Here is a 114,351-nt window from a genome sequence, read left to right on the forward strand (position 1 = left end):
ATCATCGCGGTGTTCTTCTACGTGCGGGTGATCCTGCTGATGTTCTTCGAGGACGACGACGTCAGTGCCCAGGGTGAGGTCGCGAGCGTCACGAAGCCCTCGGTCCTGACCTCGGCGACGATCTTCGTCGGCGTGGCCGCGACCCTGGTGCTCGGTGTCGTTCCCGGACCGGTGCTCGATCTCGCCGCCAATGCAGGACAATTCGTCAGGTGACCCCTGCTTCCTCCGGATTGGCGCTCCCCGTCACCGACGAGGCTCTCGCCTCCCGGTTGCGTGACCGCATGGCCGCGGTCGAGGTCGCCCTGGCCGGCCACGTGGTCAGCCGCGCGGGCTTCGTCAGCGAGACCGCCAGCCACCTGATGGCGGCCGGCGGGAAGCGGTTCCGGCCGCTGCTGGTGCTGCTGGCCGCCGAGACCGGGGAGCACCCCGACGCCGACGAGGTGATCACTGCGGCGTGCGTCGTGGAGCTGACCCACCTGGCGTCGCTGTACCACGACGACGTGATGGACGAGGCCGAGCTGCGCCGCGGCGCGGTCTCGGCCAACGCCCGTTGGGACAACCACGTCGCGATCCTCACCGGGGACTTCCTGTTCTCGAAGTCCTCCGAGCTGACGGCCGAGCTCGGCCCGGACGCCGTCCGCGTCCAGGCCCGGACGTTCACCCGGCTGGTCGAGGGCCAGATCCTGGAGACCGTGCAGCCCGGGCCGGGCGAGGACCCGCTCGCCCACTACCTCGACGTGGTCGCCGGCAAGACCGGCTCGCTGATCGCGACCTCGGCGCACTACGGCGCCCGGTTCGGCGGCGCCAGCCGCGAGGTCGAGGAGGCGCTGACGGCGTACGGCGAGATCGTCGGCTCGGCGTTCCAGCTCTCCGACGACATCCTCGACATCGCCTCCGACTCCGGCGAGTCCGGGAAGACGCCCGGCACCGACCTCCGCGAGGGCGTGCCCACGCTGCCGGTGCTGATGGCGCGGGCCTCGACCGACCCCGCGGACGCGCGCCTGCTCGAGCTGCTCGGCGGCGACCTCACCGATGACGACCGGCACGCCGAGGCGCTGCGCCTGCTGCGGGCCCACCCGGCCCTCGGCCAGGCCCGCGACTACGTGATCGCCCGCGCGCACGAGGCCAAGGCCCACCTCGCCGTCGTACCCCCTGGCCCGGTGCGCGACGCGCTCGAGGCGTTCGCCGACCTGGTGGCTGTCCGTTCCTCCTAGCTACTGGGTCTCGACCCGCCGGTCGCGGCTTCGTTCCTCAGCCGCGCGGCTTGCTCGACCTTCGCCAGCCCACGCGCCGCCCTCGTTCCTCGGGCGACGCTGCTAGCTCGCGGTGGTGGCCTCGACGGTGAGGCGCAGCTGGCGGCGGCGGTGGTTGACCGCCTCGACGGTGAACACCACCAGGGCGATCCAGACCAGGACGAACCCGACCCAGCGGCCGGCAGGCATGTCCTCGTGGAACCACAGCACTCCGAGGGCGAACTGGATGATCGGCGCGAGGTACTGCAGCAGGCCCAGGGTCACCATGGACACCCGGGTCGCGGCCGCGCCGAAGCAGATCAGCGGTACGGCGGTGACGACGCCGGTCGTGGCGAACAGCAGCGCGTGACCCGCGCCGTGGCTGGCGAAGTTCGACCCGCCGGTCCAACCCAGCCAGGCCAGGTAGCCGGCGGCGAACGGAGCGATCACGGCGGTCTCGAACGCGAGGCTCTCGGTCGCCCCGACGTTCGCGGTCTTCTTGCACAGGCCGTAGCTGCCGAACGAGAACGCCAGGATCAGGGCCACCCATGGCAGTCGCCCGTAGTCGACAGCGAGGACGACGACCGCTCCGGACGCGAGCCCCATCGCCATCCATTGCAGCGGGCGCAGCCGCTCGTGGAGGACCACGACACCCATCAGCACGGTCACGAGCGGGTTGATGAAGTATCCCAGGGAGGTCTCGACGACCCGGTCGTTGTTGACGCCCCAGATGTAGGTCACCCAGTTCACACTGATCACCGCGGCGGCGATGGTCAGCAGGAGCCGGACGCGCCGGTCGCGCAGCACCGCGCGCAGCTGCGGCGTCCGGGCCAGCACCAGCAGGAGGAGGCCCATCGTGAGGGCGGACCAGAGCACGCGGTGTGCGAGGATCTCGGTCGCCCCGGCGGGCTCCAGCAACGGCCAGTAGAGCGGGAAGGCTCCCCACATGGCGTACGCCGCGAACCCGAACGCAAGCCCACGACGCGGTTCCGGCACCCGCACAGCATAAGAGGGCGTCGCAGGCGTTTGGCCCTGAGGGCCCAGGGGCAGGTTTCGGGCACGGGGCCGATCAGGAGCGCCCGCGACTCTCGGAGGGAGACCCCACGGATGCGTCAGACCCTGACGACCCTGACCGCCGCGCTCGCCCTGGGCGTGGGCGGCCTGACCGCGGCCGCGGGACCCGCCCAGGCGGCGAGCGCTGCGGCCGACGCCGCCGCCCGGACGATTGCGAGTGCGCCGGTCGGTCGGGGGACCGAGCAGCCGACCCGCGACCTGCACGACTCGATCGTGAAGCGGAACGGCAAGCTCTACTTCAAGGGCCGGGTCGATCCCGGGCACGGCCCGGTCGTCGTGCAGAAGAAGCAGTGCTCGTCGGCCACGTGCAAGTGGAAGGTGTTCAAGCGGGTGTCCACGCACGGGCCGAAGGAGCGCTGGCAGGTCCGCGTGCTCGCGCCCGAGCACGGCAACTGGTACTGGCGGGGTTACGTCAGGGCCTACGGCGGGTACGCCCAGTCCTGGACGCACGTCTACAAGACCTACACGACGCGCTCCTGAGACCTCGGGCACGCACAAGGGTCCCGCTCTCGGGCGGGACCCTTGGTGCTACCAGCGTGCTGCCCGGCGCCGTGGCCGGGGAGGCGCGCCGTCAGACGACGGTCCAGGTGTCGCCGCCGCCGATCAGGGCGGCGAGGCGCTCGGAGCGGTCGCCGGGGTGCGCGGCCTTCGCCTCGCTGACCTGGGCGCGGGCCTGGTCGTCGTACGTGGGTCGCTCGACCTGGCGGAAGATGCCGATCGGGGACTGGTGGAGGTAGCCGGAGTCGGTGAGCCGGGAGATCGCGAACGCCGTGGACGGGTCGGGGTTGTAGGCGTCGTGGACCAGCACCTTGTCCTCGGCCGCATCGCCGAGGTCGGCCAGGTCGACGATCTTGACGCCGCCGGTCCCCCCAGGTCCGACGTCGCGGATCAGGCCCTTGGTGCCCAGGCCGTTGCTGTCGGGGGCGCCGAACCGGATCGGCTCGCCGTGGACCAGCGGGATGATCGCATCGGCCTTGGTGTCGGGGGACTTCAAGGCGTCGAAGGCGCCGTCGTTGAAGATCGGGCAGTTCTGGTAGATCTCCACGAACGACGTACCCCGGTGGGCGGCGGCCGCGGAGAGCACCGAGGTCAGGTGCTTGCGGTCGGAGTCGATGGTGCGGGCGACGAAGCTGCCCTCGGCGCCGAGCGCGAGCGAGACCGGGTTGAACGGGTGGTCCAGGGAGCCCATCGGGGTGGACTTGGTGATCTTGCCGGCCTCGGAGGTGGGGGAGTACTGCCCCTTGGTCAGCCCGTAGATGCGGTTGTTGAACAGCAGGATCGTCATGTTCACGTTGCGGCGCAGGGCGTGGATCAGGTGGTTGCCGCCGATGGACAGCGCGTCGCCGTCACCGGTGACCACCCACACGGAGAGGTCCTCCCGGGCGGTGGCGATGCCGGTCGCGATCGAGGGGGCCCGGCCGTGGATGGAGTGCATCCCGTAGGTGTCGAGGTAGTAGGGGAAGCGGCTGGAGCAGCCGATGCCGGAGATGAAGACGATGTTCTCCCGGCGCAGCCCCAGGTCGGGCAGGAACCCCTGCACGGCCTTGAGCACCGCGTAGTCACCGCAGCCGGGGCACCAGCGCACCTCCTGGTCGGAGGTGTAGTCCTTGCCGGTCTGCGACTGGTCGGTGGTCGGGACCAGCTCGACGCCCGAGCGCAGGCCCGGGAAGTTGAGGTCGGTGGTCATGACAGCGCCTCCTCGGTGGACACGGCCGTGCTCGCGGTGCTGCCCGCGGTGGTGTCGGCGGTGGTGGTGTCGGTCAGGTCGACCTGGATGCCCTCGGCCTGGGAGATGAGCTCGCCGATGGCCTGGGCGACCTCGGCGGCCTTGAGCGGCAGGCCGCGGACCTGGTTGTAGCCGACGGCGTCGACGAGGTACTTGGCGCGGATCAGCAGGGAGAGCTGGCCGAGGTTCATCTCGGGGACCAGCACCTTGTCGTAGCGCGCGAGGATCTCGCCGAGGTCCTTGGGGAACGGGTTGAGGTGGCGCAGGTGGACCTGCGCGACGCGGTAGCCGGCCTTGCGGACCCGGCGGACGCCGGCGCCGATCGGCCCGTACGTCGAGCCCCAGCCCAGGACGACGACCTTGGCACCCTGCCCATCCTCGGCGGAGGGGTCGTCGACCTCCAGCGGCGGCAGCGACTCGGCGATCCGGTCGACCTTGGCCTGGCGGGTGCGGACCATGAAGTCGTGGTTGGCCGGGTCGTAGGAGATGTTGCCGGTGATGTCGGCCTTCTCCAGGCCGCCGATCCGGTGCTCGAGCCCCGCGGTCCCCGGCGGTGCCCACGGGCGGGCCAGGGTCTCGGGGTCGCGGGAGTAGGGCTGGAACGTGTCACCCTCCGCCGCGGGCGAGGCGAAGGCCGGGTCGATGGTGGGCAGGTCGGCGAGCTCGGGGATCCGCCAGGGCTCGGACCCGTTGGCCAGGTAGCCGTCGGAGAGCAGCATCACCGGGGTCCGGTAGGTCACCGCGATCCGGCACGCCTCCAGCGCGGCGTCGAAGCAGTCCCCGGGTGAACGGGGCGCCACGATCGGCACCGGGGCTTCGCCGTTGCGGCCGAACATGGCCTGCAGCAGGTCGGCCTGCTCGGTCTTGGTCGGCAGTCCGGTCGAGGGTCCGCCGCGCTGGACGTCGACGACCACGAGCGGCAGCTCGGTCATCACCGCCAGGCCGATCGCCTCGGACTTCAACGCGATCCCCGGCCCGGAGGTGGTGGTGACCGCCAGCGAGCCGGCGAACGACGCGCCGATCGCCGAGCCGACACCGGCGATCTCGTCCTCGGCCTGGAAGGTGGTCACTCCGAACGCCTTGTGCTTGGAGAGCTCGTGGAGGATGTCCGAGGCCGGGGTGATCGGGTAGGAACCCAGGAACACCGGCAGCCCGGACTGGACGCCGCCGGCCACCAGCCCGTAGGCCAGCGCCAGGTTCCCGGTGATGTTGCGGTAGGTGCCGGGCGCCATCGGCGCGGGCTTGATCTCGTACTGGACCACGAAGGTCTCGGTGGTCTCACCGAAGTTCCAGCCCGCCTTGAAGGCCGCGATGTTGGCGTCGCGGATGTCGGCGACCTTCGCGAACCGCTTCTCGAGGAACGTGATCGTCGGCTCGGTGGGCCGCCCGTACATCCAGGACAGCAGCCCCAGCGCGAACATGTTCTTCGCGCGCGCCGCGTCCTTGCGCGAGAGCCCGAACTCCTTGACCGCCTCGATCGTCATCCCGGTCAGGTCCACCGCGTGCACGGCGAACGCCCCGAGCGGGTCGTTCACGTCGCCCAACACGTCCAGCGGGTTGGTCGCATACCCCGCCTTGGCCAGGTTGCGGGAGGTGAAGTCGTGGGTGTCGACGATGATCGCGGCACCCTTCGGCAGGTCGCCCAGGTTGGCCTTCAGCGCCGCCGGGTTCATCGCGACCAGCACGTCGGGTGCGTCGCCCGCGGTCAGGATGTCGTGGTCGGCGAAGTGCACCTGGAAGGACGACACGCCCGGCAGGGTGCCCTGGGGCGCCCGGATCTCGGCCGGGAAGTTCGGCAGCGTCACCAGGTCGTTGCCGAACACCGCCGACTCCTGCGTGAACCGGTCACCGGTCAGCTGCATGCCGTCACCGGAGTCACCCGCGAACCGGATGATCACCCGGTCGAGCTGCTTGACCTGCTTCCCCTGCTGAACAGACACGGCGCGCGCCTACTTCCTGGTTCTTCCCTGGTTGCCTCACGCTTGCGCGGCGGGAGAACCGGCCCTCCGGCACCCCGCCGATCGTACTCGCGCCGCGACCAGAACTAGAACACGTTCCAGTTCTTGTTGAATCTGGTCGGGTCGCGCGGCTTCCCACGATAGTCGCGGACCCGGGTCGGCCGAACCCGTCTCTGCCGGTGGATCCGTGAGCCGTGCCACATCGCCCCGTCTGGTCCAGATGTCGGTCAAGTCTCTTAAGTCGAGTAGGCTGCTCGTCATAATCGAGACACGCCTCTTTTGGAGGCGGGAAAGAGACGAGATGAAGACTTCGATCAAGGTGGCGGCGGCCGCGTTCGCCGGGGTGCTTGCCTTGACCGGCTGCTCCGCCTCTGCGGACGGCGACGCCGACGAGACCGTCAACGTCAACGCGTTCTCGGTGATGGAGGCGGCCAACGAGCCCGTCTTCGCCGACTTCGCGGCCACGGAGGAGGGCAAGGGGGTTCGGTTCGAGACGTCGTACGGCGCCTCCGGTGACCAGAGCCGTGCCGTCGTGGCCGGCGCGGCCGCGGACGTCGTGCACTACTCCCTCGAGACCGACGTGACCCGGCTCGTCGACGAGGGCCTGGTGGCCGAGGACTGGAAGGACGATGCGACCAACGGCATCGCGACGTCGTCGGTCGTCGTGTTCGTGGTCCGCAAGGGCAACCCCGAGAACATCCAGACCTGGGACGACCTGGTCAAGCCCGGCGTCGAGATCATCACGCCCAACCCGGGCTCGTCCGGCTCGGCCCGCTGGAACATCCTGGCCGCCTGGGCGCACGTGACCGGAAACGGCGGCAGCGCTGAGGACGCGAAGTCGTTCCTCACCCGGCTGCTCGACAACACGATCGCCCTCCCGGGCTCTGGCCGGGAGGCCACCACGGCCTTCACCGACGGCTCCGGCGATGTGCTGCTCTCCTACGAGAACGAGGCGATCCTCGCCAAGCAGAGCGGCGCGGACGTCGACTACGTGCTGCCGCCGGACACGCTGCTGATCGAGAACCCGGCCGCCGTCACCGTCGACGCGGACGAGACCGCCCAGGCGTTCCTCGAGTTCATGACCTCGCCGGAGGCGCAGGCCGACTACGCCCAGTCGGGCTTCCGCCCGGTCGTCGACGGCGTCGACATCGGTGCGGTCGAGGGCGCCAACGATCCGTCGGACCCGTTCCCCGCACCCGACCGGCTGTTCACGATCGACGGCGACTTCGGGGGTTGGGGTGAGGCAGCCGACAAGTACTTCGGTGACGGCGAGGAGGGGCACCCCCTCGGCATCATCACCGAGCTGCAGCAGCAGACCGGCAAGGTGGGCGAGGAGTAATGCCCACTGCCCTCCTGGAGGGGCCGCGCGACAGCGCCGAGCCGGCGTCCCATGGGGGACGCCGGCGTCGGCGCGCCCGTCGTACGGCTCGGCGCAACACCTTGACCCCCGGCGCCGGTCTCGGGCTCGGGATCTCCATGATCTGGTTCAGCCTGCTGGTGCTGATCCCGCTCGCCGCCGTGGTCGCGGCGGCGTCCGCGGGTGGCTGGGACGGCTACCTCCGGGTGCTGCAGAACGACCAGACCTGGGCGGCGATCAAGCTGACGGTCACCCAGTCCCTGGCCGTGACCCTGGTCAACGTCGTGATGGGCACGGTCATCGCCTGGGTGCTGGTCCGGGACCGGTTCTGGGGCCGTTCGGTGCTGGACGTCATCATCGACGTGCCGTTCGCGATGCCGACAGTCGTCGCCGGCCTGCTCCTGCTCTCGTTGTACGGCCCGAGCAGCCCGATCGGGGTGCACTGGGCCAACACCGAGCGGGCGGTGAGCCTCGCGCTCGCGTTCGTCACCCTGCCGTTCGTCGTCCGGACCGTGCAGCCGGTGCTCGAGGAGCTCGACGCCGACGTCGAGGAGGCTGCCGCCTCCCTCGGCGCAGGTCGCGCGACGGTCGTCCGCAGGATCGTGCTGCCGAGCCTCGCCCCCGCGATCGCGGCCGGCGCGGCCCTGTCGTTCGCGCGCGCCATCTCGGAGTACGGGTCCCTCGTGCTGCTCAGCGGCAACCGTCCGTTCCAGACCGAGGTCGTGTCGGTGCGGGTGCTCACGTTCATCGAGAACGGCAGCAACACCTCGGCGGCCGCGGTCGCCTCGGTGATGCTGGCCGTCGCGTTGGTCGTGATCGTCTCCCTCGACCTCGTCCAGCGAAGGGTGGCCCGCCGTGGTTGAGGTCTCCACGCCCACCCGTTGGCTGCTGCGGGCGCTCGCCACCGGCTACGTGTTCTTCCTCGTGGCCTGGCCGGTCGGCCTGCTGGGACGCCGTACGTTCGACGGCGGCCCGGGGAACCTGACCGACATGCTCGCCGACGACCGTGCGGTCGCCGCGCTCCAGCTGACCGCCGTGGTCGCGTTCTGGGCGGTGGTCATCAACCTGGTCTTCGGGGTGACCGTCTCGATCCTCCTGGTGCGCTACGAGTTCCCGGGCAAGCGGGTGCTCTCGGCGCTGATCGACCTGCCGCTCTCGGTGTCTCCCGTCGTCGTCGGGCTCGCCCTGGTGCTGGTCTACAACGGCCGCGACGGCTGGTTCGGCACGACCCTGGAGGACAACGGCCTGCAGGTGATCTTCAACAGCCCGGGCATGATCATGGCGACCTGCTTCGTCGCGCTGCCGCTGGTCATCCGCGAGGTGGTCCCCGTGCTCACCGAGATCGGCGACGATCAGGAGCAGGCGGCCCGCAGCCTCGGTGCCGGCGCCCGGCAGACCTTCCTGCGGATCACCCTGCCGAGCATCAGGTGGGCCCTCGTGTACGGCGTGGTCCTCGCGCTGGCCCGGTCGATCGGCGAGTTCGGCGCCGTGAAGATCGTCTCCGGCAACATCACCGGCCGCACCCAGACCGCGACCCTCGCGGTCGAGGCGAAGTACCAGAACTTCCAGCAGCCCGAGGCGTACGCGATCGCGTTCCTGCTCGCCCTGGTGTGCATCGCCTGCCTGGTCGTCGTCGCCGTCCTGCGCCCCCGGCGCGCCCACCGACCCCGCCCCTGAAGGAGAGGAACCCCCGTGAGCATCGAAGTCTCAGGAGTCACCAAGCGGTTCGGTGACTTCGTCGCCCTCGACGACGTCAGCGTGTCGCTGCCCACCGGTCAGCTGACCGCCCTGCTGGGTCCGTCCGGCGGCGGCAAGTCCACGCTGCTGCGGATCATCGCCGGCCTGGACACCGCCGACGAGGGAACCGTCAGCATCGAGGGCGTCGACGCCACCAGGCTGCCGCCCCAGAAGCGCAACGTCGGCTTCGTCTTCCAGCACTACGCGGTCTTCAAGCACCTGACCGTGGCGAAGAACGTCGCGTTCGGCCTCGAGATCCGGACCCACGGGGGGCTCCGGCCCCCGTGGGCCCCCCGGCGGCGTACGGATCGAGACCGCATCCAGGCCAAGGTCGACGAGCTGCTCCGGCTCGTGCACCTCACGCAGTTCGCCCACCGGCTGCCCGCCCAGCTGTCCGGTGGCCAGCGCCAGCGGATGGCGCTGGCCCGGGCGCTGGCGGTCGAGCCGTCGGTGCTCCTGCTGGACGAGCCGTTCGGAGCGCTGGACGCGAAGGTGCGCAAGGAGCTGCGGGGGTGGCTGCGCCGCCTGCACGACGAGGTGCACGTGACGACAGTGTTCGTCACCCACGACCAGGAGGAGGCGATGGAGGTCGCCGACGAGATCGTGGTGATCAACGAGGGCCGGGTGGAGCAGGTCGGTACGCCCGACCAGCTCTACGACGAGCCCGCGAACGACTTCGTGATGGGCTTCCTGGGCGACATCACCACCCTCAACGGGGTGCGGCTGCGCCCCCACGACGTACACATCTCGCGCTCGCCGCAGTTCTCCGGCGCGGCCGAGGGCACGGTGTCGCGGCTGCTGCGGGTCGGGTTCGAGGTCCGGGCGACGGTGCTGACCGACGACGGTGACGAGGTGACCGTGGTGCTCACCCGGGCCCACGCGCGTCAGCTCGGACTCGAGGCCGGTTCGCCGGTGTGGGTCACCCCGGCCTCGGGTGCCGCCGTCATCCCCGCCATGTTGCCCACCCCCGCCTAGGTGGAACGTCGGGTCAGCCCTGGCGAGCCGTGAACGGGGCGCCGAACCGGAGTGGAACGGTGGGCTCGGTGGGAGTGGCCAGGAGTCCAGTCAGGTAGCGATGGAACGCCACGGCGTCGATGTGCTCGATCACCCGGGCGTTGGGAGCCAGGCCGTGCACGCCCCACGACATCGACGAGTACCCGCGGGTCAGCTCCGAGTCGGCCTCGACCGCGACGTGGTACTCCGCGGCATCGAGGACCAGGTCGGGATGCAGCAGCACGGCCACCGAGAGCGAGTCGGGGTGGGTCGTGCCCGGGATGCCCACGCTTTCGTCGAAGGCCAGCGTGGGCCCGCACACCTGCAGGAAGAACTGGGACAGTGTCGTACCGAGCGACTCGATGCCCGCGAGCTGCTCGCGGCTGAACACGGCGTCGTTGAGTGTCAGCGGTGCCCACGGCACGACGGTGATGTCGAAGCCGGCCTCGAAGACCACCTTGGCGGCGTGGGGGTCGACGTAGAGGTTGAACTCGGCCGCCGGGGTGATGTTGCCGCGGCCGTTGTTGGAGCCGCCCATGATCACCAGGTGCCGGACGTTGCGGACGAACGCGGGGTCCTTGACCGCGGCCATCGCGATGTTCGTGAGCGGACCGATCGCCACCACCGAGATCTCGCCGGGCGCCTCGGCGGTCATCCGGATCAACGCGTCGACCGCGTGCTCGTCCTCCGTCGTGGTGCCCGCGAAGTCCATGTCCAGCCCGCCGGAGCCGTCGCTGTGCACGTTCTCGGCCGATACCCACGGCAGGACCATCGGCTGCCGGCAGCCGAGGTGAATGGGCACCTCGCCGAGCCGGCCGAGCGCGTTCAAGGTGAGCTGGGCGTTGCGGACCTGCTGGTCGAAGCTGACGTTGCCGGCGACCATCGTGAGCGCCCGCAGGTCGGCCTCGGGGTCGAGGATCCCGGCGATGATGGCCACGCAGTCGTCTTGCGCGGTGTCGGTGTCGAGGATGAACGGGACGGGCACGAGGGTCTCCTGTGGAGGTCAGTGGCGGGTCAGCAGGGAGGTGACGCGGAGCCGGTCGGAGCGGATCCAGACGTCGGAGTACTCGATCGGCGAGCCGTCGCCGAGGTAGGTCACCTGCTCGAGGTGCTGCAGCGGGCTGCCGGGCGCGAGATCTAGCAACGCTGCCTGCTTCTGGTCGGCGAGCGTGGCGGTGAAGGTGCGACGACCGGTCGCGATGTGCAGGCCGTGCCGGCTGGCGAGCGCCCCGAACAGGGTGGCCTCGGTGAAGTCGGTCTCCTCCAGGCCGGGGGCAAGGTCGGTGCGGACGTAGTTGTCGAGCAGCGCGACCGGTCCCTCGGGGGTGCTCCGCAGCCGCACCAGGTGCAGGATCGGGCGGCCGACGGGCGTGTCCAGCAGGGCCGCGACCGGCGCGGGCGGCGTGAGCAGTCGGCACTCGAGCACCTCGGTGCTCAGCGGGCTGCCCTGGTCGGCGAAGTCCTCGGCCAGGCTGGTCAGCTTCTGGGCGATGGCGGGCTCGACGAGCGTGGAGGTAACGAAGGTGCCCTTGCCACGGACCTGCACGAGGGCGCCCTCGGCGATCAGGGTGGCCAGGGCGCGCCGCAGGGTGCCCCGGCTCACGCCGAGCGCCGCGGCGAGCTCCGGCTCGGGCTTGAGCCGGTAGTGGGGCGGCCACGCGCCGGTGGCGATCCGTTCGCGCAACCAGGCCGAGATCCTGGAGTGAAGGGTGCCTGGGGCAGCACTGTGCAGGCCCGCAGGCAATCCCTCCGCGAAGTCCTCCGCCATCAGTAGCTCTCGGTGTCCTCGTCGGCTGAGTCGGTGACGACCTCGACCCCGGCGCTGGTGCCGACCTTGGCGGCACCGGCCTCGAGCAGGGCCACGATCTGGTCGCGGCTCTTGATCCCTCCGGACGCCTTGACCAGCACGCCGGCGGGTGCCCGGTCGACCAGGTAGCGGATGCTCGCCGGGCTCGCGACCTCGATCGCGCCGCTGCTCGCGTTCTTCAGGTACGCCGCGCCCGCCTCGCAGGCGAGGTCGACCGCGGCATCGCGCTCGGACGGGGTGAGGAGGGGGAGCTCGAGCATCACCTTGACGGGGACGCCCGCGGCGCGGACGACGCCGGCGATGTCCTCGCGGAAGGCGTCGTGGTCGCCGCTGCGGAGCCAGCCGACCTGGACCCCGATGTCCAGCTCGCGCGCGCCGAGCCGGACGAGCTCGGCGGCCTCGGCCGCCTTGCCGGCGCTGGTCATCACCCCGACGGTCGGGAAGTCCAGTGCGGAGGCCACGGTGATGCCGGTGCCGGCGAGCACCTCCGCGGTGAGGCCGACCCACGAGCCCGCGACCATCGCCGCGTCGAAGCCGTGCTCGACGCACTGCTGGGCGTGCGCGATGGTCTGCTCGCGGGTGGTCCCCACCGCGATCAGGGTGTGCTGGATGTAGGGGGCCAGCTCGGCTGGCGTGAGCGAGGCGTATTCGGTCATCGGTGTCCTTCCGGGGAACTTGGGGCGCGGGCGGTCCGGCCTGCGGTCAGGTGAGGTCGGGTTCGGTGTCGAGGTCGGTCCGGCGCGGCAGACCGGGGAAGACCTCGTGATGCGCGACGGCGAAGGCGCCGACCCGGGCTGCGAACGCCACGGCGCCCGGGACCGAGCCGCCGCCGGCCAGCTCGACGGCCAGGGCGGCGGTGAAGGCGTCGCCGGCACCGGTGGTGTCGACCACCTCGGCGGGAGGGACGGCCGCCACCGGGGTGAGGCCGCCGGCGTCACAGATCAGGGCGCCCTCGGCGCCCAGGGTCAGCACGATCGTGGCGCCGCCGCGCTCGTGGAGCTGCCGGGCCAGCTCCTCGGCCGGTCCGGCCGCGTCGGGAGGCAGCCCGAGCAGGATCGCCGCCTCGGTGCGGTTCGGAGTGAGCAGGTCGACGTTCGACCAGGCTTCGTCGGGGATCGGTTGGGCCGGGGCGGGATTGAGCAGCGTGCGGGTGCCAGCCTCGTGCGCGGCCCGGAGGGCGGCGACGGCCGTCGCCATCGGGATCTCGAGCGAGACGACCGCGATGTCAGCGGCCGCGAGCTGCGGTGCGAAGTCCTGCACGTGCCGGGGGGTGAGGTGGTCCAGCGCGCCGGTGGCGATCACGATCCGGTTCTCCCCGCTGGGCTCGACGAGGATCATCCCGACCATGGTCGCTGCGGGTGCGGTGATCGTCGCCGTCGCGTCGACGCCCTCCGCGGCCCACATATCGCGGGCGGCCCGCCCGATGGCGTCGCCGCCGACCGCGGTGAGCAGGGTGACCTCCGCGCCGAGCCGGCTGGCCGCGACCGCCTGGTTGGAGCCCTTGCCGCCGTGGCCGGACCGGTACTCGCCACCGAGCAGCGTCTCGCCGGCCACCGGCAGCCGCGGCATCCGCATGGTCATGCCGACCCCGTAGCTCCCCACCACCGCGATACGCATCCTGAACCTCCCATGTGTCTATGGACAACTATAGACATATGGCGCCAGGCGCGCCCACCTTCGCCTGTGCTGCGCGGAGGGCGCGGCGATTCAGCGGTAGTTGGTGGAACGCTCCCCGCTCAGTGGCTAGCGGTGGCAATCGGTGGCTATGTGCCCTGACCTGCAAACTCTCCGTTGGTCGCGTTGGTTCGTGGTGGTCACTTGCGGCCATCTTGCGGACTCCCTGCGGACCGGGAAGGGGGTGAGCCGACATTGCCTGACACCGGACCGAACCAGACCGACGTTGACGCGCTCCGCGAGCTGCTCGACCTGATGGCGGACTTCCGCGACAACGACCAGCGGGCGCGTTACCTGCTGTCGTCGAACTGGCTGCGTGACCGTGGCGCCATCGCATCGGCACGGCTGGGTGCCTGACCGACCGTCGGCGCTCACGTCGACACTGAAGCTGCCGATCCGTACGGATGCGGATCGGTCGGGCGAACCGCCCACAACAGAACGGCCCCGGCCGGTGCGGGAACACCGGGCCGAGGCCTAGACATCGCCTAACTAGGAGGCAACATCATGAACGAATCATCCCGGAGCCTGAGCACCACCACATGCCCCGACTGGTGCATTGACAACGACCACAGCCAAGAGGTCAACGAGCAGCTCGGCGATGGGCCTCTGCACCAGGGGCCGGCCTTCGGCGGGCGGTTGCGCGCCTGGGGCCTCGACGACGCGGATGGTCGGACGCTCTCGATCGACTTCGAGGACCGTAGCGACTTCGGTACGCCGGAGCAGCTCCGCGCGCTCGCCCAGGCAGCGGAGGAGGCGGCGCGCTGGCTGGAGGAGCAGGGCATGAGCCACCAGCCGCCGGCCGGGTCCGCCGATCGGGCCCCGGCGCCTCGCCTGCTCGATGCCCTCGCCCTTCGTGAGGCCGAGGGCTTTCTGACCATCGACGAGGCCGCGGAGCGGTACGGCATCGATCGGGGAGTCCTCGCCGCGGAGGCCGCGGCCGGTCGCGTCGGGACCGTGTCCCTGAGGTTCGACGACACCATCGAGGCGACGTTCCTGCCGACGCATGACGAGGCAGTGGCGGCGTGGCTGGAGGCGCACCGGTGAGCGCGGACCGCCTCGCGGCTCGGAGGGTTCCGAAAGAGGCTCTCCGCGACCGCACGGGAGTCGTGATCCGGCAGGCGCGGAAGGCGCAGAGGTTGACCTTGCGCGACCTGGCGGCGATCTGTGAGGTGGACTACACCACGATCAAGGCGATCACCGAGGCCATCGGCAAGCACATGGCCGGTGCGGCATGACCCGCCTGACGCCCGCGCAGGCCCCCGAGCGCGCCCCGTTGAGGGCTGACCCGTGAGCGGCGGCGCTATGGAGGTGTTCGCACCGCTGATGATGCTGGGTGCACGGGTGAGGGAGGTCGGCGACCTCGACGAAGGGGCGTTGTGGGTGCCGCAACGGCGGCTGCTGCTCATCGACGCCAACCTGAGTGCGGCTCGGCGGGCCGAGGTGGCCGATCTGTTCCTCGCCGACGTGTTCGCGGACACGAGCACTACGGAGAACGCCTGACAGCGAAGTAGTGGCCCCCGGGGCGCCCCTGGCTTCGGCCGGGGGCGCTCTGGCCCGTCGCCGGTAGGGGTGTCCGTTCGGCGGACCCCCTCAGGGGCTTGGCGACGACCCCTGAGGATCTGCTGTGCTCGCGCCATGACCACCACTCCGAAGAAGCAGCTCACGCCGTTCATCAGCGTCCAGGGCGCCCCGATCCGACTGTTCCTCACGCGCCAGCAGGCCGCCGTGGCGTGCGGGGTCTCGCCGGCCACCATCAGCCGGGTGAAGAACACGGGTGCGCTGAAGGCGAAGAAGACCGCTCCGCGCGGCGGCCGGGAGCTCTACCGCATCGAAGACCTGCAGGCGTGGTTCGACGGGCTCGACGACGCGTAGAGCCGCCGATCACCCCCCTGGGGGTACGCCAGACGTACCCCATCGGTTGACAGCCTGTTTCGAGTTGGTCACTTCGCGACCAACTCGGTCCGGTCCCGGCCCTCGCGCCGTCGACGGGTGGAGTTCGGGTTCGGGACCTCTTCTCCCATTTGCTAGATCTCGTCGACCGTGCGCGGTACGACCTTTGCCGGGTCGAAATCCGCCTGGTCCATCAGGTCCTCGATGGCAAAGGCGTAGAAGTAGGTGCTCTTCAGCAGGATCGCGAAGGCCTCCGCTGGGTCGAGCTCGATGTCGCCCGTCATCTCGTCCTCGAACAAGATGTTCGTGATCGTGTTCCGATACTCGGCCAACACTTCTCGAAGCGGGTGGTTCTGGGGGTACGGCATGTGACTCCTTCGTGGTCAGGCCCAGCGTGTGTGCCGGCGTCCGCCAGCACCGAAGTAGGCGTCGAGGTGCTTGGTCAGGGTCCGACCGATGTCCTGGCTACTGGAGCCGACCGGCGCCTGGACGTTCAGCGTGATGTGCACGTCACCGCCGGAGCTCGGCCGGGCGGCCTGGCGCATGTAGGCGTCGTACGCCGGGGTCCGGCCGGCGTAGGTGTCGGACGCGCTGAACCGGGGCGCGGGCGTGCGCGGCGCCGAGGTCTTCCCGATGCCGAGCTGCGTGCGGATCCTGTCGACCAGCCGGTCGGCCATCCGGTCGGCGGTCTGGTCGAGCCGCCGCTCCTGTCGCTTGAGGCCCTTCGCGAAGCCCTCGGCCGCGCGGATGCCGGCGGCGAACAGGGACGCGGCCGCCGAGTCGCCGAGCTTGCCGCCGGCCTTGCCGATCTGCGCGGTCAGTGCGTTGATCTGGGCCACCGCGGCCGGGCCGCCCGACGCGATCGCCTGCGCGGTCGCCAGCGCGCCCTCGAGGTCGCCCTGGGCGGCCTGGTCGAGCAGCTGCTTGAGCGAGGTCTTGTTCAGCCGGCTCTTCAGCTTCTCGATGATCGCGGTGAACTGGTCGGCCACGCTCGCACGGGCGGCCAGCTGGGAGAGCAACGCCGGCAGGGTCACCGCGGTGCCGCCCCCGGTGGTGCCCAGGCCGACCACGCTGCCGTAGGACTGGAATCCGGCCTTGACGCTGGCGGCGTACTCCCGCGAGGTCCGGATCAGGTCCTTGTACCGGCTCGTGGCCTTCTCCAGCGCCCGGGCCACGGCGTCCTGCAGCTTCCCGTTCGCCCGCAGCGCGGCGCCCTCGTCCTTGAGGCTCTTGAGCAGCGACTTGCGCCGGTCGGCCTGCTTCTTCCCGTCGAGCCTCTTCTGGATCAGTTGCGTGATCCGCTCGAGCGCCCGCTTGATGCCCTCCGAGCCGTCGTCGATACCCCGGATCAGCCCCGCCATGATCAGCCGGCCGGTGCCGCGCAGCAGCTTGCGGTCCCGAGCCGGTGGGCCCTTGTGGAGCGGGATCTTCGACGTGATCCCGGCGAGCGTGTTCCACAGGTCCTGGGCCTTGTCGACGATGCCGGAGATCAGTCCAGAGATGACCGAGCGGCCGGCGGCGTACAGGATGTTGCTCAGGTCGCCCAGGGCGCCCTTGATGCGACCGGGGACGGTCGTCATGAACGCGATCGCATCGTTGAACTTGGAGCGGACAGCAGCAGCGAACCGGGCCGCCTTCTGCCCGGCCGCGAGCATCGCGGCTCCGGTTCGCATGTTCGCGGCGGTCAGCTTGACGAGCGCGTCGGCGAGCCGCAGGGCCACGGGGATGTTGGTGCGCGCCATGATCCCGCCGAGCCGGATCAGGACCGGGATCACCTTGCCGCTGAGCTTGGCCTGGAAGATCAGCACCTGAGCGGTGAGCCGCCCGGCGGTCTCGGCAACGCGGCGGATCGTCGGCTGCCACTCTCGGAACTGCGCCGCGACCTGGGCGAGCGCGGGGGCGATGTCGCTGCGGAAGGTCTGGCCGGCCTGGGCGAGCACAGGCTGGAGCCGCTGGGCGATCTCGCGGGCGGTACGGGTGACGGCCGGCAGCACGGTGCCCTGGAGGTAGCCGCCGAAGCTCCGGAGCGCGTCCGCGGTCGCCGCGACGGCGTTGCGGAACGTCTCGCTGCGCTTGTAGGCCACCGAGACCGCTGCTCCCAGGCCGACCACGGCACTGACTGCGAGGGCGGTCGGGCTGGTCACGAGGGCGATGGCTCCGAGGGCGGCGGCGGCACCGGCCGCGGCCGCGGCGGCACCGGCCAACGCAGGGATGAGGACCTTCTTGTGCTTGGTCGCGAACTCCAGGGCTGTGCGCAGCGCCCGGTCGATGACCGGGGAGTAGATGCGGTAGAGCGCCTGTGCCGTCGACGTGGCGGCGGCCTTGATCTGGTTGATCGTGCCGGCCAGGCCGCGCGAGGACGACTCCGCGAGCGCCTGAGCCGCACCCGCCCTACGGACCCCGGCGGTGTACTCGTCGAGCGCCTGCCGACCGCCCTTGAGCAGCACCTGGGCGCCGGTGATCGCGTTGCGGCCGAAGATCGACTTCAGCGCAGAGTTCCGGCCCTCGTCACTGAGCCGACCGAGGCCCTTGCGCAGGTCCTCGAGCAGGTCACCGAAGTCGCGCATCCGACCTCGCGCGTCGTACACCCGCACGCCGAGGTCCTCCAGCGCGGTCGCGCCGGCCGTGGACGGAGCCTGGAGGGCCAGCAGGATGCCACGCAGGCTGGTGCCGGCCTGGGACGCCTTGATCCCGGAGTTCGACAGCTCGGCGAGGATCGCGTTGACCTGGTCGAGGGGCAGGCCTGCCTTGGCCGCCAGGGGCGCCGCGTACTTGAACGACTCTGCCAGGTCGGTGACGTTGGCCGAGCTGATGTTCGCCGCGTTGGCCAGGCCGTTGGCGATCTTGCTGGCCTTCGAAGCCTTCAGGGAGAAGGTGTTCAAGGTGTTGGCGACGAGCTCGGAAGCGTCGGCCACCTCGAGCTCACCGGCCTTGGCGAGAATCATGGTTCCCCGGATGGCGCCGAGGGCCTTCCGGGCCGACAGCCCGGACTTGGTCAGCTCGACCATGCCGGCCGCGGCGTCGCCGGTGGTCTGGCCGAACTTCGCGTACACCGAGGCCTGCGACTCCAGGCGCCTTGCAATGCGGCTCAGAGACGCGTCCGTGGAGCCGGTCAACGCCTGGATCTTGTTCAGCGAGTCGACGTAGCCAGCGCCGACCTTGCCGACGGCCACCGCGGCGCGCGCGATGCTGCCCACGGCGAAGGCCGCGCCGAGCAATCGGCCGGTGCGGCTGGCTGTGCGACCGAGCCGTGACACCGTGCCGCTGGTGCGGGTGATGTCCGCACGAGCCATACGCCCGTTGCTGAGTATCGAAATCCTGATGGGCCCTGCGATGACTACTGCCCCCCTCGGGTCAGGTCGGTGGCGGTGCGGGACATCACAGATACATCCCGGGCCTGTAGTCGTCGTCCGCCGCCGCCGCCGGCGCCGGGCTGAGCGGTGTCACCGAGACCACGTGCAGGGTGCTCCCGGTGATCACGATCGCCAGGTCCCCCTGAGCCACCGCGGCGACGACAGCCACGGCGTCGGGCGCCTTGAACAGCGCGTCGAACGTCTCGGCCATCGCCTCATCGAAGATCTGGCGTACGCGGGTCATGTCCTCGGTCACGGCCATGTCACATCACCACGGGTGGCTGAAGTCGTCGGCGCGCTCGAACGCGGTCGCTGCGGCCTGTCGTCGAGCCCAGGCCTGCGCCTCCAGGTGCTCGGCGGCGTCGAGCACTGCCTGGTCGCGGGCGCCCAACGGCGCGACCTCGCCGGTGGTCAGCCCGAACTCGTCGAGCAGGGGGTTGCGGTCGGCGATCCGGTGGTACGCGTCGCGGTACTCCCGGGCGGCCGCTTCCCACTCGCGCGTTGCCTGCTCGAAGCGCTCGCGCGCAGCGGCCCAGTTGCTCAGGTAGCCGGCGTTCGCCGCCTCCCGCACCCGGTCGCGGGCCCGGTCCTCCTCGAAGCTCATGACACCTTCCCCTGCTCGGCGAGTGCGTCCACAGCGGATGCCGGGATCCGGGCCACACGGGCACCCAACCGGATCACCGGCAGCTCGCCCGAGGTCACGCGGCGTCGGACCGTGCGCTCGCTGATGCCGAGCCGCTGGGCGGTCTGTCCGTACGTCAACCCGATCACCTCCGGTCCCGCGCCGGCCCCGTCGGCCGGTTCGGAATCACTGTGCGACGGCCGAGCACCCGGCGCGAGCTTTGGCCGCTCCTGGCCGCTCCTGGCCTGAACTGACCGCATCAACAGGAGCAGGTCGGGCGCCGGATAGCCGCCGTTGCGCCGCAGCTGGCGCACGTAGCCGGTCAGCGCGGCGGTCAGTTGCGCGACGGTCGTCGGGTCATCATCGAGGACCACGATCATGATCGGTGGGCGCCGATGATCAGGGTCGCGGCCAGGCCGGACAGCGTCTCATGCTCCACCAGCGCGCCGGCCAGTGCCTCGACGGCCTCCCACTCCCGCTCGAGCAGGGTGCGAGTGGCGGCGCGCAGGTAGGCGAGGTGAGCGCCCAGGGTCCGCGGATCGTGGTCGGGGTTGAGGGCCAGAATTCCCGCCCAGGCCGCCGCTTCGTCACTGCCCGGGTCGAGGCCGGCCTCCTGGTGGTCGTCGGCTTCGCTGGCGGCCCGCTCGCGCGCGTGGACACGATCCTCGTCGCGACCCGCGAGCGCCTCGACGTGGCGCTCGAGGACGGGTGCGCGCTGCACGGTGCCGGCGTGTGACTTGCGCAGCTCGCCGCGTCGAGTGGTCGCGAGCCAGCGGGCCTCCAGGCGCCCCAGCGCTTCAGCCACGTCACCCGCGAGAGTGATCATCACGTCCTGCTCGAGTCGGCCTCGGGCGCGGAGGAAGAGATCGCGGTCGGCATCCCGCCCGCCGCTCTTGAGCAGGGCTCGGGCCTCGTCAGTGGTTTCGGACCACCACAGCGTCAGGCCGGCATGGGTACGCCCGCCCGCGATCGTCACCGCCTCGACCGCGTTGCCCAGGCAGACCGCGGCGACTGCATGGCCGCTCTCGTGGAACGCGAGCGCAAGCGCGCGCTCATCGACCACCTGATCGGTAGGCGAAGCTGCGGGGCACGGCTGATGCGGCGGGGGGTTCGTGCTCATGGTCGGTGGCCTTCCTCGGGTGGGCTTTCAGCCCCAGATCGCGAACGGTTCGACGGTCGGGTTGGGCTTCGTTGCGCCGCGCAGCGCGAGCGCGACAGACTCGAGAGCGCTGATCTCGCCGCGGCGGGAGTCGAGGCTGCGACGGTTGTCGAGGACCTGCCACTGTGCGACCTCCACCGCAGCGTTGAGCTCGGGGTAGTCGCCGTGCTCGAGGGCGTTGGTCTCGATCGCGGTGGCCAGGTCGGCATGGCTCTGTGCTCGCTCATCGGCGTCGACCAGGCGCAGTGTGACGCCGGCCTCGATCAGGTCGTCGATCATGAAGTTCTTACCCCGGATCAGGACCGCGCAACTGCGCTCGCGCTGGATCCGCGCGACGTTCTCCGCGAACCCCTTGCGCTCGGTGGCCGCGCGGCGATCCACGACAGCCAGATGCGTGTGCGCGTGGCCCTTGCACGCGGCTCCGAGCGAGAGCACCGTCTGGTCGTTGTCGCACGCCACGCCCAGGGCGAGCACCTCGAGCGGAGCCGGCGGCGCCTGCTTCAACCCCGGCCAGGTCGGGAAGATCGACGCTTCGAGGCCAACCTCCTCGACCCCGATGCTCAGCCGCTCCTTGAAGTACTCGTCCAAGGACTCCTCAGGCGCCTCGGGGCTGCACAGCTTGCGCCGCTCGTCGGCGATGAACTCCCAGCTGATCGCCGGTTTGCTCGACCGCCCGGCGCTGGGGTTGGCCAGCTTGATGACCTCGCGGTCGTCGGCGATGCAGCCCTCCACGCCGAGCCGGTGCGTGCACTTCGGCTGCGCACACGGCGGCGGCCCGAACCGCGGTGAGCCGTCGGGCTTCTCCCCGATCACCCGGATCGGCGACCACTCGGCGTAGAGCAGCCGGGGCTCGATGCGCAGACCGAGGGCGGCCATCCTGCCGCGGGCCATCAACGCGCGCTGCATGTGGCTGCCGAGGTGCGGCGCGGACGACGCGGCGCCCACCTGGGCATTGGGCCGAGTGGACATCGTCGGCAGCAGCGAGCCCTCGTGCTTGGCCTCGACGGCGAAGTACTCGTCCAGGTCGACGTCGTCGGCGGACATCGACTGGCCGGCCTTACCGGTCCGTGGCCGGAACACGATCGTGCACCGGTTGGTGAACTCGATCGACTTGCCGCCCTTGCCCTCAGTGATCCGCTTCACGCGCTTGGAGAGCTCGGCCGACTCCTCGATCATCTGCTTGAGGTCGAGCAACGCCTGGTCGGTCGCGGACTCCTTGTGCGCGGTCCAGATCTGCATCGGCCGGTGCAGCAGCAGCGCCTTGCCGAGCGCCCGGAACTCGAAGAACCCGGTCTTCAGGTTCTGCCGCGCGGCCTCGACGAAGACCTCGAAAGCGGCGAGCCGACCGCGGCGGTCCATGCCGAACGAGCCGTCGAGCAGAAGCCGCTGCTCCGGGTTCGCGGTGCGGCCGAACAGCTGGACCAGGTCGGCGACCTCGGGGCCGATCGTCACGACGTAGTCCGGGCAGTGGTAGAACGACGGCTGGACCAGGGCGTCCGGGTCGTCAAGCAGCCTCATCGAACGAGCTCCTGAATCTTCGCGGCCACCCGGGCCATCACGTCGTCAGCACCATCTCGCTGCTTGGGGGCGGCCTCGGCGCGGGCTTCGCCCATCAGGCGCGAGAGCTCCCTTGTCATCGTCGCGACCGCCGAGCCCGAGTCCTGTCCACTGCCGATCTGGCGCGCCAGCAGCAGCGCGGCCGTGCCGGCGACGGTCTGCATCGCGCCGGCGCTCTCCAGGCTCGAACGGATCTGAGCCTCGAGGCCACCGTCGGCGGCACCCACCCGAGGTGCCGGGCGCTCCCCGGACTGCGCCGCCGCCGTGACTGCGCGCCCCGTCTTCGTCGGCCGGCGGTTCGCGCGCACCCGGCACGCCGCGCCGCAGAACCGGCCGCGCTTGGTCTTGGCGACGAAGGGCGTCCCGCACTCCTCACACGTCCGGTCGACAGACACCGCGTTCACCTCCCCGGCCTGTTACGTAACAACGCTGCGGCCCGGTGGGGGAAAGGCGACGGCGGCGGTCATTCGGCCTCACCCCGGACCCGTCGTGCCGGGCCCCCGCCCCTACGAAGCTCAGTGCGCCGCTCACTCGAACCGCCCCCCGCAGCCGGCGCAGGGCCGATGGAGCGCGGCCGAGCAGTCCGGGCAGGGGTTGTACTCCGGCGCGACCGTGAGCTTGAAGGCGACCATCCGGCGACCACACAGGGCGACGTACGCCGCCCCGCGGTGCGCACGAGCTGGCTGGCAGACCTGGCACACCGCGTGCTCGAACTCATCGTCGAGCAGATCGAGGTCGCCGAGATTCAGGCCGAGGCCGTGATCGACGGTGCTCATCACCGGGATCCCTTCGACCCCCGCCGGGCGAGCTTCAGCTGCTCGCGCCGGACCCGGTCGGCAGCACAGAGTGGGACGCCGGGCCGGTCCATGCGATGCACCGGCAGCGGAGCGCCGCAGTCCATGCACTCGGCGAGGGCCTTCGCCTGCGCGTCCTCGGCCGCGTGGGCGACCTCGTGCGCATAGCGGCGCAGCACTCGGCGCGCCGCGTCCGCGAAGGTGCCGCCGCGAAAGGTCACGCTGCGACCGCAACCACGGCACACCAGTCCGGGATGCCCATCGGCGTGCTCGATCACGAACACGGCAGGACCGGCGCACCCGTCACGGTGGCGGAACCATGCCGCGAGATCCGGCGGTGCGGGGACGGTCACGACTGGCCCCCTCGGTGATGGCGAGCGTGGTCGCAGTGGTCGCAGCATGGGCCCCGGCGAATCGAGCGGAGGCTCTCGCATGCCTGGAACGGCGCGCCACAGGTCCGGCAGACGCCGTGAGCGAGCCAAGGGCGGCAGACCGGGCACGGGATCGGGCGCGCCTCGTCGTCCTCGCCGAGCCAGCCGCCACGGCAGCGGTCGTCGTGCTCGCCGCCAGGGGCATGCGGAGTCCGCATCCCCTTCTCGTCCTCGTCAGCCGCCCGGGCCTCCTCGAGCTCGCGCAGCTCCCGTGCGTCGGTGCTGTCGATCGGAATGGACATCTCAGCGGCTCCTCTCGAACTCAGAGCAGGCACGAACGAGGACGAGCGCACGCCTGGCAAGGAACGAGTACTCGTCGACGGCGACGACCGTCCGGCCCTCGCCGAGCTCGACCAAGTCCTCGATGACGCGCTCGGCGTCGGCGAGTGCGGCGAGTGCGCCGACGTACTCGGCGCGCTCAAGGTGCGGCTCCGCGCTCACGTGTTCACCGCCTCGTGGAGTTCGATCGACGGCGTGGCGTGGCGCGGATCGGCCGCGGCCCGATCGCAGATGCTGCATCGACTCGGGCGATGGCTGACCGGCTCGAACCGGTGCAGTGCAGCGTCGACGATCGTCACGTCGACGACCTCGCGTGAGCGCCCTCCTGTACTTACGGACGGCGGATGCGATGCGCCTTCCTCAGTGGTTCCTAGTACTCCTCTGTCGGACGCGGGGCGTCCTGTGTTCGGTCGTGGCGCGTCCTGTGAATAACCACCACGCGTCCTGTGTTCACCGTTATTCACAGGACGCCGGGCGTCCGGCGTAGACCCTTGATTCACAAGTCGCGCCGCGTCCGGTGTTGAGGGCTTGATCCGGAGCTCATGGCGTGGCGCCTTCCCGGGTGCCGAGTGCTGAACCCTCACGATCGCGCCGGCCTTCCGGAGCTGGCCCATCGCGCGACCGACCGCACGCAGGTCCGCGTCGGTCAGCGGTGCCCTTCGACCGAGCGCTGCCGCGAGCAGCTCGAGCCCACCCCAGAACACGGGCGGGTCGTCGTCGTCCTTCGTCGTAAGCGCGATCGCGACGAGCACCCGGAACGCTGGGTCGCGGACGTGCGCGGACCAGTCAGTCAGCACCGCCTTGACGTTGCCGGCGCCCACTCAGTCCTCACGCCCTTCGATCTCACCGAGAGCCCAGACGAGCGCCAAGTACGCGAGCCGGGCGAACTCGGTGCCGTCAGTCCGAGGGCGCATGGTCGCCACTTCCGAGATCTCGGCCCCGACGGCGGCGACGAACGGATCGCCTTCGTCCTGCATCAGGCGGCCGAGGCGGTCGATCTGAGCACGTACGTCGTCCGCCGGCCCGGAGCCTTGACGCCGCGGCTCAGACACCGCGATCGCCACCCGTCGACGTGCGCCACGGCCATCGTGCGACACGTCGTCGGAGACCCCGGATCAACGGATCCTGGTGATGACCAATCTTCAGGTGGCATGCGGCCCGTTCCGCGTCGCACTGGACCTCGTTGGCTCGCTGGGTCCAGCGGGAGGCGTCATCGGCGGTCCAGGGCGCGACGTAGGCGCGTACATTGCGTACCCCGCGAGCGGCCAGGGTCCGCAGTGCGAGGGCGCTGACCGACTCCGACATGCCGAGGGCGTGCATGTGGAACGCGGCGGCGGACACGTCGGCCGCAGGCCAGGAGTCAGCGACACGCTCGAGGCCTGGGGACCGGTGTGCGGACGGAACCGCAGTGGCGGCGGGCCGGATGTCGCCCGCAGAATGAGCCATCAGCCGGTCGTCCCGCGCGCCTCGGCGATGAACCGCTCAACGTCCTCGCGGGCGTAGAGGACGCGGCGGCCGACCTTGAACGACTTCGGCCCCTTGTGCGCGTGCCGCCAGAATCTCACGGTCTCGACCGGTGTGCGCAGGATGTCGGCGACCTCAGCGGTAGTGAGGTAGTCGGGCATTCCCATCTCCTCTCGTCGGGAGTTCCCTGGATCCCATCCTCATTCACCGTTGACATGACAGCAATTAACTGCTTATCTACATCCTATGACGCCGTCGACTCAGGAAGAGATCTGGTTCCGGGCCGGCCGGATCATTAGGCCCAAGGACCCAGTCGTGCGTGACGGAAACGTGATCTGGGCGGAGGAGTACGACGGCAAGGCGCCGCGAGCTCCGGGCCCTGATGACCTGCTCGACAGGTACTGCCGTCTCGCTATCGCCACGCACGAGGAGATCGCTGAGTTCGTCGCGCTCAACGGCCTTCCCGAGGTCGGAGGCTTCGTGATGCTCGGAGAAGAGAAGGCGCCGGATTGGCGGCAACGGTTCCCAGACGAGCCCGGCCGCGTGCCGGCCGATCGAATCAGGGAGCACGCGAGGGGTGTCGCCGCTGCGCGCAGGGTGGGCGCAGCCCTGGCCGGGCGACGGCCGGGCGACCAGGCCGACTGGCTCGACATGCACCGATTCCTGAACCCTGGCAAGCGGCGCCTGGCGTCCCGCCCGGGCTGGCTTGGCCAAGAGCTCGGCGACTGGTCCCTAGAGCGGGACAGGTTCGCCGGGCTGGTCTCCGACTTCCTAGCGAGCACCGGGGTCTACACCGGAGTCAACTGGTCCGACTACAAGCGCCTCGCGATCGTTCCGGTCTCGAGCACCTTCCTCGGCGCCATCGCGCTGTTGCTCAGCCGCGAGATAGGTGCCGAGGGCAGATACGCCTGCTCCTCCTGCGGGTCGCCGGTCGATCGCCGCCGTCCGCCACGCGCGGGTGAGTCCGTGTACTGCGATCGGCCCGAATGCAAGCGAGAGCAGCAGCGACGCAACCAAGCGGCATGGCGGGCGAAGAAGGCGGCGGAGAGGGGCGGGTCCTGATGGCCAGCATCAAGAAGCGCGACAACGGCAAGTGGCGGGCTCGCTATCGCGACGAGGGCGGCAAGGAGCACGCGCGGCACTTCGCGCGCAAGACCGACGCCCAGGACTGGCTCGACGAGGAGACGGCCGGGCTCGTGCGCGGCGACTGGATCGACCCGCGCCACGGCAAGATCACGTTCGCTCAGTGGTTCGCGGACTGGTCGGCCCGACAGGTGTGGGCGGACGGCACGCTCGAGGCGGCGGAGCAGGCGGCGGCGTCCGTGACGTTCGGCAACATCGCCATGCGGAAGATCCTCCGGTCCCACGTCGAGGCCTGGGTCAAGTCGATGAGCACGACCCTCGCCGCGAGCACGACCCGCATGCGCTACAACTACGTCCACATGGCCTTCCGCGCCGCGGTGCGCGACAAGGTGATCCGGGAGGCGCCCTCCGATGGGGTCGCACTCCCGAAGATCCCCAGGGCTGAGGTCACGATGCTGATCCCGACGCCGGAGCAGGTCGCGGCCGCGCGGGTGTCCTGTCCCGATTCGGCGTTCGTCGGGTTCATCGCGGTGTGCGCCTACGCCGGCCTCCGGCTGGGCGAGGCGGCCGGGCTGCAGGTCGGCGACGTCGACTTCCTCCGACGTGAGATCCGCGTGCGCCGGCAGGTGCAGGGGCAGACCGTAGCCACGGCCAAGGTCGTCCCGCCGAAGGCTGGGTCGGCCCGGACGGTGTACGTCGACGACAGCCTCGTGAAGCTGCTGTCGACGCACGTCCGCGACTACGGCACCTGGGGCGACGAGGGTTGGCTGTTCGGCATGGGCACGCTGCTGAACCGGAACTCGGCCGGTCACCTGTGGCGACAGACCCGGCAGGGTGTCGGCCTGGACGCCTTCACGCTCCACGACCTGCGCCATTTCTACGCCTCCGGCCTGATCGCGGCGGGATGCGACGTCGTGACGGTGCAGCACGCGCTCGGGCACTCGTCGCCGACGATCACCCTCAACACCTACTCGCACCTGTGGCCCAAGGCCGAGGACCGAACGCGAGATGCCGCGGCGTCACTCTGGCGTCCTGCGACCCGTCAAGGGAAGGCTGCGCAATGATGACTGTTCCCCTCGTCTTCACGCTCGAGGAGATGCTGCCTCACTTCGTCGACCCCGACCGTCGGTGCGACCCGACCGCCGAGGAGGTCGAGATTGCTGGCGTTCGGCTCGGGAGGAACGCCTACCCGGGGCTCGTGATCTCGCTGTACAACGAGGGGTTGCTGAACTCCGATGTCGCGGCGACAGTCGTGCCTTCAGCGTGGTCAGCTGCTGAATTCCCGAGCCTCCAGCTCGAGCAGGAGGAATGGCGAGACCTCTTCGACCTTGCCGGATACACCGTCGATGGCAAGCGGGCTGCGCGGCCGGGCGCATCTCTGAGCCTTTGGCGCGGCGCCATACCTGAGCACCGACTCGGGTGGGCGTGGACCGATGACAGGGAAGTCGCCGAGTGGTTTGCGGCCCGGCCCCACAACTCGGGTCGAGGCCGGGTGTTCACCGCCGAGGTAGAGCCCAGCCGGCTGCTCGCCAGGATCAGCGAGCAGCGGCCGGGCGAATCCGAGTACGTCGTCGACGCTCGCGGACTCGAGACCGTTGCGGACTGTCTGCGGACTGAGCGCACCACCGACGGCGGTGACCTGCATGTTCAGCGGTAGTTGGTGAACTGCACCGCGAAGTCGTAGTCCTGCTGCTTGACCAGGGCGATCACGGCCTGGAGGTCGTCGCGCTTCTTGGAGGAGACCCGCAGCTCGTCGCCCTGGATCTGCGCCTTCACGCCCTTGGGACCCTCGTCGCGGATCAGCTTGGAGATCTTCTTGGCGTCCTCCGAGGAGATGCCCTCCTTGAGCGCGATCGCGATCTTGCTCTGCTGGCCGGACTGGCGAGGCTCGGAGGCGTCGAGGACCTTGAGGCTCACGTCGCGCTTGACCAGCTTGGTCTTGAAGACGTCGAGCACCGCGCTGGCCCGGTCGTCGGCCGATGCGGAGATCTCGATCGCGTGCTCGCCCTGCCACTCGATGCTGGCGCCGGTGCCCTTGAAGTCGAAGCGCGTCGCGATCTCGCGGGCCGTCTGGCCCAGGGCGTTGTCGACCTCCTGGCGGTCGATCTTGCTCACGATGTCGAACGACGAGTCGGCCATGGTGCACTCCTGTCGCTGCGGCGCCCGGAGGGGGCGCTGAGGTTTTCGTCTGCCGTGACGGCTGCGCTATTGTTTCGCCAAGTTGCCGCTGGGCCAAACGGCCCCGGCGCAGCATCCCGGCAGGTTGCCCGAGCGGCCAATGGGAGCGGACTGTAAATCCGTCGGCTTTGCCTTCGAAGGTTCGAATCCTTCACCTGCCACACGGGACACGAGGGGCCCCTGACCTGCGGAAACGCGGGGCAGGGGCCCTTTGCTTCTTGTCCGGCTGGCACCGGCCGATGGCGACCGATTGCGGCTATCCGTGTCGAATACGTGTCGAAGTTCGGGCCACGCCACGACTGATGCACCCGTCAGAGACCGCCCGACCGCAGGGAAGCGCGCGCTACTGGAGCTCCTCGCTGATCCGGGTGAGGGCGATCTTGTCGTCACCCTCGACGCAGTTGGCGTAGATCCGGAGGAGGACGTCGACGCTGTGGCCGGCCCATTCGGCGACGCGGGCCGGTGGCACCCCGGCGTTGAGCCAGGTGGACAGGCAGGCGTGGCGCAGGTCGTAGGGTCGGCGGGCGAGCACGGAGTCGGCCTGCTGCCGGGTGAGTGCGTTGCGTCGGGCCGCTGCCCAGACCCGGTAGATGGTCTTCGCGCTGACCAGCGAGTGGTAGGGCGGTGAGAGGGGCGTGCCGGCGCGCCCAGTGCGGGCGGCGAAGAGGTGGCCTTGAGCGCCGGTCGGGAACGTCTCGAGATGTCGCGTCAGCGTGGCGACCAGGTCCGGGTGAGCCGGGACCGGTCGGGTGTCCTCGCGGCCGCGGTGCTTGAGTCCCCGTACCTCGCCGGCGGTGGCGGTGTCGGTCCAGGCGGCCCCGGCGCGCTGATGAGAGCGGGACAGCAGGATCTGCCCCCACCCCGACATGGGGAGTTGCAGATCCTCCCGGCGCAACTCGATGGCCTCGCCCGGTCGGAGACCGGCGTAGTACAGGCTGGCGAAGTAGGCGGTGAGCGCTGGGGAGGCAGTCTGGACGGCATCGAGCAAGGCCCGTGCCTGGGTCGGGTTGACCACGACTCGCCGGTCGACGACCTCGGTGGTGCGCGGCGGTCGCCACCGCACCCGATGCAGCGGGTTGCTGGGGAACGCTTCAACCTCGACGGCGTACTCCAAGACGTTGTGCAAAGTGGCGCGCTTGCGGGTGACGGTAGAAGCCGCGGCCGGGCGTCCGTCCTGGCGTAGGGCGATCCGGTCCAGTGCCTGACGCAGGGTCGCGGAGCTGCTGAAGGCCACCAGTGGCGGCGAGTGCCGCGTGAGCCAAGCGAGCGCGGCGGCATGCTCGTCATCCAGACTGGTCGAGCGTGCGGCGGTGTTGAAGGCCCACCGGAACAGCACGCGGCGCATCCGAGCCACCGGCGGACGTCCACCTGCCTCCGGCATCGTCGCGATCGTGACGTCCGTCAGCGCCTCGGCGATCCCACGACGGTGGCGGGCCGAGGCGTGGGCCCACTTGACGTCGACGTAGGCCATCGCGTGTTGCATCCAGGTGCGCTCCGGCGCCTGCTCCTGCATTGAGAGCGGCAGGCCGTTGTCGACAACGAAGGACTGGCCGGCCTGGGCAGCGACCTTGAGCTGGGCGCGGAACGCGTCCGCCAGCTTCCGGGTCGTGAAGGTGCGCCGGAACCGGCGACCCTGCACCTGCCACCTGACTGCATAGGTGGTACCCCGGGCTCCCCGGTAGGGGAGCACCGCGTAGATCCGTACGTCGAAGCTGGTCTCCATCGGAGCGGGTGCCTTCGTACTCCTTGGTACGAGGCGGTGATCTTGGGCTGCCGCCTCGTACAGGTCATAGGTCGGGTCCGGGTGACTCGCCACTCGGCGTAGCGGCCCTGTGGAGACGGCGCCCGCAGCGAGACTTGTGCACAGAACTCGGGTCAGGGGCTCGGGATCACAGCGCTGTCTCCATCCGTTCGTCGACCCAGCGGTCGAAATCCGCCTCGCGGACTCTGAGCTGCGCATTGGGGAGCACGAGGCACGGGGGAGCCTTGTGTGCTTGGCGCCAGTCGTAGAACGTGGATCGGGAGACCCCGAGCCGCGCGCAGATTTCTGGCACGGTGAGTAGGTGCTCCGTGGCGGCCGGGGACGGGACGGTGTCTGAGTTCGTCGGCAAGTCCATGCGGTTGAGGTACGTGATCAGTGCCAGTGCGGCACGGACGGCCTGGTGACGAGGGTCGTCAACCCCGTGACTTGGGACTTCCTAGCTCTCGTGCAGGTCCGGAGCCGCGGGACGAGTGCTGGGTGGAGCCCGGCACGCGTGGCGCCGGGTGTCGCGATCGATCAGCCCAGCGTTAGAGAGGCGGCGGACGGTGTCGACCAGGTCGCTGTTTCGGTCGACCGGGGGGTTCTTCCCGCACGGGTGCGGGGAGGTCGTCGCTTCGAGCGGGGTGGGGGAGCCCGAACACAAACCGCCTTCGTACTAAAGACCTGGGACATCGAACTGCGTCCCCTTCGCGGGCGGACGGTGGATGAGGGCGGCATGGAGATCGACCCGGCTCGCGCCCGGCGACACCGCGGCAGGCTCTGGCCGAGGCCGCAGGTGCTCACGTATGGTCCTGACGACTTCGAGGTCGCTCGGGTGGGCAACTGGCACGAAGCGCTCGCGAACTGGGTGGACCAGCCGTCCTTCGCCGCTCGCCAGTCGCGGCACGGTCACGCGCTGAACGAATGCCCCGCGCTCGACACCGGCTTCGAGGACATCGCTGATGCGTTCGTCGATGCGGCGGAAGAGCGTCTGGAAGCCACCGAGCATCCGCGGCTCGATCACGGTTCCGGATGGCAACGCCTTCATTCGGCTGACCGCGTTCGCGGCTTCTGCGGTGGCGCCGGCGCCGTTGCCGAGTCTTCCCCCGACGTTGCGGAGCTCGCGCTGGATCCGTGAGTACGTCGCGGTGCGGGCTCGCCATTGCTCGGCCAGTGGGGGATCGACCCGTTCGGCGTAAGGAATGAGCTGTGAGGTGAGCAGGCGCTGAGAGTCGACGATTAGGCGCAAGTTGATGGCGTTGGGAAGCGACTTCAGCCGGACCAGGAGGTTGTGCTCGGCCTGGAGCACTCCGAGGACTCCCGGCTTGGCCGGTCCGCGGATCGGCTTGGTCCGTGGGCGCCAGCCGGTCTGGTCGACGCTGTAGTCGGGCTGCCCGAGGCTGACGTCGAGCGCAGTAGCGAGTGCGGCCCACCCGAGTCGATCGCAGCCGGCGAGCGACTCCCAGTCGGGCGTGTTCCGGTACCGACGATCGAGCACGACCAGTGCTTGGCTGATCGCCGCGACGTCGCCTGCGATTGTTCGCGCTTGGGCTCCCGTGAGTTGAACGGATACGTCGGGCGCGGTGTCGTGCTCGGCGAGGGCTGCGGCCCTTGCTGCCAGGCGCCAGTGCTCGACCACGTCGTTCAAGCTCGGCGTCGCGAGTGCCGTACTGGACGCGGCCGTCGTCGCTGCCTGATCGCGAGCGAGCTCGAGAGCTCGGACCAGTTCGCTCACTGCCGCGCCATGATCGCTCGTCGCGCGGAAGGGATCCGCCGGCTTCAGCGGGATGTTCGGGAACGTCAGCGGCTGTGCGACACGGATGGCTTGCACGCACCAGGTGAGGAGCGTGCGACGGTAGCGCAGGATCTGTTGTCCGACCTCAGCCCGCTCGGTCGGCGAGTCTGCGGCGAGCCGGTGCATCACCCGGTGCTGGCGCAGGAGCGCCGCCAACTCCGTGCGCATCTGGGCACCGTTCTCGCCGTACATCAGCCGATGTCCAGATCGTGTGCGTCGACGATCATCGCCAGGATCAGCTCGACCGACAGGGCGTCGACTCCGTAGTTCTCGAGCTCCTCTACGGCGCTGCTCGCGACGGTGAGCAGGATGTCGCGATCGTCGGTGAGGTCGTCTGTGTCGAGTGCGGGGCAGTCGTCGCCGTGTACGCGGTCCAGTTCGAGCAGCACCCGCTCGTACGCGGACGACGCCTCAATGGTCAGAGCTTGGTCGGCGAGGGCGGCGACGTACGACCTGGCTTGCGCGAGGGTCTGTGCGTGGGGGAGAAGCATGTTCCCTCCTTCCGGGGTCGGGAATCGACCGTGTGCCGTTGATCGCTTTCAGGCGCCTGGCGGCGCGAATGCTGTGGACGAAGGTGGGCGTGACTTGGCCATGGGCCGGATCCGGATCACCCAATGAGTTGCTGATTCGCGATCGCCTCGATCCGGCGACGGCGCAGGACGTCTTCGCGTACGAAGTCGGCGAAGTCCTTCTTGCGGTCGCGGATCTCGATCTCGCCGCCGGAGTCGGCCGGGAGCTCGCCCGGCCAGGTGGTCTGCCTAGTCGGGCGGTCGCGGTCGAGCCGAGTACCACAGATCGACACCCAGTCCCGCAGCCGGCCGCGAGCTTCCGCGAACTCCCGCATCCAGCTGATGGGTGCCGACGGCGACGCCGACTCGTGGTAGCAGCTGAGCCAGTGGCAGTGCAGCGCCGACAGCTCCCAGACGAGTTCGTCGTGGCGGTGCCAGTACGGCGGCACGATGTTCGGCGGGAGACCGAACGTGCTCTTGAGCCACTTGACCCACTCGTCCAGGTCGTGCCACTCGATCTCGGCCTGCTCCGCGTCCAGCAGGTTCCAGTTGATCGGAACCGGCGGTCGCTCCAGGAGCTCCGTCACGCTGCGGTAGCCGTCAGGGTCGTCGGGCTCGTCCGGGTACGGACTCATGGCGAGTCCGATCAGAGGCCAACGGCGGGCGGCTGTGGCACGGATGTCAGGGACCGGTCAGCAGCGTGCCGACCGCGCTGGACGACGTAGTCGGTCTTGCTGACGTTGTGACCGATCTTGCGGGCGACGAACTCCTCCTTGATGACGCTGCCCTCGCGGCCGTCCACCTCGTACTCGTGGACGTAGCCGCTGGCCACGAACGAGTCGCCCTTGCGGAAGCGTGCGTAGGTCTCGCGGGCGGTGCTCTCGAAGGCGACCATGTCGTGGAAGGTGGGGTCGAGCTTCGTGAAGCTGCCGTCGACTTCCTTGCGCCACTGCTCGATGCCGACGCGCATGCGACAGCATTCGGCGCCGGCCTTGGTGAAGTGCAGTTCGGGTGCGGAGGCGATGAACCCGACCAGGCTCATCTGCGTGGGCATCGACATCCTGACTCCTGCATTCGGGCGGCGTCCGGTTGGCGCCGCTTCAGGAATTAAGGTGCGTGTGGGCGACCAAAGGGTCGCAGTGCACCATGAAGCGCCCCAGGTTTGATGCCGCATCCTTTTGAGTTGGAAGGATGCGAACCATGCCGAAGAAGATCGATCCCGCAGTCAAGGAGCGGTGCGTGCGGCAGGTGCTGGAGCACCTGCCGGAGTACCCGTCGCTGACCGCGGCCGCCGAGTCCGTCGCACGCCGCGAAGGCCTCGGGAAGGAGACCGTGCGCCGGTGGGTCGTCCAGGCCCAGATCGACGGCGGCCAGCGCCAGGGCGCAACCAGCGAGGAGCTCGCTGAGATCAAGGAGCTCAAAGCCAAGGTCCGTCGGCTCGAGGAAGACAACGAGATCCTCCGCCGGGCCTCAATTTTCTTCGCGGGGGAACTCGACCCCCGCAATCGCTGATCGTCGCGTTCATCGACGAGCTGCGGGCCGAGGGCCACGCGGTCGAGTCGATCTGCCGGGTCCTGCGCGAGCAGGGCTGCCAGATCGCCGCGCGGACCTACCGCGACTGGGCACAAGCCAACTGCCTTGTCGCAGCCCGGACGATCACCGACGCTCAGGTCACCAACCAGGTCCGTGACCTGGCCTGGACCGTCGACCACGAAGGGGTGCGCCGGATGACACCCGAGGGGCTCTACGGGCGTCGGAAGATGACCGCGCTGGTGCAGCGCACGTCGCCCGAGGCATCGCCCGGCAGCGTGGACCGGGCGATGAGAACCCTGTCCCTGCAAGGGGTTCGGCGTTCGAAGGGGATCCGGACCACGATCCCGGCCAAGGACGGCAAGCGAGCCGGTGACCTGCTGGATCGCGACTTCACCGCCGAAGCGCCGAACAGGACCTGGGTCATGGACTTCACCTACGTGAGAACCTGGGCCGGGTTCGTCTACGTCGCGTTCATCCTCGACGTGTTCGCCCAGAAGATCGTCGCCTGGAACGTCGCGCCCACCAAGGCCGTCGAGTTGGTCGACGTCCCGCTGCGAATGGCGTTGTGGCAACGCGACCGCGAGGGCCACCCGATCGTGCCCGGCGAACTGATCGGCCACGCCGACGCCGGATCGCAAGGCGAAATCAACCGGTCGTCGCAACACCTTGATTTCGGAGGTGTTCGAGGATGGCGACGAAGGACTGGAGCAAGAAGACCAGCGATGCGCCGGAGGGGCTTCGTCGGCAGTGGCGTGCTGATCGGGCGCTGAGGCCGGCGATGCGCTCGCCCGGGCGACCGGACCCGTCGCGGGTGGTGCAGCGACAGTTCTGGCGGCAGATCGCCACGGGCGTCACGACGGTGGAGGCGTCGATGGCCGTGGGCGTGTCGTGGCCGGTCGGTGCTCGCTGGTTTCGCCACGCTGGCGGCATGCCGCCGATCTCGCTGGCCGAGCCCACCGGCCGCCACCTGACCTTCGAGGAACGCGAGGAGATCGCGATCCTGCGCGCCAAGGACAAGGGCGTGCGCGAGATAGCCCGTGCGATCGGGCGTGACCCGGGGACCGTCTCACGCGAACTTCGTCGCAATGCAGCGACTCGTGGCGGCAAGCAGGAGTACCGCGCTGGCGTAGCGCAGTGGAAGGCACAGCAGGCGGCGAAGCGTCCCAAGACCGCGAAGCTCGTGACCAACGAGCGGTTGCGTGAGTACGTGCAGGATCGGCTCGCCGGCAACGTCCGCCGTCCCGACGGCACGATCGTGCCGGGTCCGACACCGCCGCCGTGGAAGGGCCTGAACAAGCCGCATCGCCGGGACAGGCGGTGGTCGACGGCTTGGAGCCCGGAGCAGATCGCCCAGCGCCTGAAGGTCGAGTTCCCCGATGATGAGTCCATGCGCATCAGCCACGAGGCGATCTACCAGTCGCTGTTCATCGAGGGCCGCGGTGCGCTCAAGCGCGAACTGGTCACCTGTCTGCGCACCGGGCGTGCGCTGCGGGAGCCGCGGGCCCGGTCACGGAACAAGGCACAGGGGCACGTGACCGCCGATGTCGTTCTCAGCGAGCGCCCCGCTGAGGCAGACGACCGGGCCGTCCCTGGCCACTGGGAGGGCGATCTGATCATCGGCACGGGTCGGTCTGCGATCGGCACCCTCGTCGAGCGCAGCAGTCGCTCAACGCTCCTGGTCCATCTGCCGCGACTGGAGGGCTGGGGTGAGAAGCCGTACGTCAAGAACGGGCCATCACTCGGTGGCTACGGGGCCGTCGCGATGAACACCGCGCTGACCGCGTCGATGACCAAGCTGCCCGAGCAGCTGCGCAAGACCCTGACGTGGGACCGTGGCAAGGAACTCTCGGGCCACGCGTTGTTCGCGGTGGCGACCGGCACGAAGGTGTTCTTCGCCGACCCGCACTCGCCGTGGCAGCGACCGAGCAACGAGAACACCAACGGCCTGTTGCGCCAATACTTCCCCAAGGGCACCGACCTGTCGCGCTGGTCCGCCGAGGACCTGGAGGCCGTCGCCTATGCGCTCAACAACCGGCCCCGCAAGGTCCTCGGGTGGAAGACACCCGCTGAGGTCTTCGAGGAGCAACTACGCTCCCTTCAACAACCCGGTGTTGCATCGACCAGTTGAACTCGCCCAATACACCTCGATCACCTTCACCGAACACCTCGCCGAGGAAGGCATCCGGCCCTCGATCGGGACGGTTGCCGATGCCTATGACAACGCCCTGATGGAGTGCGTGATCGGGCTCTACAAGACCGAGTGCATCCGCACCACGGTCTTCCACGCCGGCCCCTACCGGACCATCGGCGACGTCGAGTACGCCACCGCCGGCTGGGTCGACTGGTACAACAACAGGCGCCTGCACGGCTCGCTTGGGATGATGACCCCAGTGGAGTTCGAGCAGGCCCACTACGCGACTCTCAACCGAGAGCCGCAACCCGCATAGGAGCGGCACAGAACCTGAGGCGCTTCAAAGCCGCTATCCACGCCAACGACGCCGTTATGTCGTCAGTGTCTTGCTGTTCTCGGCGCATATCGATCTCGCCCCGGACGACTCGTGCAAGAACGCGTCGGCTCGCTGAGCCTGCCTCGATAGACTCGTATGCGTGACGGCACCTCTGGCAGACCGCTTCGGCCGCGTGGCCGCGGACCTGCGTGTGTCCCTGACCGATCGGTGCAACCTGCGTTGCAACTACTGCATGCCGGCTGAGGGCCTCGACTGGCTGCCGACAGAGCAGACTCTGACCGACGACGAGATCGTCCGGTTGATCACCATCGGTGTGGAGATGCTCGGCATCCGCGAGGTTCGGTTCACGGGGGGCGAGCCGCTGCTGCGACGAGGGCTGGTCGACATCGTGGCACGTACCCACGCGCTTGGGGTGGAAACCTCGCTTACCACCAACGCACTCGGCCTGGCCCGCACTGCGCAGGCGCTCGCCGACGCCCGGCTCGATCGAATCAACGCCAGCATCGATACCGTCCGCCCGGACACCTTTGCCACCATCACCCGCCGCGACCGACTCCACGACGTAGTGGCCGGGCTCGAAGCAGCCAAGTCCGCCGGTTTGGGTCCCATCAAGCTCAACGCCGTCCTGCTGCGAGGCACCAACGATGACCAAGCCCCCGAGCTGCTGCGCTGGAGCATCGAACACGGCTACGAGCTTCGCTTCATCGAGCAGATGCCCCTCGACGCGCAGCACGACTGGAGCCGCGCCGAGATGGTCACCGCCGACGAGATCTTCGACGCGCTCTCCACCGAATTCAGCCTGACCCCGCACGGCGAGCCGCGCGGGAGCGCCCCCGCGGAGCTTTTCGACGTCGGCGGGGGACCAGCCACCGTCGGCATCATCGCCTCGGTCACCCGTCCTTTTTGCGGAGACTGCGATCGTGTGCGCCTCACCGCCGACGGGCAGGTGCGCAACTGCCTTTTCGCCCGCGAGGAGTCCGACCTCCGCACGGCGCTGCGCTCCGGCGCCACGGACCAGGAGATCGCCGAGCGCTGGGTCATTGCGATGCTCGGCAAGCGCGCGGGCCACGGGATCGACGACATGACGTTCTTGCAGCCCGACCGCCCGATGTCCGCGATCGGCGGGTAGCGGCAACCAATCGGGCGCGGCGGGAGCCGCGCAAGCGTCGACAGGTAAGGGCCGCGTTGGACTGTCAAGACAGGGAGTGGCTGTGCTTTGCAGGTGATGTGTTCTGGCCTCCAGTTGCGCAGATCAACGGGATCTCCGAGGTGACCGACACAGGGTTCAAACGCAGAGGGCTTTCCGGCACCAGGTGATCCGTGCAGGAGGGCGCGGTCCAACGGGAAGCGGAGCATTTTACGGGGCGATCAAAGTCCGACGCGGTGCCCCCGTCGCGAGATGAGGGCACCGCCTGCGCTTTCGGTCCCCGGAGTGCCTACTCCACAGTGAACCCACCGAGTCGAACTTCCGTACGGCGGGGCTCGACTCTCGATTTGCTACTAAGTCTGAGAAGAGCGCTCCGTGGTTGTGGCCCCCACCCGGCCGGCGGTGGTGCGATCATCGGAGGTCGCCGAACGGTCCTAGCTTGGTACCCCGCACGCATGGCAGCCGCCAGTGCGAACGACGATGCAGGAGCCGGCGGCGTTCGACGGTCGAGGATCTGAGCATCCGCCCCGGCCGATGACGTGATGAGAGGCGGCAGACTCCGGGATCAGTAACCAGTCGCACCCGTCCAGGTTGCGCGAGAACGCCTCGGTGTCGCGAGCGGCACGACCCGACGGCGCCGATCTCCGCTCCGCGCGAGGAGAGCGGTAGTGCCAGACGCGTCGAGGGTGCTGTCGGACGACGGACTTCAACGCGAGGACGTTCGGGTGACGGCTCGATCAAGAGCGGGCAGTTCGTCGCCGCCGTGTCCGAGCGCGATCGCCCGGCTGAACAGCTCGACCACTGACCGGGGCACCCTGTCGTCAATGCCCGCGTCTCTGCTCGCTCTAACGACGTGTTCCAACGCACTTCGATGCACCTCAAGCGTGCAGTCGGTGCCGCTGAAGTCGTCGTTCTCCACCCTGGTCGCCGAATCCCGCGCAGTCAGTTCGATGAAGTCAACCATCCACCGGAGCTGTGAGCTGAGAGTTTCGACGGGCAACTGCTCCGCCCGGCAGAGGGCCAAGGATTGGTGGAAGGCAGCCGAGGCGCCGTACCAGAATCCGAGCCACGCGAGGTCGAGCGTCGCTGCATCCGTGACGTTCTTGCCGACCAAGACGTTCACGCCTGCGAGAGGGGCGAGTGTGTGCTGCCACCGTCCGAACGTCTCCGGGTCCCCTGAGTAGAGAATCGACGAGTGGTCGGTCCCGATGGAGTTCGGGTACGCAACGATCTTGGCCTCGAGGTATGCGACACCGGTTCGTACTGCCCAAGACGCAGTGCTTCGCGCTTCGTCTGGAGTGCCTGTGCTCATCTGGACCAGCGTCTTTCCACTCAGTGCGTCGTCCATCCCGGGGGCTTTGAGGAGTTCGTCCGTGACCGTGTAGTTGCTCAGGACCGAGAGGACGAGGTCGGCGCCTCGGCAGGCCTCGTCGGCGGAACTGGCCACCGATGCGGAGCTCTTGAAAGCCTCGGTTCTCGCGGAGGTACGGTTCCACACCGTGGTGTCATGGCCGGCCTCGGCGAGTACGCGAGCGATCTCAGTCCCCATCTGACCTAGGCCGAGCACAGCCACTCTGGAACGGTGCGTTGGTCTCATCACGTCAACTGCTCCCTTGTTCGGCAATTGGCTCCGTCCCGGCTGGGGGAGACATGTGGTTTGCAGAAATGTCCAGCAGCTCTCCCCGCCGTGCTGCTACGACATCCGCAGAAGTCCGACGCCAGGTTCACCGTTTCCGTACGGCCGCAACCGGCCATTGAATGGAAGCGGCCACGTTCGTGTTCGGTAGCACGAGTCGGAGCACCGACGGTGGGCGGATCTGTGGCTCCGATTCCGACGGACGAAGCGACCATCCCCGGGTACGCCCCCGTGTTCTGTCCAGCGATGACCGGCCAATTCGTCGCCCGCCGATCGCGGACCCGCAACGACGACGGCGCCGTGCTCAGTCGCCTCGAGCGAACGCTTGCGCGTGTCGGCGGCGCTCGGCAGAACGCGTTCGGATGCCTCGACGGAGGACCAGTGTCGGTAGTGCGTCAAGCAACCGACGTCGGTTCTGCGGATTGGGGCAAAGGATGCGCACGCCTATCAAGGCAATGTCGTTCCCCACCCCAAGGAGGAACGATGTCCCAGGTCGAAGACGTGAGCACCCAGGTGATGACGAGCAGCTGGAACCTCCGCCCAAACCGTCGGGGCCGCCCGGTCCACCGGTGCCTGATCCCGACGACCATGACGACTATGACGACTGACCGTTGCCGATCGCACGAGGCGTGTCGCGCATGAGCGTCGTAGGCACGACGAGAGGGCAAACCATGAGTCAGATCCTGGTTATCGGCGCGCGAGGCAAGACCGGGCGACACGTGGCGTCCGGGCTCGTCTCGCGTGGGGTGTCAGTCAAGGCAGCCTCACGCAATCCAGAAGAGGTTTCCGGCGGGCATGGCGTCCCGACTAGGTTCGACTGGCACGACAGCTCGACCTGGAGGTCAGCTCTCGCCGGTATCGATGCCGTGTACCTTGTGAAGCCCGAGTCCGAAGACGTTGTCGAGATCGTGACTGAGTTCCTGCACGCGATGGGGGACGCCGGCGTGCGACGGCTCGTCCTGCTTTCCGAGTGCGCGACCCACACTCGCTCTGAAGACGCAACGGAACGCCGGGTCGAGCTGGCTGTGGAGGCCACGGATCTCGAGTGGACGATTCTCCGTCCGAGCTGGTTCATGCAGGACATCATCGCGGAAGACTTCTTCGGGCCGATGATCCGCGATGGCGGCATCATCGTGATGACCACCGGCGGTTCGGCGACGGCCTGGATCGATGTTCGCGACATCGCTGAGGTAGCTGTCGAACTCCTGATCGGCGGCGGTTCCATTGGCCAGGCGGTCGACCTGACCGGCCCGGAAGCACTCACGTTGAACGAGCTCGCCGAACGCATTACCGCCGCGGCCGGCACGCCCGTGCTCGGCGTCGAGGAAACCGTGGCCGAAGCCGAGAGTCGTATGCGCCGTGACGGGTTCGACGAGGACACCATCGCGTACCTAACCCGGATCGTCGAGAGCATCATCGAAGGACACACCGCGAACGTCACCGGTGATGTCGAACGGATAACCGGGCACCCACCTCGCCACTTCGACTCCTTTCTGGTTGACCATGCCCGAGACCTTCGTCGTACTGGTGACCTCGACGCCGACAACACGCGACCAGACGCCGCCGCCGACAACGAGGCCCTCTTCAGGCGGCTAGTTGCGGCGTGGGCCAGCAGTGACTTCGACACGCTGCTCGACTGCTTCGCAGACGACATGGTCTATACGGACATGCCCTTCCCCGACGCCCCGGTCCAGGGTAAAACCGCCTTCAAGCGCCACGTGACCGACTACAACGCCCTGTTCGCCCGCGGACAGGTAGACACTGAATTGGTGACAGTCGTAGCGACCGACACGCATGTCGTCGGCGAGCTGTCGTGTCGCGCGAGCTACGTAGGCCCCGGCGCTCCGGCGGAAGGGGTCCCGGTCCATTGGTACGCCACATTGGTCGACACCATCGACGACGGGAAGGTTGTCTCGGAGCACGCGTACTTCGACCCCACAGCCTTCGACAAGGCTATCCAACGCGTCTCTACTTAAACCCTGCGCTCTCCTCGGGCGGGTTCGGTCCGAACCGGGCGACGCCTCGGCGCGGCGGCAACAGCAATTGTCAGATGACCGACATCGAAGACCCTGACTTAGCCGTGTCCGTGAAGGACGCGGCGACCAACTGATCGTACGTTGGCGAAATGCCGATGGCCCCCCGCCATGCACCACTGTTCGAACCGATCCGCGTCGGACCGAAGATCTTCCGCAACCGATTCTACGTAGCGCCCCACTGTTCCGGCCTGGGGGTCGAGTTCCCAGGCGCACAGGCATACCTGCGCGGGATGCGGGCAGAAGGTGGATGGGCCGCCGTCAACACCGAATACTGCGCGGTCGATGCCGAAAGCGACGATTCGCCGTGGGTCCAGGCCCGGCTCCTCGATGAACGTGACGAAGCCAACTTGCGACTCATGGTCGAGCGCGTCCACGAGTTCGACGCCTGGCCGGTGTCCAACTGGTGTACATGGGTGCCGACCACACCGGTTACGTGACGCGGCTGCCCGCCGGTGGACCCTCTCAGATAGCGAGCGCTATGTCAGCCCACTCTTGCTACGCGATGGCCAAGTCCGACATCCGCCGCATACAGAAGTCGTACGTCGATGCGGCGGTTCGTGCTCGAGACGTCGGATTCGACCTGATTCAGGTTGCCGCACGGGAAGGGTTCTCCCTCCCGCTCCAGTTCCTATGGCGCTACTGGAACCATCGCACCGACGAGTACGGCGGCTCGCTCGAGAACAGGACGCGATTCTGGAGAGAGACGCTCGAGCAAGTGCGCGAAGCGGTCGGCGACGACTGCGCCATCGTGGCTGGGTTCTGTCTGGACTCCTTCAATGACACGGCGGAGAGGGCGTTCAAGGTGGGCGACGACGGGGTGGGTGTAGTCGAGATGCTCGATGACATCGTCGACCTCTGGGACATGCAAGTCGGTCACTTGGAGGACGACGTCAGCTCCTCGCGGTTCTTCGAACCTTTCTGGCAGCGCGACTACATCGAGCAGGTCCGGCGTTACGCCAAGAAACCCATCGCCGCCGTCGGACGGTTCACAGATCCCGAGCTGATGGCCCGAGCTGTGGGTGAAGGGGTCATCGACATCATCGGTGCGGCTCGCCCGGCGATCTCCGACCCGTTCATCCCCAACAAGATCCGCGCCGGTCGAGCCGAAGACATCCGCGAATGCATCGGCTGCAACGTGTGCGTCTCGCGCTTCAACAATGGCGGCGGTCGCATCGTTTGCACACAGAACGCCACCGTCGGCGAGGAGTACCGCCGCGGCTGGCATCCCGAGAAATTCAACCCTTCAGACCGTGCGAGCGATCCCGTTCTCATCATCGGCGCCGGCCCTGCCGGAATGGAATGTGCGCGCGTACTCGGTGAGCGCGGTTTCGAAGCAGTCCACCTGGCGGAAGCCGAGTCGGAGGTCGGCGGCCACGTCAACTGGCTGTCACAGCTCCCCGGCATGCGCACGTGGCGACGAGTGGTCGAGTACAGGGAAGCGCAGTTGGCGAAGTTGTCGAACGTCACGGTGCTCACGGGTAGGCGTTTCGACGTGGAAGATGTCCTGGACTACGGTGCCTCGACGGTCGTCATTGCCACGGGCGCGAATTGGGACGGTACGGGGACCAGCCCGATGACACACACGCCCGTCCCAGGTGCCGACGCTCACCAAGGGATGGTCTTCACGCCAGAAGACGTCATGGTTGAGAAGCGCACGGTCGACGGTAGTCGAGTCCTGGTCTACGACTGTGACGGCTACTTCATGGGGTCGAGTCTGGCGCAGAAGCTCGCCATCGAGGGGAAGGAAGTCACGCTGGTCACCCCCACCGACCAGATCGGTTCCTACCTGTTTCACACCGACGAAGGAGGGCACGTGATGCATGCGTTGCTCGAGCTAGGTGTGGAACTCGTCACCAGCCACGCGCTCACGAGGATCGAGCCGGGAAGGGTCACTGGACACAACGTCTACCACGAAGCCATAGAGACGAGCTGGACGGTCGACGCGGTCGTGCTCGTGACACAGCGCCGGTCCCGCAATGACCTGTACGAGCAACTGACGACTGACCCGGAACGTCTGAGCGCTGCCGAGATCACTCACGTGCTCCGCATCGGAGACTGCGTAGAGCCTCGCGTCATCGCTGAAGCAGTGTTCGACGGTCACCGGCTCGGCCGGGAGATAGACACCTCAGACCCTGCCACGCCGCTGCCGTTCATCCGAGAGCAGCGCATTTTGGGCTGGCGGGAGGAGGACTACGACGGTGTCCTTCGGCACGTGCTGCCGCTCACGCCGGTGTCGAGGACGACTCGAGCATGATGGGCGAGCACGACACAGCTGGACTCCGCTACGTACCAGACCTGATGGTCGCCGCGGACCACTTCACGTGGCTGGCAGCTCCTACTCTCCGTCCCGAAACTCGCCCGAGCGCCCGCGAAGTAGCCGACCGCTGGCCGTCTCTGTGTATAGGACCGGCCAAGTCGATGCCTCGAATCTCGGGTTCCAGGAACCGCCAGCAGCGGCAAGACGCGGTCCTGTCAAGGTCGTGGTTGCCAGAGGCCCGACGACAGGACATGGAGAACTCGGGATGACGTTATCGCTGGAGACTGGCCGGCAGATCGTCCGGCTCGTTCACGAAACAGCAGACCGCCTTCAACTGCGCCCGCTCAGATCGTCGTGCTCGATAGCGGCGGCCACCTCATAGTGGCGGAGAGATCGGACGCTTCGCCCATCGGTCGATTCGAGATTGCCCGGGGTAAGGCCTACGGCGCCCTGGCGCTGGGCATGAATTCGCGCGCCATCATGGAGCGAAGCGAAGTGCAGCCGCAGTTCGTGGCATCGGCGACCGCGGCGCTGGACGGGCGCGTCATCCCCGTACCGGGTGGCGTCCTGTTGGACGACCGCAATGGGCGGCTCGTCGGCGCTGTGGGGGTATCAGGCGACACGTCCGACAACGACGAATCCGTAGCGATGGAGGCTATCGCTGCAGTGGGCTTCATACCCCGCGGCGCGGGGACGTGACACGTCCGATGTCCCTGCCTACTGGATGGGGATACCAGCGTCGACAGGGACGTCCGCGCGCATCGCGCTGAGGGTTCGCTCGCGGTAGCGAAAATCCTCTCGGGCGCTTTGGGCGACGGGAGACGATCTCTTGACGCCGCGGACAGTAGCCAATGCATGTGGGGGGAGGGGGGTAGGAATCAACCTCCCTTGGTCACGCACGAACAAGCGCACGCCGCCGTGACCTCACTTGACGAACTGCAACGACTCGCGCCTGTACGGCAGCGGCACCGAGGGATCGGTTGACTCGAACTCACGTGCCAAGCGATGACCATCGAACATCGCCTCGGCCAGCGGGCGCGGAGACTGCGCATCTCCGATGCAAAGAACGGCCTCGATTTCCGACTCGTGAAGCGTGTTGCGTTCGCTGACGAGTTGGCGATACACGTCGTCGACTGGTGCCCGCATCGTCACGAGCACGAGAGCGTCCGTCTCAAGTAAGAACGGCTCCTCGAATTCATCCGCCCCTCGGAGCAGCCCGTCGCCGACCTCCGTCAATGACACGTTCCGGTACATGGCGACCCCGCTGGTGTGAAGAGACCTACGAACCGCCGGCCCGTCCAGCGTCAGGTCCCCTTCCGCTGTCACCTGAGCGTGCGGCGTCACGACGGAGACTTTGTAGCCTTCGTCGGCAAGGAGTTGAGAGAGACCCGACCCCATATAACTGCCCTCAGCGTCGTAGACGGTCACGCGACAACCCGAGACGGGTCGGTCGCCGCGGGCGAGCAACTGGTCAGGCGTGAACACCCATTCCAGGCCGTCGACTCCTGGCAGCGGCGTGTGTGTGCCTGGCGCGAGCCCGGTGTCCAACCATCGTGCGCCCGTCGCGACAACTACGTGGGATGCCCCGTATTCGAGGATCTCGGCGGCGCTTAAGGTGGTCGAGGCGATGAGCTGCAAGTTCGGCAGCTTGTCGATCTGGATCTTACGGTGATCGATGAAGCGTCCCCACTCTCGAAGTCCCGGTAGGTCGACTACTTGACGGAGGTGGCCGCCAACCTGGTCGGCAGAGTCGACGAGGTGCACCATGTCGGCACCTCGCCTCGCCAGGCCGATTGCTGCTTCCAAACCTGCCGGGCCTGCGCCGACGACCAAGACGCTGACGTCTGGGCGTTCGAGAGGTTCGAAGCGCTCCGGGTGCCAGCCACGCCTGTACTCCTCGCCGGCGGTGGCGTTCTGAGCACACGCCATGTTGCCCCGATCGAGACTACTGATGCAGTGATTGATACCCATGCATTCCCTGATGTCCTCGATGCGACCCTCATAGACCTTCTGGGGGAAGAAGGGATCCGCGATCGACTGGCGAGCAGATCCGATGAGGTCGATAACTCCAGAGCGCACTACCTCGGCCATCAGGTCAGGACTCGTCCATCGCGATACCCCGACGATGGGCTTCTGAGTGGCGCTCCGAACGCGTGTGAAGAGCTCTACGTTGTGCCCCTCGGGGATGACCCTCGACGGGCTGATGTCGCTACCCCAATCCAGGACGGACCCAACATTGAGATCCCACAAGTCGACCAGTGGATCAGCCATCCGGACCAACTCCACGCTCTCGTCCAGCGTGTGACCCCACGGACCCTGCGTCTGGATCGACATGCGACTCGCGACCGCGCAGTCGGCACCTACGGCGTCACGGACTCGGCCGAGGGTCTCGATCCAGAACCTGGCCCTGTTCTCCAACGACCCGCCATACTTGTCGGTGCGGTGGTTGTGGAATGCGGACAGGAACTGCGCGAAGAGATATCCATATCCCGCGAGCACGTCCACGATGTCGTAGCCCACGTCGCGTGCACGCACCGCCGCGTCAACAAAGGACTGCTCGACGCGCTCAATGTCCTCGAGGGTCATGACTTTCGGAGTCCCAAGTGGTCCGGCGGGCGGTGGCAATTCGCCGGCGAGGCCGGACGGCGACAGCGCAGGCTCTCGGGACAGCCTTCGCATAGCGTGAGCGCCGCCATGATGCAGTTCGATGCTCGCGAGCGCACCGTGTTCATGGACGGCGTCGACCATAGCTTTGTGCCGTCGTCCGTCTTCCCCGTCCCAGATGTCACTGGAGTGCAGGGGGGACTCGTCGCTGCTGGGCCCCACGCTGGAGAACTCTGTCGACACCGCTGCCCAGCCGCCTTCAGCGCGAACAGCGCGGTATGAGGCCCACGTGGACGGACGAAGTACCCCGTAGGCGGTGCCGTGGGCCACGTTGAAGAAGCGGTTTCGAAGGGTCTTCGAGCCGATTGAGATGGGTTCGAATAGGACCCTGTGATGAGCAGCCGGGGGCACGCGATTCAACCTTTCGTCGGGTGGCAGGGGTGTGAGAGCGCCGGGGGCGTCTTCTAGTACGTGGGGATGTCAGTGAGAGGTGTGACGTCGCCGGGCTGAGCGATACATAGAGTGGACCGCATGCGTGTCGCGGCGACGTCTAGCGCCCGACGCAGGACGGGATTGCGGACTTCCTCGCCACGGGGCGATGCTAGTTAACGTTCTGCCGGTCGGCTTTGTGACAGTTGGCGAAGGAAATTGGCAATTTCCACGGATTGGCCCAATTCGAGACTGAAGGCACAGCTTCCGGCTGATGACTGGGCGACGGGCCGGTACGAACCGGTATGCAAAGTTACCCGTATGCAAGACTGGCAACGTGAAGCCTGTCGAGGTCTGCGAGGGCTAGGGTTAGTTGACCCACTCCTCGGTGCCGTCGCCGAACTGTTGATGTTTCCAGATCGGGACTTCTGACTTGAGTGTGTCGATGAGATGCGTGATGCCTCGAAGGCGTTTCCGCGATGAGCAGAGACCGTCGCGATGACCACTGCGATGTCTCCGATTGCCAGTTGTGCCTACCCGGTGACAAGCTGCAACGCCGTGAACCTCGTGCCTATCGCTGACCTCCTCGCACACGCGGACCAACTGCTCTAGAGCGTTCGGATGAGCGGAGTACTCGAGCCTGTCCACTGAACGACCGCCATCGCGATCGCGCACACGACCCAGGAACGGAAGGAGTCCGCCCGACGCATCGTCGTCGAGTGAACGACGAACCTCGTCTACGCTCAACGGCGTATTCCCGAATGTCGACGAGACGGACTGTCGGCGGCCACGAGAAGCTGCCCGGAGACGGCCACGAAGCTGCCCGGTGGCGGACATGAGTTCTGCCCGCTGACGGTCATGGGATCTGCCCGACACGACGTTGTCTGCCTTGCCGCGGTCCGCGGTTGAGGCCCCTTCCTCGGGTGCGATGAGCGGTGCTGATGCGCCCTATTGCTCCCGAGGAAGGGATGAGTTGAAGTCTGCCGAGGAGATCATGAAAATCTTGGATGCCTACGACCTGACAGGGTCGTTGCGTGATGCCGGGGAGCTGGCCGGCTGCTCCCACCACACCGTCAAGCGCTACGTCGTGCGGCGTGCTGGTGCCGGTGAGCTGGACAAGGCGGCCGTGCGGCCGCAGCTGATCGATGAGTACCTGCCCAAGGTCGAGGAGTGGGTCGAGCGGTCCAAGGGCAAGGTCCGCGCCGACAAGGCCCACGAGAAGCTCGTGGCGCTGGGCTACACCGGTTCGGAGCGCACCACCCGCCGTGCGGTCGCGAAGGTCAAGGCTGCCTACCGCGCGGGACATGTGCGGGTCCACCGGCCGTGGGTCACCGAGCCGGGGATGTGGCTGCAGTACGACTACGGCGACGGTCCGGTCGTCGACGGGGTGAAGACCGTGCTGTTCGTCGCGTGGTTGGCGTGGTCGCGGTTCCGGGTGGTGATCGCGCTGCGTGACAAGACGATGCCGTCGGTGTTCGCCGCTCTGGACCAGACGTTCCGGCGTCTGGGTGGGGTGCCGACCTATGTGCTGACCGACAACGAGAAGACCGTCACGGTCGAGCACATCGCCGGGATCCCGGTCCGCAACTCACAGCTCGTCGGGTTCGCCGAGCACTACTCGGTGGTCGTGCATACCTGTGTTCCCGCGGACCCGGCGTCCAAGGGCGGCACCGAGTCGTCGGTGAAGATCAGCAAGGCCGATCTGGTCCCCAAGGACACCAACCTGCGAGAAGAGTACGGCTCGTTCGCCGAGCTCGAGGCAGCCTGCGAGGAGTTCTGTCACAAGGTCAACACCCGCGACCATCGGATCACGAAGCGGCCGCCGATCGAGATGCTCGCCGAGGAACGGACCCGGCTGCACCCGGTGGCGATGACGCCGCACACGGTGGCGTTCGGTACCACCCGGGTGGTGCCGGCGAACACGCCGATGGTGATGTTCGAGTCCGGCCAGTACTCGGTCCCGCACGCCCTGCTGGGCGCCACGGTGTGGGTGCGGGTGCATGGCCGCGGGGGCGACGAGCAGGTCGTCATCGTCCACGTCGGCCAGGACGGTCCGGTCGAGGTTGCCCGCCACCACCGGGCCACCCCCGGCACACCACGGATCAACGATGACCACTTCCCGCCGCAACCAGCGGGGCCGCTGGATCGCCGACCACGCGCGAAGAACCCGGCGGAGTCGGAGTTCCTCGACCTGGGCGAGGGTGCCCGGCTGTGGCTGATCGAGGCCGCTGCGGCGGGCACCGGTCGGATGCGGGTCAAGATGTCCGAAGCGCTCGCGCTGGCCAAGTTGTTCGACCCCGTCGAGGTCGACTGGGCACTCGGCCATGCCGCGGTCCACGGCCGGTTCGCCGAGGCCGACCTGGCCTCGATCCTGGACCATCACGCCCGCCGACCCGCAGGCGGTGAGCACCGCGCCAGCGAGGACTCCTCGTTGACCCAGGGCACCAGCGCGTGGTCGCGACTGGGCCAGCAGGTCGGCCAGCAGGTCGGCCAGCAGGTCGAGGCCGACAGCGAGGTGACCCGATGACCGCCAGGACAGCGCAAGCGCCGCCGCTGCCAGCGGACTTGGAGGAGTTGCTGCGCCGGCTGCGGCTGCCTCACATCCGTCGTCACGCCCCCGAGGTCGTTGCGACCGCGAAGGCCCAACGCTGGGAACCGGCCGAGGTCCTCAAGGCCCTGTTCGCCGAGGAGGTCGCCGGCCGGGAACGATCCGCCTTGGCCACCAGGCGTGCCGCGGCGGGGTTCCCGACGGGGAAGACCTTCGACGCCTGGCAGCCCGAGGCCTCCTCGATCCCGGCGCCGACCCAGCAGGCGCTCCGGACCCTGGAATGGGTCCACCGGCGGGAGAACCTCGTGGTGTGCGGGCCGTCGGGCACCGGGAAGACGTTCCTGCTGGAGGCACTCGGACAACATGCCGTCGAGCAAGGGTTGAAGGTCGCCTGGTTCACCCTGGAGGACCTCGGGGTGCTGCTACGCCGCCACCGTGCCGACGACACCGTCACCAAGGCCATCGCCCGGGTCCTGCGAGCAGACGTCGTGGTGGTCGATGACATCGGCCTCTTGCCGGTGGCCGCCGACGCAGCCGAGGGGCTCTACCGGCTCGTCGACGCCGCGTATGAGAAGCGCTCGGTCGCGATCAGCTCGAACCTGCACCCATCCGGGTTTGACGAGCTGATGCCCAAGACGCTGGCCACGGCCACCGTCGACAGACTGCTTCACCACGCTCACGTCTGCCAGACCAGCGGGGACTCCGTGCGGCTCACCCAAGCGCTCGCCGGCCAGGGGGTGAGCCCGTTGAGCTGAGCACCTGGTCGGTGGTGGCCGCCAGCCCCCTTGGGCAGATCCCATGGCCACCACTGGGCAGTTCTCGTGGCCGTCAGCGGGCAGGTTTCACGTCCGCCACTGGGCAGTTCCTACTGGCCCTTGACAACGGACAGCAGGATGGGTTATGCAGAGAAGTTAGTGGCTCCACGACCGGTTGCCCGTAAGGCACCCATGCCTAGATATGGTGTCCCCGAAATGACTGGAGACGAGGCAGCGACTCGGGACGGAAATGGTGCGCCGTCACGTCGAAACCCGCCAGGAAAGCCCTCGCTCGTTCTACGAGGTTGTTGGGGAACCGGGTGTTTCTGCCCAACAACACTGTCCCGTCGTTACGTGGGTCGCTGTCTTGTCTCATCCCAGGTCGGCTTGCGCCTCCGTGCTGTCCTCGGACTCGCGCACCGCGTGCACCGGCAAGCATCGCTTCTTCGCCGACCGGTTCAAGTCGTAAGCCATTCATAGCTCAATTGGACGAGGTGCCACACAACTTCCAGTTCATGACGATCCCGAGGACCGAACACAAGGAGGGCATCCTGCACAGGATGCGGGACACCCCATCTGGCGCCGACCACCTGCTCCATCACTTGAGCCGGGACCGAGAGGTGAAGGCTCCCATCATGAGGAGGATGCAAGTGCGCGAACTCGCGCCCACGCTGGAATCTCTCGGGCCGCGCTGAACCGATCCCTCCCGCAACGTGGAGAGCCCGTGCGTGCGACACCGAAACCAACGTCGGGGCCATGTAGGTATAGGGGAGCGAACGCATGCGGGACCACAGCTCTTCCTGAACCATGACGGGAGCGATCTGTGACCATTGACTGTGCGCGGCTGGACCGACTATCTCGGGGATAGGGCCCGCGCGGTGTGGCAGTGTGGCGAAGGGGTGAGTCATCGCACCCGACCGGACAGGGAAGACACCACCCCGGCAGCGGCGTGGTGTCCGCTGCGGATCGCCCCTTCCATCAGGCCAGTGTAATCCGGATCTGCGTACTCGCCGGCGAAGAACACCGCGCCTACTGGGCGCCGCATCGCCTCGACGTCGGTCGGGGTGGCGTCGGCCCCGAGTGCTGAGTAGGCCCCGCCGGACAAAGGATCATCAGACCACGTGCTCAGGACGGCGCGGGCCCCCGGTGCGAACTCAAGGTCGTGACGTAGGTGGCGCACCGCTTCTGTCCACCCAGACTGAAGCCCATCCGGACCGTACGCACCGAGAGCTCCAGCGCTGCCCATGAAGCAATTGAGTATCGGCGGGACACGACCGTCGGCCTCGTTTTCAAGCGTCGTCGACAAGATTGCGCTGTCCAACTCCAAAACGACCGCGCACGGACATGACCGCCGAGGTCCCGGGTTCCTCGCTGAGCGGGACGTGGAGCTTGGCTGCATGTCCTTGGACCATATGGTCCAGGGCCGCGCGCTTCCACTTGGGCAGATCGATCACACAGTGGCCCTGCCCACGAAGGACGGCCAGCGGAAGGCCGACGACCGCAGCATCGAATCGCCTGGACCATCTCTCGTCGTGACGGTGACACCTGCTGCGTCCTGGGTGAGGACCTCCACCCTCTCGCTCAGGCGCACGCGAGCCCCGAGCTCGGCGGCAATCGCGTCGGGCAGGCTCTGGTTGCCGCCCGCAATCCGCCAACTCGGCTGGGGCTCGATCGACGCTATCTGGCCGAGCGCAGAAGCGCTCACCTCGCGAGCTTCTGCCGCCGCCGCCGAGATTTCGATGCGAGCCCTGAGTGCCTCGGCCAATCGACCATCACCCACCCCCCCGCAGACCGTCTTCCGCGGAGAGTGCGCCCTCGTGCGCATGATCGCGCACGAATCGCAACGCATCCCGGCCGGCCGCGATGAGGTCTTCGGTCGACACGTCCGTCAGGTCGCCAACCTCGCGGACGTAATAGCTCATCCCGGTCTCGACGAGCCCAAGACCGTACTGCTGCAACAAACCCCGCGTCTCGGAGTAGCCGTGAAGCACGAACTCGGCGCCGCGCTCGATGACGATCGGACCGAACGCAGCTTCGAGCGACTGCAACCACACGCGACCCCCGACGCGGTCCCGTGCTTCGAAGACCGTGACATCGAACCCCTCGGCAACGAGGCTCGAAGCCGCAGCGAGGCCCGCCAAACCTGCTCCTAGGACCGCAACGGTGCCACTGGACGGCGGGGTCATGCGAGTGCTCTCGACTGGCTCACCCGTCGACCGTAGGCAGACGAACGACCACCGTCACTGCTCGTGCCGTATGAATCGAGGCATCGATCCGTACGTTCGTATAGCCCCTCGCGTGCGGCAGTCCCGCGCGAGCCGACAGCCGCGTCGGGGTGGCGGGACAACGTGTGCCACGGATCGCAGGGCGTCACTATTGCAGGAAGATGACAGAGGTCACCTGCCTTTCATCAGATCCGGGTAACGGAGGAGATCGCATCGATTGGCCAAGATGTCCGTTGAGCGAACGAGAGGGAACAGCATGGTCGATAGCGTCGAGGTTGCAGTCGTTGGAGCCGGATTTGCCGGACTCCGGGCGGCACGGGATCTGAGCACAGAGGGGCGTTCGGTCGTGCTGCTCGAAGCAGCTGGAAGAGTCGGCGGCCGTGCGTACAGCCGAGAGTCGGCCACTGACCCAGGAACGACTGTGGAGGTCGGCGGAGCCTACTTCCACCGCCACCACCACGCGCGCCTCGCAGCAGAGGTCGACCGCTACAACATCGAGACCCAACCCGCCGCGCCGTTCAAGGTCTTCCGGAACCGCCTGGCGTCCGGAGATCACAACGCTGCCTTCCCCATCCCGCCTGAAGAGCTTCTCGAAGCAGAAAGAGTCCTCTTCTGCCTCATCAGGGACGCGCGCCGCATCGACTGTCACGCAGGACTCGAGAATCAGAATCTCAAGGATCTCGACATCTCGGCGCATGACTATTTGAACGCATTGAACCCGCCGCCTGTCACCAGCCAGCTGCTGCGATCGTGGATCTGGAACATGATGGGTCAACGCGTCGAGGACGCGTCAGCACTGTGGGTCCTGCAGTTGATCGCCTCGCATGACTACTCTGTGCTCGGTGTGCTCTTGTCCTTGGACGAGGTGATGACCAGCGGTACTGGCACGCTGACGAGTGCGATCGCCAGCGAGGTGCCCGACCTTCGCCTAGGTGAAGCGGTGCACGCGATTCATCAACAGGCCGACTGGGTCGATCTCGCATACGGCGCAGAGCGTGCGCTGAGGGCCGAACACGTCGTCGTCGCGGCACCTTTGAACTGCATGCGAGAACTCCGATTCGAGCCGCCATTGTCAGGACCGCGCGCCGAAGTCGTCGCCGAAGGGCATGGAGGCAGGGGACTCAAGCTGCTCATCCACGTGCAGGGGGTCCCGGAAGGAATCTCGTGCACTGGTGACGGTGTCTTCCCGACCTTGTACGACTACCTACCCGCTACCGACGGTGGCCGCATCCTCGTCGGCTTCACCGACCGGGACTCCTTCGACCCCGCCGACAACGACGCGATCGAGGCAGCGGTCCACCACTACCTGCCGGAGGCGATCATCGTCGGAACGGACTATCACGACTGGTGCGCGGACCCGTACGTGCGCGCACCCTGGGTGTCGCCGCGCATCGGGCAGGCGACACGTGCCCACAAGTCGCTTGGCGAGCCTCACGGCCGCGTGCACTTCGCAGGGTCGGACGTCTCACTCTTGTTCCCTGGCTACATCGAAGGTGCGCTCGAGACCGCCGACCGCGTTCGGGCGGAAATCAACGGCTAACCGTCTGACTCTGGGCCGCCAGTCTCTCGCTAATACGCCGCCGACGGGCGGGCTATGGGTCGTCTGTCTGTGCATCGCACACGTAGCGACGGACCCGAGGCAGAGTGTGATTATCGGCCTGTCGTCGTAAGGACCGGGATCACCCGGGTCCGCGACGGCAAGTACGACCAGGCCGAGTACTGAGAGGGCATCCAGCAGGCGACCTCGTAGAAGGCGGACGTCGACTAGTTCTATTCGATCCATCGTCCCTTGGTGAAGACAGCACTCAAGCGGGCAGGCAACGCCGTCGTGGTCTGGAAGTCGGCAGACCGCTGCGAGATTCACCCTGTGCAGATTCACACTTCGCCGCGGCGTCGCCGTTCTCGGAAGGGCAGTCTCATCGACTGGGGTGAGGCGATTGGGGAGGTTGAAGTGATCGAGGTCAACGTGCCGGATCTTGCTGTTTTCAAGGCTCTCCACGACGGAATCATCGACGTCATGACCGAGCGCCCTGACTGTCAGGGGAAGACCCAAGTCTCCGACTGCGGTCCCGGCAGGGAGTAGGAGAACGAATCTGCGCTACTTGGCCCGAATGCCGGGATCTCCTGCCCCAAGCTAACAGCCACCAACAGGCCGGACACCACGCCATCGCGAGTCACGGTGATGACAACGCCCATTGGGCGTGGTCGTCACCTGAGCAGACCAATTCTGACGCGGGCCGCCAACTTGCAGGAAGGTGACAGGGATCGTGCCGAATTCGTCGAATCTCGGCAACAGGTGCCCCTGCGGACCACCCCCAAACTGGACCACACCGAAACCGAGAGGGGCTACCGGCAACCCCAAGGTCCCTAGGGCGACAAGGCATCCATCTGAGGCTTAGTCCTGACGACAACCCCGATCCCACGCTACGTGATCGAACCTGGGGCGTTCCTAGCAGGGCGCCGCTTGAAGGGACTCGGCTCACTCGCCGATCACTTCGATTCTCGGACCCAGCATCACCAATGGCGGCTACATCGTGGCTCGCCGCTGACACTTCGCAGGCTCGTGGCCTGTCCAGAACAGCACTCCGAAAGAGGAACGACATGCACAAGACACTCGGCACACGAGTCCGGCGCCTCGCTGGCGCGGTCCTGGTGTTGGCGGTGATGGGAGTCATCAGCAGTTGCAGCACTGAGTCCGGGGGACAAGCCGCTTCCGCCTCCAGTGACGACAACGTGGCGCAGGCGGCAAACGAAGCCATCGACAAGCTCTACGGCAACGGCACCTTCACCGAGCCCGCGTCCACCGGCCCCAAGGCGCAATCCGGCTACAAGGTCGCGTTGGTGAGCTCTGGTGTCCAGTCGCCGACCGGAACTGCCATGGCCAACGGCGCCAGGGCCGCCGCAAAACTCCTCGGATGGGACTTCACCGTATACGACGGCAAGTACGAGCCCGCCGAGTATCAAGAGGGAATCCGGCAGGCCATCTCGCAGAACGCAGACGCCATCTGGCTTTACTCAATCGATTGCCCGCTCGTTAGGACCGCCCTCGAAGAGGCGAAGAAGGCGGGCATCCCGGTCTTCTCCCAGGAGGCCGCCGACTGCAGCGACGTCGACCCCAGCCAGCCCTCCTACTACGAGCGGAGCCTGGAGTTCGTCGAAGGTGACTTCATCACATGGGGCGAGGGACTCGGCGCGGCGGAGGCCACGTGGCTCCTTTCCAAGCTCGGATCCGAGGCGAACATCATTGAGGTCAGCAACACCGAGCTTGTCATCACCAAGGCTGTGCACGATGGTTTCCAGAAGGCGATGAAGGAGCAGTGTCCCGAGTGCGAGGTCGCGACACTCAACATCCGGCTTGCCGATTTCGGACCCGCCCTCGAGGAGAAGATCTCGACTGCGCTTCTTCGCAACCCGGAAGCCAACGGCATGGCCCTGTCCTATGACGACCTCGTTACTTCCGGGGGAGCGGCGGCGGTGATGGCGTCTGGACGCAACGACTCGATCGAGGTGGTCTCCGGCAGCGGATACGCCGCGAACATCGACCTCGTCCGCCAGAACAAGGGTCAGGACGCCGGGTGGACCTACGACGGAAGCTATGAGGCGTGGTCGGCCGCGGACATGATCAACCGGTACTTTGCTGGCGAGGAGAGGGTCCCTTCGGGCGTGGGCATCTCGATGTTCGACCACGACCACGACCTCCCGCCCGAGGGCGAGGCCTGGTCGACCAGCATTGACTACGAACCGGTCTTCAAGAAGGTGTGGGGCGTCTCCTGATCCGCCAAACCGACGGGAGAGGACGCGGGCTTGCGCCTGCGTCCTCCCCTGCCCCGACCAGTGCCGGTCGAGGGTGTTAGAACGCCGCTCAGAGGTGTGCGCGAGAGCCCTACAATCTGCTCATGTCGATCGAGCACGACCTACGGGCGGTCGCGGATGAACTCATTCTGAAGATCCCGGCAATCAGCGAGGAAGTCAGGGAGCGCTGCCGCTCCGGTGCTCCTAACTACTACCGCCGCAACGACCCCATGTTGCTCGAAACCGAACTACCCAGCATCACGGGGGCGCTCACGAGCATCATCCACGGACTCCGTCACGCCCGGCAGCTCCCTGACGGCGCCTCCGAAGGGGCCTTGGAAGAGGCAAGGGTCGCTGCACAGGCCGGCGTCGAACTGACCGACCTGCTCCTCACTCGCCGGATCGGCCAGGTGGTGCTGTGGAACTGGATTCTTGAAACGGCTGTACGCATCGTACCTGCCGGCCCGCGCCAGATGGCCGTCCTGAAGCAGGCTGCCGAGTACCACTTCGCTTGGAACGACCGCATCACGCACGACGTAGTAGCGACTTACGAGCAGGAAAAGTCGGCTTACTTCTTCCATAGCAGGGACCGGCAGCGTCGAGCAGTCGTCACAGACCTTCTGAACGGAGTTCCGACAGACACCGAGCAACTGGGCTACAATCTGAAAGTTGATCACCTGGCCGCGGTGGTGTGGGGAAGTGCGCCGAGGGTCGCCCTGAAGTCCCTTGCGACCCTGTTCGAGGCGTCCCTCCTCGTGGTCGAAGGCACAGGCGGGACGTCGCTGGCCTGGTTGGGCAGCAGCCGACTCTGCGAGTCCTTCGAGCAGCGCTACGAGACGTTCCAACCACCGGCGGCAACGTTCGTTGCAGTCGGCGGCCCGCTGAATGGCGTCGACGGCTTCCGTCGCGCACACAGGCAGGCGTGGCAGGCCTGCCGAGTGGGGCGCCTTCGGTCCGAACCTGTCACGCGCTACCGCGATATTGCTTTGGAGAGTGTGGTACTTCGTGACGCGCCGGCGGCTCGTGACTTCATGATGAGTGAGTTGGGACCGATCGGCGACGACGATGCGCGCACCCAGCTTCTGCGTGAGACCTTGAAGGCCTACTTCGACACGGGTCAGAACGCGGCCGCTACTGCGGGCCGCATCCGTGTGCACGAGCGGACGGTCGCGTACCGCCTCAAGTCGATCGAGGAACGGCTCGGATTCCCGATCAGCGATCGCCGCGACGAGCTCGCGGTAGCCCTTCGCCTGGCTGGTGTCTTGCACGAAGCAAGCGATCGTCAGCTCTCCATTCTCGGAGAGAACAGCCAAGGCGAAACAGGGATCTGAACGACGATCAGTCGTCCCTCGGCGGACTCCTCGGCGGACGTTGACGGTCGGCACGTCAGCAATCCCACAAAGACAACCTCCATCTTGTCGGAGCATGCAGAGGCGATCGGAAGGGTCGGCTCCCATACTGGCGCAGCGCAGTCGCGCACCCAAGCGTTAGCAAGAGGAGTTCCCCATGATTCGGCACGTCTTCTCATGGCGTGTGGCCGAAGGCCACAGCAACGACGAGATCATCGAGATCCTGAACACACTGCCGGGCGCGCTGCCAGTGATCAAGTACTGGGAGGTTGGCAGCCATCAGGGCGACCCGGGGGACAACGGGGACCCGTTCGACGGCGTACTCATCACTGACTTCGACTCCTGGGACGACCTCGATGCCTACTCCAACGACCCCTTCCACCTCAGCGTGGTCGAGCGACTCCTGCCGCGGTTCTCAGCACGCGCCGTCGTCGACTTCGAGCGCAAGGACGCCTGATGGATCGGGCCGGCATCAAGGTTGCCGCCAGCCCGTGGGGACCCGATGATCAGCTCGGGGCGCTCAATCACCTCAGCCGCGAAGGTTCCGCCGCCATCCTGGCGCGGGTCGACGGAACCCGGAGCTACGATCTCAGCATCGATTACTTCGTCGGCATGCCGAGCTTCCAAGCCGCTGGCGACCCCAGTTATCAGCTGTTCATGAGCCACACCCCCGCTGGAACTGTCGTCGACAACATGAACGGAGTCGGAGAGGCCGGCAATCGGCATGTCTGCTACTCCGGTGATGTCGTCTTCATGTACACCCACACTGGGACGCACATCGACTCCCTGAGCCACTTCGGCGTGGACGGGCACATCTACAACGGCTTCTCGGTCGAGGACAATCTCGGCAGTCGCGGATGGACCAAGGGCGGGGCAGAGGTCATCCCGCCCATCATCACCCGCGGCGTGTTGATCGATGTCGCCAAGAGCCACCAAGTCGACTGCCTGCCGGATTCGTACGCCATCACCGTCGAGGACTGCCAGAAGGTGCTCAATGATGCGGGCATCACCCTGCAGCCGGGCGACGTCGCGCTGATCCGGACTGGACGTATGGGCTTCTGGCCCGACGGGTCCAAGGTGCTCGGAAATCCGCCTGGACTTAGCCTCGAGGCCGCCAAGTGGCTCACCCGCCAGGGAATCTCGGCGATCGCTGCTGATCAGGAGTGTGTCGAGGTCGGCCCGTCCCAGCACGAGGACAACTGGCTCCCAGGGCACTGCCACTTCCTTGCAGAGGCCGGTGTCCCGATGATCGAACTGGTCAACCTGGAGGAACTGTCGCGCGACGGCGTCGACGAATTCTGTCTGATCGCCGCACCCATCCGTCTGCGCGGCGCAAGCGGAGCACCGCTCCGACCCATCGCGTTGCCGCTGCGTGACAACTGATCGTGACGAGGGACGGACAAGGAGGTACGGGATGAGCATGCCGAAGGTCGGTGTCGTCGGCGGTTCGATCGCGGGTCTGACGGCGGCGAATCTACTCCGCGACGCTGGCTGCGAGGTGGATGTCTACGAGCGGAGCGACACGCTGCTCTCCGGTTTCGGCACCGGAATCGTAGTCCAGCCCGAGTTGGTCCGCTACCTGCTGGAGCGCACCTCGACCGCGCTGGAAGACATCAGTGTCCCGAGTAACGAGATGCGCTACTTCGATGCTGCTTCCGGACGGAGTGCAGGCCAGGTCAAGGCGGGGTGGCGCTTCACGGCCTACAATGCCGTCTACCAGAAGTTGCTGGACGCTTTCGGGACAGAGCGGTACCACCTCGGCAAGGAACTCGTCCTCGTTACCCCGGGAGCGGAGACCGCTACGGCCACCTTCGCCGATGGCGCCCAGGTCACCGCTGATCTCCTCGTCTGTGCGGATGGTGGCGGCTCTGTGGCGAGATCGCAGTTGCTGGGCAGGAAGCCCGACTACGCGGGGTATGTCACCTGGCGCGGGATGGTGGACCAAAGCGACGTCTCGACGGAGACATGGGACTTCTTCCAGGATGCCTTTACGTACGGCCTTCTCCCCGACGGCCACATCATCGCGTATCCCATAAGTCAGGTTTCCTCCGAGGGTGAGGTCACGGGCGACACCCGGCTCAACTTCCAGTGGTATTGGAACGTCGAAGCAGGAGAGGCCCTCGACGAGCTCATGACGGCGAACGACGGAAATCGACGACCCGTCTCCGTGCACTTCCCGGCGCTGCCGGCGTCCAGCCTCGAAGAGTTCCGCAGCAGAGCGACCAGCCAGTTGGCGCCCAACTTCCGTGAACTGATCACCGGAGCTCCGCAGCCGTTCGTCACTATCGTCGCCGACGCCGATGTCCCTCGGATGGCATTCGACCGACTCGCCCTGATCGGGGATGCGGCATTCACTCCCCGACCGCATGCTGCGGCGGGAGCCGCCAAAGCGGCAGCCGATGCCTGGGCGCTCGCCGACCGGCTCGTCGAGGCTTCCGGTGACGTCCAGGAGGCCTTGGCGGCGTGGGAACCCGAACGGCTGGCCGTGGGGGAGGCGTACTTGGCGAAGGTGCGCGCGATGGCCGCTGCCCTGCAGCACGGGGGGGAGTTCCCCCCTGGGGCGGCAGAGTTCCGGTTCGGTCTACCCAGACCCGCGTGATACGGGCCATGACCTCACCCGAGGTTGCCCGCGTTGCGACTGACGCGTTATTGAATACGTCGCCCAGGCAAGAAGGAGAACCCGATGCAGTTGCTCAATGAGTTCGAAGTAGCACTGCCGCCGGAAAACACGTGGACTCTTCTCACCGATCTCGAGAAGGTGGCGCCATGTCTCCCCGGCGCATCAATCACGTCGGTTGAAGGCGATGACTTCCATGGCCGCGCCAAGATCAAGGTCGGTCCGATCACAGCCGAGTACAAGGGTGTCGCGCAGTTCACGGAGCTCGACGAGAAGGCGCACACCGCCGTCCTCCTCGCCCGTGGCAAGGACGCACGCGGTCAGGGAGACGCAACCGCTAACGTGCGCGCGACACTCCACCCGAAGGGCGCGGGTACCCGCGTGGTGGTCGAGACGGAACTCGCCCTGACCGGCAAGGTGGCCCAGTTCGGACGGGGCGTGCTTGCGGACGTGAGTGGCGCACTGATGACCATGTTCGCTCAGCGGCTGCAAGAGATGGTCGCAGCGGAAGGCGCTCCTGACACACCCACGTCTGCTGCCGCTGCCACGGACGACCGCGACGCGCAACACCAGGCTGCCGAGGCCCCCGCGCACCCGGCGGCCTCCGCGTCATCCAGTCGGGTAGGTGGGCGTGTCAGCGACCGCGACGACGAGGTGCTCGACATCCTAGCTCTGGCCGGCGGAATGTCGTGGGCCAAGGCCATTCCTACCGGCGGGGCGCTCGTCAGCGTCGTAGCCGCTCTGATCAGCGTTTTCGCAGCGGGGTACGCCTCCGGCAGGGCGCGCTCGGCCAATCGTTGATGTCATCAATCACCACTGATTGAGGGAGTACACCGTGAAACCACCCAAGTTCCGTTATGTCGCACCCAGGTCGCTCGACGACGCTGTCGAGCATCTGGCGTCCGATCCGGACGCGAAGGTGCTGGCGGGTGGTCAGAGCCTGATGCCGCTCCTCGCCATGCGGCTGGCAGCTCCCTCGATCCTGGTCGACCTGCAGCATGTGTCTGGCCTCGATGACATCGAAGACCAAGGCACATCTCTGCTGATCGGGGCGCGTGTGACGCACCGAGAGATAGAGCGTTCGGCCATGGTGGCCGAGCGTCTGCCGATCCTGTCCTCGGCGGTCGTCCACATCGCTCATCCGCAAATCCGATCTCGCGGAACTTTCGGCGGCAGCACAGCACACGCCGACCCGTCTGGTGAGTGGCCGACCATCCTGCTGTCCTTAGGCGCAACGATGCGCACGGTCAGTCCCCGCGGGCGGAGGACGATCGAGGCCGACGACTTCTTTGTCGGGCCTTTCACCTCGACCCTCGCCGAAGACGAGATCCTGACCCACGTCTCGGTACCCACCACGCGCACTGCATGGTCGTTCCAAGAAGCTGCCGTCAAGAAGGGCGATTACGGGCTCGCCCTTGTGGCTGCCACCGGTACCGCTCGCGATGGGGTGCTTCTGGACCCGAGAGTCACAGTCGGTGCTGCTGTCGGGTCGGTACGGAGGGTTGCGGAGGTCGAGCGTCTCTTGACTGAGACGCCACTGACCGAGGGCCTGGCAGATGAGGCGGCCGTGACGGCAGCCGCTTCGATCGACCCGATCTCGGATATTCACGGCAACAGCGAGTATCGCCGGAAGCTGGTGGCCTCACTCGTACGACGTGCCGTGATCGAACTCATGAACGGAGCCTGACGTGTCCACGACCCCCGAAGAGCGTTTGGACGTCTCGATGACGATCAACGGGAGCCGCTACCGCGCTACGGTTGAGGCACGCCGGACGCTGGCCGACTTCATCCGTGAGGATGCGCAGCTTCCAGGCACTAAGCTTGGCTGCGAGCACGGTGTGTGCGGAGCATGCACGGTACTGCTCGACGATCTGCCGGCGCGTTCCTGCCTCACCCTCGCGGTGCAGGCGGAAGGCCGTCAGATCCGGACCGTTGAGAGCCTTGCCGATGGCCAGGAACTGAACCACCTCCAACGTGCGTTCCGCGAGCAGCACGGCCTTCAGTGTGGATTCTGCACGGCTGGCTTCCTGATGACGGCGACTGCGTTGCTCGAGGAGAACGCGACCCCGACACGGGAGGAGATCGTAGAGACGATGTCGGGTTCGCTATGTCGATGCACGGGATACCAGACCATCATCTCTGCCATCGAACAAGCGGCGGCCGAGGGTCAGAGCGACACGGAGGACGACCAGTGAAGAAGCTCGACAGTCACCAGCACATGAAGACGCCGGTCGTCGCTGCTCGGTCGGTCGGGACCCGAGTGCTGCGGTCTGAAGACCCGCGGTTGCTCACCGGCCGAGGTGAGTTCATCGCCGATATCGACCTCCCGCGCCAGCTCCACGTGGCTTTCATACGAAGTCCTGTTGCACACGCACGAATCACTAATCTCGACTTGTCCGCAATCCGCGACGCGGACGGCGTGGCACTGGCGTGGTCCGGCAAGGACGTCGCCCCCTTCTGCGAGGGCCTCGTCGGCGAGATGGCGGTTGAAGGCTGCTTTCCGACCACGATGCCGCTGCTCGCGGGAGATGAAGTCGTCTACGTCGGTGAGCCTGTCGCCGTGGTCGTGGCTGACTCGCGCTACGCGGCAGAGGACGCTTGTGAACTGATCGATTGGGACTTCGACGAGCTGCCTGCCGTCACCAACGTGGACGCAGCCGCCGGTGGCGGTCCAGTCGCGAACCCGCAGCTGCCCGATAACATCGGACTCAACGGTGGCGCGAGCTTCGGTGACGTTTCAGGAGCCTTCGAACAGGCCCACCAGGTCGTCGAGGGTCGGTTCTACACCTGCCGTGTCTCGGCGGCTCCTATGGAGACGCGCGGCGTGATCGCCGACTACGAATGGGCGTCGAAGGCGCTACGTCTGTGGTCGAACACCCAGATGCCGCACTATCTGAAGTACATGCTGACGGCGTACCTCGGTTTCCCGGAGCAAAGCGTCGAAGTCATCACTCCCGACACCGGCGGTGGGTTCGGCTTGAAGGCGCACGTCTATCCCGAAGAGATGTTGCTGCCACTCATCGCCAGGGAAGTCGGCCGGCCTGTCAAGTGGATCGAAGACCGTCGAGAGAACCTCATCGCCGGCGCACACGCGCATGAGCAGTACGTTGACATCGCGTACGCGCTCGATGCCGACGGCAAGATCACAGGAGTCCGTACACACGCGCTCGGTGACGGCGGGGCGTATCACCTGCCACCATGGTCGATGGCCGTGGAGCCGTGGTGTGCCGCAGTGATGACCCCCACCGGCATCTACGACGTACCGGCTGTGGAGTACACCTACAAGGCCGCGGCCACCAACAAGACGCCCGTCGGCGCCTACCGCGGGGTGGGCTACATGGCCGGGACATTCGCTCGTGAGTGCCTCGCCGACGATGCCGCGCGTGCACTGCGCATGTCGCCCTTCGACTTCCGTCGACACAATGTCGTTCGCGAGTTCCCGTGGACCAATCCTCAGGGCATTGTTTACCAGGAGGGAAGCTGGCTGCAGACAATCGACGCACTCGAGGAGATGGTCGACTACCCGGCCTTTCTGCGTCGGCAGACCGAGCTGCGCAAGGAGGGGCGCTACATCGGGCTGGGCCTCAGCTGCTTCGTCGAGAGCAGCGGCGAGAGTACGGCGACCAGCCTCGAGCACGGACTCGGCGACGTTTACCATGACACCGCCACAGTCCGGCTGAACCCCAATGGCACCGCCAACGTGACGATCGGTCTGTCGGCGCAGGGCCAAGGACTCGCCACGACCATGGCCCAGATGGCAGCCGACACCTTGGGCATCAAGGTGGAGGACGTCAGCGTCCAGACAGCGCGGTCGACCTCTCACGCCTACGGCTCAGGCACCCTCGGTAGCCGCGGCGCAGTCGTTGCAGGTGGAGCCGTGTCACGAGCAGCAGACGTCGTCAGAGAGAAGGTGCGGCAGGTAGCCGCCCACATGCTCGAAGCATCGACCGATGACATCGAGCTGGTAGACGGTCTCGCTTCGATCAAGGGCATCTCGGACGCCTCGTTGTCCATCGCCGACGTTGCCACCGCAATCTATTTCGACCTCGACTCGTGGCCAGAGGACTTCGAGCCAACCCTCGAAGCCACCCAGGCCTACGATCCTTCCCAGGCGATGTTCAGCAACGGCGGCCACGCGATCATGGTGGAACTAGATGCCGAGACCGGCTTCGTGCGCTTCGAGAAGATCTTTTCAGTCGAAGACTGCGGCACGGTCATCAACCCCAACATCGTAGAGGGACAGATCCGCGGCGGAGTCATACAAGGCATCGGTGCATCCGTATTCGAGGAACTAGCCTATGACGAGTCTGGCCAGATTCTCACTACCACTTTCCTCGACTACGGACTGCCGACAATGGACGTCGCCCCGCCGTTCGAGATCAACCACCTCGAGACGCCCTCCTCGCACTCCGCCTCGGGCGTGAAGGGGATGGGAGAGTCGGGCCTCATCGCGGCTCCCGCTGCGGTTCTGAACGCCGTCAACGACGCCCTTTCACCATTCGGCGTGGTGTTGCGCGACCTGCCACTGACGCCTGAGAAGGTGCTTGGTGCCATGTCTGGAGCGAAGGTAGCGACCGGTTTGGCAGAGCGGTCGTGACCAGCGGGGACGGCTCGCGCACGAATCGTCTGCGCGTTGCCCTGCTTCAGGTCGCTTATGGCGACGACGAGAGTCTGTCCGATCGGGTTCAGCGAGTCAGTCAATGGATCCGCGAGGTCGGACCCGCAGACCTGGTGGTGCTCCCGGAGCTCTGGGCGCACGGCGGCTTCGCATCCACGACGTGGCGGGCGACAGCGGAGCTCATGAACGGACCGACCATCGCGCAGATGGCCTCGGTTGCCCGCGAGGTCGGTGTCTGGCTGCACGCGGGATCCATCATTGAGCGAGCAGAGGACGGCGCCGATCGCGGTGCCGAGAGACGCGGACTGTGGAACACTTCTGTGCTGATCTCTCCGCAGGGCACCGTCCACAAGACGTACCGGAAGATCCACCGCTTCGGCTTCGGCGACGGTGAACCGCGCGTTTTGGAAGCCGGCACGGACCTCGCTGTTGCCGAGCTGGTGCACGATACGGGTGCGAGTCGCGTCGGCATGGCGACCTGCTATGACCTCCGGTTCCCGGAACTCTTCCGCCGGCTCGGCGATCTCGGTGCCGACGTGATCGTGCTTCCGGCGGCGTGGCCGATGCGCAGAGTGGAGCACTGGCGGTTACTCGGACGGGCGAGAGCCTTGGAGAACCAAGCCTGGGTGCTCCAGTGCAACACCGCCGGCACGCACAGTGGGCTGGATATGGGAGGCCATTCCCAGGTCGTCGCCCCTACCGGTGAAGTCGTCGCCGAGCTGGGGAGCGATGAGGACGTCCTGCTCACCGACATCGATCTGAACCTCGTCGCTTCTGTCAGAGCGGACTTTCCCGTCCTGGCCGACCGCAGGATCTAGACATACGGTTGCTCAGCCCGGCGGCCGGAAGTAGTAGTACTGACTGATTGACCCGTGCTGACCTGCGCAAACGTCGACGGCATTCGACAGTCTGTGCCACGCCGGGTAATGAAAGCGGGTCTGGTGATGTGGGATCAGGGTCGTCGGCTTGGAGGAGCGATCTCGAGATGCCTCGGGCGGTTGTCGGCATGGTTCGAAAGTGACGCCGTCCGGGGTCACGGCCGCGTTTTCAGGCGTCCTCGACAGCAAGCAGCGCCTCGGTGCGGTCGCGCGGTGGGGCACTTGGTCCGCACCCCCCGGGCAGTGGATGAGGTACAACCCGCTCGCCGGCGCTGGTACGTCCCAGCGAGGTGCAGGAAGCATCCGGTACCACCCCGGCCTAGGCCCGGCGAGCCACGCTGCAGCCGGCGGAGGTGCCCCTCGAGTGCCCACCAGTCGAATTCGAGAACGAGTACCACGACGCAACCTCGCACCGAGCCCGTCGTTGCTTGTGGTTAGTTCCTCAAGTTGAACCCGGGTTGAAAATTGACCCCTTGGTTCTTTAGCCTCGATCCACCGATCTGCGGGAACGGTTGCGCGCGTCAAGAGGTGAGAATGCTCTTACGTGGCGAGAAATCGAACTTGTCTAAGGTCCCAGTTTCACCATCACGAAGGGCATCTCGTAGATGCAACTTTGCCACACGTCGGCTGCGACCTCCGCGGTGTTCGACGATCCGAATCTCGTGTCGTCGGCCGGACTGGTCCCGGTCCTCGTGCTGGCCCGGTCCGCTGGCCTTCACGAGCTCGCCGGCAGCACCTGTCGGTGCCGACCGACAAGGGCGCCAACGCCGGGTTGAAGGTCGCCTCGCTCGTCGCCGGGATGGTCGCCCGTGCCGACTCCATCGACGACGTGGCACTCCCTCGGCTCGGCGGGATGGGCCGGGTGTTCACCCACGCCACCGCGCCCTCGACGTTGGGGTCTTTCCTTCGGACGTTCATCTTTGGCCACGTCCGTCAGCTCGACGCCGTCGCGTCGAGGTTCCTGACCCGGCTGGCCCCCAGACACCGTTGGTCGCCAGCATCATCCCCGACGCCATCGACACAGCCGGCCGGGTGATGGTCGACGTTGACGACACAATCATCGAGGTCCACGACTACACCAAGCAGGGCTCGGGCTACGGCTACTCCGGGGTCCGTGGAGTCAACGCTCTGCTTGCGACCGTGTCCACGAAGGACTGCGCCTCTGTGGTCGTGGCCCAAACGACTCCGCAAGGGATCGCGTGGCTCACCCCGGGGTGCAAACGGCTGGTTGCCGACGCGCTGAGGACCGTTCGCACGATGTCGACCGACAAGCCCTTGCTGCGCCCAGACTGGGCGTTCCTCGGCCACCGCACCGTTTGCGGCCGCGCTCAAGGCGGGTGCGGATGTCTCGGTCACGGTGCGCCTCGACAAGCGGATCAAGGCAGCGATCTCCACGCTTCCCCATGACGCCTGGACCAGCATCGAGTACACCGACGCCGTCTACGACGAACAAGCCGATCGATGGGTATCTCGAGCGGAGGTCGCCGAGATTCCCCTCACCGCGTTCGCCGCACAGAAGAAGGTCCACCACGTGCCCGGACGTCTCGTGGTGCGCCGGATCGGCGACCTCGCCCGGCAAAAGCAGCAGGTCAGGAGACGTTGTTCGACACCTGGCGCTTCCACGGGTTCTTCACCACCACCGACCTCGCGACAGCTGACACCGTGGCCGCTGACAAGACCCACCGCGGTCACCCGATCATCGAGCAGCTCCACGCCAACCTGAAGGAAGTCCTCGGTGGCTCACCTGCCTTCAGCGTCGTTCGCCGCGAACGCGGCCTGGCTCGTGGTGGCCGTCATCGCGTTCAACCTCACCCGGGCAGCCGCGACCTGAACCGCCCTGGATTCATCGGAGGGCCGGTTGTTTGACGACCTCCGGGTCGGGGGTCGTCGTCTTAGCCTGCCGGTGGAGTGACTCGAACTCAATCGGTGGCAGGTAGCCGATCGAGGAGTGCAGCCGGGTGGTGTTGTACCAGTGGACCCATCGGGCGACTTGCCACGCGACTGCGGATCGGTCCTTCCAGGTCGGTCCGCCGTCGTTGATGGCCTCGGTCTTGAACAGTCCGATCGCGGACTCGCACAGGGCGTTGTCCAGCGCGTCGCCTACGGTGCCGATCGACCCGGCGATACCGGCCTCGATCAGCTCGGCGGTGAAAGCCACCGACGTGGCTGCCGGCATCGGAATGGTGGATCAGCCCAGTGCCGGTCCACTCGACGTGGTGGCGCTGACGCACGTCGAGGGCCTGGCGGAACGCGTCAAGGACCAGCCGGGTCTCCTTCGAGCCGCTGACCCGCCAGCCAAGCACCCGGCGGGAGAAGACGTCGACGACGAACGCGACGTAGCAGAACCCGGTCAGGGTCCACACGTAGGAGAAGTCCTATGCCGACCTTCGAACTATGCCGATGTTGCTGGGGATGGGCTGTGCTGGCGCGGCCTTCGGCTCCGGATGGTCGGCATAGTCAAAGTGCGGTGAGCCAGGTGAGGATGTCGGGCGCGGGACGGTAGGTGCCGGCTTGCACGTCGGGCGGTCGGGTTCGGTCGAGGGCTGCTTGCTTGATGGCCATGTCGGCGTGGAGGTAGCCATCGGTGCTGTGGGTGTCGGCGTGCCCGAGCCACAGCGCGATGACGGCGACGTCGACCCCGGCAGCGAGCAGGTTCATCGCTGCGGTGTGGCGCAGGGTGTGCATCGTGACGTGCTTCCCGGTCAGGCTTGGACAGGCGGCTGCTGCGGCTGCGACGTGGGTGGCAAGTCGATGCTCGAGGGCATCGCGGGACAGGGACAGACCGCGGGGACCGCAGAACAGTGCGGTCCCGGGCCGGGCGGACCGCTCGGTCAGGTAGTCCGTCATCACGCTTACCGTCGCGCCCGTCAGGGGCGTGATGCGTCGGCGCCGTCCTTTGCCGGTGCAGGTGACGTGTGGGCCGGTGCCGAGGTGGACATCGTCGATGGTGAGTGAGCAGACCTCGCTGATGCGAAGACCGGTCTGCACGGTCATGGCCAGCAGCGCGTGGTCGCGTCGCCCCGTCCGGGTCGTCGGGTCGGGCGCGGCGAGGAGGGCGACGACCTCGTCGGGCCTGAGGAACTCGATGACCGGTCTGGTCGTGCGTTTGGGCGGGATCGCCAGGACCTGGGTGATCGTTGCAGCGTGTTCGGGGTGATCGGGCAGCGCGTGGCCGAGCACGGCGCGGATCGCGGTCAGGCGGACGTTGCGGGTCTTGGCACTGTTGCCGCGCTCGTGTTCGAGGTAGTCCAGGAACCTGGTGATGTTTGTCGCGGTGACGGCGTCGAAGTCGACCGCGTCGACGCTGACCCCGAGTGTCGTGGTCAGGTACTTCAGCAGCATCCGCCACGTGTCGCGGTAGGAACCGATCGTGTGATTCGACAGGTCCCGCTGACTTCGGGCGAAGGTGGTGAAGTAGGTCTGCAAGCTGGCGGCCAGCGCGTTCATGAGGGCTCTCCTGTGCCGGCATCGATGTCGGCACCGATTTCGGGGTTGAGTTCAAGGCGGCCGGCGGCCAGGGCCATGAGCTCGCCAGTCGCGGACAGGTACCAGTACGTGTGGGTGGCGTCGGAGTGCCCGAGCCAGGTCGCGAGCAGCGACAACACCCGCTCGGGGTCACCGTCGTGGGCGTAGGCCGCGGTCATGTGCGCGGTGGCGAAGGTGTGTCTCAGGTCGTGCAGGCGCGGTCGTGCTCTCCCACGCGGTGTCAGTCCGGCTTCCTCCCGGACTGCTCGGAACATCTTGTAGAAGCTCACGTAGATGTACCCGGTCCCGTTGGCGGTCACGAAGACCGGACCATCGGGGTCGGGGTTGGTCGCCGTGCGGGCTGGCAACGTGATGTAGTCCATCAGCGCGGCCGTCGTCGTGGGGTGCAGCGGGACGAGCCGCTCAACCGACTTCGCCGCCTTGATGACCAACAGATCGTTGACGTGGTCGACGTCGCCCACGCGCAGCTTCAATGCCTCCCCGATTCGCAGCCCCGTCGCGGCAAGCAGCCCAATGACCGTGCGCATCGTCGCGGCGATCCGCTCGTCAGTGAACACTCGGTCGCAGGCGGTGAGCAGCGCATCGAGGTCGTGTTGGCTGTAGATGAAGGGCACCGCTCGAGGCTTCGGGGCCGGTAGCAGCCCGCGCGGGATGACCGGGACGTCGACGTCGTTCGCGTTCAGGTAGCCGGCAAAGCGCCGCACCAACGACAGTCGGGTCGCCCACCACGAGGGGTGCGCGTCCGGGTTGAGCCGGGCCCAGGTCACCGCCTCATCGATAGTGAACGTCTGCGTCTGGCCGCGGGCTTCGAGCCAGGTGCAGAACAGGCCGACCTGCCGCTCGACGTCGTTGAGCTGGAACCCCAACGCCCGGCGCATCACCAGGTACTCATCGAGCCGATCACGCAACGTCGGTGTCGGCGCCGACGCCGCCGGCGTCTTCGCGGGGGCGGTCATCGCGGTACCTGTCCGAACGGGACGACCAGCTCGCGTAGCGAGGCAAGGTCGACCTTGGCGTAGGTCATCGTGGTGACGGTGTAGACGTGGCCCAGCAGTTCCTTGGCTTCGCTCAGCGTGCCGCCCGCGGCCAGGACGTCCATCGCGGCGGTGTGGCGGAGCCGGTGTGCGTGGATCGGCTCGATGCCGGCCATGCTCGACAGGCGGGCGATGACCCCTGAGGTTCCCGAGGCCGTCATCATCTGGCGTGGTGCCCGCAGGCGCACGAACACGGCGCGATCCAGCGCCTCAGGTCGAAGTCGCAGCCAGGCTTCCAATGCCTGCCCCACGTCGACGGGTAGGGGTAGCACGTGCTCGCGGCCCTTGCCGGTGACTCTCACCTGGCCGCCTGCCCAGTCGATGTCATCGAGCATCAGATGGGCGGCCTCACCGGCCCGCAGGCCGAGCCGGACCAGCATCAACACCAGTGCACGGTCTCGTGCCCCGATCGCCGTGGTCGGGTCGCAGACGGCGAGTAATGCCGCGACCTGGTCGGCGGTCACTCCCCGCGGGAGGGATCGTTTGGTCCCGGACGGTTTGAGGATCCCGGCGCTCAGGTCCCGGTCCAAGCGACCGGTGCTCAGCGCCCACCGCAGCAGGCAACGGACCGAGCCCACCACGTGAGCCTTGGCGGCAACACCGTAGCCACGGCCACGGTCAGCCACGTACGCGTTGATCATCGTCGCGTTGAGCCGGTCCCAGCTCACCGACCCGTCGGCCGTCGTCACCTGGTCCAGAAGACCGACTGCGTAGTAGCGATACCGAACGATGGACTTCTCGGTCAGCCCGCGCTGGACCCGCATCCACTCGCACCATTGCGCCGCCGCAACCTGTGTCGGTGTGGACCGGTCCTCGTCGACTCCGTCTGCCTGCAAGTAGCCGGAATCTGTCAGGCATCGGCGGAGCGCACCGATCCAGGGCTTCACCGAGGAGCACGGCCGTTCGCGGGAACGCTCCGCTGTCACGAACCGATCGAGCAGGTCCTCGTCGATCTCATCGATGCCAGCGCCAGCCAACTCCATCCAGGCGCTCAGCCGCTGGGCCAGATTCACGGCTGCGGCCGCTGAGCCCGGCGAGTACCCCTTCGCCGCGAACCACCGCCGACATTCGTCCAACACAGTCGGTGCCAGCGGGCCCACCGGCACCCGCTGGATCCGAACCGGATACGGCCGGGCCGTCGCCGATCTCTTCGTCACGAACCTCACCTCCAGACACTTCGTGTGTCTGAAGCGTGATCACGACGCCGGGACTATGCCGACCTTCCATAGCCACTCCACGTCACTGACCTGCACGACCTTCAACAATGTCGGCATAGTTCAGAGGTCGGCATAGGACATCACCGAGCACTGGACCCGCGAGGGCGAGCTGTATCTCTGCGCGATCAAGGACGTCTACTCCAACCGGATCGTCGGCTACTCCATCGACTCACGGATGAAGTCCCGGATCGCGGTCGCCGCGCTCGACAACGCGGTTGCCCGCCGTGGTGCTGAGGGCGTGGATGTGGCCGGCTGCCTGCTGCACACCGACCGTGGGTCGCAGTTCAGGTCCAGGAAGCTGGTCCACCAACTCAACCGGCACCAGATGGTCGGCTCCATGGGCCGAGTCGGCGCGGCCGGCGACAACGCGGCGATGGAGTCCTTCTTCTCGCTGCTGCAGAAGAACGTGCTGGACCGCCGCGTCTGGAACACCCGCGAGGAGCTCCGGATCGCGATCGTGACCTGGATCGAACGGACCTATCACCGCCGCCGACGGCAAGCCGCTCTCGGGCGGTTGACCCCGGTCGAATACGAGTTGATCATGAAGCCCGCCGCCACCCAGGCGGCCTAACCGAAACTGTCACCCGTCCGTGCAGCAGACCCAGCCGAGGTCCACCACGGTTTGGGCCATCGGAATGAACGTCGATGTGCCGAGCTATCGACGACCGACGCCGACAGTCTGTCCCCCGCCACTCCGTCGCCCGCAACGCAAGCAAGCGCGCAAGCGTATGCCCGCTCGGTCAACAAATGCTGAGCGGGGAGACGCCGCTGCACGACGTCCCCCCGCTCGACAAAGCTCAGGAAACGCCCCACATCGCCTTGTAGACGGGCTTGTACTCAATGTCGACCGACCACGCCTTACCGGCCGGCGGCAATCCGTTATCGGCATCGAAGACGGCGATGCCGACTCCCGACTCACCCTGCTCCTCGCCCGCCAGCAGGCGATTGATCATGTCCGCCGCGGCCCAGGTCTCGTACCCCATGTCGTAGGCGAAGCCGGCATCCTGGCCCTGGCCGTCACGGATAAGTTTTACATTGGCAGGGAAGCCACTGCCCGCAACGACCGCCAGCGAATCATTTCGGCCCGACGCCATCACCGCGGCCGAGCCACCTGTAGTCATTAGATCGTCATAAGAAAGTGCCATGCCGTTGGCGTTCGGGTTACGCAGCAGCGCGGTCTCGATCTTCTCTTGCAGCGCAGGGCCGAAGTCAGCGATCTGCGCTTTCACCTCCGTTACCTTGCACGCCGGGCACTGTTCTTCCATAGCGGCCGTGAACCCCTCGTGAATTGCGTTCGTCACAACCAGCTCGGGCACGCTGACCTCGATCACATCGGCGTCCTCGCCCAGCTGCGCCAGTAGCCATGTCGCCTGCGATTCACCCATGGCCCTCGCCCAGTCGATGAAGGTGCCTTGGCTGAAGGCGAGCGTGTCAGCGAAGTAGGACTCAGCCTCAGGGTCGACATCTGTGCAGTCTGCGGCTTCCTGGGAAACCACTGGGATACCGGCCCTCTTGGCCTCGGCCAGGGCGGTTTCGGCCAGCGGACAGTCGATTGAATAGAGCCAGATGACGTCTGCCTTCTGCGAGATCGCCTGACGGATGCCCTCTTGGTATTCAGCTGGCTCGTACTTGCCGTCATAGACTGAGAGGTCCCATCCAAGCAGTCCGGCCACCTCACGGGCGGCCTCGACCTGCTTGGTGCCGGTTGGAGACTGAACACCGGAGTTGACGACTGCGATACGGGCTCCGCGCTGAGCCTCGGGGCCCTCTGCGGGCGGCTCGGTATAGCTACCCTGTCCGTAAAAGTTGGAGTCCAGAGCCTCTGCGGCGTTCTGCGCGATCTCGTCACCGCCACCGCTACCGATTGTCTGCTCACCAGACTCGGTGCTGCAAGCCGCTCCTGCGGCGATGACTGCGAGCGCCACTGAGACGCCGGCCAGCCGGCGGGCAGGCCTATTGAATGTCGAACGCATCGTTCCTCTTTCGAGTGCATACAAGGCACGGGTGGGGACCCGTCTGGAGTTGCGCGACCGCCCGCTTCGAGTGCTGGCCGCCGTCGGTGAAGAACGGCTGCGAGCGGAAAGTCGCCGTGGCGTGGTTGGGCCCATCGATGAGCGACTACTCGTCCCGCATGCGACCTTCTGTGCGGGGGCCGCTGCAGCGTTCGCGGGACCTCCGGCTCTGTGTGGCAGGGCCTCGTGAGCCCGTTTGATGTTGCCAACCGTTGAGTGGAGCCATCCTCAAATTCGGCGCCACGGGATAGTTGCCGGAATCGGACGAAATGGGCTTAGCGGTGTGCGCCTTCCGTCAAACGAAGGGTGTCAGCCTGCCAACGCAGATCCCCGTGGCTTTGGAGCAGACGATGATCGTGCACGACGCGGGCTAGACGGGCCGAGTGCATGCCCGGTGACGGTCGGGCCGGGGCAAGCCCGGACTGGAGTGGATGCTCCAAGGGAGTTCGGGGACCTCGGTGCGACTCGCCGGCGGTCGTGCGGCCCCCCGCGGTTGGCTCAGTGTGTCGAGGACCATCTTCGCCCCATGGTATCGGGAAGGGTGCTCCGTGCTCGTACAGTCGACACCGCGAGCTCGGGGCCAACGACCCAACGCTGAGAGTGTGTCCGCGCTGGCTCCTCGAACACGACAACCTCTGGCCTCCTCCGACCCGGATGCACGGCCCGGTCAATCCGTCGCAGCAACGGTCATGCTGCTGCCGGCTTGGCGAGCAGCTCCGCCAGCGCTCGGTCTGGTGTCCGTAGGTCGAGGGTAGGCCAGTGTCGACGGTTGAGGATGGCGGCGATCCGGGCGAGGTCGTCGGCGGGGTGGATCGACAAGTCGGTGCCCGGTTGGTGTTCTCGCTCGTGCCGCGCTGCCAGGTCGCAGAAGGAGACCGGCATCTCGGTCCGGGCCTCGACGTCGCTGTAATGGGCCAGCTCGGATCCGCGATCACAGGTCGGGGACTGTCGCAGGTCGACCGGCAGGCGGCTCATCTCGCGGATCATCGCCTCGACGCCGCGTCGGCGTCGTGGCGCCCGGGCAGGTGGCGCAGGATCACGAACGGGGGGTCGACCGCTCGACCAGGGTGCCGACCGCCGAGGCGTTGCACGTGCCGAGGATTAGGTCGCCTTCCCAGTGGCCAGGGACAGCAGCACGGTCGGCAAGTTCGGCAGGCCGCTGGCCGATGGTGAACGCCTCGCGCTGCAGCGACTTTCAGCGACCATAGACCGGCCCATGCGGCTCGCGTGCCCGCCGCTCACTCTCAGCATCGCTGCACTCCGATCAGGTCACCGTTGCTTAGACCGATGGACATCGCCCAGAGCGGAAGGAGTCGAAGTGTTTGGCTCGCACTTGTGACTCACGCACAACCGGGACCGCAACCAGTCACGGTGCCCGATCATGCTCGAGATTCGACGCAGGGGTCGGCCATGTCGGCGGCCTCGCCGAGCGCCTTCCGGGCTGCCTCCACGATCTGCTGGTACCCAGTGCAGCGACACAGATTGCCGGAGATTGCCTCGCGGATTTCGTCGTCGTTGAGTCGACGCGCCTCGTTGTAAATCGGCAGCAGGGTCATCAGCATCCCAGGCGTGCAGAAGCCGCATTGGAGGCCGTGGCAAGCGGAGAATGCATCTTGGAGCCCGTGCAGCTTTTCGTCGCAGGCAAGGCCTTCGACGGTGGTCAGTCGCCGGCTGTCGCATTGCACCGCAAGCATGGTGCAGGACCGCACGGGCTCGCCATCCAGAAGCACGGTGCAGCTGCCGCACACCCCGTGCTCACAACCGACGTTGGTGCCGGTCAGTCCCAGCTCGTGCCGCAAGAAGTCCGATAGAAGCATGCGTGGCTCGACGTCACGCTCATAACCTTCACCGTTTACGGTCACACGAGTCTTCATGCGGATTTCCTCTCGGTTCCGGCGCGGTCCAGATCGAACGCTTGGCGCAGAGCTCGACGTAGTGACTCCGCGACGACAGCGCGCCGATACTCCTTCGTCCCGTGAACGTTGCTTTCCGGACTGAGATACCTCTCTGCGCGGGCAACCGCATCGGACACGGCCGACTCGTCGACTATTCGGTCGACCAGAACCTCATCGAGGCCCTTGGCCGAGGTGGGTCCAGGGCCCGCCGCAATCAGACCCGCGCGCACCCGTGTGCAGCGTCCCTGTTCGTCGAGGCGGACACTGACTGCTGCCCCGCCGATGGCGTAGTCACCTTTACGGCGCGCGAACTCCGAGAATCCCCACTTGGTGGAAGCATCGTGTGCAGGGACCTCGACACCTGTCAGGAGTTCGCCATGGTTGAGGGCAGTCTGAAAGTGGGAGCCGAAGAAATCTTGGCACGGGATGCGTCGTTCCCCGTCGCGAGATCGGGCGACGATGGTGGCTCCAGTCGCGAGGAGCACCGCCGGGAACTCGGCAGCGCTGTCACTGTGGGCAATCGCTCCACCGAACGTCCCTCGATTGCGCACCTGTGAGTGGGCGACCCAGCCTGCAGCCGTTGAGAGTAGCGGAGCGTCCTGTCTGAATATGGTCAGCCTTTGGATCTCTGCGTGCCGAGTCAGCGCTCCGATACGCAGCACCTCACCTACTCGACGCACGTCGCGAAGCTCGGTGAGTCGGGAGACATCTACCAACAGCGTGGGACTCGCAAACCGCAAGCTGAGCAGCGGGATGAGGCTCTGCCCGCCGGCGATGAACTTCGCGTCCTCATCGGAGCAGACAAGTTCGATCGCGTGGTCCACTGATGTGGCGACCACGTACTCGAAAGGCGGTGGCTTCACGGGCATCCCTCTCGTGGAACGTCGGCCGGTCCCGACGCAGTTGCGCGTTCCAATTACGGCGCCTGATCTGTTTCGACTATCACACCAGTCTGGTCCCAGCGAGGCACCATGCCCATTACGCAGTCAGGCAAGGTCAACGCCTGCTTGTTCGGCACCTGACAAGGGCAGATGGTGGGGCGGCTTACTGAGCGGCAGCCTCGGGGTCGGGGCCCAAGCCGGCGTCCGCCTGCGCATCAAGATCGCGGAGGTCCGCACTTGAGACCTGGCCTAGGAGGTCAGCGAGGCGAAGTGCCGCGGCCAGCTCGTCCCGACGAGCGCCGATGGTCACCCCGAGTCGGGACTCGATCGAGCGCAGGCGGTAAGCCACCGTACGCTCGTGGACGTGAATGGCCTGTGCCGTAGAGGCCGCATTCTGTCCGGACCTGAAATAGGCCCGCAAGGTGGACTTCAACAACTCACCACGCGGATCTTCCTCGTCATGCAGGGGACCTAGCTCACGCGACACAAAGTCTTGGACGGCTTGACGGTCCTTGAGCATCAGTGCCTCTAGTGCGACATCGGCGTAGTTAACGAGGCCCGCGGCTCGTAGCTTGCCTACTCGGTATGCCTGCCACGCCTGACGGTGACTCAACCGGAAGCCATCGATCCCGTGCGCCACCTCGCCCAGAGCAAGATGGGTCTCGCGCATCGCCCGGGCAGCCTCCGGCCGCTCGACTAGTACTCGCTTCAACGATGACGAGCCTAACCAGCCCAGGTACGTCCCAGAGGTGCCGCTCACGGTCAGGTGCCTCGCGTCCAAACTGACGGCTAGCGCCCGAATGTTGGCCTCAGGCGAGCGTCCCCATGCGACGACAGCCAGGTGCTCCGCACGCAGGCTGTAACCGAGTTGCTGAACGTCGGCCGGTATCCCTCGCAGGATGTCACTGACGACCGCACGTCGCTTCCGGTCCTGACTCCTGAAGAAGTAGGCATTGTGTTCGGCTTGATAGGCGGCGATGACGGACTCCATCACCTTGTTGTTCCACCCGTACTGGTAGTCCGAGGCCTGCTTTAGGACGGCCATGCGCCGCTCGTCCGAGTCGACCACATGCAAGGTCTCCTCCAGGATCGCGTCCCACAAGATCGACTGACCCACCCGATACGTGCGCAACAAAGAGTGCAGATCGATGCCAGCCTGGGCCGCAATCCGAGCTTCCTGGAGTGCAGCATCGGAAGGACGGTCGGGTGGCCGGCGTCCACCGGCCAAGCCCTCGACGATGCTCGTGAGTGCAGACAGGACACTGGAGCGTTCGGCTTCCTTGTATACCGGGTCGTCCTTCTCGTAGATCTCAGGAACCTCTTGTGCGGAAGTCCGTTCGATCGCCGAGACGAGTTCAGGGATCCGCGCCCGGACCGCGTTCGCCACGACCTGCAGGTCGGACTCGATCGTCATGGATCGATCCTAGGCACGTTCACGATCGAGGTCTCAGCTCGCCGAGAATGTCCTCCGAGCACGCTCCGGCTCACGGGGCCACGACAGCGTCTACCACCAAGTCCGCCCAGGATTCGTCGTACCGATCGAAGCGCGGAAATCCCTCTCCCGGGCGCGCCGTCCAGTGGTATTGCACCCCGGGGTTGTGTTCAGCGTAGCGGTCCTTGACGAAGATGTGAGGACTGCCTTGCACCGGCAGCGCCGCCGCGGTGTGCCAGTGCGTGAATACCTCCGCGTAACCCTTCCCCTGCTCAAGAGCCGATTCGAGAGCGGGCAAGTACAGCGAAGGACACCCTGCAGCAGCCGCAAGGATCTCGGAGTGCACACTGATCGACCGGCCGTGGATGTAAAACGCCTGACGTAGAGCATGGTCTAGTTCGTCACTGGCGCGTAGGCCACCGACGCTGAGCGCCTTCGCAGCCTGAACGGCGGCCATGGCTGGCACGGTGGAGACCACGTATTGCCAATCGGGAGCAGTCCAAGGCTGCCAACCGAGAGCCGGCACCAGTCCGGCGATGGCAGTCACCTCGACATCGATGATGCCCTTCGGCGTGCCGCGCTTGTTGAAGAGCTCCAGCGGAAAGGCGCGGTGGTCGATGGCAACGTCAACGTCTCGCTGCAGCACTCGGGAACGCAGAGTCTGCAGGGCAAGACTCGCCCACGGACAACCGATGTCGGACCAGACGGTGATGACGCCATCCGTGGTGTTGACCAGCGCTGGGTTCTGGAAGGGGTCGCCAGGATGCTCGGCACCGTGGTCGATTCCGGTCGTCACGATCAGGTCGTCCGTCGGCGATACAGCACGGTGGCCAACGCGACCCCGGCGATAAGAGCGCCACCGTTCACATAGTCGTTCACGTAGGGATCAACCCCGGCCAGGCTCAGCCCATTGTTCAGTACGGCGAGGAAGTAGACAGCGATGATCGTGCCCCAGACGTTGAAACGCCCTGGACGAACCGACGCGGCACTCAAGAACGCCGCTGCGAATGCCGGCAGCGTGAAGGTCATTCCGACGTTGGGCGAGGCACCGCCCGCGCGGGAGACATACAGGAGACCACCCAATCCGCAGAGAAGCCCCCCGGCGGCGAACGTCACCGCGCGGAGACCATCAGTGCGGAGGCCAACAAGCTTCGCAGCTTCCATGTTGGAGCCCACAGCGTAGATCTGGCGACCCAGAGAAGTGTGATTGAGCACGAAGTAGGTGATACCCGCGATCACGAGGAGGGTGATGAAGATGATCGGAACGCCGGCCACGAGTCCCGTTCCGAAGTTGGTGAGAGACTGGGGGATGTCGCTCGCAGGCGCGAGGCCGCCGGTGCGCTGGAGGACGATGCCCCCCAGGATCGTGGACATACCCAAGGTCGCAATGACTCCGTTGACATGCAGCCGGGTGACGATCAGAGCGTTGACCGCACCGATCGCAAGCCCGATGGTCAGCGCGAGGACTACCGCAGCCAGCACATTGCCTTCGGATGAGACGTATGCCGCCACCACGATGGCGGCGAGGCCCGCGATGTTGCCGACGGAGAGGTCGAACTCTTGGCAGAGGAGCGGGAGCAGCAGTCCGAGCGAGATCACGCCAATGACAGCCTGGCTGGCAAGCAGGATGCGCATGTTGGCTACGGTGGGAAACGTGGATGACGTCTCCGGCCAGAAGCAGAAGAACAGGGCAATCACGACCAGGAGGACCAGGAGAGCATAGGCCTCAAGGAAGTCCACGAAGCGTGCCTTGCCAGTGCGGGCTCGCGCAGCCTTGCGCTTCTGCTCCGCTTCGGCGACGCCTGTAGGAGCCGGCAACGTCTCGGCGTCCGGTGACGCGACGGGCGCGTCGGTGGTGTCTTGCGTGTGACTCATAATGCCTTCTCCTGTGCGTACACGATGTCGTTAAGGATGTCCTCAGTCAGAGGCCCGTCGACGCTGTCGACGATCTCGCCGCCGCTGATGACCACGGCGCGTTGAGCCAGTGCCGCCAGCTCCCCGAAGTCCGAGGAGACCACCAGCACGGCCGTACCGGCCGACGCTGCGGCGCGCACCAGTTCGTGGATCTCGTTGCGAGCCCCGATGTCGACGCCCTGCGTCGGCTCGTCCAACAGCAGAACGTCTGGACGACGTTGCAGCCATCTCGCCAGGATGACCTTCTGCTGATTGCCGCCTGAAAGGGATGTCAACGGCGCAGTGGTGCTCGGCGCACGGACTCCGAACTCCTGGATCAGTCGCTTGGCCGCCTTCCGCTCTCTCGAAGGGCGGATCCAACCCGCGCGCGCATGTTCGCTGAGCGACGTGATCGACAGATTCTCAGCAATGCTGAGCTCCGGCAGTGCCGCTTCGCGCAAACGGTTCTCGGGGACAAGAGCCAAGCCCCTCTTCATTGAGGTCCGCATGTCGGACGATGGCACCGTGCCCGACCGGACCGCGACCTCGAAGTCGTCCCTATGCGCGGCCCCGAAGATCTGCTTCAACATGCGCGAGCGCCCCGACCCGAGTAGGCCTGCGATGCCCACGATCTCGCCGGCCCGGACCAGCAACATCTCCTTCTTTAGACCGGTCGCAGTTCGACGACGCAGCGTAAGCGCCGTCTCCCGGGAACCCGCTACCTGGGAGAGGGGAACACCGCTCGCCACCACGTCGTTGCCACGCCGCGGGCGCAGCGCGGGCTGCGCAGACGCCGAGCCGGTGATGCCGGCCACGAGTGTGTCGTGGCTGATGGCTGCACCGGTGAGGCGTGACGCGACGCTGCCGTTGCGGAGTACCGTCACCTCGTTGGTGATGGCGGTGACCTCTTCGAGCCGATGTGAGACATAGATGATCGTCTGGCCGTCGGCGGCGTACTTCCGCAAGGCCGTGAGGAGCACGTCGACCTCATGCTTCGGCAGACTGGCCGTCGGCTCGTCCAGAACCAGCACGCCACGTTCGGCGGTGTCATCTTGATCCTGGAGCGCCCGGGCGATCGCCACCATCATCTGTGCTGCAGGGGATAGGCGGACCAGATGGGCGTCGGCGGCGACGTCGATCTCGAACCGGTCGAGCACTTGCCTGGCCCGTGCCTTCTGTGCCCTCCAGTTGATTGACTTGACGGCCGTCGACTCGAAGCCGCGACCGAGCGCCAAGTTCTCAGCGACCGAGAGGTCCGGGAAGGTCGAGTTCTGCTGGTGGACGAAGTGAAGTCCGGATGCCTTCGCCCGCGAGGGCGTGTGGGACCGCGCGTCGATCCAGTCGCCATTCAGCGCCAGCTTGCCCTCGTCAGGCGTGACGACACCCGCCAACATCTTGATCAAGGTGGACTTCCCAGACCCGTTGCCACCCATCAGACCATGGATGGCACCAGTCGTGACCTTCAGCGAAACCCGATCGAGAGCGCGAGTGGCGCCGTAGGTCTTGCTGACGTCCAGGACGGCGAGCGCAACCTTCCTCGCCTGCTCCGCCTGGGTGTGCTCCGTGGTGGTGTGTTCGTTCATTGGTACTCCTGGGGTGGCTGCTCTGCACACGGGCCGCTGCTTGGTCCGGCTATCGGTACCGTCCCGACCCTCCCGGCGAAAAGACACGCAACTGTGGATCCTGGGGAACGAGTTGGGCTATTCGGTTCCGGACAATGCGAGACCACCGTTTGACGTCTTCCGGGTGTTGCGACTCACATCGACTCGGGTTCATCACTGAACGCGATCGAATGCGACCTCCGCCAGAGCGTCTCGGGCGGGACGGGCACCTTGATCGTGCGCACACCTTCGCCAAAGGCATCGTCTATGGCGCCCGCGATGGCCGCGCCCACAGCGATGAGGCCGACCTCCCCCAAGCCCTTGGCCCCGAACGGGTTGTTGGGTGTAGGCGCGTCCTCCGTCATGAAGAAGTCGACATCTGGCACGTCCAGCGAAGTCGGCAGAAGGTAGTCCATGAAGGACGTGGCCAACGGTTGACCGGATTCGTCGTACAGGAACTCCTCGTAGAGGGCACCTCCGATGCCTTGCGCTGCCGCACCGATCACTTGGCCGCGGGTGGTCATTGGATTGATCGCTCGTCCGGCCTCGGTGCTGGTAAGGAAACGCCTCAAGGTGTGACCTCCCGTGGCGGGATCAATCTCGATCTGCACGAGAGTGACCCCGTAGGGATAGTTCATGTGCTCATCCAGGTAGACGGCCTGCGCGCCGAGGCCTGGCTCGTCGTTGGCCAACCTCGCGGACCATCCGTCCCACCGTCCGGCGATCTCGGCGAGACTCAACCCCTGCTGCTCGAGCCCGGACACCACGATGCGGCCATCGACGAGGATCAGATCGTCCACATTTGCTTCCAGCATCTCGCTGGCGAGCCTCTTGGCCTTGGCTAGCGTGTCGAGGGCCGCCTGACGCGCCGCTCCTCCGGCCAGAACGGTCGAGCGACTCGACCAGGAGCCGACACCCTCGGGCACAAGCTCGGTGTCACCGTGAACGACGTCGATGAGCTCTGGATCGACTTGGAGTTCATCGGCAACGATCTGCGCCAGGACTGTTTCGATACCCTGTCCGACGGAAGATGCCCCAGTTCGAACTCTGATCCGTCCAGAGGCGTCTACGTCGATGGCGCTCGTCTCGTAGAGCCCAAGGCCAGCCTTGTCCATCAGCATGCCGATTCCGTTGCCGACTAAGCGGCCCTGCGCTCGGAGCTCTGCCGCCTCCCGCTCCCAATCGTCGAACCCCGCCGACTCGAGCGCTTTGTCCAAGTGGTCAACGACGTCACCCGAATCGAAGTGGTAGGGCTCGAAACAGATGTCCATGCCCGGCGCGAATGGAAGGTCGGCTTCGGTCAGCAGATTGCGGCGCCGAATCTCTACCTGCGAAATGCCGATCTGTTCGGCCGCGAGGTCGAGGAGCCGCTCGCGAGCGAAGGTCCCTTCGTACCTGCCTGGAGCACGGTAGGCGGACAGCGGCGTCTTGTTGGACACCACGACGTGAAGGAGCCCGTCGTACGCCGGCACTCGGTAGGGGCCTGGGACCATCCCGACTGTGATGTCGCTGACGAGAGGCTCGGCCTGCCGAATGAACGCTCCGTGGTTGTGCCAGATCTCGTCCTTCAAAGCCAGCAGGACCCCGTCGGCGTCGAAGGCCGCGGCCATTTCGTGCACCTGTTCGCGAGCGTGAGCGTTTGCCACCATGTGCTCGAGGCGATCTTCGGTCCACTTGACAGGACGTCCCAGACGCATGGCCGCCCAGCCCACCATGATGTATTCCGGAAAGACCCCGCCCTTCACACCGAAGTTCCCTCCGATGTCGACGTGTTTCATGCGCAGATCCGCGAGCGGGAGTTCGAGTACTTGCGCGATGAGGCGCTGACAGTCGTGGGTGTGGACCGGCCCCCACATGAAGAGTTGCTTGCGGCCGCGGTCGGGCTCTGCGATGCACCCTCTCGTCTCCATCGGCACCCCGGAATGACGACCGACCACGTAGCGACCCTTCACGACATGCGCTGCCTTCTTAAAGGCGTCCGCGACGTCGCCGTACGCCTTCACGATGCGAACGGCCTCGTTGGACTGCCCCTCGAAGAGTGGTTCGGCCTCATCGGTCAAGGCGTACTGAGGATCGAGCACCGGCGGAAGGAGGTCGTAGGTGACCTCCACCAGCCCGGCGGCGTCTTCAGCCAGATACGGCGTGTCAGCGATGACGGCGGCGACGGGTTGCCCGACGTACCGGACACGGTCACCGGCGAAGACCGGGTGCAGATAGTCGTCGATCTGCGGGTAAACCTCGTGGTAGCCGATCTGTTCCAGCGGCACTTCAGCATCGATGTCATCAGCCGTGATGACTAGCCGGACGCCGGGAGCCCGTCGGGCCGCAGAGGGCTCCACGGAGACGATGCGCGCATGGGCCTCAGATGAACGCACCACGCTCATGTACAGCTGCCCGTGAATATCGACATCGTCCACGAAACGCGCATCTCCCCGCAGGAGCCGCGCGTCCTCACGGCGACGCACGGGCTGTCCCACGTATCGCTTGGCTGAAGGGCCGAGACCACCGGAAGCGCCAGGTCTACTCACTGCTCGTCCTCACTTCTGTGCGATGTACCGAGACACGAAGTGTCGTCGCGGCGCCGTTGCTGCCGCTGCTCGCTGGCGGGAGAAGCGCATCCGCCCGATGGGCAGATCATGTACATATGCCTTCCCATTGCTAGGTGGGCGCCAAAGACATGCCTCGGATTCGCGGAACATGTAGACGGCCGACGGCTGCGCAGTCGGGAAGATGCTGCCTCCCGACCTATGGAGAAGAAATGACGACCGAGACCCCACAAGTCCCGACGGCCGAAGAAGAGATGCTGAACTGGGGCCGCCTGTTGATGGACGGTCTGCCGTTTGCCGACCTCCTGGCCGCACAGCGTCGGGACGCTGAGACGTCATGGTTCGACTTCTGGATGGCGAAGGCGGACGCGTACGAGGCCATGGGTGAGACCGCCCTGAAGGACGGCAACGACCTCACGGCCGGCTACTGGTTCTGGGTCGGATCGATGGCCGCGCAGTACGCGCAGTTCCTGTGGTTCGACGAACGCCGCCCGAAGGGCCAGCTCCGCAAGGCAGGGCTCTATCACCGCGCCGCTCCACTGCTCGACCCCCCGGCTGAGCGTGTGGACCTCCCTATCGACGACACCGTGATCATCGGCTACCTGCGCCGGCCCAAGGGGGCCGACGGGCCCGTCCCGTGCGCAGTGCTGCTCGGCGGCCTCGAGAGCACGAAGGAGGAGAGCTACATGTTCGAGAACCTCCTACTCGAGCGAGGCGTCGCCACCTTCACGTTCGACGGTCCCGGCCAGGGTGAGATGTTCGAGGACGTCGCACTCGCCGGCGACTACCACCGCTACACCTCACGGGTGGTCGACTACCTCGAGACCCTAGGGGTCACTATCGACGAGGATCGGATCGGAGTGCTGGGCCGCAGCCTGGGAGGACATTATGCGCTGCGTGCCGCCTCAATGGACGACCGCTTCCGTGCATGCGTCACCTGGGGTGGTTTCGTCCAGATGGACGACTGGGATTTCGAGTACCCCATGACCAAGCTCAGCTGGCAGTACGTAACGAAGTCGCCCGATCTGCCCACTGCGCAGGAGCGGGTGAAGGAAGCCATCGACGTACGCCCCGTGCTGGCTGGACTGAAGGTACCCACGTACGTGATGCACGGGGCCAAGGACGAGACTCCTCTCACCGAGCTGGATCTGTTGCAGGAGTACGCGGTCAACGCGGACATCACGATTGATCTCGAGCCCGAGGGCGATCACTGCTGCCACAACCTCGGTCCCGCCCCGCGCCTTCGCATGGCGGACTGGCTGGCGAACCAGCTTCGCCCCTGAACCGGCTCCGCGCGGCGTTCGCGACCGCCGCGTCGCGCGGGCCACACCACACCCCTCAGAGCAGCCGAGTAGCTGCAGAACGGTAGGAACTTCATGGATGAGATCAAGGCCGTCGAGTCTGGGACCGTCGAGCTGGAGACGTGGCAGCCCGACGGCGTCACCATTCACGAAGGAGACCCCAAGGGCCGGGGCTTCACGCTCTTCGAGAACTACGAGAGCGGAGCCCGGGCGACCGGGGTCTTCGAGTGTGAGCCGTCCAAGACTACCTACACGCTCGAATACAACGAGATCATCTATGTCCTGGAGGGCGAGGTCACGATCGAACTCGAGAACGGCTCACGCGTCGATCTCAGGGCGGGGATGCAGGCGTTCCTGCCAGCCGGCCACATCTCCACGTGGACCTTCCACACCAAGTTCCGCGAGGTCTGGGTGCTGGCCGACTGACATCGTGCGCATGAGCCGCGCTCGCCGCCCCGGTCATCACAGATGATCGGGGCGGAGCCCATTTGCGGCCGGCCACGTCCATCACCGCGACCAGCTCACGCCGAAGGCGGCGCATCTCGTACCGAGCACCACCGACCGTCCTTCCCAGCTCGGCTCCGCCAAGACTGGGACGACCGGGTCGCATTCGTCCCGGACGACGTGGCTTCCCCTGGGTTGCATCCCGCGGGCGCCACGAATTCGAACGCTGCCGGAGGCGATCGATCCGCTCTCTGACCGAGGCGGAAACCGCTCGCTGGCAAGGCGGCTCGCGACACTGAGCGTGACGCCTCGCGAGCGGAGCGCGTGGCGATCGGAGCGCGTGGCGATCGTCAATCGGCCGACCGATACGGCTCGCGACAACTATGGCGCCATAACGCTATCGAGCTACTACTACATGTAGTCGCTTGTGCACGTAAAGCTCGAACGCACCGTTCGAGCACGAGGGCTTAGGCGTCGCTGGCGGCCAGGCGAGAAGGAGCGTCCCGTGGAGTGGTGGGGTTTGAGGTCGGGCGGGTCGGCGTGAAGTGGGCGGCCATCGGCGGGATCTTCGGTGTGAAACGACCAAGTCACGCACTGAAGGAGAACCACCGATGGCCTTGTCCCAGTCTGCCCTGTCCGAGTTGCTCGAGGCGTTCCGTGCCGGTGATGGCGTGGACCTGATCTGTGAATCGGTCCGGGTCGCGTTGCAGGACCTGATCGAGCTCGAGGCCTCCGAGCGGATCGGCGCGGCGCCCTATGAGCGCACCGATGCCCGGGTGAGCGAACGCAACGGGCACCGGCCCCGGGTGCTGACCACGAAGGCCGGGGATGTCGAGCTGCGGATCCCCAAGCTCCGCAAGGGCTCGTTCTTCCCGGTCATCCTCGAGCCCCGCCGCCGCATCGACCAGGCGCTGTACGCGGTGGTGATGGAGGCCTACGTCCACGGTGTCAGCACACGCTCGGTCGACGATCTGGTTGAGGCGATGGGCGTCGATGCCGGGATCTCCAAGTCCGAGGTGTCCCGGATCTGCGCCGGGCTCGATGAGCAGGTCGGGGCGTTCCGCACCCGCGCCCTGGACCACACCGAGTTCCCCTACGTCTACCTCGACGCGACCTACCTCAACGTCCGCAACACCACCGGTCAGGTGACCTCGATGGCGGTCGTGGTGGCCACCGGGATCGCCGCAGACGGCTCCCGGGAGGTCCTCGGGCTCGACGTCGGGGACAGCGAGGACGAGACGTTCTGGCGTGGCTTCCTGACCGCGCTGAAGCAGCGCGGACTCCACGGCGTGCAGCTCGTGATCAGCGACCAGCACGCCGGGCTCGTCAAGGCGCTCAGGCGGTCCTTCCAAGGTGCCGGGCACCAGCGGTGCCGGGTCCACTTCGCCCGCAACCTGCTCGCCCACGTCCCCAAGTCCCACGGCGACATGGTGGCCGCGGTGTTCCGCACGATCTTCGCCCAACCCGACGCCGCCGCGGTCAGCCACGCCTGGGACGAGGTCCGCGACCAGCTCGCGAAGTCGTTCCCGAAGATCGGGCCGCTGATGGACGAGGCGAAGGCCGAGGTCACCGCGTTCACCGTCTTCCCGCGGGCGCACTGGCAGAAGATCTGGTCGACCAACCCGCTGGAGCGGTCAACAAGGAGATCAAGCGACGCTCCCGGGTGGTCGGGATCTTCCCCACCCCCGCCGCCGTGATCCGGCTCGTCGGAGCCGTCCTGGCCGACATGCACGACGAGTGGCAAGCCGGCGACCGCCGCTACCTCTCAGAAGCATCCATGGCGCTGCTCTACCCCGACAGCGATACTGGACTCATCGCCGCAATCGACAGCAGCGAATAGGCACCGAGGATCAACCTCAAAGCCCACCACCCCGCGGGGCTCTGCCAGGCGAGAGGAGCAAAGACCACTCGGAGTAGTAGCTCCGAAACTCTTCGAACAATCTCGCAGCAGATGGCCATGCCGACGTGTGATGACCTTGGAGCAAAGGCACTGTCGATTGGGACGACATCGGTCGCTTGCGTCGAAGAGCTGCGGCACCCGGTTTCCAGGGCTTGGTCTTAGCGTCCAGGGGAATGCGCTCGGGAGGCGCGTACCCGGCGGCAAACGCGCTGCTCAACGGCAGTCGCGACCGTGACCCGCGTGCCGCCCACCCGCAGCGCCTTGGCCTACTACATCCCGCCTTGCACGGTTGAGAAAGTCCGGTACCTCCTCCCAGTCAACCGACCGGCCGCGGCGACTCGCGATCACGGGCGCGGGCTGGCCGGTGCAGTTGCGGAAACATTGGCGCTGCACGTCGGCTCTGGGACAACGGCGCCGCGGGGTCAGATCCTGCGTCCGGGGTTAGCCCCTCGCGGGGCCCGACCCCCGGGTTCTTGGACACGCTGAATCCAGCAGGTGCTGGGAAGCGGATGATCGAAGAACCATGGCCAGGAAGAACTCCTCCGAGGAGCTCCGTCGTCAGGCCGTCGACTTGATACTAGTCCACGCCGGGGCCACGGTCCGCGGCATCGCCGATGACCCCTGGCATCGTGCGCGGCACGCTGCGCCACTGGCTCGAGGTGTACGGGACCGGGAAGAAGACCGCTGCCGACGGGACGTTGACCTCCAGCCCCCTGCAGTCCACGACCACAACGACGACCTCGTTCGGCACCCGCGAACGAGACGCCGGCGCAGAAGGTCGCCCGGCTCGAGGCGTCCACGATGTCGTAGCCCACGTCGCGAGCGCGCACCGCGGCCGCTCACGAAGGCACGCTGGACGCGCCCGATGTCGTCCAGGGTCATGACTGTCGGGGTCCCCGGTGGGTACCACGGGGCGTCGTTCCGATGATGGGCCCGAGGCGGAGAGCGCAGGTTCACGTGAGAGCCGGCGTAGCGCCTGAGCGCCGCCGTGATGCAGCTCAATGCCGGCGAGAGCGCCAAGAGCGTGGTCGGAGTCCACCATCAACTTATGGCGACAGGCGTCTTCCTCGTCCCAAAGATCGCTCGAGTACCACGGCCACTCACTCACCGCTGGGGCCGACACTAGGGAACTTCGTGGACACGGCCGCCCACCCGCCCTCCGCGCGAGCCGCCCGGTAAGCGGCCCAGGTGGTCGGCCGGAAGGTCCCGAACGCGGTGCGGTGGAGCCCTTGTAGAACCGGTTGCGAAGCGTCTTGGGCCCGATGACGACTGGGTCGAAGAGGGTCTCGTAATGGTCAGCCGTTGACATGGATGTCGACCATCTCAGCCATCCTTTGGGAGCTGGTTTCGGCGCTCATGGCGTGGCAGGGGCGCTGGTCTTCGATGTTGGCGCCAGGGGGAGTCGGTGAACGAGCTCGCCGTCGTAGTCCTCCTCGCGCCATCCAAGGATTCGCTGCTCCCGAATGAAGGGCAGCGGGGTGGCCGGGTCCGGCGCATCGATCTCGCGGGCCAGCCGGTGACCGTCAAAGACTGCTTCGGCGATAACTCGTGGCTCTACACAGTCGCCAATGCGAAAGACCTCGATGCCGTTCTCACGGAGAACTTCGGCCTGGCCTGTGAGTTCATCGTACAGCCCGCTGCGGGAACGACGCTGGGTTACGAGCACGATGCTGCTTGCCGGCCAGGTGGCTGTCAGGCCGGAGTGGTAACTGTGGTGGCCTGTCACCAAGCCGGGCCTGATCGACGTCACCACATGACTCGGCACAACTTCGACGCCGAGTTCAAGCAGACTGTGCACCATTCGCTCGCCCTCGTCGGTGTAGAACAGGTACGAGCCGACCTGGTCACCCGGGCAGACGAGCGTGACCTTCTTGCCTTGTGCCGCCAGCCTCTCGGCGATGCTGGAGCCCATGTAGTAGCCGTCGCAGTCATACACGACCACCCTGTCGCCGAGGCCTTGTCGTTGCTCGATCATGATGGACTCGGGCGTAAACACCATCTGTCGGTGGTCCTTGGCACCGTCAATCGGAGCGTGGGTGATCGGGTTGTTCCCGGTGGCGTCCCATTCGGCTCCGGTGGCGACCACAACGGTCTGGGCTCCGTAGTCTAGGATGGCCTCGACATCCATGGGCTGGTTGGTCAGCACGGTGACGTTGTTGAGCTTCGACAGCTGTGCCTCGCGGTATTCGACGACACGCCGCCAAGTGCGTAGCCCCGGCAACTGGGACACCCAGTTGACGTGGCCGCCGACCTCCGCGTCCTTGTCGACAAGATGAACGTTGTGGAATCCACGTTCTCCCAGCACCCGAGCACACTCCAGCCCGGCTGGGCCAGCGCCGACAATCAGAATGGGCTCCTCAGCACGAGGCGAAGCATTGAACTTCTCCGGATGCCAGCCCCGCCGATACTCCTCGCCCACGGTCGCGTTCTGAGTGCACACGATCCGACCACCCCCGTTGTTGAAACGGGAGACGCAGATGTTGCAGCCGATGCACTCACGAATGTCTTCGCCACGTCCCTCCCGGATCTTCGTCGGGATGAAGGGATCAGCAATTGCGGGACGCGCTGCCGCGATGATGTCGATGACCCCGTCCCTCACTACTCGTGCCATCAGTTCCGGGTCGGTGAACCGACCCACAGCTGCGATGGGCTTCTTGGCGTACGGCCGGACCTGTTCGATGTATTCGCGCTGCCAGAACGGTTCGAAGAACCGCGACGAGCTCGCGTCGTCGGTCATGGATCCGACCTGCATGTCCCAAAGGTCGACCATGTCATCCAGGAGTTCGACTACCGCGACGCCGTCCTCGTTAACCCTGAAGGCCCGATCGGACTCATCGGTGAACGAGTCAAGGCAGAAGCCCGCCACGATGGCGCAGTCGTCGCCAACGGCCTCACGAACCTGCTCGATCGTCTCGCGCCAGAACCTGGTGCGGTTTTCGATGGACCCGCCGTACTCGTCGGTGCGGTGGTTCCAGTGGCGCCAGAGGAACTGCAGGGGGAGCGAGAAACTTGCCCGAGCGGAAACCTGGACTAGATCGAACCCGATGTTGCGGGCCCGGATGGCAGCGTCGACGTATGCCTTCTGAATTCGGCGGATGTCGCTCTTGTTCATCTCGTAGCACGAGTGACCAGACAACGCGCTGGTGACCTGCGAGGGCCCACCTGCCGGAAGCCGCGTCACAAAACCAGTGTGATCGGGGCCCATGTAGACGAGCTGAACGCCGGCCAATGCCCCGAACTCGTGGACGCGCTCGACCATGAGCCGGAGGTTGGCCTCGTCGCGGTGGTCTATGAGCCGGGCTTGGACCCAAGGCGCATCGTCGCTTTCCGCGTCGACCGCGCAGTACTCGGTGTTGACCGCGGCCCAGCCGCCCTCGGCGCGCATGCCCCGGAGATAGGCCTGAGCTCCGGGGTAATCAACACCCAGACCGGAGCAATGGGGGGAAACGTAGAACCGATTGCGGAACATCTTGGGGCCGACCTGGATCGGTTCGAACAGCGGCGCATGGCGCGGGTCGATGGTCATGGTCGGAACCTAGCCGGATTCTCTGCGGGCACTTTGTCAGGTTGGACCAAGTTCAGTGTCGCCTTCTGCTGGATACGGTCGGTCTGAATCGGCCTGACTCGAGCTGAACCGCCGACGACAGCGATGAGAGCGAGCACGAACCCGAAGACCTGAATCGAGTTGAGGCGCTCTCCCAGAAGCATCCCCATGAGCGCTGCCACGAGCGGTGACACCAGGCCGAGTAGGGCGGCAGAGGTCACCGGCAGGCGGCCGATACCTCTAAACCACAATGCGTAGGCGAGTAGGCCGCCGATCGCGCCGAGCCACAAATACCCCGCTGCACTTGAGATGCCCACATGCGAGGGCAGACCTTCGACGAGAAGCGTGGCGGGCAGCAGGGCAAGCCCACCTACGGCCAGTTGCCATGCGGCGAAGCTGATTGGACTGATCCCGGCCGGCCGTCCCCATCGCTTCGTGAGCGTCATCCCGACCCCCATGGCGCATGCGCCGACTAGCCCCGCGAGGATCCCGAACGGGTCGAACCCGACATCCGGCCCGAGGACGACGAGACCCACACCCACCAGGCCGACGACACCCCAGGCAAGCCGCAAGAGTGACAGTCGCTCGCCGAGCATCACGACCGCAAGCCCAGTCACGAACAGAGGCTGAGCGGCTCCCAGGGTCGCGGCGACCCCGCCCGGCAGTCGTTCCGCTGCGATGAACAACAACGGAAAGAAGGACCCGATGTTGAGCATGCCGAGTACAGCTGCCTTCCACCACCAGTCTCGCCTGGGCAGGACTCGGGTCAGGAGTATCGCCAGCAGCCCTATCGGGAGGGAGCGCATCAGCGCTGCGAACAGTGGGCGGTTCGCAGGCAACAGTTCGGTTGTGACGGAGTATGTCGTCCCCCAGACCATCGGCGCGATTGCTGTGGCGGCGGTCAACGCCAGTTGGTGGCTGACACGTAGTGCGTCCCCTACGGTGACGCGCGTCACCCCCGCGGGGGTGACAGGGTCTTCGGCAATTGCACTCACTCTGCGAGTCTTGGCCCTGGTCATCAATCAGTCCAACGCAGGGTTGCGATGGAACCGATCGTTCCTCATGATTGATGGGTGGATCTTCAACAGATGCGGTACGTCCTGGCAGTCGCCGACGCCCGGAACTTCACCAGGGCCGCGGAGCAGTGCTTCGTCGTCCAGTCAGCACTCAGCCAGCGCATCGCCAACCTTGAGCGCGAGCTCGGCGTAGCGCTGTTCGCCCGCACCAGTCGCCGTGTCGAGCTGACCGCGGCTGGCCAGGCGTTCATCCCACCAGCGCGTCAGTGTCTTGAGGCTGCCGACCGGGCCGCAGCCGAAGCTGCTGCGGCCGTAGGGCAAGTGCGGGGTCGGCTCACCATCGGCGTGATCCCAAACGTGGCAGCCGTCGACCTGCCCGATGTCCTACGGCGGGTCCGGGAGAAGTACCTTGCGGTTCGCATCGAGTTGCGGGTCGGCGCAAGTGACTGGCTGGCAGAACAGGTTGTCGCAGGGAATCTCGATGTTGCATTTCTGGGCCTCCCCGAGAACCAGAAGCCCGTCGGCGTGAGCTTCCGCGCATTGGCCAGCGATCGCCATGTTGCGGTCCTACCGGTCGACCACCATCTCGCGGGGCGCGCCGAGGTCGGCCTAGCGGACCTGTCCGACGAAGCGTTCGCGGACTTTCCCTACGGTTCACCGGGCCGCGCCCAAGGAGATTATGCCTTTGCCTCCGCAGAGATCCGACGAGACGTCGCATACGAGGTCGTTTCCGCCGACCTGATGCTGGATCTCGTCAGGCATGGGCTTGCGGTGGCATTGCTGCCATCGATGTCCGTAAACCCCATGCCCGAGCTGGCCATCGTCTCAGTTACTGACGGCCCTGGCCGCGTCGAGTACCTCGCTTGGAGCGACTTCAATCCCAGCCCGGCGACCCGTGCATTTCTCGACATTCTAGCGGACGAGGCAAGCCCGGGAACCGGGCACGACGTGCATCGTTCCGCTTTACCAGCGATCCGCGGATCCGATCCGACCTGACTCATCTTTCGTTCGATTCGAGATCACCGACTTGTCCGCGACACGAGGCAGAGGGCCCGGAGCAGTTGCCAGGCGCGGAGAGATCCTCCAGGTGGGTTGCTGGGGGCGCTCTTGTGTCATGTGACAAGCGCTCGCAGTCAATGGCGCGTTTTGTTCAGTGGCTCGGCCTTCCGTCGTGTTGCAGTGTGGTCTCGCTGAGTCCATGAGAAACCCACATCCCCACCACTGAAGGTTGGCGTTACCGCATGAAGGAGCCCAGCACGATGGCACCCCTTACCGGCACCGCAGTCAGCGGCACGATCTCGCTGGCGGAGATTCCGTGGCCCGCTCCCGTGGCGGTGCCCAACGCTGTCGAGGGCACGCCGATGTCTCGGATCGTCTACCTGGTGGACGACACGAGCCGTCAGGCGGGCATCTGGAGTTGCTCCACGGGAGCCTTCGAGTCCAACCATTGCGGATATGTGGAGTGTGTGCACATAGTCGACGGCGCAGCGGAGTTGCGGGGCGAGGACGGCACGGTGTGGAAGGTCGGGCCCGGCACCCTGCTGGTGATCCCGGATGGCTGGGTCGGGACTTGGCACGTGACCAAACCGATCACCAAGTCGTTCGCCATCTTCCGCGCGGCCCCTGAGGCCGGCCCCGCTACCTCGTGCTGAGCCGGGGCCACAGGGCGAGGTGGACCTCGATCCGGACCTGGACTACGACGGAGCATCAATCACGTTCGTGGCCTCCAGGGCGCTGCGGCCGTCCAGCCTTGGTACCTCCTGCGTTGTCGCGGTGTACAACGATCTACGGCGGTCTTGACCGCAAGACGCATTGGCTTTGGCAACCAGCGGTGAGATCTTCGGACGACCGAGGTCGGTTCGCGGGACGAACATCCCTCCCAACTCCATCGAATCCAGAGATTCCCGAGAGAGATCACCAATGCGCGATCAGCAGGCCCACGCGGCGGCCACCCCCAGCTTCTGGCACGAGGATGCAGACCTCGACTGGGCCCCGAAGGGACCCCTCGACGGTGACCTCGATGTCGACGTGGCAATCGTGGGCGGCGGGTACACCGGCCTGTGGACCGCCTACTACCTGGCGAAGGCGGATCCGAGTCTGCGCATCGCCATCCTCGAGAAGTACTTCGTGGGCTTTGGCGCCTCCGGGCGCAACGGCGGTTGGTGCTCGGCAATCTTTCCGACGACCCTTCGGAAGGTGGCGGCCGACAGCTCGCGTTCGGCGGCCGTACGGATGCAGGAGGCGATGTTCGAGACCGTCAAGGAGGTCGGGGAGGTCGTTGTAGCCGAGGGGATCGAATGTGACTTCCAGCCCGGCGGGTACGTCTCGGTCGCCCGCAACGAGGCACAATGGGTCAGAAGCCAACGAGAGGTCGATGGCTGGCGTGCCTGGGGATTCGGTGAGGAACACTTCAGGATGCTCACCCCGGATGAGGCCGCCGAGAGGGTCGCAACCTCACACACTCTCGGCGGGACCTTCACTCCCCACTGTGCTGTGGTTCAGCCGGCGAAGCTAGTGCGCGGGCTCGGCGACGTGGTTCGAGCCCTCGGAGTGAGGATCTTCGAGGCGACGGAGGTTCGGGAGATCCACAGTGGCGGCCTATCGACCGCTCGCGGCACCGTGCGAGCCGATGTCGTCGTCCGCGCGACCGAGGGCTACACGGCCCAGCTCAAGGGTGCACGCCGCGAGGTCGTCCCGATGTACTCCCTGATGGTCGCGACTGCCCCGTTGCCGGAGGAGATCTGGCAGGAGATCGGGCTGCGGGAGCGTGAGACATTCAGCGACAAACGTCACCTGCGGATCTACGGTCAGCGCACTCGCGATGGGCGAATAGCTTTCGGCGGGCGCGGTGCGCCGTATCACTTCGGCTCGCGGGTGAAGCCCGAGTTCGACGACGACAGGCGAGTTCACGAAATGCTCCGCAACATCCTGGTTGACCTGCTCCCGACCATCAGGGGTGTGGAATTCACTCACGCTTGGGGTGGGAATCTAGGCATCCCGCGAGACTGGTACCCGTCGGTGGGTTACGACCGTAGTTCCGGAATCGGGCATGCGGGTGGCTACGTCGGCGACGGGGTCGCGACAGCGAACCTTGCGGGCCGGACTCTCGCCGCCGAAATCCTCGATCTGGAGAACGACGTGCGCTCGCTACCTTGGGTCGGTCGAACCACCCCCCGCTGGGAACCCGAGCCACTACGTTGGATAGGCGTGAACGCCGGAACCGCCGCCTTCAACATCGCCGACCGCACGGAGGCGCGGTTCGGGAAGCCGTCACGATTGGCTTCCGGTCTCTGGAAAGTGCTGGGTCACTGATTGTAAGTGCTAGCCACGTCCGTGGCTGGCACGGCAGTTCCGACCGGGCACGGTTCTCGTCGGCTCGACTAGGCATGTCGCACTCGTCAACTGGAAGTTCGGGCGCCCGATTGGTCGCCTAGTGCCGTCCGCGCAAACTCGTCGACGGTGAGCAGCTTGACCGTGCCACGTCCCGGGGCTGAGCGTCCGTAGTCGATGACGCGGGGTTCTCAGATTGAACCGCCCTGGAAATGCCGGAGGGTCCTGATCTAGCAAGGGAGAGTCAGGACCGTGTCTGCACCGAGGAAGTACGACCAGGAGTTCCGTGACCGTGCGGTGAGGATGTACCGCGACCGGCTGGCCGAGGCGGGTGAGTCGAAGTTGAGCGCACGCCGGCATGTGGGCTCGCTGCTGGACCTGAATCAGGCCACGCTGCGCAACTGGGTCGAGGACCGCTACCCCAACGAGGGCGCCGAGGGCGGATCGCGGCGGGTCAGTGAGGGCGAGGAGATCCGGGCGATGAAGAAGCGCGTGGCCGAGCTGGAACGGGCCAACGAGATCCTCAAGACCTCTGCGGCGTTTTTCGCCCAGGCGGAGCTCGACCGCCGACTCAAGTGATCGTCGACTACATCGACTCCCATCGGAAGCGGTTCGGCGTCGAGCCGATCTGTGCCGTGCTGTCCGAGCACGGTGTCTCGATCGCGCCCTCCACCTACTGCGAGCGCCACCGGCGACCGGTCACCGCGGCCGAGCTCGAGGAGGCCTACCTGGTCAACGCCCTGGTTACCCTGCACGCCGAGAACTGGGGCGTCTACGGCGCCCGCAGGCTCCACAAGGCGGCGCGGCGGGCCGGGATCGATGTCGGCCGTGACCAGGTCGCCCGGCTGATGCGGATCGCTGGGATCGCCGGCGCTGTCCGTGGCCGGCACCGCACGACCACCACCCGCCGTGACACGACCGCCCTGCGGCATCCCGATCTGGTCCAGCGCGGCTGGGACGTCCCGGCCGGGACCGACCAGCTGTGGGTGGCCGACCTGAAATGCCGACGTCGGCATTGGATGTCGGCCAGCCACAGGGTGTTCGGTGCCTCGGCGGTGAAGTCGCGCATCACCAGGTCGTCGTGGACCGGTGGACCGGGCTTCTTGCCGTTGCGTCCGCGCTTCTTCCCGAACGCCGACCACCAGCCCAGTTCTGAGCAGATCTTCCACACGGTGCGCTCGGCCATCGGCTCACCGGCGTCGCGGGCCTCATCGACCAGGAACCGGTAGCCGAACTCCGGGTCCTCGCCGTGGGCGTCGAACAACGCGTTGGCCCGGTAGGCCGTGGCCAGTTCCGCGTCGGTGACCGGGTTGGCCAGCCAGCGGTAGTAGGGCTGGCGAGCGATCTTGAGCACCCTGCACGTCACCGTGACGGGGATCCCGTCGCCGGCCAGCTCGCGGACGAGCGGGTACATCATTTTCCCGGCAGATGCGCCTGCGAGAGATAGGCGGCAGCGCGGCGCAGGACCTCGTTCTCCTGCTCCAGCAGCTTGATCCGCTTGTTCGCCTCACGCAGTTCTGCGGACTCGCTGCCCGAGCTCGAGGCACTCGACTTGGATGCGGAGTCGCGCTCGTCGATCGCCAGCCACCGCTTCAGGCACGACGGCGAGATGCCGAAGTCCTTGGCGACCTGGGCCATCGAGGAGTCCGACTCGCGATAGACCCGGATCACGTCCTGGCGGAACTCCTTGGGGAACGCCTTCGGCATGGTGCACATCCTTCCAGCGCCGACACACATCGACGCAGATCAGGTGTCACCTATCCGTGCAGCAGACCCGCTCCTTAAGGCATGGGGCCGGCTCGGTTCGCGGCGCCAGCGCCGGTCATGTGTGGGAATGGCGATGCACAACATCTCTATCAGGTGCTGTCGTGGACGACCCGTCCCTTCGAGCGTGGCACCGAGGCCATCACGCCTCGGACTCGTTGGGAGGGGTTCAAGGTGCTCGATTCCTCGCCCGCTCGTGCACCGTTCTCTCGGCTCTCGGCTCTCGGCTCTCGGCTCTCGGCTCTCGGCTCTCGGCTCCGACTTGACGGCGACACGGGCATCCTCTGTAGCGGACGGCAGGTCCACAGAGGGCGCCCACGGGCCCGTTGCCGGAAAGCGCTAAACCGGCTGTCAGTTTCCAGCACAAGACCCGCAGACGCTGGTCGCGATGCGTCCTACCGTCGGACCGGAAGGACGGACGTGGCGTTGGGCGGAGACACATGGTGACGTATCTACTGCTAGGACTCGCAATCGCCGTGGAGGTGATGGCCACCCTGTCCCTGCGAGCATCCGAGGGCTTCAGCAGACCTCTGCCGAGCCTTATCGTCGTGAGTGGATATGGGTTGTCGTTCTTCCTGCTCTCCGTAGTGCTCCAACGCGGTCTGAACGTCGCTATCGTGTACGCGTTGTGGTCCGCGACCGGCATCGTCGCCATCGCCGTGATCGGCGCGACCTTCTTAGGCGAACGCCTCACAAGTGCACAGGTTCTGGGCATGGGCCTCATCGTCAGCGGTGTGCTAGCCCTCGAGTTGGGCGCGCGCCACGGGTGAGCGGATGGGCGCAGCCGTCGGGCGCGGGAACCGGACGACCGGGGGTCAAATATCGCCGAGCAATCGAGAGACACTGTGATCACGAGGGTGGAAGCGGCCGGCACGGTCGCACGGCTGTACACGACTGTGACAAAGGGATTCGCCCTCCGCGAAGTTGAGCACGTCGAGGTGACCGCGTCAGGAATTGTTGGTAACCGGGAGTTCTTCTTGGTCGACATCGACGAGCGCCTGTATTCAGTGCCCAAAGACCCGATCTTCCTCGACTATTGGACCACCTACGACCCGCTCGCGAACGTTTTCCGAGTCGGTAGACGAACGGTTGTGGAGTGCGAAGCCGCGGTGCGTCCGGTGGGCCCTATTCGTCCGTTCCAGTTCGACGAGCGCATGGTCGACGGTAGGTGGACCCCGGGGCCTTGGGATGCGTGGCTTTCCGACCTGGCCGGGCGCAACCTGCGGCTGGTTCGCTGCGCCGAGCCTGGCGGAGGTGGGGACGTCCATCCTGTCACCATCGTTTCGTCGGCCTCATTGGCATCGCTCGGATGTGAGCTCGACGGTCGACCGGTGGACAGTCGTCGGTTCCGGTTGAACATGACGCTCGACCTAGGCCCGCACCCCTATCGGGAGGACTCCTGGGCTGGTCGCGTCGTGGCGGTTGGAGACTGCGCACTGAGGGTCACCATCGGGATCCCGCGATGCTTGGCCGTCGAGCATCGTCCGTATGACGGTGACCGGAAACTTCAGGTCCAGCGACACATACGGGACGTGCGCGGTCCCACACCGGGTGAGTCCGGCCCTGCCGTCCTCTTCGGCATGTACGCAGGGGTCGTGTCGCCTGGCAGTGTCCGGGTGGGCGATCGGGTGGTGCTGACGAGCTGACGGGGTTGTCTGGCAAGCGATTTGCGGGGCGCTACTCGCGAAATGGGATCAGAAGTCGCGAGCCGGCCGTTGAACTTAGAGACACGCCAAGCAGTTCAGAGTGGATGGGCGCGCGCGCCGTCCTAGTTGCGGACCCGCTTGGACGCCAGCACCTAGGTCTGAGGTCAGCCCTATACCCGGGACGGCCACGAACCCCACGCCTATACGGATCGATCGATCCGCGCCCCACGCGCGAGCAAATTTCGCGCCGTACTTGCGGCTACGCCTCATCGGGTTCTACGACCTCCCCGAGACCGCGTCTGGGAAGACTCGCAGCGTCGAACTTCGAGCACGAGAGCCAGCGCCGCGACAACCGGCCACCCGGGGAGACCCGCGACGAGGACTTCCCTGACCCTCAAGCATTGACGAACGGCCGTGATGACACGGCCCGTGCTGCTGGCCGGCGCCGGCCGCGATGTGTCGACTCGTACTGAGTTGTTGGGGTCCCGGATGCTCGCATCGGTTGCAGGCGGCCGACGCGAACTCAACAGCTGCGTTCGTACGGTGGTGGCGGGGTCCGACGCGAGGAGCGTCCCGTGGAGTGGTGGGGTTTGAGGTCGGGCGGGTCGGCGTGAAGTGGGCGGCCATCGGCGGGATCTTCGGTGTGAAACGACCAAGTCACGCACTGAAGGAGAACCACCGATGGCCTTGTCCCAGTCTGCCCTGTCCGAGTTGCTCGAGGCGTTCCGTGCCGGTGATGGCGTGGACCTGATCTGTGAATCGGTCCGGGTCGCGTTGCAGGACCTGATCCAGCTCGAGGCCTCCGAGCGGATCGGCGCGGCGCCCTATGAGCGCACCGATGCCCGGGTGAGCGAACGCAACGGGCACCGGCCCCGGGTGCTGACCACGAAGGCCGGGGATGTCGAGCTGCGGATCCCCAAGCTCCGCAAGGGCTCGTTCTTCCCGGTCATCCTCGAGCCCCGCCGCCGCATCGACCAGGCGCTGTACGCGGTGGTGATGGAGGCCTACGTCCACGGTGTCAGCACACGCTCGGTCGACGATCTGGTTGAGGCGATGGGCGTCGATGCCGGGATCTCCAAGTCCGAGGTGTCCCGGATCTGCGCCGGGCTCGATGAGCAGGTCGGGGCGTTCCGCACCCGCGCCCTGGACCACACCGAGTTCCCCTACGTCTACCTCGACGCGACCTACCTCAACGTCCGCAACACCACCGGTCAGGTGACCTCGATGGCGGTCGTGGTGGCCACCGGGATCGCCGCAGACGGCTCCCGGGAGGTCCTCGGGCTCGACGTCGGGGACAGCGAGGACGAGACGTTCTGGCGTGGCTTCCTGACCGCGCTGAAGCAGCGCGGACTCCACGGCGTGCAGCTCGTGATCAGCGACCAGCACGCCGGGCTCGTCAAGGCGCTCAGGCGGTCCTTCCAAGGTGCCGGGCACCAGCGGTGCCGGGTCCACTTCGCCCGCAACCTGCTCGCCCACGTCCCCAAGTCCCACGGCGACATGGTGGCCGCGGTGTTCCGCACGATCTTCGCCCAACCCGACGCCGCCGCGGTCAGCCACGCCTGGGACGAGGTCCGCGACCAGCTCGCGAAGTCGTTCCCGAAGATCGGGCCGCTGATGGACGAGGCGAAGGCCGAGGTCACCGCGTTCACCGTCTTCCCGCGGGCGCACTGGCAGAAGATCTGGTCGACCAACCCGCTGGAGCGGTCAACAAGGAGATCAAGCGACGCTCCCGGGTGGTCGGGATCTTCCCCACCCCCGCCGCCGTGATCCGGCTCGTCGGAGCCGTCCTGGCCGACATGCACGACGAGTGGCAAGCCGGCGACCGCCGCTACCTCTCAGAAGCATCCATGGCGCTGCTCTACCCCGACAGCGATACTGGACTCATCGCCGCAATCGACAGCAGCGAATAGGCACCGAGGATCAACCTCAAAGCCCACCACCCCGCGGGGCTCTGCCTCCGACGCGCGCGCCGCGTCCCTCTCGTCGTCGTCTTCGTGGCGGGGATCCTCTCAAGTTCAGCGATGAGAATGGGTAAGTCGGTCCGGTTCGTAGTTGGCGGATGCGAACCTGTTATCCCTTGCGGCCGTCGCCACGACTGCTCTGGCGGCGAGGTCATGACCCGAGGATGTGCTCCATTGCGCGACTCACACGGTCGGTGTCCTCGTGGTACTTCACCAACGCGCCGAGGGTTATGGCTGCCGCCTCCAGGTTCAGCTCGACTGTCTGGAGATAGTGGAGCGCTTTGGCCCAATCTAATGTCTCCGCGACGCCGGGTGGCTTGAGTAGTGCGTGTTCTTCGAGTCGGAATTCTTGGACCACTCGCACGACTTGCTCTGCTAGATCTCTTGAAACCTCGGGAGCCCGAGAGCGGACGATCTGCAGTTCGCGTTCCAGCCCTGGGTGCTCGACCCAGTGATAGAGGCAACGACGCTTCAGCGCATCGTGGAGCTCGCGCGTCCGGTTAGACGTCAGCACGACTACTGGAGGGACGGATGCCCGGACCGCGCCGATCTCCGGGATGCTTACCTGGTTCGTTGAGAGCACTTCAAGCAGGAATGCTTCGAATTCGTCGTCGGCGCGGTCGAGTTCGTCGATGAGTAGGACGGTCGGGGCCTGCCGCAGAGCTTGGAGCACCGGGCGCGGCAGCAGGAAGCGCTCGTGGTAGAGCCCCGCGTCGGCCTCTGTTGCCTCCACCGCCCCGGCTGCCTCCAGGACGCGCAGGTGCAGAATCTGACGAGGGAAGTCCCAGTCGTATAGCGCTTGGGTGGAATCGATGCCTTCGTAGCACTGGAGCCGCAGGAGGGGCAATTGCCAGGCGGCGGCCAAAGCCTCTGCGAGCGCAGTCTTGCCGGTGCCGGGTTCACCCTCGAGTAGTAGTGGCCTATGCATCTTCACGGCGAGGAAGACGACCGCGGCGAGTTCGGGCGAACAGAGATTGCCGGTCTCGCTCAACAATCGCTCGACGTCGTCCGGTGAGTCGACTCGGTCGGCCGGGGCCAACGCGTCCCTCCAACCTCGGCGTGATGGATGGCGCCCTCGGACGCGCTGAGAGGCACTCCGGTCCCACCCCAGCGTGCTGACACGATCTCGGCCGCGATGCTGATCGCGGTCTCCTCGGGAGTGCGAGCGCCCAGATCGAGACCAATGGGGCTCGACATGCGGTCGAGCTGCTCCTGTGTGACGCCAGCTTCTCGAAGGCGAGTCACCCGATCGTCGTGAGTGCGACGTGAGCCCATGACGCCGACATATGCGGCGGGAAGGTTAAGCGCAACGGAGAGGAGAGGAACATCGAACTTCGGGTCGTGCGTGAGAACGGCGATGACCGTGCGGTCGTCGACCCGTCCATTGCGATGCTCCTGCACCAGATACCTGTGTGGCCAGTTCACAACGACCTCATCCGCCTCGGGAAAGCGAGCCGGGGTGGCGAAGACGGGTCGTGCGTCACACACGGTGACGTGGTAGCCGAGGAAAGATCCCACGGACGCGACCGCTGCGGCGAAGTCGATCGCGCCGAAGACGAGCATCCGGGGCTGCGGCGCGAATGCTTGAACGAACACCTTCATCCCCTCGCCGAGCCGTTGGCCGTCGGGACCGTAGGTGAGCATGGCGTTGTGACCAGCAGCCAGTAGTCCGAGCGCGTCGTCGGCAACCGCGTCGTCGGCCCTACCGCTACCCAGAGTGCCCTTGCGGGAGGACTCTTCTCCTTCTGGGTACAGCACCATTCGTCGACCGCGCCACGCGGCGTCTGGATGGTCGACGACAGTGGCGATGGCGACCGGTCGACCCCTGCGGATGTCGTCGACGACTTCCGCGAAGTGCGGGAAGGTGTCACGGTCGACCCGTTCTACGAAGACGTCCAGTTCTCCACCACACGTGAGCCCCACCGCGAATGCTTCGTTGTCGGAGTACCCGTAGTGCTCGAGCACCGGGACTCCATCAGCGAGGACCTCGCGCGCGATTTCGTAGACTGCGCCCTCCACGCACCCCCCCGATACCGAGCCGTGCACCGTGCCGTCGGCCGTAACACCCATCGCGGCCCCGGGATCGCGGGGGGCAGACCTCGAGGTGTCGACGACGGTGGCAAGCCCGATCGGCACTCCGTTGTCCCACCATTCGAAGAGCCGATCGATGATGTCGCGCATGATGCGTCTCCTTGCGGTCGGTCATCCAAGGAAAGATGTGGGGTCGATTCGCGATATGAGACGGGTGGGGAGGTCGACTCGGGCCTCGTCATCCTGCTTGCGGTCTCGGCGAAGCATTGCCGTCTTGACGAGCTGTCCGCCCAGGTACCGAATTGGCTCTGGCGGCAGGCCGTGTCCTGAGGGTGCTCTTGTCAGAAACGACGTTGTCATGCCGTCCGCCGATCTGGTGGCTAGGCCGGCCAGAATCTGAGCGCCGATGACAGACGGTCCGACGCCGTCACCTGAGTAGCCCGTGCCGAAGTACACGCCCGGGAAGCCGGTGACCTCGCCGAAGAAGGGCAGAGAGGATAGCGAGTACTCGACGGGCGCGCGCCACGAGGACAGCAGCTCGGCGCCCGCCAAGTCAGGCACAGTTCTGGCCATGTGCGCGAGGATCTGGTCAGGGCGAGGGGCCGCGGTGAACAGCGTGTTCGTACCTCGAACTCCCCAGCCGATGCCGAGGCCTGCTTTGCCGAACAGGACCTCTCCTCCGCGCATCGGGCGCCAGTAGTCCAACAGGCGTCCGGAGTCCGAGACGTTCGTGAGCGGAGGATTTTTCCACTCGTGTCGCGGGCGAACCACGATATTGTCCGATGCCGTCGTGACGAGGTAGGAGCGAAGTTGCGGGAACTGGTTGCACCACGCGTTGATTGCCAGTACGACCGAACCGGCTCGGACCGATCCAGAATCAGTCGTTACCGAGGTGGCGGCGTGTTCGCGTAACAACCCCGTCATCGGGCTATGTTCGTGCACGACGACACCAAGGCTCTGTGCGACTCTCATGAGACCACGGGCGAGACGGGCAGGATGGAGGCCAACACAGGTCGGATCGAGGATCCCACCGCGTGCCGGCGCTCCGGCCAGTCGAGTCGCTTCCGCCGCGTCGACCTCGACGAAGGGGCAGTCGCGGTGGGCGGCCGCAGCCCCGAGGGTTTCACCCCACGCCCCGTCTTGGCTGCTGTTGTTCGAGGCCCACAGCCAGCCGTTCGACTCGACCTGCGCGTCGATGTCGTGCTCAACGCAGAAGCGACGAATGTGATCAATCGCCTCTACCGAGGCCCGAGCTACGTCAGCGCCTTCGTCCTTGCCGCCCGCACGCAGCAGGGACGGCAGCTTCGGCCATAGGTTCATCAGCATGCCGGCGTTGGTTCCGCTTGCTCCGCAGCCGCAGAGACCCGCTTCGAGAAGGATCACGTCGATGCTGGGCTCTCGCGTCTTCAGTTCGATGGCGGTCCATAAGCCGGTGAATCCGCCACCGACGATGCACACGTCGGCCCGGGCCTTCGAGGTTAGGGGCTCGGCATTGACCCGGTGTGGCTCGTCGGCCAGCGCGTCAGCCATCCAAAAGGATCGGACTCCCGCGTCAGACCTGTTCAGGTCATGGACGCGCGGGACTCGCCACCGTGCACTCATCGGACGACTGCGCAAGTTCGTGCCATCGCGTGTCGCGGGCGTGGATACGGCGTAGCGGGGGTGTTCGAGAAGCCCATCTGGCCAATCTAGGAGCGGTCGGAATCCCACTCCTGCACAGTCGCAGGCAAAGATGCGCCGATGCTTGTATGGAAGCGGTAGTGGACTCGGCAGGGAGCAAGCCGCATAGGCGCATCTGGGGTGATGCCGGTCTCAGACTGCCGCTGTGCATTGGCGACTTTCCACACAATCGTGCCGTTGGCCTTATGACACCTGGCAGTGCTGTAGCGGTTCGCCTTGGGCGAGCCTGAGCCGACTAGTTCTGAGAGAGGCGCGCTGGATGACCTTTGTTATTACCCAGTCTTGTTGTGAGGACGCCGCCTGTGTCACGGTTTGTCCTGTCCAGTGCATCCGCCCTCGACCTGGTGATCCGGACTTCGAGAGCACGGAACAGCTCTACATCGATCCGTCGAGCTGCATCGATTGCGGCGCTTGCGCCACCGCATGTCCAGTTGACGCCATCTACCCCGGAGACGCACTTCCTCCGAGCCTCTCCACGTTCAGCGCGGTCAACGCCGAGTACTTCGAGGCGCGTCCGTTGACGCCGGCTGAACCACCGGTGATCTCCCGCAATCGTCTTACCCTCGGCCAGTCGACGCTGATGGTCGCGGTGATCGGATCGGGACCCGCTGCCCTGTACGCGGCGACCGAGTTGACCGAGATCCCCGGCGTCGAAGTGACCATCATCGAGCGACTCCCGACTCCCTTCGGATTGATACGTTCAGGAGTCGCGCCCGACCACGACAACACCAAGCGCATCGCTGACAGGCTCGGGCGCGTCCTGGTCCGGCCCAACGTGCGTTGTCTCTTCGACGTGGAGGTTGGACGCGACATCTCGATCGCGGAAGTGCTGCAGCATCACCACGCTGTCATCGTGGCAACAGGCGCAGCGAGCGCACGACGCCCAGGTGTCCCCGGAGAAGCCCTCGCCGGTTCTGTCTCAGCCAAAGAGTTCGTCTCTTGGTACAACGGTCACCCTGACAGCGCACTACCGGACTTCAGCATCAAGGGGCCGAGGGCGGTCGTTATCGGCAACGGCAACGTGGCTCTGGACGTCGCGCGTCTGCTCGCGCAGCGAGCGACCGCGTACGCGTCCACTTCGGTGTCCGACTCCGCACTAAGGTCGCTAACCGCCGGCAGCATCGAGGAAGTGGCCGTCGTCGGACGCAGGTCCCAAGCCTTCGCCGCTTACAGCACAGCTGAGTTGACGGCGCTAACGCACCTGCCGGACGTGGATCTGGTCGCGGAGGCGAGTGAAATTGCTGTCACGGACGATGACTGGGCCGCTGCTTCCCAGTCAGGCCGCGGGTGGGCCCTGGCTCGCCGATACGACATTGTCGCCGAGGCTGCCGCTCGCACTTGCACACGGCCTCGACGGATCATCCTGCGTTACGGTCTGACGCCGGTGGCACTGTTGGGCCAGCACGAGGTCACAGGCATCGAACTGACCCGGCATGACGGGACCAAGGAGGTCATCGAGACCTCGTTGGTCATCTGGGCTGTGGGATTCACTGGACAGCCGATCGACGGACTGCCATTCGATGGGGACAGGGGAGTACTTCCGAATCGCGAGGGTCGGGTGATCGACCTCCGCGGCGGGCGCCCCGTGCCGGGGGTGTATTGCACCGGTTGGGCGAAACGCGGGGCCTCAGGGGTGATCGGGACGAATCGGGTCGATGCGGCCGAAACAGTTGCGTCATTGATGGAGGACTTGAAGAACGGACGCTTAGCAGATCCGCGCGGCGGCCCGGAATCGTTCGCAGACCTCGCTCGGTTGCGACGACCCCGCCTGCTTGAGGTCGACGGTTGGCGGCGCATCGATGACGCCGAGGTGGATGCAGGGCGCGACCAAGGCCGCACTCGGGTCAAGTTCGTGACGTGGTCGGGCCTCCGCGACGCAGGTCATAACGACTGATCGCCCTCAACGAGGCCGGCATTGAACTCATCCCCCCTGAACGCAGTGCACGCGCAAACTCCGACAGCTTTTTTTCGGACAGTGAGTAAGACGGCGCGCAGACATCACGACAACATCATCGAACCCGTCCGTTCTCTCGCCCTCCCTTCCCGAAAGGCTCCTCATGTCGCCCGTCAAGGTCGCTGTCATCTACTACTCCGCCACGGGGACCATCCATTCGATGGCCGAGCGGCTGGCGACCTTTGCGCGAGGCACAGGCGCGGAGGTCCGGCTCCGCCGAGTCCAGGAACTGGCACCGCCGGACGCCGTCTCACGCAACAAAGTGTGGGCCGACCACGCAATTGCCACTGAACACATCGACATTGCCTCGGCCGACGACGTGGTGTGGGCAGACGGTGTCATGTTCGGGACGCCGACCCGGTTCGGAAACGTTGCCAGTCAGCTGAAGCAGTTCCTCGACACCTTGGGGCCCCAGTGGTCCCAGGGTCTGCTGGCGGACAAGGCCTACGCCGGTTTCACGGCCACGCAGACGGCGCACGGGGGTCAGGAATCGACTCTGCTCGCTCTGTACAACAGCATCTACCACTTCGGCGGTGTCCTCGTGCCGCCCGGCTACACCGATCCTCTCAAGTTCGTCGACGGGAATCCGTACGGCGTATCCCACGTGACTGGCCAGTCGAATAGCGAGCCGCTAGGAACGCCGCAGGTGGCTGCGCTCGAGCACCTGGCCAACCGTGTCGTTCGGCTGTCGGGGAAGTTGCGGGACGTCTCAGCGTCGACCGCCGGCGTCTCGTAATCGCGCACGATTCTCGCTCCACCGAGACGATCTCACTGCTCAGCCAACCGACTGAGCAACTGCCCTCTCCCTGAGAGTGAGCGGAGGTACGACGATGACGAAGCAGCAGGCGGCCGGTAAACAGACGACTTGGGCAACCCCAGCGAGGACCGGATGGTCGGCAACTCAGTCGGGCTCTCTGAGACCTTGCGAGGATTGCGGCGAAGAGCTTCAGCGCTGCGCTGGATGCTCTGAGTCTCGGTGCCTGACGTGCGAGCCTTACCGTTCCGACGACTGCCGTTGGGTCCTGTAGAAGACAACCCGACAGGCTCGGGATGTGGTAGGGCGGGTGGACTGCTCGGGGGGCGACGTGCGCACGCGGCTGGTAGGACGGCTATGACGCGCCTGCGGCGCAAGCGACCAGCGGCGGATCCACGTCTGCCGGAGCCGGATCTGAGGCGATCTCCTCGATGGGCCGCGTCGGTCGCCCGCGGCTGGCTGGAGCGGTCGCGGCGATCTGCACTGGGGCTCGGCGTGGATCTTCCGAGCGTCGTGGACGCCTAGATTCGCCCATTAGGCGGACTAGACGTCGACGACCAACTCGGCATCGCAGACCCCATGCGACGAGGTGGCACGGGGTGCGGCGTAGGGGCCAGTCGGGGCAACCTGCGAGCGGGCATCCTCAGCACCTTGCGCGAGCCGAACGTGTCGGGCCGGACGCTGAGCGCGACTGCCCCGAGCCAACATTCCCATCGGTGTCTTGCTTCTGAAAGAGCCCTGCTCACCCCATGGCCTTGTCGAGATTGTCTAGATCGTCGTGGGCGTCGTGCGTATCGACGTTGGCGGTGGAAACTCGGCAATTGCGGAAAAGTTGAACTGGTCGGAGCTGGCCGCGTCGTTGCTCGCTCAGCGTGGTGTTCGAGAGCGCTACAGCTCTATCCGCCGAGTGCTCCCCGCCCGGTAGTGCTGAGAAGTTGGCGGGTGCGCAGCGCAAGGTACAACTCGGCCTGGACGCCAAAGTCTCGGAGGTCGGCGCCGGTCATCTCTTCGATCTTCTTGAGTCGATAGACCAGAGTCTGCTTGTGGATGCCAAGTCGGCGTGCCCCCTCCTGCCATGATCGATTGACCTCGAAGTAGACCTGAAGCGAGCCGAGCAGATTGGCTCCGTGTTCCTCGTCGTATTTGATGATCGGGCCGAGGAGGCGCTGAACCGCCGCTTCGCCTTCTGCCACGGTATTCGGCATGAAGTAGGAACCGTGGGATCCATAAATCGCGCTCTGCACAGAGGCTGCGCGAGCGCTCTCAAGTGCCCATTGAGCCTCCCGGAACGCATCCGAGAGGCGGGTGAGCGACGCGACGGGTTGACTAGCCCCCACCGTGGCGTCAACGAAGTCAAGCTCAAGCCCCGCTAGGAACCGATCGTCGTCGACAACGATCAGGTGGAGTTCTCCCACCGGCAAGTGCAGATGGGGCCACTGGACGTACTCCAGCCCTTCCGCAAGCCCGATCGCTCGAGGGTGTGTCGAGTGATCATCGTTTTCCTCCTGCCACAGGGTTACCCGCCAAGGACCGTCGCCGAGCCGATGAAGTCGGATCTGACTCGCCGCTGCCTCGGGTGTGATCGTGCCGTCGAGCATCCGGCGAGTGAGATCCGCTCCTCGCGCTCTGATTCGCGATGCCTGAGCTGCACGTCGCTCGACCTCAAGTTCCACGATCATTGCTGCGTGCTGCGTGAGGAGTAGGTCGGGGACCTCACCTTCGGGCCAGGCGCGCACCACGAGGCCGGCACTTCCCCGCGTTCCTACTGGTACGAGAAGCGCTGAAACGTGGTCGTCAGCCAGGCGGTTGAAGGCCGGGAGGCGTCCCTTCTCCGACTGTGCCCTCTTGAGGGCCGCTTCGCGCACCTCTGGCGGTAGCCCGGTCGGAGCAGGTAGGAGGCTGCTGCCCGTCCGAAGTTCGATCACATGCAGGCTGGCGTGAAGCTCGCCGCCGAGGCGCTCCAGTAGGTCGTCCACCATGGCTCCCTGATGGGTTCGACGCAGGACGTCATAGAGGCGCAGGACCTTGGCTGCCCTCGAATGTGCACGTCCGCTGCTGGCCTCCGCCACCAAGCGGGCGATCGTGACGAACGGGACGTTGCGCGCCGTCATCAGGATGGGAAAGTCGATCGAGTCCGCTGCGGCGATGGCCTCGGCGGTTAGTGGGGGGGCAGCGAACCCTTCGCCGAGAGCCAGGCCAACAATGCTTGCGTCCGCGAGCTGCCTGATGAAGTTGACCTGGGCGGCGGCGTCCGACGGGAAGCTGTAGCCGTCGGTCATCAGGAGATCACCGTTTCCCAGCCAGTTCCAGGGGTCGGCCACCTCACAGGTGTGCGCCCATGTGATGGTTCGTTGCATCCCATCTCGCCCCGCAACGATCCGAGTTCGGATGAGCGGGTCCGTGACGAGCGATTCGACCGTCAGGCTCACGCCTTCATAATCACACGCGCGTACACGAGAGAATACCGTTGTTGCTGGGTTGTTACATCGTACGGCTAATCACCGACCTCAAGTTCCGATGTAACAGACGAACGAGTCTCTGTTCCGCCCGACGGCATCTCACCCCGCCACCGCATGCCGACGGCGGCCGCGCGACGGTTAGCAGGGACGTTGTGGACTCTCACGTAGTCAATGCCGAGGAGGGCGGCGAGCGCCGTCGACGCGGCTGTCAGGTCGTCACGAGTCCCGGGCTCGTCCTCGGGCAGGTCGGCCGTGCCGAGAATTTCACGGAAGAGGCTCTTTCGAGAGGTCCCAATCATCAGCTCGTAGCCCAGGGCCCGGAGAACAGAGAGATTGGTCAGGAGCTCCCAGTTCTGCGACGCGGTCTTGGCGAAACCAATGCCCGGATCGACGATCAGGTTGCTGGCTTTCACGCCCGCTTCGAGGGCGGCGTCGACGCGATCAGCGAGCTCATCTCGCACCTCGTGAGCCACGTCCGAGTACACTGCTCGCGCAGCCATTTGGTCGCTCGGCGCCCGCCAGTGCGACACGACGAGCGTCGCGCCCGACCGCGCTGCAAGGTCCAGCATGCGATTGTCATACAGCCCGCCGCTGACGTCGTTGATCATTGTGGCGCCGAGGCTCAAGCACGCGTCGACCACTCCGGCGTCCATGCTGTCGATGCTCACCCGTGCACCGGCGCGCGTCAGCGCGCGCACCACGGGAGCGACTCGCTCTAGCTCGGTTTGAGCATCGGTAGGAGTCGCGCCCGGGCGAGTCGAACATCCGCCGACATCGACCGCCCACGCTCCGTCATCCACCATCTGCAATCCCGCGCCTACAGCTGCGTCAACGCTGGGGTAGAGACCGCCATCGGAGAAGGAGTCGGGCGTCACGTTGACGACGCCTAGCAGACGGACCATGTCGCACTCAGCCCTTGCGCTTGGTGACTTCGTCGGTCAGCGCGGGGAGGACCGTGTGCAGGTCGCCCACCACGCCGAAGTCGACGAGCTCGAAGATCGGGGCCTCCTCGTCCTTGTTGACCGCGACGATCGTCTTCGAGGTCTGCATACCGGCGCGGTGCTGGATCGCGCCGGAGATGCCGGTGGCGATGTAGAGCTGCGGCGAGACGGTCTTGCCGGTCTGGCCGATCTGGAAGGTGTGCGGGATCCAGCCGGAGTCGACCGCGGCCCGCGAGGCGCCGACGGCACCACCCAGCGCATCCGCGAGGCCTTCGACGGCCTCGAAGCTGCCACCGGTGCCACGACCGCCGGCGACCACGATCGCGGCCTCGGTCAGCTCGGGACGCCCGGTCGCCTTCCGCGGCTGGGAGGCCACGATCTGTGCGGCCTTCGCGTCGTCGGACACGGTCGCGGCGAACTCCTCGACGGTCCCGGCACCGGCGGCCTCCTCCGGCGCGGCGGAGTTCGGCTTGACCGTGATGATCGGGGTGCCCTGGGTGACCTTGGCCTTGGCGGTGTAGTTGCCCGCGAAGACCGACTGGGTGGTGGTGCCGTCGGCCTCCACGTCGACCGCGTCGGTGATCAGGCCGGACTCGAGCTTGATCGCGAGGCGACCGGCGATCTCCTTGCCCTCCATGGTGGAGGGGATCAGGATCGCCGCGACGCCCCCACCGGCCTGAGCCTTCTCCGCCAGCTGCTGGAGGGCCTCGGCCTTGGGCGCCACCAGGTAGCCCTTGAGCTGCGCGTCGTCGACGACGTAGACCTTCTCGGCGCCGTACTTCTTCACCTTCTCGGCCACGTCGGCGCCCTGGGCCGAGCTGCCGATGAAGACCGCCGACGGCTCGCCGAGCCGCTTGGCGATGGTCAGGAGCTCGTACGTCGGCTTGCGCACCGCGCCGTCGACGTGGTCGATGAGAACGAGAACTTCAGACATCGGTCAGCTCCTCAGATGAACTTCTTCGAGGCGAGGAACCCGGCCAGCGCCGTGGCGCCCGAGCCGTCCTCGTCCTTGACGATCTCGCCGGCGGTGCGCGGCGGGCGGGCCGTGGTCTCGGCGACCTCGGTCCAGGCCACCGACAGGCCGACCTGGCCCGCGTCGACGCCCAGGTCCGCCAGCGACCAGGTCTCCAGCGGCTTCTTCTTCGCGGCCATGATGCCCTTGAAGGACGGGTAGCGGGCCTCGCCCGACTGGTCGGTGACCGAGAGGACCAGCGGCATCGTGGCGCCGATGACCTCGGTCGCGGTGTCACCGTCGCGCTTGACGCGCACCTGTGCTCCCTGCGTCTCGATGACCGACGCGAGGGTGACCTGGGGCAGGTCCAGGCGCTCGGCGAGCATCGCCGGCACCACGCTCATGTCGGCGTCGGTCGAGGACATGCCGCACACGACCAGGTCGACCGGCTTGTCCGCACCCGCCTTCTCGACGGCCTTGGCCAGCACCAGCGAGGTGGCGGGCGCGTCGGAGCCAGCGACGGCGTCGTCGACGACGTGGATGCCCTGGTCGGCACCCATCTGCAGCGCCTTGCGCACCGCGTCGACGGCCTTCTCGGGCCCGACGCACAGCGCGGTGACGATGGTGTCATCGCCGCCGGCCTTCTCCTTGAGCTGGAGGGCCTGCTCGACGGCGTACTCGTCGAGCTCCGAGAGGAGCCCGTCGACGCCGACGCGGTCCAGGGTGTTGTCCGACTCGAACTGCCGATCGGCAGTGGCGTCGGGGACGTACTTCACACAGACGACAATGTTCACGTGCTGGTTTCGCTTTCGGGTGCTTCGTCAGGACGCGATCTTGGTGCTGGCTTCTGAAGTGATGCCCGCTGCGCGTTCGGCGAGTTCTACGACGTTCTTGAGGAGCATGGCGCGAGTCATCGGGCCGACCCCGCCCGCGGCGCGTGTCCACTTCCCTGCGACATTCTCGACACCCGGATCGACGTCTCCAAGAATTCCTTCAACAGTGCGAGTGATCCCGACCGAGAGAACAGTGGCGCCGGGCTTGATCCAGTACGGCTTGACGAGGTTGGCCACTCCTGCGGCAGCAATCACGACGTCGGCAACGCGCGTGTGCGCAGCGACATCGATGGTCGCCTCGTTCACCATGGTGACCGTCGCATGCTCGCTCGGTCGCGTGAGCATGAGCCCGAGCGGACGACCCACCGTGGTGCCGCACCCGATCACGCAAAACTGAGACCCTGTGATCGGAACGTCGTTGCCGCGCAGCAACTCAAGGATCCCGCGAGGGGTACAGGGCAGCGTTCCTTCCTGGTTCAGAACGAGACGACCCAGGTTCACTGGGTGCAGACCATCGGCATCCTTTTCGGGATCAATGGCGTTCAGAACGAGGTGCATGTCGATGTGTGCCGGCAATGGAAGTTGCACGATGAATCCGGAGCAACGCTCGTCTTCGTTCAGACGTCCAACGGCATCCAAGACGCGCTCCTGAGACGCCTCCGCGGACATGTCAATCCGGAAAGAGTCGATCCCTACTTCCGCACAGTCGCGATGCTTCCCGGCGACGTACGACTGCGAGCCAGCGTCATCGCCGACAAGGATCGTTCCGAGGCCTGGACGCTGACCAATCGCTTCAAGTGCAGCGACGCGCGTGCGCAGGGAATCTTTGACGTGCTGCGCAGCCAGCTTCCCGTCGATGACGGTTGCCTTGCGATCCACCAGGTCGCCCTTTCTGTCATCCGCGTGTGCTGTGGCAGATCCCACGCGCACGATGATTGCTATCGACTCGCTGGACGCGGGAGTGAATAGAACGCGCACGGACCTGCGCCGCGTCGATGACAACCTTGACGTCGTCGGGATGGCCCCGGCCATTGATCGATCGCACAGTTTGGATCACACCCTTCTGTCACTAGATGCATAGCGAGGCTCCTCGGGCGCGGGCACTGTTGCTACCTGATCGAGAGGTGGCCTCATGGGAGAGCAGCAACAGCCGGCGCGCGCGCAGGTCGTCATCGTGGGTGGCGGCATCATTGGGACGAGCACTGCGTATCACCTGGCTTGCCGTGGTTGGACGGACGTTGTACTGCTTGAGCGCAACACCCTGACTTCGGGCACGACTTGGCACGCGGCAGGGCTCGTGACCCAGGCGCGAGGGACATGGGGGACCCGCGAAGTCGTTCAGCGAAGTCTCGACGTGTTCCGCAACCTCGAACACGACACCGGCTTCTCTACCGGTTTCGTAAAGACCGGGACGATGAACCTCGCCACGTCCGCTGACCGGTTCGATGAGATGCGCCAGCTTGCAAGCGTCGTCCGCGGGAACGGTATCGATGCTGACCTTCTAGACGTCGACCGCACGCTCGAACTCCACCCGCTCCTCAACAGCGATGGTCTCTACGGCAGCCTCTACTTCCCTGAGGACGGTCGCGGTAGCGCCACCGACACGACGATCGCGCTGGCGCGCGGTGCGACTAGTCGCGGCGTGCGAATCATCGAGAACGTCGCTGTCGCCGGCGTCATGACAGCTGGCGACCGTGTTCGCGGAGTGCGTACGACAGCGGGGGACATCGAGGCCGAGTACGTGGTGAACGCGACCGGCATGTGGGGCCGCGAGTTCGGGGAGATCGCAGGGGTCGACGTCCCCCTCCAAGCACTGGCCCATTACTACGTTGTAACTGAGGCCATCAAGGACCTGCCACGGAACCTCCCAACCATCAAGAGCGGCGACGAGTACTCGTACGTCAAGGACGAGGCAGGCGCACTCATGGTGGGCTTTTTTGAGCCTGGAAGCTACGCATGGGCGTCGAGGGGCATCCCCGAGAGCGACGGCTACATCCGACTTCCCGAGGACTGGGACCACCTCGGTGACTTCTACGAAAGGATGATGTATCGAGTCCCGGTCCTCGCCGATGCCGGCATACGCTTGCACTTCTGCGGCCCCGAAAGCTTCACCCCGGACGGCCAGTACCACCTGGGCGAGGCGCCTAACCTGCGCAACTATTTCGTAGCTGCCGGCTTCAATTCCGTCGGGTTCCTTTCCGGGCCTGGCGCCGGATCTGTTCTCGCTGACTGGATCGTTGACGGATACAGTCCCGTCGACCTCCCAGAGACCGACCTCGGACGGGTCCAAACCCACGAGACCAACCGCAGATTCCTCGAAGAGCGAGTCGTTGAGTCACTTGATATCTCTTACGAGATCCACTGGCCCTTCCAGCAGCGAGAATCCGCCCGCCAACTACGAGTGAGCCCGTTGTACGAACGAACCGACGCGGCCGGCGCGGTATTCGGAGAGCTCGCCGGCTGGGAGCGCGCCAACTGGTACGCCCCCGCAGGCGTCGTGCGCCGCTACGAGTACTCCTTCGGACGCCCGAACTGGTTC

Annotated in this window: 104 protein-coding genes, 1 tRNA gene, 9 pseudogenes and 2 other annotated features (2 of these 116 only partly in view); of the genes and pseudogenes, 55 read left to right on the top strand and 59 right to left on the bottom strand. The window is 66.5% G+C overall.

Annotated elements, in window-relative coordinates; all coding sequences use genetic code 11:
- Positions 1-213 carry the 3' end of an NADH-quinone oxidoreductase subunit NuoN gene (nuoN, locus tag NOCA_RS04105; RefSeq protein WP_011754025.1) on the top strand. Its footprint begins 1,389 nt before the window's first position, so the window shows 213 of its 1,602 coding nt (coding positions 1,390-1,602); its start codon lies off the left edge, out of view; the stop codon is at positions 211-213.
- The gene (locus NOCA_RS04110) at positions 210-1,214 is read left to right on the top strand and encodes a polyprenyl synthetase family protein (protein WP_011754026.1); all 1,005 of its coding nucleotides are present in this window, start codon (positions 210-212) and stop codon (positions 1,212-1,214) included. The genes nuoN and NOCA_RS04110 overlap by 4 nt, the downstream gene beginning before the upstream one ends.
- Positions 1,215-1,316: 102 nt before the next feature.
- Here NOCA_RS04110 and rarD read toward each other — a convergent pair whose 3' ends face one another.
- Positions 1,317-2,228, bottom strand: a complete 912-nt coding sequence (gene rarD, locus NOCA_RS04115; protein ID WP_083768256.1) for an EamA family transporter RarD — start codon at positions 2,226-2,228, stop codon at positions 1,317-1,319.
- Between the two features lie 111 nt (positions 2,229-2,339).
- Here rarD and NOCA_RS04120 point away from each other — a divergent pair, with 111 nt between their 5' ends.
- Positions 2,340-2,786, top strand: coding sequence for a hypothetical protein (locus tag NOCA_RS04120; protein ID WP_041546139.1), 447 nt, complete (start codon positions 2,340-2,342; stop codon positions 2,784-2,786).
- A gap of 91 nt (positions 2,787-2,877) precedes the next feature.
- Here the strand turns inward: NOCA_RS04120 and NOCA_RS04125 are convergent, their stop codons facing one another.
- Both NOCA_RS04125 and NOCA_RS04130 read right to left on the bottom strand, forming a co-directional pair.
- A complete protein-coding gene (locus NOCA_RS04125) occupies positions 2,878-3,993 on the bottom strand; it encodes a 2-oxoacid:ferredoxin oxidoreductase subunit beta (RefSeq protein ID WP_011754028.1) in 1,116 nt (371 codons plus the stop codon).
- Positions 3,990-5,972 (bottom strand): 2-oxoacid:acceptor oxidoreductase subunit alpha, encoded by a 1,983-nt coding sequence (locus tag NOCA_RS04130; RefSeq protein WP_011754029.1) that lies wholly within the window; start codon positions 5,970-5,972, stop codon positions 3,990-3,992. Before NOCA_RS04130 ends, NOCA_RS04125 begins: the two co-directional genes overlap by 4 nt.
- Before the next feature lie 319 nt (positions 5,973-6,291).
- Here NOCA_RS04130 and NOCA_RS04135 point away from each other — a divergent pair, with 319 nt between their 5' ends.
- From NOCA_RS04135 to NOCA_RS04150, 4 genes are read left to right on the top strand one after another with little or no spacing between them, the layout of a single operon-like run.
- Entirely contained in the window at positions 6,292-7,329 is a 1,038-nt protein-coding gene (locus tag NOCA_RS04135) for a sulfate ABC transporter substrate-binding protein (protein ID WP_011754030.1), read from the top strand.
- Positions 7,329-8,210 carry a sulfate ABC transporter permease subunit CysT gene (gene cysT / locus NOCA_RS04140; protein ID WP_011754031.1) on the top strand — a complete coding sequence of 294 codons (882 nt, stop codon included), beginning with the start codon at positions 7,329-7,331 and terminating at the stop codon, positions 8,208-8,210. Before NOCA_RS04135 ends, cysT begins: the two co-directional genes overlap by 1 nt.
- Entirely contained in the window at positions 8,203-9,024 is an 822-nt protein-coding gene (locus NOCA_RS04145) for a sulfate ABC transporter permease (RefSeq protein WP_011754032.1), read from the top strand. The genes cysT and NOCA_RS04145 overlap by 8 nt, the downstream gene beginning before the upstream one ends.
- Before the next feature lie 15 nt (positions 9,025-9,039).
- Positions 9,040-10,059 (top strand): sulfate/molybdate ABC transporter ATP-binding protein, encoded by a 1,020-nt coding sequence (locus NOCA_RS04150; RefSeq protein ID WP_011754033.1) that lies wholly within the window; start codon positions 9,040-9,042, stop codon positions 10,057-10,059.
- A gap of 13 nt (positions 10,060-10,072) precedes the next feature.
- Here NOCA_RS04150 and NOCA_RS04155 read toward each other — a convergent pair whose 3' ends face one another.
- The 4 genes from NOCA_RS04155 to NOCA_RS04170 are packed head-to-tail and all read right to left on the bottom strand — an operon-like array spanning position 10,073 to position 13,501.
- The gene (locus tag NOCA_RS04155; RefSeq protein ID WP_011754034.1) at positions 10,073-11,062 is read right to left on the bottom strand and encodes a nucleoside hydrolase; all 990 of its coding nucleotides are present in this window, start codon (positions 11,060-11,062) and stop codon (positions 10,073-10,075) included.
- Between the two features lie 18 nt (positions 11,063-11,080).
- On the bottom strand, positions 11,081-11,845 hold the full coding sequence (locus tag NOCA_RS04160) for a GntR family transcriptional regulator (protein ID WP_011754035.1): 765 nt from the start codon (positions 11,843-11,845) through the stop codon (positions 11,081-11,083).
- Positions 11,845-12,540, bottom strand: a complete 696-nt coding sequence (gene deoC / locus NOCA_RS04165; RefSeq protein WP_011754036.1) for a deoxyribose-phosphate aldolase — start codon at positions 12,538-12,540, stop codon at positions 11,845-11,847. The genes NOCA_RS04160 and deoC overlap by 1 nt, the downstream gene beginning before the upstream one ends.
- Positions 12,541-12,586: 46 nt before the next feature.
- Positions 12,587-13,501 carry a ribokinase gene (locus NOCA_RS04170; protein ID WP_011754037.1) on the bottom strand — a complete coding sequence of 305 codons (915 nt, stop codon included), beginning with the start codon at positions 13,499-13,501 and terminating at the stop codon, positions 12,587-12,589.
- Between the two features lie 252 nt (positions 13,502-13,753).
- Here NOCA_RS04170 and NOCA_RS27375 point away from each other — a divergent pair, with 252 nt between their 5' ends.
- The 5 genes from NOCA_RS27375 (at position 13,754) to NOCA_RS04190 (ending at position 15,430) form a co-directional block, all read left to right on the top strand.
- On the top strand, positions 13,754-13,915 hold the full coding sequence (locus NOCA_RS27375) for a hypothetical protein (RefSeq protein ID WP_158305621.1): 162 nt from the start codon (positions 13,754-13,756) through the stop codon (positions 13,913-13,915).
- A gap of 147 nt (positions 13,916-14,062) precedes the next feature.
- Positions 14,063-14,602, top strand: coding sequence for a hypothetical protein (locus NOCA_RS04175; RefSeq protein ID WP_011754038.1), 540 nt, complete (start codon positions 14,063-14,065; stop codon positions 14,600-14,602).
- The gene (locus NOCA_RS04180) at positions 14,599-14,793 is read left to right on the top strand and encodes a hypothetical protein (protein WP_011754039.1); all 195 of its coding nucleotides are present in this window, start codon (positions 14,599-14,601) and stop codon (positions 14,791-14,793) included. Before NOCA_RS04175 ends, NOCA_RS04180 begins: the two co-directional genes overlap by 4 nt.
- Positions 14,794-14,860: 67 nt before the next feature.
- Entirely contained in the window at positions 14,861-15,058 is a 198-nt protein-coding gene (locus tag NOCA_RS04185) for a hypothetical protein (protein ID WP_041546143.1), read from the top strand.
- 135 nt (positions 15,059-15,193) lie between these two features.
- Positions 15,194-15,430 carry a helix-turn-helix domain-containing protein gene (locus tag NOCA_RS04190; protein ID WP_011754040.1) on the top strand — a complete coding sequence of 79 codons (237 nt, stop codon included), beginning with the start codon at positions 15,194-15,196 and terminating at the stop codon, positions 15,428-15,430.
- Positions 15,431-15,582: 152 nt separating this feature from the next.
- Here NOCA_RS04190 and NOCA_RS04195 read toward each other — a convergent pair whose 3' ends face one another.
- The 14 genes from NOCA_RS04195 to NOCA_RS04260 form a co-directional block, all read right to left on the bottom strand.
- Positions 15,583-15,816, bottom strand: coding sequence for a hypothetical protein (locus tag NOCA_RS04195; protein ID WP_011754041.1), 234 nt, complete (start codon positions 15,814-15,816; stop codon positions 15,583-15,585).
- A gap of 15 nt (positions 15,817-15,831) precedes the next feature.
- Positions 15,832-18,741, bottom strand: a complete 2,910-nt coding sequence (locus tag NOCA_RS04200; RefSeq protein ID WP_011754042.1) for a phage tail tape measure protein — start codon at positions 18,739-18,741, stop codon at positions 15,832-15,834.
- Between the two features lie 85 nt (positions 18,742-18,826).
- Positions 18,827-19,063: a hypothetical protein gene (locus tag NOCA_RS04205; protein ID WP_011754043.1), complete on the bottom strand. Its 237-nt coding sequence runs from the start codon at positions 19,061-19,063 to the stop codon at positions 18,827-18,829.
- Positions 19,064-19,069: 6 nt separating this feature from the next.
- Positions 19,070-19,405 (bottom strand): hypothetical protein, encoded by a 336-nt coding sequence (locus NOCA_RS04210; protein WP_011754044.1) that lies wholly within the window; start codon positions 19,403-19,405, stop codon positions 19,070-19,072.
- The gene (locus NOCA_RS04215) at positions 19,402-19,797 is read right to left on the bottom strand and encodes a helix-turn-helix domain-containing protein (protein WP_158305622.1); all 396 of its coding nucleotides are present in this window, start codon (positions 19,795-19,797) and stop codon (positions 19,402-19,404) included. The genes NOCA_RS04210 and NOCA_RS04215 overlap by 4 nt, the downstream gene beginning before the upstream one ends.
- A 2-nt stretch (positions 19,798-19,799) precedes the next feature.
- The gene (locus NOCA_RS04220) at positions 19,800-20,486 is read right to left on the bottom strand and encodes a hypothetical protein (protein WP_041546145.1); all 687 of its coding nucleotides are present in this window, start codon (positions 20,484-20,486) and stop codon (positions 19,800-19,802) included.
- Between the two features lie 84 nt (positions 20,487-20,570).
- Entirely contained in the window at positions 20,571-22,100 is a 1,530-nt protein-coding gene (locus tag NOCA_RS04225) for a hypothetical protein (protein ID WP_011754047.1), read from the bottom strand.
- A complete protein-coding gene (locus tag NOCA_RS04230) occupies positions 22,097-22,534 on the bottom strand; it encodes a hypothetical protein (RefSeq protein ID WP_011754048.1) in 438 nt (145 codons plus the stop codon). Before NOCA_RS04230 ends, NOCA_RS04225 begins: the two co-directional genes overlap by 4 nt.
- A 132-nt stretch (positions 22,535-22,666) precedes the next feature.
- Entirely contained in the window at positions 22,667-22,915 is a 249-nt protein-coding gene (locus NOCA_RS04235) for a hypothetical protein (protein WP_041546146.1), read from the bottom strand.
- A complete protein-coding gene (locus NOCA_RS04240) occupies positions 22,915-23,286 on the bottom strand; it encodes a hypothetical protein (RefSeq protein WP_011754049.1) in 372 nt (123 codons plus the stop codon). Before NOCA_RS04240 ends, NOCA_RS04235 begins: the two co-directional genes overlap by 1 nt.
- A 321-nt stretch (positions 23,287-23,607) precedes the next feature.
- Positions 23,608-23,805, bottom strand: coding sequence for a hypothetical protein (locus tag NOCA_RS04250; RefSeq protein ID WP_041546152.1), 198 nt, complete (start codon positions 23,803-23,805; stop codon positions 23,608-23,610).
- Positions 23,802-23,942 carry a hypothetical protein gene (locus NOCA_RS27380; protein ID WP_158305623.1) on the bottom strand — a complete coding sequence of 47 codons (141 nt, stop codon included), beginning with the start codon at positions 23,940-23,942 and terminating at the stop codon, positions 23,802-23,804. Before NOCA_RS27380 ends, NOCA_RS04250 begins: the two co-directional genes overlap by 4 nt.
- 522 nt (positions 23,943-24,464) lie before the next feature.
- On the bottom strand, positions 24,465-24,707 hold the full coding sequence (locus NOCA_RS04255) for a hypothetical protein (protein ID WP_041546154.1): 243 nt from the start codon (positions 24,705-24,707) through the stop codon (positions 24,465-24,467).
- A gap of 381 nt (positions 24,708-25,088) precedes the next feature.
- Complete coding sequence (locus NOCA_RS04260) at positions 25,089-25,268, bottom strand: helix-turn-helix domain-containing protein (protein WP_011754053.1); 180 nt, start codon at positions 25,266-25,268, stop codon at positions 25,089-25,091.
- Between the two features lie 85 nt (positions 25,269-25,353).
- Here NOCA_RS04260 and NOCA_RS04265 point away from each other — a divergent pair, with 85 nt between their 5' ends.
- The 3 genes from NOCA_RS04265 to NOCA_RS04275 are packed head-to-tail and all read left to right on the top strand — an operon-like array spanning position 25,354 to position 27,847.
- The gene (locus tag NOCA_RS04265; RefSeq protein ID WP_011754054.1) at positions 25,354-26,169 is read left to right on the top strand and encodes a hypothetical protein; all 816 of its coding nucleotides are present in this window, start codon (positions 25,354-25,356) and stop codon (positions 26,167-26,169) included.
- Positions 26,169-27,254: a tyrosine-type recombinase/integrase gene (locus tag NOCA_RS04270; RefSeq protein WP_011754055.1), complete on the top strand. Its 1,086-nt coding sequence runs from the start codon at positions 26,169-26,171 to the stop codon at positions 27,252-27,254. The genes NOCA_RS04265 and NOCA_RS04270 overlap by 1 nt, the downstream gene beginning before the upstream one ends.
- Positions 27,254-27,847, top strand: a complete 594-nt coding sequence (locus NOCA_RS04275; protein ID WP_140403791.1) for a hypothetical protein — start codon at positions 27,254-27,256, stop codon at positions 27,845-27,847. The genes NOCA_RS04270 and NOCA_RS04275 overlap by 1 nt, the downstream gene beginning before the upstream one ends.
- On the opposite strand, the gene NOCA_RS04280 is transcribed toward NOCA_RS04275, so the two are convergent.
- Positions 27,838-28,329, bottom strand: a complete 492-nt coding sequence (locus tag NOCA_RS04280; RefSeq protein ID WP_011754056.1) for a YajQ family cyclic di-GMP-binding protein — start codon at positions 28,327-28,329, stop codon at positions 27,838-27,840. The genes NOCA_RS04275 and NOCA_RS04280 overlap by 10 nt on opposite strands.
- 118 nt (positions 28,330-28,447) lie before the next feature.
- Here NOCA_RS04280 and NOCA_RS04285 point away from each other — a divergent pair.
- Positions 28,448-28,529 (top strand) — tRNA-Tyr (locus NOCA_RS04285).
- 182 nt (positions 28,530-28,711) lie between these two features.
- Here NOCA_RS04285 and NOCA_RS04290 read toward each other — a convergent pair.
- The 6 genes from NOCA_RS04290 to NOCA_RS04315 form a co-directional block, all read right to left on the bottom strand.
- Positions 28,712-30,091 carry a tyrosine-type recombinase/integrase gene (locus NOCA_RS04290; protein WP_011754057.1) on the bottom strand — a complete coding sequence of 460 codons (1,380 nt, stop codon included), beginning with the start codon at positions 30,089-30,091 and terminating at the stop codon, positions 28,712-28,714.
- 166 nt (positions 30,092-30,257) lie between these two features.
- Complete coding sequence (locus NOCA_RS04295; protein WP_011754058.1) at positions 30,258-30,485, bottom strand: helix-turn-helix transcriptional regulator; 228 nt, start codon at positions 30,483-30,485, stop codon at positions 30,258-30,260.
- 300 nt (positions 30,486-30,785) lie between these two features.
- Entirely contained in the window at positions 30,786-32,096 is a 1,311-nt protein-coding gene (locus NOCA_RS04300; protein ID WP_011754059.1) for a hypothetical protein, read from the bottom strand.
- Positions 32,096-32,395: a hypothetical protein gene (locus NOCA_RS04305; RefSeq protein WP_011754060.1), complete on the bottom strand. Its 300-nt coding sequence runs from the start codon at positions 32,393-32,395 to the stop codon at positions 32,096-32,098. Before NOCA_RS04305 ends, NOCA_RS04300 begins: the two co-directional genes overlap by 1 nt.
- Positions 32,396-32,511: 116 nt before the next feature.
- A complete protein-coding gene (locus NOCA_RS04310; protein ID WP_011754061.1) occupies positions 32,512-33,048 on the bottom strand; it encodes a hypothetical protein in 537 nt (178 codons plus the stop codon).
- A gap of 11 nt (positions 33,049-33,059) precedes the next feature.
- The gene (locus tag NOCA_RS04315; protein ID WP_011754062.1) at positions 33,060-33,473 is read right to left on the bottom strand and encodes a single-stranded DNA-binding protein; all 414 of its coding nucleotides are present in this window, start codon (positions 33,471-33,473) and stop codon (positions 33,060-33,062) included.
- Between the two features lie 140 nt (positions 33,474-33,613).
- On the opposite strand from NOCA_RS04315, the pseudogene NOCA_RS28130 reads away from it, so the two are divergent.
- The 4 genes and pseudogenes from NOCA_RS28130 to moaA all read left to right on the top strand — a co-directional run.
- Positions 33,614-34,587, top strand: a pseudogene (locus NOCA_RS28130) (IS3 family transposase); the annotation flags it as partial.
- Positions 33,883-34,017: a sequence feature (AL1L pseudoknot), on the top strand. (Overlaps the previous pseudogene by 135 nt.)
- 47 nt (positions 34,588-34,634) lie before the next feature.
- A complete protein-coding gene (locus NOCA_RS04330) occupies positions 34,635-36,074 on the top strand; it encodes an IS30 family transposase (RefSeq protein ID WP_011753564.1) in 1,440 nt (479 codons plus the stop codon).
- A 4-nt stretch (positions 36,075-36,078) separates the two neighbouring features.
- A pseudogene (locus tag NOCA_RS04335) lies at positions 36,079-36,393 on the top strand (transposase); the annotation flags it as partial.
- Positions 36,394-36,553: 160 nt separating this feature from the next.
- Positions 36,554-37,543: a GTP 3',8-cyclase MoaA gene (gene moaA, locus NOCA_RS04340; RefSeq protein ID WP_011754064.1), complete on the top strand. Its 990-nt coding sequence runs from the start codon at positions 36,554-36,556 to the stop codon at positions 37,541-37,543.
- A 724-nt stretch (positions 37,544-38,267) separates the two neighbouring features.
- Here the strand turns inward: moaA and NOCA_RS04345 are convergent.
- Complete coding sequence (locus NOCA_RS04345) at positions 38,268-39,158, bottom strand: NAD(P)-dependent oxidoreductase (RefSeq protein WP_011754065.1); 891 nt, start codon at positions 39,156-39,158, stop codon at positions 38,268-38,270.
- Positions 39,159-39,868: 710 nt separating this feature from the next.
- On the opposite strand from NOCA_RS04345, the gene NOCA_RS25435 reads away from it, so the two are divergent.
- The 4 genes from NOCA_RS25435 to NOCA_RS04360 all read left to right on the top strand — a co-directional run bounded on the left by NOCA_RS25435 (position 39,869) and on the right by NOCA_RS04360 (position 44,189).
- Positions 39,869-41,173, top strand: coding sequence for an NAD(P)H-binding protein (locus tag NOCA_RS25435; protein ID WP_011754066.1), 1,305 nt, complete (start codon positions 39,869-39,871; stop codon positions 41,171-41,173).
- A gap of 149 nt (positions 41,174-41,322) precedes the next feature.
- Entirely contained in the window at positions 41,323-41,670 is a 348-nt protein-coding gene (locus NOCA_RS28395) for an oxidoreductase (protein WP_197687806.1), read from the top strand.
- Complete coding sequence (locus NOCA_RS28400) at positions 41,643-43,487, top strand: oxidoreductase (protein WP_274378272.1); 1,845 nt, start codon at positions 41,643-41,645, stop codon at positions 43,485-43,487. The genes NOCA_RS28395 and NOCA_RS28400 overlap by 28 nt, the downstream gene beginning before the upstream one ends.
- A 351-nt stretch (positions 43,488-43,838) precedes the next feature.
- Positions 43,839-44,189 carry a heme-binding protein gene (locus NOCA_RS04360; RefSeq protein WP_083768057.1) on the top strand — a complete coding sequence of 117 codons (351 nt, stop codon included), beginning with the start codon at positions 43,839-43,841 and terminating at the stop codon, positions 44,187-44,189.
- 225 nt (positions 44,190-44,414) lie between these two features.
- Here NOCA_RS04360 and NOCA_RS04365 read toward each other — a convergent pair whose 3' ends face one another.
- Both NOCA_RS04365 and NOCA_RS26355 read right to left on the bottom strand, forming a co-directional pair.
- Positions 44,415-46,505: an oxidoreductase gene (locus NOCA_RS04365; protein ID WP_041546163.1), complete on the bottom strand. Its 2,091-nt coding sequence runs from the start codon at positions 46,503-46,505 to the stop codon at positions 44,415-44,417.
- Positions 46,506-46,892: 387 nt separating this feature from the next.
- Entirely contained in the window at positions 46,893-47,360 is a 468-nt protein-coding gene (locus tag NOCA_RS26355; RefSeq protein ID WP_238383411.1) for a molybdopterin synthase catalytic subunit, read from the bottom strand.
- A 136-nt stretch (positions 47,361-47,496) separates the two neighbouring features.
- Here NOCA_RS26355 and istA point away from each other — a divergent pair, with 136 nt between their 5' ends.
- Both istA and istB read left to right on the top strand, forming a co-directional pair.
- On the top strand, positions 47,497-49,050 hold the full coding sequence (istA, locus tag NOCA_RS04370) for an IS21 family transposase (protein ID WP_011754069.1): 1,554 nt from the start codon (positions 47,497-47,499) through the stop codon (positions 49,048-49,050).
- Positions 49,047-49,826, top strand: coding sequence for an IS21-like element helper ATPase IstB (gene istB / locus NOCA_RS04375; protein ID WP_011754070.1), 780 nt, complete (start codon positions 49,047-49,049; stop codon positions 49,824-49,826). The genes istA and istB overlap by 4 nt, the downstream gene beginning before the upstream one ends.
- A 458-nt stretch (positions 49,827-50,284) precedes the next feature.
- On the opposite strand, the gene NOCA_RS28595 is transcribed toward istB, so the two are convergent.
- From NOCA_RS28595 to NOCA_RS04395, 4 genes are read right to left on the bottom strand one after another with little or no spacing between them, the layout of a single operon-like run.
- Positions 50,285-50,734: a luciferase domain-containing protein gene (locus NOCA_RS28595; RefSeq protein WP_443189692.1), complete on the bottom strand. Its 450-nt coding sequence runs from the start codon at positions 50,732-50,734 to the stop codon at positions 50,285-50,287.
- Positions 50,731-51,225, bottom strand: coding sequence for an FAD-dependent oxidoreductase (locus NOCA_RS28600; RefSeq protein ID WP_083768058.1), 495 nt, complete (start codon positions 51,223-51,225; stop codon positions 50,731-50,733). Before NOCA_RS28600 ends, NOCA_RS28595 begins: the two co-directional genes overlap by 4 nt.
- A gap of 51 nt (positions 51,226-51,276) precedes the next feature.
- Positions 51,277-51,591, bottom strand: coding sequence for an FAD-dependent oxidoreductase (locus tag NOCA_RS04390; RefSeq protein WP_197687786.1), 315 nt, complete (start codon positions 51,589-51,591; stop codon positions 51,277-51,279).
- Between the two features lie 7 nt (positions 51,592-51,598).
- Complete coding sequence (locus NOCA_RS04395) at positions 51,599-52,012, bottom strand: FAD-dependent oxidoreductase (protein WP_011754071.1); 414 nt, start codon at positions 52,010-52,012, stop codon at positions 51,599-51,601.
- Positions 52,013-52,307: 295 nt separating this feature from the next.
- Between NOCA_RS04395 and NOCA_RS04400 the strand changes: the two genes are divergently transcribed.
- From NOCA_RS04400 to NOCA_RS28145, 13 genes and pseudogenes are all read left to right on the top strand, one after another.
- Positions 52,308-53,591 carry a flavin monoamine oxidase family protein gene (locus NOCA_RS04400; RefSeq protein ID WP_011754072.1) on the top strand — a complete coding sequence of 428 codons (1,284 nt, stop codon included), beginning with the start codon at positions 52,308-52,310 and terminating at the stop codon, positions 53,589-53,591.
- A 252-nt stretch (positions 53,592-53,843) separates the two neighbouring features.
- Entirely contained in the window at positions 53,844-54,134 is a 291-nt protein-coding gene (locus tag NOCA_RS26950; RefSeq protein WP_140404163.1) for a hypothetical protein, read from the top strand.
- 518 nt (positions 54,135-54,652) lie between these two features.
- Complete coding sequence (locus NOCA_RS04405) at positions 54,653-55,825, top strand: sugar ABC transporter substrate-binding protein (protein ID WP_011754074.1); 1,173 nt, start codon at positions 54,653-54,655, stop codon at positions 55,823-55,825.
- Positions 55,826-55,947: 122 nt separating this feature from the next.
- Complete coding sequence (locus tag NOCA_RS25440; protein ID WP_011754075.1) at positions 55,948-57,174, top strand: PucR family transcriptional regulator; 1,227 nt, start codon at positions 55,948-55,950, stop codon at positions 57,172-57,174.
- 175 nt (positions 57,175-57,349) lie between these two features.
- Positions 57,350-57,649 (top strand): Dabb family protein, encoded by a 300-nt coding sequence (locus NOCA_RS04415; protein ID WP_011754076.1) that lies wholly within the window; start codon positions 57,350-57,352, stop codon positions 57,647-57,649.
- Entirely contained in the window at positions 57,649-58,575 is a 927-nt protein-coding gene (locus NOCA_RS04420) for a cyclase family protein (RefSeq protein WP_011754077.1), read from the top strand. Before NOCA_RS04415 ends, NOCA_RS04420 begins: the two co-directional genes overlap by 1 nt.
- 31 nt (positions 58,576-58,606) lie before the next feature.
- Positions 58,607-59,791: an FAD binding domain-containing protein gene (locus tag NOCA_RS04425; protein WP_011754078.1), complete on the top strand. Its 1,185-nt coding sequence runs from the start codon at positions 58,607-58,609 to the stop codon at positions 59,789-59,791.
- Positions 59,792-59,875: 84 nt separating this feature from the next.
- Positions 59,876-60,610, top strand: a complete 735-nt coding sequence (locus tag NOCA_RS04430) for an SRPBCC family protein (protein WP_011754079.1) — start codon at positions 59,876-59,878, stop codon at positions 60,608-60,610.
- 34 nt (positions 60,611-60,644) lie between these two features.
- Positions 60,645-61,496 carry an FAD binding domain-containing protein gene (locus NOCA_RS04435; protein WP_011754080.1) on the top strand — a complete coding sequence of 284 codons (852 nt, stop codon included), beginning with the start codon at positions 60,645-60,647 and terminating at the stop codon, positions 61,494-61,496.
- Position 61,497: 1 nt separating this feature from the next.
- Positions 61,498-62,004, top strand: a complete 507-nt coding sequence (locus NOCA_RS04440) for a (2Fe-2S)-binding protein (protein ID WP_011754081.1) — start codon at positions 61,498-61,500, stop codon at positions 62,002-62,004.
- Positions 62,001-64,406: a xanthine dehydrogenase family protein molybdopterin-binding subunit gene (locus NOCA_RS04445; RefSeq protein WP_011754082.1), complete on the top strand. Its 2,406-nt coding sequence runs from the start codon at positions 62,001-62,003 to the stop codon at positions 64,404-64,406. Before NOCA_RS04440 ends, NOCA_RS04445 begins: the two co-directional genes overlap by 4 nt.
- Positions 64,403-65,245 carry a carbon-nitrogen family hydrolase gene (locus NOCA_RS04450; RefSeq protein WP_011754083.1) on the top strand — a complete coding sequence of 281 codons (843 nt, stop codon included), beginning with the start codon at positions 64,403-64,405 and terminating at the stop codon, positions 65,243-65,245. The genes NOCA_RS04445 and NOCA_RS04450 overlap by 4 nt, the downstream gene beginning before the upstream one ends.
- A gap of 665 nt (positions 65,246-65,910) precedes the next feature.
- Positions 65,911-67,127, top strand: a pseudogene (locus NOCA_RS28145) (IS1380 family transposase); the annotation flags it as partial.
- Between the two features lie 21 nt (positions 67,128-67,148).
- Here NOCA_RS28145 and NOCA_RS28150 read toward each other — a convergent pair.
- The 4 genes and pseudogenes from NOCA_RS28150 to NOCA_RS04475 all read right to left on the bottom strand — a co-directional run.
- Positions 67,149-67,680 (bottom strand): annotated as a pseudogene (locus tag NOCA_RS28150) (transposase); the annotation flags it as partial.
- Between the two features lie 82 nt (positions 67,681-67,762).
- Positions 67,763-68,752: a tyrosine-type recombinase/integrase gene (locus NOCA_RS04465; protein WP_011754084.1), complete on the bottom strand. Its 990-nt coding sequence runs from the start codon at positions 68,750-68,752 to the stop codon at positions 67,763-67,765.
- The gene (locus NOCA_RS04470) at positions 68,749-69,747 is read right to left on the bottom strand and encodes a tyrosine-type recombinase/integrase (RefSeq protein ID WP_011754085.1); all 999 of its coding nucleotides are present in this window, start codon (positions 69,745-69,747) and stop codon (positions 68,749-68,751) included. Before NOCA_RS04470 ends, NOCA_RS04465 begins: the two co-directional genes overlap by 4 nt.
- The gene (locus NOCA_RS04475) at positions 69,744-70,838 is read right to left on the bottom strand and encodes a tyrosine-type recombinase/integrase (RefSeq protein WP_238383412.1); all 1,095 of its coding nucleotides are present in this window, start codon (positions 70,836-70,838) and stop codon (positions 69,744-69,746) included. Before NOCA_RS04475 ends, NOCA_RS04470 begins: the two co-directional genes overlap by 4 nt.
- Before the next feature lie 280 nt (positions 70,839-71,118).
- Between NOCA_RS04475 and NOCA_RS04480 the strand changes: the two are divergent.
- Positions 71,119-71,613: pseudogene (locus NOCA_RS04480) on the top strand (IS3 family transposase); the annotation flags it as partial.
- A gap of 226 nt (positions 71,614-71,839) precedes the next feature.
- Here NOCA_RS04480 and NOCA_RS04485 read toward each other — a convergent pair.
- From NOCA_RS04485 to NOCA_RS04525, 9 genes and pseudogenes are all read right to left on the bottom strand, one after another.
- The gene (locus NOCA_RS04485) at positions 71,840-73,015 is read right to left on the bottom strand and encodes a sugar ABC transporter substrate-binding protein (RefSeq protein WP_011754088.1); all 1,176 of its coding nucleotides are present in this window, start codon (positions 73,013-73,015) and stop codon (positions 71,840-71,842) included.
- A gap of 726 nt (positions 73,016-73,741) precedes the next feature.
- Positions 73,742-74,237 (bottom strand): annotated as a pseudogene (locus NOCA_RS28605) (IS30 family transposase); the annotation flags it as partial.
- 196 nt (positions 74,238-74,433) lie between these two features.
- Positions 74,434-74,928, bottom strand: a complete 495-nt coding sequence (locus tag NOCA_RS04495) for a (2Fe-2S)-binding protein (protein ID WP_011754089.1) — start codon at positions 74,926-74,928, stop codon at positions 74,434-74,436.
- Positions 74,925-75,812, bottom strand: coding sequence for an FAD binding domain-containing protein (locus tag NOCA_RS26380; RefSeq protein WP_011754090.1), 888 nt, complete (start codon positions 75,810-75,812; stop codon positions 74,925-74,927). Before NOCA_RS26380 ends, NOCA_RS04495 begins: the two co-directional genes overlap by 4 nt.
- Before the next feature lie 181 nt (positions 75,813-75,993).
- Positions 75,994-77,244 (bottom strand): PucR family transcriptional regulator, encoded by a 1,251-nt coding sequence (locus tag NOCA_RS04505; protein WP_011754091.1) that lies wholly within the window; start codon positions 77,242-77,244, stop codon positions 75,994-75,996.
- 70 nt (positions 77,245-77,314) lie between these two features.
- Complete coding sequence (locus NOCA_RS04510) at positions 77,315-78,058, bottom strand: DsbA family oxidoreductase (RefSeq protein ID WP_011754092.1); 744 nt, start codon at positions 78,056-78,058, stop codon at positions 77,315-77,317.
- A 2-nt stretch (positions 78,059-78,060) separates the two neighbouring features.
- Positions 78,061-79,137, bottom strand: coding sequence for an ABC transporter permease (locus NOCA_RS04515; RefSeq protein ID WP_011754093.1), 1,077 nt, complete (start codon positions 79,135-79,137; stop codon positions 78,061-78,063).
- Positions 79,134-80,738, bottom strand: coding sequence for a sugar ABC transporter ATP-binding protein (locus NOCA_RS04520; protein ID WP_011754094.1), 1,605 nt, complete (start codon positions 80,736-80,738; stop codon positions 79,134-79,136). Before NOCA_RS04520 ends, NOCA_RS04515 begins: the two co-directional genes overlap by 4 nt.
- Before the next feature lie 173 nt (positions 80,739-80,911).
- Positions 80,912-83,284 (bottom strand): xanthine dehydrogenase family protein molybdopterin-binding subunit, encoded by a 2,373-nt coding sequence (locus NOCA_RS04525; RefSeq protein ID WP_011754095.1) that lies wholly within the window; start codon positions 83,282-83,284, stop codon positions 80,912-80,914.
- Between the two features lie 230 nt (positions 83,285-83,514).
- On the opposite strand from NOCA_RS04525, the gene NOCA_RS04530 reads away from it, so the two are divergent.
- From NOCA_RS04530 to NOCA_RS26960, 4 genes and pseudogenes are all read left to right on the top strand, one after another.
- Positions 83,515-84,585, top strand: a complete 1,071-nt coding sequence (locus tag NOCA_RS04530; RefSeq protein WP_140404161.1) for an alpha/beta hydrolase family protein — start codon at positions 83,515-83,517, stop codon at positions 84,583-84,585.
- 93 nt (positions 84,586-84,678) lie between these two features.
- Entirely contained in the window at positions 84,679-85,029 is a 351-nt protein-coding gene (locus NOCA_RS04535) for a cupin domain-containing protein (RefSeq protein ID WP_011754097.1), read from the top strand.
- A gap of 629 nt (positions 85,030-85,658) precedes the next feature.
- Positions 85,659-86,887 (top strand): annotated as a pseudogene (locus tag NOCA_RS04540) (IS256 family transposase).
- 583 nt (positions 86,888-87,470) lie between these two features.
- Positions 87,471-87,742: pseudogene (locus NOCA_RS26960) on the top strand (IS3-like element ISTesp3 family transposase); the annotation flags it as partial.
- A gap of 559 nt (positions 87,743-88,301) precedes the next feature.
- On the opposite strand, the gene NOCA_RS04545 reads toward NOCA_RS26960, so the two are convergent.
- Entirely contained in the window at positions 88,302-90,473 is a 2,172-nt protein-coding gene (locus NOCA_RS04545; protein ID WP_011754099.1) for an oxidoreductase, read from the bottom strand.
- Positions 90,470-91,510: an EamA family transporter gene (locus NOCA_RS04550; protein WP_011754100.1), complete on the bottom strand. Its 1,041-nt coding sequence runs from the start codon at positions 91,508-91,510 to the stop codon at positions 90,470-90,472. Before NOCA_RS04550 ends, NOCA_RS04545 begins: the two co-directional genes overlap by 4 nt.
- A 69-nt stretch (positions 91,511-91,579) precedes the next feature.
- Between NOCA_RS04550 and NOCA_RS04555 the strand changes: the two genes are divergently transcribed.
- The 5 genes from NOCA_RS04555 to NOCA_RS28610 all read left to right on the top strand — a co-directional run bounded on the left by NOCA_RS04555 (position 91,580) and on the right by NOCA_RS28610 (position 96,066).
- On the top strand, positions 91,580-92,503 hold the full coding sequence (locus NOCA_RS04555) for a LysR family transcriptional regulator (protein ID WP_011754101.1): 924 nt from the start codon (positions 91,580-91,582) through the stop codon (positions 92,501-92,503).
- Positions 92,504-92,748: 245 nt separating this feature from the next.
- Positions 92,749-93,159 carry a cupin domain-containing protein gene (locus tag NOCA_RS25460; RefSeq protein ID WP_049774216.1) on the top strand — a complete coding sequence of 137 codons (411 nt, stop codon included), beginning with the start codon at positions 92,749-92,751 and terminating at the stop codon, positions 93,157-93,159.
- A 268-nt stretch (positions 93,160-93,427) separates the two neighbouring features.
- Entirely contained in the window at positions 93,428-94,819 is a 1,392-nt protein-coding gene (locus tag NOCA_RS04565; RefSeq protein WP_011754103.1) for an NAD(P)/FAD-dependent oxidoreductase, read from the top strand.
- Between the two features lie 270 nt (positions 94,820-95,089).
- On the top strand, positions 95,090-95,416 hold the full coding sequence (locus NOCA_RS04570; RefSeq protein WP_041546178.1) for a transposase: 327 nt from the start codon (positions 95,090-95,092) through the stop codon (positions 95,414-95,416).
- Positions 95,374-95,505 (top strand) — a sequence feature (AL1L pseudoknot). Its footprint overlaps the gene before it by 43 nt.
- The gene (locus NOCA_RS28610) at positions 95,473-96,066 is read left to right on the top strand and encodes an IS3 family transposase (RefSeq protein ID WP_443189693.1); all 594 of its coding nucleotides are present in this window, start codon (positions 95,473-95,475) and stop codon (positions 96,064-96,066) included. It overlaps the preceding feature by 33 nt.
- A 184-nt stretch (positions 96,067-96,250) precedes the next feature.
- Here NOCA_RS28610 and NOCA_RS04580 read toward each other — a convergent pair whose 3' ends face one another.
- Complete coding sequence (locus tag NOCA_RS04580; RefSeq protein ID WP_041546180.1) at positions 96,251-96,544, bottom strand: IS3 family transposase; 294 nt, start codon at positions 96,542-96,544, stop codon at positions 96,251-96,253.
- A gap of 497 nt (positions 96,545-97,041) precedes the next feature.
- Here NOCA_RS04580 and NOCA_RS04585 point away from each other — a divergent pair, with 497 nt between their 5' ends.
- From NOCA_RS04585 to NOCA_RS04595, 3 genes and pseudogenes are all read left to right on the top strand, one after another.
- Positions 97,042-97,371, top strand: coding sequence for a DMT family transporter (locus NOCA_RS04585; RefSeq protein ID WP_011754104.1), 330 nt, complete (start codon positions 97,042-97,044; stop codon positions 97,369-97,371).
- Between the two features lie 75 nt (positions 97,372-97,446).
- Complete coding sequence (locus NOCA_RS04590; protein ID WP_041546183.1) at positions 97,447-98,247, top strand: MOSC domain-containing protein; 801 nt, start codon at positions 97,447-97,449, stop codon at positions 98,245-98,247.
- A gap of 681 nt (positions 98,248-98,928) precedes the next feature.
- Positions 98,929-100,157: pseudogene (locus NOCA_RS04595) on the top strand (IS256 family transposase).
- Between the two features lie 202 nt (positions 100,158-100,359).
- Here the strand turns inward: NOCA_RS04595 and NOCA_RS04600 are convergent.
- From NOCA_RS04600 to NOCA_RS04610, 3 genes are read right to left on the bottom strand one after another with little or no spacing between them, the layout of a single operon-like run.
- On the bottom strand, positions 100,360-101,199 hold the full coding sequence (locus NOCA_RS04600) for an AAA family ATPase (RefSeq protein ID WP_238383414.1): 840 nt from the start codon (positions 101,197-101,199) through the stop codon (positions 100,360-100,362).
- A complete protein-coding gene (locus NOCA_RS04605) occupies positions 101,196-102,389 on the bottom strand; it encodes an XdhC family protein (RefSeq protein ID WP_011754108.1) in 1,194 nt (397 codons plus the stop codon). The genes NOCA_RS04600 and NOCA_RS04605 overlap by 4 nt, the downstream gene beginning before the upstream one ends.
- Before the next feature lie 21 nt (positions 102,390-102,410).
- Positions 102,411-103,769 carry an NAD(P)/FAD-dependent oxidoreductase gene (locus NOCA_RS04610; RefSeq protein WP_049774221.1) on the bottom strand — a complete coding sequence of 453 codons (1,359 nt, stop codon included), beginning with the start codon at positions 103,767-103,769 and terminating at the stop codon, positions 102,411-102,413.
- Between the two features lie 409 nt (positions 103,770-104,178).
- Between NOCA_RS04610 and NOCA_RS04615 the strand changes: the two genes are divergently transcribed.
- A complete protein-coding gene (locus NOCA_RS04615; RefSeq protein WP_011754110.1) occupies positions 104,179-105,813 on the top strand; it encodes an FAD-dependent oxidoreductase in 1,635 nt (544 codons plus the stop codon).
- A 163-nt stretch (positions 105,814-105,976) separates the two neighbouring features.
- The gene (gene wrbA, locus NOCA_RS04620; protein ID WP_011754111.1) at positions 105,977-106,609 is read left to right on the top strand and encodes an NAD(P)H:quinone oxidoreductase; all 633 of its coding nucleotides are present in this window, start codon (positions 105,977-105,979) and stop codon (positions 106,607-106,609) included.
- 914 nt (positions 106,610-107,523) lie between these two features.
- On the opposite strand, the gene NOCA_RS04625 is transcribed toward wrbA, so the two are convergent.
- The 5 genes from NOCA_RS04625 to NOCA_RS04645 all read right to left on the bottom strand — a co-directional run bounded on the left by NOCA_RS04625 (position 107,524) and on the right by NOCA_RS04645 (position 112,691).
- Positions 107,524-109,056 (bottom strand): PucR family transcriptional regulator, encoded by a 1,533-nt coding sequence (locus tag NOCA_RS04625; protein WP_041546185.1) that lies wholly within the window; start codon positions 109,054-109,056, stop codon positions 107,524-107,526.
- 65 nt (positions 109,057-109,121) lie between these two features.
- Entirely contained in the window at positions 109,122-109,988 is an 867-nt protein-coding gene (folP, locus tag NOCA_RS04630) for a dihydropteroate synthase (protein ID WP_011754113.1), read from the bottom strand.
- Positions 109,989-109,995: 7 nt separating this feature from the next.
- Positions 109,996-110,961: an electron transfer flavoprotein subunit alpha/FixB family protein gene (locus NOCA_RS04635; protein ID WP_011754114.1), complete on the bottom strand. Its 966-nt coding sequence runs from the start codon at positions 110,959-110,961 to the stop codon at positions 109,996-109,998.
- An 11-nt stretch (positions 110,962-110,972) separates the two neighbouring features.
- On the bottom strand, positions 110,973-111,755 hold the full coding sequence (locus NOCA_RS04640; RefSeq protein ID WP_238383416.1) for an electron transfer flavoprotein subunit beta/FixA family protein: 783 nt from the start codon (positions 111,753-111,755) through the stop codon (positions 110,973-110,975).
- A 45-nt stretch (positions 111,756-111,800) separates the two neighbouring features.
- On the bottom strand, positions 111,801-112,691 hold the full coding sequence (locus NOCA_RS04645; RefSeq protein ID WP_011754116.1) for a tetrahydrofolate dehydrogenase/cyclohydrolase catalytic domain-containing protein: 891 nt from the start codon (positions 112,689-112,691) through the stop codon (positions 111,801-111,803).
- Positions 112,692-112,944: 253 nt separating this feature from the next.
- Here NOCA_RS04645 and NOCA_RS04650 point away from each other — a divergent pair, with 253 nt between their 5' ends.
- Positions 112,945-114,351, top strand: partial view of a GcvT family protein gene (locus NOCA_RS04650; RefSeq protein WP_011754117.1) — the 5' portion only. 1,041 nt of this gene lie beyond the right edge of the window; 1,407 of the gene's 2,448 nt are visible here — the first part of the coding sequence; its start codon is at positions 112,945-112,947; its stop codon lies beyond the right edge, outside the window.

The sequence above is a fragment of the Nocardioides sp. JS614 genome (assembly GCF_000015265.1).
Taxonomy (GTDB): domain Bacteria; phylum Actinomycetota; class Actinomycetes; order Propionibacteriales; family Nocardioidaceae; genus Nocardioides.

What these genes read in the sequence shown, in the direction of transcription:
- NOCA_RS04120 (WP_041546139.1), top strand. Translation starts at nt 2,340, where the DNA reads ATGCGTCAGACCCTGACGACCCTGACCGCCGCGCTCGCCCTGGGCGTG.
- NOCA_RS04125 (WP_011754028.1), bottom strand. Translation starts at nt 3,993, where the DNA reads ATGACCACCGACCTCAACTTCCCGGGCCTGCGCTCGGGCGTCGAGCTG.
- NOCA_RS04135 (WP_011754030.1), top strand. Translation starts at nt 6,292, where the DNA reads ATGAAGACTTCGATCAAGGTGGCGGCGGCCGCGTTCGCCGGGGTGCTT.
- cysT (WP_011754031.1), top strand. Translation starts at nt 7,329, where the DNA reads ATGCCCACTGCCCTCCTGGAGGGGCCGCGCGACAGCGCCGAGCCGGCG.
- NOCA_RS04160 (WP_011754035.1), bottom strand. Translation starts at nt 11,845, where the DNA reads ATGGCGGAGGACTTCGCGGAGGGATTGCCTGCGGGCCTGCACAGTGCT.
- deoC (WP_011754036.1), bottom strand. Translation starts at nt 12,540, where the DNA reads ATGACCGAATACGCCTCGCTCACGCCAGCCGAGCTGGCCCCCTACATC.
- NOCA_RS04170 (WP_011754037.1), bottom strand. Translation starts at nt 13,501, where the DNA reads ATGCGTATCGCGGTGGTGGGGAGCTACGGGGTCGGCATGACCATGCGG.
- NOCA_RS04175 (WP_011754038.1), top strand. Translation starts at nt 14,063, where the DNA reads ATGAACGAATCATCCCGGAGCCTGAGCACCACCACATGCCCCGACTGG.
- NOCA_RS04185 (WP_041546143.1), top strand. Translation starts at nt 14,861, where the DNA reads ATGGAGGTGTTCGCACCGCTGATGATGCTGGGTGCACGGGTGAGGGAG.
- NOCA_RS04190 (WP_011754040.1), top strand. Translation starts at nt 15,194, where the DNA reads ATGACCACCACTCCGAAGAAGCAGCTCACGCCGTTCATCAGCGTCCAG.
- NOCA_RS04195 (WP_011754041.1), bottom strand. Translation starts at nt 15,816, where the DNA reads ATGCCGTACCCCCAGAACCACCCGCTTCGAGAAGTGTTGGCCGAGTAT.
- NOCA_RS04200 (WP_011754042.1), bottom strand. Translation starts at nt 18,741, where the DNA reads ATGGCTCGTGCGGACATCACCCGCACCAGCGGCACGGTGTCACGGCTC.
- NOCA_RS04205 (WP_011754043.1), bottom strand. Translation starts at nt 19,063, where the DNA reads ATGGCCGTGACCGAGGACATGACCCGCGTACGCCAGATCTTCGATGAG.
- NOCA_RS04210 (WP_011754044.1), bottom strand. Translation starts at nt 19,405, where the DNA reads ATGAGCTTCGAGGAGGACCGGGCCCGCGACCGGGTGCGGGAGGCGGCG.
- NOCA_RS04225 (WP_011754047.1), bottom strand. Translation starts at nt 22,100, where the DNA reads ATGAGGCTGCTTGACGACCCGGACGCCCTGGTCCAGCCGTCGTTCTAC.
- NOCA_RS04235 (WP_041546146.1), bottom strand. Translation starts at nt 22,915, where the DNA reads ATGAGCACCGTCGATCACGGCCTCGGCCTGAATCTCGGCGACCTCGAT.
- NOCA_RS04260 (WP_011754053.1), bottom strand. Translation starts at nt 25,268, where the DNA reads ATGCCCGACTACCTCACTACCGCTGAGGTCGCCGACATCCTGCGCACA.
- NOCA_RS04265 (WP_011754054.1), top strand. Translation starts at nt 25,354, where the DNA reads ATGACGCCGTCGACTCAGGAAGAGATCTGGTTCCGGGCCGGCCGGATC.
- NOCA_RS04270 (WP_011754055.1), top strand. Translation starts at nt 26,169, where the DNA reads ATGGCCAGCATCAAGAAGCGCGACAACGGCAAGTGGCGGGCTCGCTAT.
- NOCA_RS04275 (WP_140403791.1), top strand. Translation starts at nt 27,254, where the DNA reads ATGACTGTTCCCCTCGTCTTCACGCTCGAGGAGATGCTGCCTCACTTC.
- NOCA_RS04280 (WP_011754056.1), bottom strand. Translation starts at nt 28,329, where the DNA reads ATGGCCGACTCGTCGTTCGACATCGTGAGCAAGATCGACCGCCAGGAG.
- NOCA_RS04290 (WP_011754057.1), bottom strand. Translation starts at nt 30,091, where the DNA reads ATGGAGACCAGCTTCGACGTACGGATCTACGCGGTGCTCCCCTACCGG.
- NOCA_RS04295 (WP_011754058.1), bottom strand. Translation starts at nt 30,485, where the DNA reads ATGGACTTGCCGACGAACTCAGACACCGTCCCGTCCCCGGCCGCCACG.
- NOCA_RS04300 (WP_011754059.1), bottom strand. Translation starts at nt 32,096, where the DNA reads ATGTACGGCGAGAACGGTGCCCAGATGCGCACGGAGTTGGCGGCGCTC.
- NOCA_RS04305 (WP_011754060.1), bottom strand. Translation starts at nt 32,395, where the DNA reads ATGCTTCTCCCCCACGCACAGACCCTCGCGCAAGCCAGGTCGTACGTC.
- NOCA_RS04310 (WP_011754061.1), bottom strand. Translation starts at nt 33,048, where the DNA reads ATGAGTCCGTACCCGGACGAGCCCGACGACCCTGACGGCTACCGCAGC.
- NOCA_RS04315 (WP_011754062.1), bottom strand. Translation starts at nt 33,473, where the DNA reads ATGTCGATGCCCACGCAGATGAGCCTGGTCGGGTTCATCGCCTCCGCA.
- NOCA_RS04330 (WP_011753564.1), top strand. Translation starts at nt 34,635, where the DNA reads ATGGCGACGAAGGACTGGAGCAAGAAGACCAGCGATGCGCCGGAGGGG.
- NOCA_RS04345 (WP_011754065.1), bottom strand. Translation starts at nt 39,158, where the DNA reads ATGAGACCAACGCACCGTTCCAGAGTGGCTGTGCTCGGCCTAGGTCAG.
- NOCA_RS25435 (WP_011754066.1), top strand. Translation starts at nt 39,869, where the DNA reads ATGAGTCAGATCCTGGTTATCGGCGCGCGAGGCAAGACCGGGCGACAC.
- NOCA_RS28395 (WP_197687806.1), top strand. Translation starts at nt 41,323, where the DNA reads ATGCCGATGGCCCCCCGCCATGCACCACTGTTCGAACCGATCCGCGTC.
- NOCA_RS28400 (WP_274378272.1), top strand. Translation starts at nt 41,643, where the DNA reads ATGGGTGCCGACCACACCGGTTACGTGACGCGGCTGCCCGCCGGTGGA.
- NOCA_RS26355 (WP_238383411.1), bottom strand. Translation starts at nt 47,360, where the DNA reads ATGTCCGCCACCGGGCAGCTTCGTGGCCGTCTCCGGGCAGCTTCTCGT.
- istB (WP_011754070.1), top strand. Translation starts at nt 49,047, where the DNA reads ATGACCGCCAGGACAGCGCAAGCGCCGCCGCTGCCAGCGGACTTGGAG.
- NOCA_RS28595 (WP_443189692.1), bottom strand. Translation starts at nt 50,734, where the DNA reads ATGACTCACCCCTTCGCCACACTGCCACACCGCGCGGGCCCTATCCCC.
- NOCA_RS28600 (WP_083768058.1), bottom strand. Translation starts at nt 51,225, where the DNA reads ATGCAGCCAAGCTCCACGTCCCGCTCAGCGAGGAACCCGGGACCTCGG.
- NOCA_RS04395 (WP_011754071.1), bottom strand. Translation starts at nt 52,012, where the DNA reads ATGACCCCGCCGTCCAGTGGCACCGTTGCGGTCCTAGGAGCAGGTTTG.
- NOCA_RS04400 (WP_011754072.1), top strand. Translation starts at nt 52,308, where the DNA reads ATGGTCGATAGCGTCGAGGTTGCAGTCGTTGGAGCCGGATTTGCCGGA.
- NOCA_RS04405 (WP_011754074.1), top strand. Translation starts at nt 54,653, where the DNA reads ATGCACAAGACACTCGGCACACGAGTCCGGCGCCTCGCTGGCGCGGTC.
- NOCA_RS25440 (WP_011754075.1), top strand. Translation starts at nt 55,948, where the DNA reads ATGTCGATCGAGCACGACCTACGGGCGGTCGCGGATGAACTCATTCTG.
- NOCA_RS04415 (WP_011754076.1), top strand. Translation starts at nt 57,350, where the DNA reads ATGATTCGGCACGTCTTCTCATGGCGTGTGGCCGAAGGCCACAGCAAC.
- NOCA_RS04420 (WP_011754077.1), top strand. Translation starts at nt 57,649, where the DNA reads ATGGATCGGGCCGGCATCAAGGTTGCCGCCAGCCCGTGGGGACCCGAT.
- NOCA_RS04425 (WP_011754078.1), top strand. Translation starts at nt 58,607, where the DNA reads ATGAGCATGCCGAAGGTCGGTGTCGTCGGCGGTTCGATCGCGGGTCTG.
- NOCA_RS04430 (WP_011754079.1), top strand. Translation starts at nt 59,876, where the DNA reads ATGCAGTTGCTCAATGAGTTCGAAGTAGCACTGCCGCCGGAAAACACG.
- NOCA_RS04465 (WP_011754084.1), bottom strand. Translation starts at nt 68,752, where the DNA reads ATGAACGCGCTGGCCGCCAGCTTGCAGACCTACTTCACCACCTTCGCC.
- NOCA_RS04470 (WP_011754085.1), bottom strand. Translation starts at nt 69,747, where the DNA reads ATGACCGCCCCCGCGAAGACGCCGGCGGCGTCGGCGCCGACACCGACG.
- NOCA_RS04485 (WP_011754088.1), bottom strand. Translation starts at nt 73,015, where the DNA reads ATGCGTTCGACATTCAATAGGCCTGCCCGCCGGCTGGCCGGCGTCTCA.
- NOCA_RS04495 (WP_011754089.1), bottom strand. Translation starts at nt 74,928, where the DNA reads ATGAAGACTCGTGTGACCGTAAACGGTGAAGGTTATGAGCGTGACGTC.
- NOCA_RS04505 (WP_011754091.1), bottom strand. Translation starts at nt 77,244, where the DNA reads ATGACGATCGAGTCCGACCTGCAGGTCGTGGCGAACGCGGTCCGGGCG.
- NOCA_RS04515 (WP_011754093.1), bottom strand. Translation starts at nt 79,137, where the DNA reads ATGAGTCACACGCAAGACACCACCGACGCGCCCGTCGCGTCACCGGAC.
- NOCA_RS04520 (WP_011754094.1), bottom strand. Translation starts at nt 80,738, where the DNA reads ATGAACGAACACACCACCACGGAGCACACCCAGGCGGAGCAGGCGAGG.
- NOCA_RS04530 (WP_140404161.1), top strand. Translation starts at nt 83,515, where the DNA reads ATGACGACCGAGACCCCACAAGTCCCGACGGCCGAAGAAGAGATGCTG.
- NOCA_RS04535 (WP_011754097.1), top strand. Translation starts at nt 84,679, where the DNA reads ATGGATGAGATCAAGGCCGTCGAGTCTGGGACCGTCGAGCTGGAGACG.
- NOCA_RS04545 (WP_011754099.1), bottom strand. Translation starts at nt 90,473, where the DNA reads ATGACCATCGACCCGCGCCATGCGCCGCTGTTCGAACCGATCCAGGTC.
- NOCA_RS04550 (WP_011754100.1), bottom strand. Translation starts at nt 91,510, where the DNA reads ATGACCAGGGCCAAGACTCGCAGAGTGAGTGCAATTGCCGAAGACCCT.
- NOCA_RS04555 (WP_011754101.1), top strand. Translation starts at nt 91,580, where the DNA reads ATGCGGTACGTCCTGGCAGTCGCCGACGCCCGGAACTTCACCAGGGCC.
- NOCA_RS25460 (WP_049774216.1), top strand. Translation starts at nt 92,749, where the DNA reads ATGAAGGAGCCCAGCACGATGGCACCCCTTACCGGCACCGCAGTCAGC.
- NOCA_RS04565 (WP_011754103.1), top strand. Translation starts at nt 93,428, where the DNA reads ATGCGCGATCAGCAGGCCCACGCGGCGGCCACCCCCAGCTTCTGGCAC.
- NOCA_RS04580 (WP_041546180.1), bottom strand. Translation starts at nt 96,544, where the DNA reads ATGCCGAAGGCGTTCCCCAAGGAGTTCCGCCAGGACGTGATCCGGGTC.
- NOCA_RS04585 (WP_011754104.1), top strand. Translation starts at nt 97,042, where the DNA reads ATGGTGACGTATCTACTGCTAGGACTCGCAATCGCCGTGGAGGTGATG.
- NOCA_RS04605 (WP_011754108.1), bottom strand. Translation starts at nt 102,389, where the DNA reads ATGCGCGACATCATCGATCGGCTCTTCGAATGGTGGGACAACGGAGTG.
- NOCA_RS04610 (WP_049774221.1), bottom strand. Translation starts at nt 103,769, where the DNA reads ATGGCTGACGCGCTGGCCGACGAGCCACACCGGGTCAATGCCGAGCCC.
- NOCA_RS04615 (WP_011754110.1), top strand. Translation starts at nt 104,179, where the DNA reads ATGACCTTTGTTATTACCCAGTCTTGTTGTGAGGACGCCGCCTGTGTC.
- wrbA (WP_011754111.1), top strand. Translation starts at nt 105,977, where the DNA reads ATGTCGCCCGTCAAGGTCGCTGTCATCTACTACTCCGCCACGGGGACC.
- folP (WP_011754113.1), bottom strand. Translation starts at nt 109,988, where the DNA reads ATGGTCCGTCTGCTAGGCGTCGTCAACGTGACGCCCGACTCCTTCTCC.
- NOCA_RS04635 (WP_011754114.1), bottom strand. Translation starts at nt 110,961, where the DNA reads ATGTCTGAAGTTCTCGTTCTCATCGACCACGTCGACGGCGCGGTGCGC.